The 115,343-nt window shown below is 62.8% G+C and carries 91 protein-coding genes and 7 pseudogenes (3 of these 98 cut by a window edge); 38 read left to right on the top strand and 60 right to left on the bottom strand.

The features are described 5' to 3' along the window. Nucleotides 1-4 carry the beginning of a DUF6308 family protein gene (locus WKC72_RS41410; RefSeq protein WP_370185118.1) on the bottom strand. The gene continues 212 nt to the left of window position 1, outside the view, so the window shows 4 of its 216 coding nt (coding positions 1-4); its start codon is at nucleotides 2-4; its stop codon lies beyond the left edge, outside the window. Then, nucleotides 1-224 carry the 5' portion of a DUF6308 family protein gene (locus tag WKC72_RS41405; protein ID WP_370185116.1) on the bottom strand. Its footprint begins 22 nt before the window's first position, so 224 of the gene's 246 nt are visible here — the first part of the coding sequence; the start codon lies at nucleotides 222-224; its stop codon lies beyond the left edge, outside the window. Before WKC72_RS41405 ends, WKC72_RS41410 begins: the two co-directional genes overlap by 26 nt. Before the next feature lie 627 nt (nucleotides 225-851). On the opposite strand from WKC72_RS41405, the gene WKC72_RS41400 reads away from it, so the two are divergent. The 8 genes from WKC72_RS41400 to WKC72_RS41365 all read left to right on the top strand — a co-directional run bounded on the left by WKC72_RS41400 (nucleotide 852) and on the right by WKC72_RS41365 (nucleotide 14,981). After that, nucleotides 852-7,124 (top strand): hypothetical protein, encoded by a 6,273-nt coding sequence (locus tag WKC72_RS41400; RefSeq protein ID WP_370185114.1) that lies wholly within the window; start codon nucleotides 852-854, stop codon nucleotides 7,122-7,124. Further along, complete coding sequence (locus WKC72_RS41395; protein WP_370185112.1) at nucleotides 7,045-7,779, top strand: hypothetical protein; 735 nt, start codon at nucleotides 7,045-7,047, stop codon at nucleotides 7,777-7,779. Before WKC72_RS41400 ends, WKC72_RS41395 begins: the two co-directional genes overlap by 80 nt. A 274-nt stretch (nucleotides 7,780-8,053) precedes the next feature. Further along, complete coding sequence (locus tag WKC72_RS41390; protein WP_370185110.1) at nucleotides 8,054-8,908, top strand: hypothetical protein; 855 nt, start codon at nucleotides 8,054-8,056, stop codon at nucleotides 8,906-8,908. 229 nt (nucleotides 8,909-9,137) lie between these two features. Further along, nucleotides 9,138-10,394, top strand: a complete 1,257-nt coding sequence (locus WKC72_RS41385) for an IS256 family transposase (protein WP_370180023.1) — start codon at nucleotides 9,138-9,140, stop codon at nucleotides 10,392-10,394. Between the two features lie 470 nt (nucleotides 10,395-10,864). Next, on the top strand, nucleotides 10,865-12,178 hold the full coding sequence (locus WKC72_RS41380) for a pentapeptide repeat-containing protein (RefSeq protein WP_370185109.1): 1,314 nt from the start codon (nucleotides 10,865-10,867) through the stop codon (nucleotides 12,176-12,178). A 313-nt stretch (nucleotides 12,179-12,491) separates the two neighbouring features. Next, a complete protein-coding gene (locus tag WKC72_RS41375) occupies nucleotides 12,492-13,112 on the top strand; it encodes a hypothetical protein (protein ID WP_370185107.1) in 621 nt (206 codons plus the stop codon). A 404-nt stretch (nucleotides 13,113-13,516) separates the two neighbouring features. Further along, nucleotides 13,517-14,491: a hypothetical protein gene (locus tag WKC72_RS41370; RefSeq protein WP_370185106.1), complete on the top strand. Its 975-nt coding sequence runs from the start codon at nucleotides 13,517-13,519 to the stop codon at nucleotides 14,489-14,491. Then, the gene (locus WKC72_RS41365; RefSeq protein WP_370185104.1) at nucleotides 14,475-14,981 is read left to right on the top strand and encodes a hypothetical protein; all 507 of its coding nucleotides are present in this window, start codon (nucleotides 14,475-14,477) and stop codon (nucleotides 14,979-14,981) included. The genes WKC72_RS41370 and WKC72_RS41365 overlap by 17 nt, the downstream gene beginning before the upstream one ends. A gap of 216 nt (nucleotides 14,982-15,197) precedes the next feature. Here WKC72_RS41365 and WKC72_RS41360 read toward each other — a convergent pair whose 3' ends face one another. The 3 genes and pseudogenes from WKC72_RS41360 to WKC72_RS41350 form a co-directional block, all read right to left on the bottom strand. Further along, nucleotides 15,198-16,142, bottom strand: a complete 945-nt coding sequence (locus WKC72_RS41360; protein WP_370185102.1) for a nucleotidyl transferase AbiEii/AbiGii toxin family protein — start codon at nucleotides 16,140-16,142, stop codon at nucleotides 15,198-15,200. Further along, nucleotides 16,139-17,113 (bottom strand): type IV toxin-antitoxin system AbiEi family antitoxin domain-containing protein, encoded by a 975-nt coding sequence (locus WKC72_RS41355; protein ID WP_370185100.1) that lies wholly within the window; start codon nucleotides 17,111-17,113, stop codon nucleotides 16,139-16,141. Before WKC72_RS41355 ends, WKC72_RS41360 begins: the two co-directional genes overlap by 4 nt. Nucleotides 17,114-17,601: 488 nt before the next feature. Further along, nucleotides 17,602-18,300: pseudogene (locus tag WKC72_RS41350) on the bottom strand (IS6 family transposase). A 257-nt stretch (nucleotides 18,301-18,557) separates the two neighbouring features. Between WKC72_RS41350 and WKC72_RS41345 the strand changes: the two are divergent. Next, nucleotides 18,558-19,691: pseudogene (locus WKC72_RS41345) on the top strand (serine/threonine-protein kinase); the annotation flags it as partial. Nucleotides 19,692-19,765: 74 nt separating this feature from the next. On the opposite strand, the gene WKC72_RS41340 reads toward WKC72_RS41345, so the two are convergent. Next, a complete protein-coding gene (locus WKC72_RS41340) occupies nucleotides 19,766-21,022 on the bottom strand; it encodes an IS256 family transposase (protein ID WP_370180023.1) in 1,257 nt (418 codons plus the stop codon). Nucleotides 21,023-21,240: 218 nt separating this feature from the next. Between WKC72_RS41340 and WKC72_RS41335 the strand changes: the two genes are divergently transcribed. After that, nucleotides 21,241-23,301 carry a LuxR C-terminal-related transcriptional regulator gene (locus tag WKC72_RS41335; protein WP_370185557.1) on the top strand — a complete coding sequence of 687 codons (2,061 nt, stop codon included), beginning with the start codon at nucleotides 21,241-21,243 and terminating at the stop codon, nucleotides 23,299-23,301. Nucleotides 23,302-23,466: 165 nt separating this feature from the next. Here the strand turns inward: WKC72_RS41335 and WKC72_RS41330 are convergent, their stop codons facing one another. From WKC72_RS41330 to WKC72_RS41305, 6 genes are all read right to left on the bottom strand, one after another. Then, nucleotides 23,467-23,706 (bottom strand): DUF3263 domain-containing protein, encoded by a 240-nt coding sequence (locus tag WKC72_RS41330; protein ID WP_370185098.1) that lies wholly within the window; start codon nucleotides 23,704-23,706, stop codon nucleotides 23,467-23,469. 166 nt (nucleotides 23,707-23,872) lie between these two features. After that, nucleotides 23,873-25,480, bottom strand: coding sequence for an AMP-binding protein (locus WKC72_RS41325; protein WP_370185096.1), 1,608 nt, complete (start codon nucleotides 25,478-25,480; stop codon nucleotides 23,873-23,875). 150 nt (nucleotides 25,481-25,630) lie between these two features. Next, a complete protein-coding gene (locus WKC72_RS41320) occupies nucleotides 25,631-26,995 on the bottom strand; it encodes a flavin monoamine oxidase family protein (RefSeq protein ID WP_370185095.1) in 1,365 nt (454 codons plus the stop codon). A gap of 833 nt (nucleotides 26,996-27,828) precedes the next feature. Next, nucleotides 27,829-29,289, bottom strand: a complete 1,461-nt coding sequence (locus WKC72_RS41315; protein WP_370185093.1) for a peptide MFS transporter — start codon at nucleotides 29,287-29,289, stop codon at nucleotides 27,829-27,831. 6 nt (nucleotides 29,290-29,295) lie between these two features. Then, nucleotides 29,296-30,711 (bottom strand): flavin monoamine oxidase family protein, encoded by a 1,416-nt coding sequence (locus tag WKC72_RS41310; protein ID WP_370185092.1) that lies wholly within the window; start codon nucleotides 30,709-30,711, stop codon nucleotides 29,296-29,298. Next, nucleotides 30,708-31,103, bottom strand: coding sequence for a Rid family hydrolase (locus WKC72_RS41305; protein WP_370185090.1), 396 nt, complete (start codon nucleotides 31,101-31,103; stop codon nucleotides 30,708-30,710). The genes WKC72_RS41310 and WKC72_RS41305 overlap by 4 nt, the downstream gene beginning before the upstream one ends. 294 nt (nucleotides 31,104-31,397) lie before the next feature. Between WKC72_RS41305 and WKC72_RS41300 the strand changes: the two genes are divergently transcribed. Next, a complete protein-coding gene (locus WKC72_RS41300) occupies nucleotides 31,398-32,510 on the top strand; it encodes a PucR family transcriptional regulator (RefSeq protein ID WP_370185088.1) in 1,113 nt (370 codons plus the stop codon). A gap of 379 nt (nucleotides 32,511-32,889) precedes the next feature. Here WKC72_RS41300 and fabG read toward each other — a convergent pair whose 3' ends face one another. The 12 genes from fabG to WKC72_RS41240 all read right to left on the bottom strand — a co-directional run bounded on the left by fabG (nucleotide 32,890) and on the right by WKC72_RS41240 (nucleotide 44,872). Then, on the bottom strand, nucleotides 32,890-33,642 hold the full coding sequence (gene fabG, locus WKC72_RS41295) for a 3-oxoacyl-ACP reductase FabG (RefSeq protein ID WP_370185087.1): 753 nt from the start codon (nucleotides 33,640-33,642) through the stop codon (nucleotides 32,890-32,892). Between the two features lie 220 nt (nucleotides 33,643-33,862). Continuing rightward, nucleotides 33,863-34,267: an acyl-CoA thioesterase gene (locus tag WKC72_RS41290; protein ID WP_370185085.1), complete on the bottom strand. Its 405-nt coding sequence runs from the start codon at nucleotides 34,265-34,267 to the stop codon at nucleotides 33,863-33,865. A 99-nt stretch (nucleotides 34,268-34,366) separates the two neighbouring features. Next, nucleotides 34,367-35,182 (bottom strand): N-acyl homoserine lactonase family protein, encoded by an 816-nt coding sequence (locus WKC72_RS41285; protein ID WP_370185084.1) that lies wholly within the window; start codon nucleotides 35,180-35,182, stop codon nucleotides 34,367-34,369. 394 nt (nucleotides 35,183-35,576) lie between these two features. Next, nucleotides 35,577-36,716, bottom strand: coding sequence for a saccharopine dehydrogenase family protein (locus WKC72_RS41280; RefSeq protein WP_370185082.1), 1,140 nt, complete (start codon nucleotides 36,714-36,716; stop codon nucleotides 35,577-35,579). Nucleotides 36,717-36,795: 79 nt separating this feature from the next. Continuing rightward, complete coding sequence (locus WKC72_RS41275; RefSeq protein ID WP_370185080.1) at nucleotides 36,796-37,998, bottom strand: acetyl-CoA C-acyltransferase; 1,203 nt, start codon at nucleotides 37,996-37,998, stop codon at nucleotides 36,796-36,798. Between the two features lie 58 nt (nucleotides 37,999-38,056). Further along, nucleotides 38,057-38,503, bottom strand: a complete 447-nt coding sequence (locus tag WKC72_RS41270; RefSeq protein ID WP_370185078.1) for a MaoC family dehydratase — start codon at nucleotides 38,501-38,503, stop codon at nucleotides 38,057-38,059. Between the two features lie 45 nt (nucleotides 38,504-38,548). Continuing rightward, nucleotides 38,549-39,322 (bottom strand): crotonase/enoyl-CoA hydratase family protein, encoded by a 774-nt coding sequence (locus WKC72_RS41265; protein WP_370185076.1) that lies wholly within the window; start codon nucleotides 39,320-39,322, stop codon nucleotides 38,549-38,551. After that, complete coding sequence (locus WKC72_RS41260; protein ID WP_370185075.1) at nucleotides 39,315-40,109, bottom strand: VOC family protein; 795 nt, start codon at nucleotides 40,107-40,109, stop codon at nucleotides 39,315-39,317. Before WKC72_RS41260 ends, WKC72_RS41265 begins: the two co-directional genes overlap by 8 nt. Further along, complete coding sequence (locus WKC72_RS41255) at nucleotides 40,106-41,479, bottom strand: acetyl/propionyl/methylcrotonyl-CoA carboxylase subunit alpha (protein ID WP_370185073.1); 1,374 nt, start codon at nucleotides 41,477-41,479, stop codon at nucleotides 40,106-40,108. The genes WKC72_RS41260 and WKC72_RS41255 overlap by 4 nt, the downstream gene beginning before the upstream one ends. A gap of 1 nt (nucleotide 41,480) precedes the next feature. Continuing rightward, nucleotides 41,481-41,705, bottom strand: a complete 225-nt coding sequence (locus tag WKC72_RS41250) for an acetyl-CoA carboxylase biotin carboxyl carrier protein subunit (protein WP_370185071.1) — start codon at nucleotides 41,703-41,705, stop codon at nucleotides 41,481-41,483. A gap of 11 nt (nucleotides 41,706-41,716) precedes the next feature. After that, on the bottom strand, nucleotides 41,717-43,285 hold the full coding sequence (locus WKC72_RS41245; RefSeq protein ID WP_370185070.1) for an acyl-CoA carboxylase subunit beta: 1,569 nt from the start codon (nucleotides 43,283-43,285) through the stop codon (nucleotides 41,717-41,719). A gap of 12 nt (nucleotides 43,286-43,297) precedes the next feature. Next, nucleotides 43,298-44,872 carry an AMP-binding protein gene (locus tag WKC72_RS41240; RefSeq protein ID WP_370185068.1) on the bottom strand — a complete coding sequence of 525 codons (1,575 nt, stop codon included), beginning with the start codon at nucleotides 44,870-44,872 and terminating at the stop codon, nucleotides 43,298-43,300. 732 nt (nucleotides 44,873-45,604) lie between these two features. Between WKC72_RS41240 and WKC72_RS41235 the strand changes: the two genes are divergently transcribed. The 9 genes and pseudogenes from WKC72_RS41235 to WKC72_RS41195 all read left to right on the top strand — a co-directional run. Beyond that, nucleotides 45,605-46,243: a TetR/AcrR family transcriptional regulator gene (locus tag WKC72_RS41235; RefSeq protein ID WP_370185066.1), complete on the top strand. Its 639-nt coding sequence runs from the start codon at nucleotides 45,605-45,607 to the stop codon at nucleotides 46,241-46,243. Nucleotides 46,244-46,617: 374 nt separating this feature from the next. Beyond that, nucleotides 46,618-48,276 (top strand): class I adenylate-forming enzyme family protein, encoded by a 1,659-nt coding sequence (locus tag WKC72_RS41230; protein WP_370185065.1) that lies wholly within the window; start codon nucleotides 46,618-46,620, stop codon nucleotides 48,274-48,276. Further along, the gene (locus tag WKC72_RS41225) at nucleotides 48,273-49,826 is read left to right on the top strand and encodes an acyl-CoA carboxylase subunit beta (protein ID WP_370185063.1); all 1,554 of its coding nucleotides are present in this window, start codon (nucleotides 48,273-48,275) and stop codon (nucleotides 49,824-49,826) included. Before WKC72_RS41230 ends, WKC72_RS41225 begins: the two co-directional genes overlap by 4 nt. 940 nt (nucleotides 49,827-50,766) lie before the next feature. Next, complete coding sequence (locus WKC72_RS41220; protein WP_370185061.1) at nucleotides 50,767-50,934, top strand: hypothetical protein; 168 nt, start codon at nucleotides 50,767-50,769, stop codon at nucleotides 50,932-50,934. Between the two features lie 222 nt (nucleotides 50,935-51,156). Continuing rightward, a pseudogene (locus WKC72_RS41215) lies at nucleotides 51,157-52,091 on the top strand (IS3 family transposase); the annotation flags it as partial. Nucleotides 52,092-52,603: 512 nt separating this feature from the next. Further along, complete coding sequence (locus WKC72_RS41210; protein WP_370185059.1) at nucleotides 52,604-52,846, top strand: integrase core domain-containing protein; 243 nt, start codon at nucleotides 52,604-52,606, stop codon at nucleotides 52,844-52,846. A gap of 509 nt (nucleotides 52,847-53,355) precedes the next feature. Continuing rightward, a complete protein-coding gene (locus WKC72_RS41205; protein ID WP_370185057.1) occupies nucleotides 53,356-53,823 on the top strand; it encodes a hypothetical protein in 468 nt (155 codons plus the stop codon). 367 nt (nucleotides 53,824-54,190) lie between these two features. After that, nucleotides 54,191-54,805 (top strand): hypothetical protein, encoded by a 615-nt coding sequence (locus WKC72_RS41200; RefSeq protein ID WP_370185055.1) that lies wholly within the window; start codon nucleotides 54,191-54,193, stop codon nucleotides 54,803-54,805. 190 nt (nucleotides 54,806-54,995) lie between these two features. Further along, nucleotides 54,996-55,460: pseudogene (locus WKC72_RS41195) on the top strand (IS21 family transposase); the annotation flags it as partial. 35 nt (nucleotides 55,461-55,495) lie between these two features. On the opposite strand, the gene WKC72_RS41190 reads toward WKC72_RS41195, so the two are convergent. Next, nucleotides 55,496-55,672, bottom strand: a complete 177-nt coding sequence (locus WKC72_RS41190) for a hypothetical protein (RefSeq protein ID WP_370185053.1) — start codon at nucleotides 55,670-55,672, stop codon at nucleotides 55,496-55,498. 314 nt (nucleotides 55,673-55,986) lie between these two features. Between WKC72_RS41190 and WKC72_RS41185 the strand changes: the two genes are divergently transcribed. The 3 genes and pseudogenes from WKC72_RS41185 (at nucleotide 55,987) to WKC72_RS41175 (ending at nucleotide 59,085) form a co-directional block, all read left to right on the top strand. Then, complete coding sequence (locus tag WKC72_RS41185) at nucleotides 55,987-56,724, top strand: helix-turn-helix domain-containing protein (protein ID WP_370185051.1); 738 nt, start codon at nucleotides 55,987-55,989, stop codon at nucleotides 56,722-56,724. After that, on the top strand, nucleotides 56,718-57,425 hold the full coding sequence (locus WKC72_RS41180) for an RES family NAD+ phosphorylase (protein ID WP_370185050.1): 708 nt from the start codon (nucleotides 56,718-56,720) through the stop codon (nucleotides 57,423-57,425). Before WKC72_RS41185 ends, WKC72_RS41180 begins: the two co-directional genes overlap by 7 nt. A gap of 261 nt (nucleotides 57,426-57,686) precedes the next feature. Then, nucleotides 57,687-59,085 (top strand): annotated as a pseudogene (locus WKC72_RS41175) (IS1380 family transposase). Between the two features lie 287 nt (nucleotides 59,086-59,372). Here WKC72_RS41175 and ltrA read toward each other — a convergent pair. Beyond that, the gene (gene ltrA / locus WKC72_RS41170) at nucleotides 59,373-60,746 is read right to left on the bottom strand and encodes a group II intron reverse transcriptase/maturase (protein ID WP_370185554.1); all 1,374 of its coding nucleotides are present in this window, start codon (nucleotides 60,744-60,746) and stop codon (nucleotides 59,373-59,375) included. Between the two features lie 725 nt (nucleotides 60,747-61,471). On the opposite strand from ltrA, the pseudogene WKC72_RS41165 reads away from it, so the two are divergent. From WKC72_RS41165 to WKC72_RS41150, 4 genes and pseudogenes are all read left to right on the top strand, one after another. Beyond that, nucleotides 61,472-61,696: pseudogene (locus WKC72_RS41165) on the top strand (hypothetical protein); the annotation flags it as partial. Nucleotides 61,697-62,036: 340 nt separating this feature from the next. After that, a complete protein-coding gene (locus WKC72_RS41160; RefSeq protein ID WP_370185048.1) occupies nucleotides 62,037-62,807 on the top strand; it encodes a GntR family transcriptional regulator in 771 nt (256 codons plus the stop codon). A 205-nt stretch (nucleotides 62,808-63,012) separates the two neighbouring features. Next, nucleotides 63,013-63,624, top strand: coding sequence for an isochorismatase family protein (locus WKC72_RS41155; protein WP_370185047.1), 612 nt, complete (start codon nucleotides 63,013-63,015; stop codon nucleotides 63,622-63,624). Between the two features lie 12 nt (nucleotides 63,625-63,636). Continuing rightward, a complete protein-coding gene (locus tag WKC72_RS41150) occupies nucleotides 63,637-64,044 on the top strand; it encodes a Rid family detoxifying hydrolase (protein WP_370185046.1) in 408 nt (135 codons plus the stop codon). Nucleotides 64,045-64,109: 65 nt separating this feature from the next. Here the strand turns inward: WKC72_RS41150 and WKC72_RS41145 are convergent, their stop codons facing one another. From WKC72_RS41145 to WKC72_RS41135, 3 genes are all read right to left on the bottom strand, one after another. After that, nucleotides 64,110-64,394 (bottom strand): hypothetical protein, encoded by a 285-nt coding sequence (locus tag WKC72_RS41145; protein WP_370185551.1) that lies wholly within the window; start codon nucleotides 64,392-64,394, stop codon nucleotides 64,110-64,112. A 157-nt stretch (nucleotides 64,395-64,551) separates the two neighbouring features. Then, a complete protein-coding gene (locus WKC72_RS41140; protein ID WP_370185550.1) occupies nucleotides 64,552-65,031 on the bottom strand; it encodes an FCD domain-containing protein in 480 nt (159 codons plus the stop codon). 220 nt (nucleotides 65,032-65,251) lie between these two features. Next, complete coding sequence (locus WKC72_RS41135) at nucleotides 65,252-65,383, bottom strand: hypothetical protein (protein ID WP_370185044.1); 132 nt, start codon at nucleotides 65,381-65,383, stop codon at nucleotides 65,252-65,254. A 508-nt stretch (nucleotides 65,384-65,891) separates the two neighbouring features. On the opposite strand from WKC72_RS41135, the gene WKC72_RS41130 reads away from it, so the two are divergent. Further along, entirely contained in the window at nucleotides 65,892-66,893 is a 1,002-nt protein-coding gene (locus WKC72_RS41130; protein WP_370185042.1) for a hypothetical protein, read from the top strand. Then, complete coding sequence (locus WKC72_RS41125) at nucleotides 66,883-67,893, top strand: Ldh family oxidoreductase (RefSeq protein ID WP_370185040.1); 1,011 nt, start codon at nucleotides 66,883-66,885, stop codon at nucleotides 67,891-67,893. Before WKC72_RS41130 ends, WKC72_RS41125 begins: the two co-directional genes overlap by 11 nt. Nucleotides 67,894-68,008: 115 nt before the next feature. Here WKC72_RS41125 and WKC72_RS41120 read toward each other — a convergent pair whose 3' ends face one another. The 5 genes from WKC72_RS41120 to WKC72_RS41100 all read right to left on the bottom strand — a co-directional run bounded on the left by WKC72_RS41120 (nucleotide 68,009) and on the right by WKC72_RS41100 (nucleotide 73,533). After that, complete coding sequence (locus WKC72_RS41120; protein ID WP_370185038.1) at nucleotides 68,009-68,872, bottom strand: alpha/beta fold hydrolase; 864 nt, start codon at nucleotides 68,870-68,872, stop codon at nucleotides 68,009-68,011. 13 nt (nucleotides 68,873-68,885) lie between these two features. Next, on the bottom strand, nucleotides 68,886-69,848 hold the full coding sequence (locus WKC72_RS41115) for a 3-carboxyethylcatechol 2,3-dioxygenase (RefSeq protein ID WP_370185036.1): 963 nt from the start codon (nucleotides 69,846-69,848) through the stop codon (nucleotides 68,886-68,888). Between the two features lie 50 nt (nucleotides 69,849-69,898). After that, nucleotides 69,899-70,432 carry a flavin reductase family protein gene (locus WKC72_RS41110; RefSeq protein WP_370185034.1) on the bottom strand — a complete coding sequence of 178 codons (534 nt, stop codon included), beginning with the start codon at nucleotides 70,430-70,432 and terminating at the stop codon, nucleotides 69,899-69,901. After that, nucleotides 70,429-71,913: a 4-hydroxyphenylacetate 3-monooxygenase, oxygenase component gene (gene hpaB / locus WKC72_RS41105; protein WP_370185032.1), complete on the bottom strand. Its 1,485-nt coding sequence runs from the start codon at nucleotides 71,911-71,913 to the stop codon at nucleotides 70,429-70,431. Before hpaB ends, WKC72_RS41110 begins: the two co-directional genes overlap by 4 nt. A 168-nt stretch (nucleotides 71,914-72,081) precedes the next feature. After that, nucleotides 72,082-73,533 (bottom strand): MFS transporter, encoded by a 1,452-nt coding sequence (locus WKC72_RS41100; protein WP_370185030.1) that lies wholly within the window; start codon nucleotides 73,531-73,533, stop codon nucleotides 72,082-72,084. A gap of 402 nt (nucleotides 73,534-73,935) precedes the next feature. On the opposite strand from WKC72_RS41100, the gene WKC72_RS41095 reads away from it, so the two are divergent. Both WKC72_RS41095 and WKC72_RS41090 read left to right on the top strand, forming a co-directional pair. Beyond that, entirely contained in the window at nucleotides 73,936-74,364 is a 429-nt protein-coding gene (locus tag WKC72_RS41095; protein ID WP_370185547.1) for a nuclear transport factor 2 family protein, read from the top strand. Nucleotides 74,365-75,329: 965 nt separating this feature from the next. Further along, nucleotides 75,330-76,400 (top strand): MBL fold metallo-hydrolase, encoded by a 1,071-nt coding sequence (locus tag WKC72_RS41090; RefSeq protein WP_370185028.1) that lies wholly within the window; start codon nucleotides 75,330-75,332, stop codon nucleotides 76,398-76,400. Nucleotides 76,401-77,967: 1,567 nt separating this feature from the next. Here WKC72_RS41090 and WKC72_RS41085 read toward each other — a convergent pair. The 16 genes and pseudogenes from WKC72_RS41085 to WKC72_RS41010 form a co-directional block, all read right to left on the bottom strand. Beyond that, complete coding sequence (locus WKC72_RS41085) at nucleotides 77,968-78,975, bottom strand: NADP-dependent oxidoreductase (protein ID WP_370185026.1); 1,008 nt, start codon at nucleotides 78,973-78,975, stop codon at nucleotides 77,968-77,970. Between the two features lie 602 nt (nucleotides 78,976-79,577). Next, nucleotides 79,578-80,315: a glucose 1-dehydrogenase gene (locus tag WKC72_RS41080; protein ID WP_370185024.1), complete on the bottom strand. Its 738-nt coding sequence runs from the start codon at nucleotides 80,313-80,315 to the stop codon at nucleotides 79,578-79,580. A 159-nt stretch (nucleotides 80,316-80,474) separates the two neighbouring features. Then, nucleotides 80,475-81,139: pseudogene (locus WKC72_RS41075) on the bottom strand (IS701 family transposase); the annotation flags it as partial. Between the two features lie 991 nt (nucleotides 81,140-82,130). Continuing rightward, the gene (locus WKC72_RS41070) at nucleotides 82,131-82,982 is read right to left on the bottom strand and encodes an alpha/beta fold hydrolase (protein WP_370185022.1); all 852 of its coding nucleotides are present in this window, start codon (nucleotides 82,980-82,982) and stop codon (nucleotides 82,131-82,133) included. 59 nt (nucleotides 82,983-83,041) lie between these two features. Next, nucleotides 83,042-84,184 carry an LLM class flavin-dependent oxidoreductase gene (locus WKC72_RS41065; RefSeq protein WP_370185021.1) on the bottom strand — a complete coding sequence of 381 codons (1,143 nt, stop codon included), beginning with the start codon at nucleotides 84,182-84,184 and terminating at the stop codon, nucleotides 83,042-83,044. A gap of 129 nt (nucleotides 84,185-84,313) precedes the next feature. Continuing rightward, a complete protein-coding gene (locus tag WKC72_RS41060; RefSeq protein WP_370185020.1) occupies nucleotides 84,314-84,862 on the bottom strand; it encodes a flavin reductase family protein in 549 nt (182 codons plus the stop codon). Between the two features lie 358 nt (nucleotides 84,863-85,220). After that, complete coding sequence (locus WKC72_RS41055) at nucleotides 85,221-86,234, bottom strand: LysR family transcriptional regulator (protein WP_051033713.1); 1,014 nt, start codon at nucleotides 86,232-86,234, stop codon at nucleotides 85,221-85,223. Between the two features lie 103 nt (nucleotides 86,235-86,337). Beyond that, complete coding sequence (locus tag WKC72_RS41050; protein ID WP_370185018.1) at nucleotides 86,338-87,843, bottom strand: 3,4-dihydroxy-2-butanone-4-phosphate synthase; 1,506 nt, start codon at nucleotides 87,841-87,843, stop codon at nucleotides 86,338-86,340. Between the two features lie 123 nt (nucleotides 87,844-87,966). Beyond that, nucleotides 87,967-88,605 (bottom strand): 3-oxoacid CoA-transferase subunit B, encoded by a 639-nt coding sequence (locus WKC72_RS41045; RefSeq protein WP_370185016.1) that lies wholly within the window; start codon nucleotides 88,603-88,605, stop codon nucleotides 87,967-87,969. Beyond that, nucleotides 88,580-89,350, bottom strand: coding sequence for a 3-oxoacid CoA-transferase subunit A (locus tag WKC72_RS41040; RefSeq protein ID WP_009476135.1), 771 nt, complete (start codon nucleotides 89,348-89,350; stop codon nucleotides 88,580-88,582). The genes WKC72_RS41045 and WKC72_RS41040 overlap by 26 nt, the downstream gene beginning before the upstream one ends. A 38-nt stretch (nucleotides 89,351-89,388) precedes the next feature. Continuing rightward, a complete protein-coding gene (locus WKC72_RS41035) occupies nucleotides 89,389-90,381 on the bottom strand; it encodes a VOC family protein (protein ID WP_009476136.1) in 993 nt (330 codons plus the stop codon). 148 nt (nucleotides 90,382-90,529) lie between these two features. Beyond that, entirely contained in the window at nucleotides 90,530-91,654 is a 1,125-nt protein-coding gene (locus WKC72_RS41030; RefSeq protein ID WP_370185014.1) for an LLM class flavin-dependent oxidoreductase, read from the bottom strand. A gap of 83 nt (nucleotides 91,655-91,737) precedes the next feature. Further along, nucleotides 91,738-93,495: an FAD-dependent monooxygenase gene (locus WKC72_RS41025; protein ID WP_370185012.1), complete on the bottom strand. Its 1,758-nt coding sequence runs from the start codon at nucleotides 93,493-93,495 to the stop codon at nucleotides 91,738-91,740. Between the two features lie 1,472 nt (nucleotides 93,496-94,967). Next, entirely contained in the window at nucleotides 94,968-95,996 is a 1,029-nt protein-coding gene (gene dmpG / locus WKC72_RS41020) for a 4-hydroxy-2-oxovalerate aldolase (RefSeq protein WP_370185010.1), read from the bottom strand. Beyond that, nucleotides 95,993-96,976 (bottom strand): acetaldehyde dehydrogenase (acetylating), encoded by a 984-nt coding sequence (locus WKC72_RS41015; RefSeq protein WP_370185008.1) that lies wholly within the window; start codon nucleotides 96,974-96,976, stop codon nucleotides 95,993-95,995. Before WKC72_RS41015 ends, dmpG begins: the two co-directional genes overlap by 4 nt. A 5-nt stretch (nucleotides 96,977-96,981) precedes the next feature. Next, a complete protein-coding gene (locus WKC72_RS41010) occupies nucleotides 96,982-97,812 on the bottom strand; it encodes a 2-keto-4-pentenoate hydratase (RefSeq protein ID WP_370185006.1) in 831 nt (276 codons plus the stop codon). A 154-nt stretch (nucleotides 97,813-97,966) separates the two neighbouring features. Between WKC72_RS41010 and WKC72_RS41005 the strand changes: the two genes are divergently transcribed. Further along, nucleotides 97,967-98,737 carry an IclR family transcriptional regulator gene (locus WKC72_RS41005; RefSeq protein ID WP_370185004.1) on the top strand — a complete coding sequence of 257 codons (771 nt, stop codon included), beginning with the start codon at nucleotides 97,967-97,969 and terminating at the stop codon, nucleotides 98,735-98,737. 57 nt (nucleotides 98,738-98,794) lie between these two features. Here the strand turns inward: WKC72_RS41005 and WKC72_RS41000 are convergent, their stop codons facing one another. Next, entirely contained in the window at nucleotides 98,795-99,733 is a 939-nt protein-coding gene (locus tag WKC72_RS41000; protein WP_370185002.1) for an AraC family transcriptional regulator, read from the bottom strand. A gap of 233 nt (nucleotides 99,734-99,966) precedes the next feature. On the opposite strand from WKC72_RS41000, the gene WKC72_RS40995 reads away from it, so the two are divergent. From WKC72_RS40995 to cas5, 6 genes are all read left to right on the top strand, one after another. Beyond that, nucleotides 99,967-100,533 carry a flavin reductase family protein gene (locus WKC72_RS40995; RefSeq protein ID WP_370185001.1) on the top strand — a complete coding sequence of 189 codons (567 nt, stop codon included), beginning with the start codon at nucleotides 99,967-99,969 and terminating at the stop codon, nucleotides 100,531-100,533. A gap of 44 nt (nucleotides 100,534-100,577) precedes the next feature. Beyond that, on the top strand, nucleotides 100,578-102,197 hold the full coding sequence (locus WKC72_RS40990; RefSeq protein WP_370184999.1) for a 4-hydroxyphenylacetate 3-hydroxylase family protein: 1,620 nt from the start codon (nucleotides 100,578-100,580) through the stop codon (nucleotides 102,195-102,197). A gap of 56 nt (nucleotides 102,198-102,253) precedes the next feature. Beyond that, a complete protein-coding gene (locus WKC72_RS40985) occupies nucleotides 102,254-102,670 on the top strand; it encodes a 2Fe-2S iron-sulfur cluster-binding protein (RefSeq protein WP_370184997.1) in 417 nt (138 codons plus the stop codon). 12 nt (nucleotides 102,671-102,682) lie between these two features. Next, a complete protein-coding gene (locus WKC72_RS40980; RefSeq protein WP_370184995.1) occupies nucleotides 102,683-103,597 on the top strand; it encodes a catechol 2,3-dioxygenase in 915 nt (304 codons plus the stop codon). A gap of 80 nt (nucleotides 103,598-103,677) precedes the next feature. Continuing rightward, entirely contained in the window at nucleotides 103,678-104,517 is an 840-nt protein-coding gene (locus WKC72_RS40975) for an alpha/beta fold hydrolase (RefSeq protein WP_370184994.1), read from the top strand. 538 nt (nucleotides 104,518-105,055) lie between these two features. Beyond that, nucleotides 105,056-105,184 carry a CRISPR-associated protein Cas5 gene (cas5, locus tag WKC72_RS40970; protein ID WP_370184992.1) on the top strand — a complete coding sequence of 43 codons (129 nt, stop codon included), beginning with the start codon at nucleotides 105,056-105,058 and terminating at the stop codon, nucleotides 105,182-105,184. 71 nt (nucleotides 105,185-105,255) lie between these two features. Here cas5 and pucL read toward each other — a convergent pair whose 3' ends face one another. The 9 genes from pucL to WKC72_RS40925 form a co-directional block, all read right to left on the bottom strand. After that, the gene (gene pucL, locus WKC72_RS40965; RefSeq protein WP_370184991.1) at nucleotides 105,256-106,149 is read right to left on the bottom strand and encodes a factor-independent urate hydroxylase; all 894 of its coding nucleotides are present in this window, start codon (nucleotides 106,147-106,149) and stop codon (nucleotides 105,256-105,258) included. Nucleotides 106,150-106,151: 2 nt separating this feature from the next. Continuing rightward, nucleotides 106,152-106,496 carry a hydroxyisourate hydrolase gene (gene uraH / locus WKC72_RS40960; protein WP_370184989.1) on the bottom strand — a complete coding sequence of 115 codons (345 nt, stop codon included), beginning with the start codon at nucleotides 106,494-106,496 and terminating at the stop codon, nucleotides 106,152-106,154. Further along, nucleotides 106,493-107,002 carry a 2-oxo-4-hydroxy-4-carboxy-5-ureidoimidazoline decarboxylase gene (gene uraD, locus WKC72_RS40955; RefSeq protein ID WP_370184987.1) on the bottom strand — a complete coding sequence of 170 codons (510 nt, stop codon included), beginning with the start codon at nucleotides 107,000-107,002 and terminating at the stop codon, nucleotides 106,493-106,495. Before uraD ends, uraH begins: the two co-directional genes overlap by 4 nt. Nucleotides 107,003-107,010: 8 nt before the next feature. Further along, entirely contained in the window at nucleotides 107,011-107,718 is a 708-nt protein-coding gene (locus WKC72_RS40950) for an ABC transporter ATP-binding protein (protein ID WP_370184985.1), read from the bottom strand. Then, the gene (locus WKC72_RS40945) at nucleotides 107,718-110,399 is read right to left on the bottom strand and encodes an ATP-binding cassette domain-containing protein (RefSeq protein ID WP_370184983.1); all 2,682 of its coding nucleotides are present in this window, start codon (nucleotides 110,397-110,399) and stop codon (nucleotides 107,718-107,720) included. The genes WKC72_RS40950 and WKC72_RS40945 overlap by 1 nt, the downstream gene beginning before the upstream one ends. Nucleotides 110,400-110,432: 33 nt before the next feature. Beyond that, complete coding sequence (locus tag WKC72_RS40940) at nucleotides 110,433-111,752, bottom strand: ABC transporter substrate-binding protein (RefSeq protein WP_370184982.1); 1,320 nt, start codon at nucleotides 111,750-111,752, stop codon at nucleotides 110,433-110,435. Beyond that, on the bottom strand, nucleotides 111,730-112,830 hold the full coding sequence (locus WKC72_RS40935) for a zinc-binding dehydrogenase (RefSeq protein WP_370184980.1): 1,101 nt from the start codon (nucleotides 112,828-112,830) through the stop codon (nucleotides 111,730-111,732). Before WKC72_RS40935 ends, WKC72_RS40940 begins: the two co-directional genes overlap by 23 nt. A gap of 186 nt (nucleotides 112,831-113,016) precedes the next feature. After that, nucleotides 113,017-114,252, bottom strand: coding sequence for a UTRA domain-containing protein (locus WKC72_RS40930; protein WP_370184978.1), 1,236 nt, complete (start codon nucleotides 114,250-114,252; stop codon nucleotides 113,017-113,019). Nucleotides 114,253-114,874: 622 nt separating this feature from the next. Then, a protein-coding gene (locus WKC72_RS40925; protein ID WP_370184977.1) for a maleylpyruvate isomerase family mycothiol-dependent enzyme crosses the window boundary here: on the bottom strand, nucleotides 114,875-115,343 show its 3' portion. Its footprint extends 266 nt past the window's final position; only the last 469 of its 735 coding nucleotides appear in the window; its start codon lies beyond the right edge, outside the window — the gene reads right to left on this strand; its stop codon occupies nucleotides 114,875-114,877.

Here is a 115,343-nt window from a genome sequence, read left to right as displayed (position 1 = left end):
CCACCGCATCCGAAGATCGGGAACAGCCGGGGACGTTTGCGGGCGATCAGCTTCGTCGCCTTCATCCCGGCCGATCCCCGGCAACGCCCACAGGGCCGTTTCCAGGTCCCAGACGGGCCACCCGGGCCCAGCGGGTCCGGTCCGTCCAAACCCCAGTCCCGACCCGGCCCGATCGCCGCAAGAAGGGCACTCAGCGCCGCCGCGCCGTCACCCGGTGGCGGCACCGATGTCGGGTGATGTGGCTGACGAACCCCACCAGCACCATCGGGGCGGCGCTCACCGTCTACGCCCGCCGGGGCGGCGCAGTGACCTTCCACAACCACATCCGATGGCCCGCCCCCACACCCCAACAGCCACCGCTCGCGCGCCGGCTACGGCTCGAACTGCTGAACATCGCCACCGAGGCCGACCACGTCGTCATCACGTTCACCACAGATCAACGCATCGCCACCACATACAACAGGGACGGGTGGCCGGCCACCCCCCAACACCGAACGCCACCAGTACACAATCCCGACAACAAATCGACACGGCGAACTCACGCGCTGGGATCTGCTGTTCGATCCCCGCGACGAACAATGCGCCGCCGCCCTCACCGCTGCACGAACCGAACTCACCACCTGAACCCGTCGGCGGCCTACTGCACCGACACCAACAGCGGCAGCGCCACTTCCAGACATCTCCCTGAAGCAGGGAAAGAGAATTTCATTCAGATGAAGTATTGACAAACTTGAGCTCTTCGTTCTAACGGTCTCCTGCGAAAACCGAAGCCACGCAATGCAGGCAAGCGAGAGGCGCCGAATACCGAGTCGCTGTCATCGTCGTGTCCCACATACGCTTTACTAACTCTGATGACTGAAACTGACCTGCTACGGGCTTCGCGCGATGGCGACCAGTTCCACTACTACTGGGCTGCGCGCCAGTGCCTGGAAATGCTTCGTCCGGGGACGGATCTCGTCGCTGTATCCATCGAGGGGGTGTCGCAAGCAGAGGCTTCCGATGGCACTGACCTCAGTGGGGGGCTGGAAGTCATTGACATCGCGGAATACCGGGGCTCTGAAGTGTTGTCGGACGCCATGTCGATTGTTTATCGGCAGCTCAAGCACTCCACCGTGCGTGTCGACCAAAAAATCACGATGTCCGAACTCGAGAAGACTCTTACGGGTTTCGCGAAGCGATTTCACCAGCTCAGGGCCAATTACGCCGACGATGTATCGAAGGTTCGATTCGAGCTTGTCACCAACCGTGTGCCGACCGCAAAAGTTCTCGAGGCGATTGACGATGTGGCCGAGGCAAGTGAGGCTCCGCGCGATCCCACCCAAGTTTCTCTGCTGAAGAAGTACCTCAATCTCGATGACGAGGAGTGCACGCTCTTCTGCAGAGCGTTCCAGTTCGACAACCGGGCACCCAACCTTCTGCCACTTATCCAGAGCTTCCAGTCCGATATCGCGAGCGTACTTCCCGACTCTCCAGTCGATGGACCGTTGCGCCTGAAAGAGATCGTGTCGATGCGGGCTACTTCGCGGCTCGAGTCATCGCCAGAAATACGCATCGACGACGTTCTCGCCGCACTCGGAACTGACATGCGCTCGTTGCTCCCTGCACCCCCGCAGTTCGAGGCGCCGCCGACACGGATTGAGCGGGCGGAGTTCGCCACGATCGCCGAGCAGATCGTTGCTAGCTGTGAGAATGTCATCGTGCACGCGTCGGGCGGAGTCGGGAAGACCGTGTTCGCCACGTCGCTCGCCTCGTATCTTCCACCCGGTTCACAGTGCGTCACGTATGACTGCTTCGGCGCCGGCGGGTACCGACGATCTAGCCAGCCCCGTCATGAGCACCGGCAGGGCATGATTCAGATCTGCAATGAGTTGGCCAGCCGCGGACTGTGCAACATCGTGTTACCCAGCCCAAGTGCTTCCGCCTCCGACTACTCGCGCTTGTTTCTGACGCGGCTAGGTGAGGCCGCACGAGCGGTGGAGGCTGCAGCACCGGGTGGTCTCCTTGTGATCGCCGTCGACGCTGCGGACAACGCTGTGATGGCGGCACAAGAGTTCGGTGACGCCGAATCGTTCGTTGTCGGAATCCTGCGTGAACGTGTTCCTGAGAATGTGCGACTGGTGCTGCTGTGCCGCACGGAACGCATCGACTGCCTCAAGCCGCCCCCGGATATCGCACGTCTCGAATTACATGGATTCACTGTCACCGAATCCGAGGCCCACCTCGCGAGCAAATACGTCGGCGTGAGTACCTCAGACGCCAGCGAATTTCACGACCGCACGGCGGCGAATCCTCGGGTTCAAGCCTTGGTCATGAGTGAATCGGACTCCCTCGACGACTGCTTGTCCCTCCTCGGGGAGAGGCCACTGCCTGCGGCGCAGGCGCTGGACAAACTGATCAAACTCTCGATCGCCAGGATCCGGGACAAACATCCCACCACATCGGTGACGGACATCGATGCCATCTGTGAGGCCCTCGCATCACTTCGGCCCCGTCTCCCGGTACGGGTAATCGCCCACCTGTACGACATCGAGCCGGCGACCATCCGCAGTTTCGTGTCCGATCTGGGTCGACCACTGCTGCTACATTCCGACGTCCTGCAGTTTCGGGACGAACCGACGGAGACGTGGTTCAGGAATCAGTACAAACCGACCGACTCAGCACTTGACTCCTTCGTCGGTCGCCTACGCCCCCTGGCGGATACAGATCCCTATGTGGCGGCATCACTTCCTCAAATACTCTGGGATGCTGGCCGCTTCGATGAACTAGTCGCCCTTGCCCTCTCTAGCGACGCCCTTCCCGACTCCAATGCGATCGAACGCGCAGAGATCGAGTTTCAACGACTTCGTTTCGCCCTCAATGCCGCACTGAGAACCAACAGCAAGTTCGACGCTGTCCGTCTGGCGCTGAAGGCCGGGACACTGTCGGCCGGGCAGTCACGTCGCCTGAAGCTGATCACTGCAAACACCGACCTGGCCGGCGTGTATCTCGACGGCCAGTCGATCGAGGACATCGTCGCCAACCGTGCGCTGCGACCAGAGTGGCCGGGGGCGAACCTCGCCTACGAAGGCGCCCTGCTGTCTGCGCAAACCGCCACCCAGTCGGCCGCCCGCAACCGGCTTCGCAGCGCACTCAGTTGGATGCAAGCCTGGACAAGGCTCCCCGCCGAACTGCACGACGACCATGACATCGAGCCTGATGACATTGCCGAAAGCGCGCTCGGCGTCCTGAACACCGAAGATCCTCAGCAATGCGCGGACTATTTCGCCCGCTGGGAGCCGGCAGACGCCGTATTCCACCCCGGTCGCATCGTCGCCCGGCGGTTGATCGACGGCGGCCGAATCGATGAACTGAACCGTCTGCTCGAAGCATCTGCCGACCTCGCGTATCTCCAACTTGCCATCACCGCGGAAGCCGCACACGCCGGTGTTCTCCTCGACCGTCCGGGAACATCGGTGGCCATCACCACGCTACGAAACCAGGTCGGGCCGCTAGACCTTCCTTCACTCCGTTACGGGGAACCGAACCACGGAATCGCGGCTGCCGTAGGTGCTCTCGTCTCTGCGAAACGGCACCAGTTGATCGACGATACGGATGCCCTCAGGATCCTTGACCTCTACCTGCCCGCCGAAGCTCCGCGTGGAATCGAGTCACGGCTCGGCAGCGACCGCCTGATGACTCTGAAGGGCTGGGGGCTGCGAGCGCTGCTGCGGGGTAGCGAGCTCGACGCTGTCGAACTAGCGCACGAGGATCTCGCCAAGGTGCTACGCGGCGAGAAGCCCAGCCGATCGGGCAAGCAGACCGAATTCACGGACAACATTGTCCCATTAGTGCCATGGATATCGGCGTGGGCGACTTCCTCATGCGGCCACGACACCGAACTGGGCACCCTGTTCGAGCAGCTGGCCGATACGCGACCTTGGTCGCGAGACAGCACACCATATGTCTATCTCCGCGAAGTTAGTCGGTTAGGCGCGGAACTTCTCAGCGAGCACCCCCACCAGGAGGCCCTCGCTGCATACACAAGATGGCTGGACCAGATCCGCGGTTCCCTGCCGATTGACACGCTCGTGGACATAGTGCGCTTCTGTGGGCGAGCCGAGCAGCTGGAGTCTGTGTTCTACCCTGCCGCGAGCCTGGCCGCCGAGAAGATAGGCGCTGCGCAGCTGAGTGCCGACGAAAGCACCGAGCACTTCGTGAGGCTCGCCCGAGCGCTCCGTGCGGCCGACGAGGCAGAGGCTGAACAATACTGGGCGAAGGCACTCGATACCGCCGACCTGATCGGCGACGACGCCCACGTCAGGTGGAGGACGATTTCGTCTCTCAGCGCCTTCGCGTCACCTGCGGCACAGTCGGGCGACTCCGACGAGCGCGCCTACAGAATGACCCAGTTGATCGAGGCTCTGTATCCGTATACCGGCGACGCTCTTGACTTCAGCGATGGCATTCGCATCATTTCCCGCCTCAGTAGGCGGTCAGCGATCGCGACCGCGGCGAGATGGCGAGACCGCGATGTCGGATACCAGTCGAGAATCATGGACGGCCTCCTCAATCACCCGGACAGCCCTCTCCACGATGTCCCCGTTGCGGCACTGGCCTTGACACCGCTCGCACCGGACACGGCTCTCATGCCGATACTCAGTCGCGCGCTGCGGTCGGCAGCGTCTCCGCAGCAGGTGCTGGATGCGATCAGCGACCACGACCGCCCTTCACAGCATCCGCCGGCTTTCTTCGAGGAACTTGACGCACTAGCGGAAGAACTGCGCCTCGACCTCGGGCACACCGTGTATGCCGCGGAGGTCCGCAACCCCTACTCACCGCCGCCCACCGCTCCCACTGGGTTCTCGCCACTGTTCGGTGCCGGCAATGACTCCGTCGACCAACGCCACGACACCGCCCTCACCGAAATCCGCACCCTCGACCTCACGGAACCAGCAGGGATGGACCGTGCCCGCGAGTTGTGTGAACAATCACGCCGCGCATATACCGCAGGCGACCTCGCTTCGGAGGTACTGTCCCGGCCTCGCCGTTCCTGGGCTGGCGGGATTGCCACGTTTGCCGCGAACACTCATTTCAGCTGGTACGACCACCGGAATTTTGTCGACGAACTGCTGAAGGTCACCGATCTGACGGCCGCGGCTCGCGCCGCGGGCCAGAACCTCGTGGACACCGGGGTGCGCCGTTTCTCGCGAGAGATCGCCACCCAGTCCTGGGGTCCGTCCGCGCTACAACCGCTATCCGTGCTCTCGGGTCGGACAGTCGACGACCTCCTCGATCTGGCGTACGCCGACCTCGGCAGTCGCGATGACTATCTCTCCAGCGAGGAATGCTTCGCGCTGGCCGGCAACCTCGCCGAACAGTTGACTCCGGAACAGGCACTACAGGCTTTCGACGTAGCTGTTGGAGACCTGTCCTACCTCATCACAGACACCACCGCCGACGGGAACTGGTCCGAAACACTTCGACCACCAACAGCTCTCGGAACATGCGTTGCCGGCTACCTCTGGTCGGCGCTCGGCAGCCCGGACGAGAAGATCGGCTGGCTCGCAGCCCATGCAGTGAAACTGATGGGGACGATCGGGCTCGACGACGAACTCGCCGCACTGTGCACCTTCGCGACGTCATCGCAATTGCAGGTAACAGCGTTCGCCGATCGACGGTTCACCTTCTACGACATGCACGCCCGGCACCGGCTTCTCCTGGCGATCGAGCGTGTCGCGAGCACTCACCCCGCCCACATTCATCCCTTCGAACACCTGCTACGTACAACCGCACTCGGCGATGAACGCCATGTCTTGTTCCGCGAGTCCGCACGCCGCGCGTTGCTGAGCATGCACACCCACGACGTCATCGAACTGACCCGAGAGGATCGAACCGTCCTCGAAAGGATCAACAAGCCGTCGCGAGAGCCGATCCACCTTCCCCAGTACGAACGACCGCATGCCAAGAAAACCTACGTGAACCGTCCCGATGTCGAATTCCACTTCAGAATGGATTTCAGCGAGTACTGGATCGAGCCCTTGGCGAGGTGTTTCGGCGCCAACCCACACGAGCTCGAACGGCGGTGCAGCGAAATCATCACCGAGCGATGGACGCATCACCACAACGGCCGTGCCAACCAGGATCCGCGACACGCGCTCAACATCTTCGCCGACAGCAAAACATCCTTCTACAAGTACGAGCGCCCCCCAGTGCACGACCTCAACTTCTACCTGGCCATGCACGCCCTGATGACCGCCGCCGGCGAACTCATCGACACCGCCGATGTGTACCAAGATTCCTACCAGGAAGTGGACGAGTTCACCGACTGGTTGACCGACCAGCTGCCCACGCGCCGCGATGGTCGGTGGCTGGCCGATCGCCGTGACGCCACCCCACCCGATCAGCACTCCGTCACAGAACTCGCAACAGCGGAGGACGATTGGGAGTGGCGAGTTCACTCCGGATCGTTCGTCGAACTGCTCACCCCCGGCCCAAGCGAACTCATCACGGTGTGGCAAGACGCCACCCAAACGGTGACAAATGCAGGTGAGACCACGAGCATCCGAAGTGCGCTCGTCAACCGTGAGCGAAGCATGTCCCTCCTGGCGGCCATGCAGACCGCCAACAGTTCGTACGACCACGGACTCCCCTCCACCGGCAATTCCTACGTAGACGAACTGTCCACTGATGGATACCAACTCCAGGGATGGATCAGGGACAACACCCGAGATCTCAAACTCGACGCACCCGATCCGCTCAACGGCAGAATCGCCTTTCCCGTCCCACGTCCAGCCGACCACATCCGGGATTTGCTCGAGCTGAGCAGCGACGCCGACGAGAGAATCTGGAACACCCCCACGTCAGCCACTCCGGCGTTCGTCAGCACTGTCTGGAACGACGAGATCGACCACGGGCACGGTCGGGTGACCGGATCTGGCGGCAGCCGACTTGCCTGTGACAGGCAAGTTCTGTCGACGGTGTTGAATGAGACCGGGATGAACCTCATTGTCAAAGTGACCATCGACCGCTCCCGCCACGATTCCTCCGGAAAAAGGGTCCATACCGATGACGAAGACGACACCCCATTCGATCGTTCCTTCAAAGTATTCATCCTCGACAACCACGGAGACTGGTTCGAGCACTGAGCGCACCATCTCGCTCGGGCAAGAACTCGCCGCTGAGCTCGACTCACACGATCGCCTCGGCAGATGGATGGCCCACTACATCGCCGAGCTCATCACCCAGGTCGAAACAGCCGAACCCGCTGACCGCCCCCAACTCCAACAGAAATGCGCCCAAGAGATCGAACGACTGTGGGCACACCGCACCCACTTCCCGTCACGCCGGCCGCCGATGGCCTCGTTCGAGCCGCTGTACCGAACACTCGAACGCCTCTCCCCCGATAATCCCGAGTGGAGCTTCTACAGCCACTTCCGCGACGACAACCAACCCGGTCACGACGATCTATTGTCCAACAACCTACTTCGGTCCGCCTGCGAACTCGAGACGACGGCACGCGATGTTGTCCGAACCTTCATCGTCGAAGCAGCCGCCATCGCAGAACAGCGAGAAAGAAGATGGATCGACGCAGCCGCACACCTGAATGACGAAGAACCCGGCTATCTTTCGATTTTGCGCCGGATGCAACGGAGGAACTCACCGGCCGAACTCACCGAAGAAGCCCTCGAAGAAGCTCTCGAAGAGGAAGACTCACCAACCGACGCTACGATCCAAGCGCTCGACGAAATGATCAAAGTCTGCACCCAAGCGAAAGCTGCTCTTCAAGAAAGCAAGACATAATCCCATCCCGGAATTGAAGAAGATCGATCGAAGGCCGTCCCGAACGATTACGTGGTCGGCGGCCGTGTCGGAGCTCGGAGCGACAAGGAGAGTGCAGGGTCATGTCGCATGCACTGTCTCGATGGCATCAACATCGGTAGCGAGCGCTCAGCCAATCGAACACGAACCATCACTCCGCTAACTGAAGAAGGGGCACAACATGAATCATCACTTGCGCGCTGCCGGACCTGACAGGCGACCATACTCCACACGGTGGCACAACATTGCTCTCGGGGTGATCGCCCTCGTCGTTCTCAGCGTTGCGATCGCCGATCCGCAGAGAGCATCCGCCGACCCGGCACCAACACAAACGACCCTTCACCGCGCCGACGGCGCCACCACCTTGGGTGTCGCCGTCAACTCGACACACGTCTATGCGGCTGACTACTACGGCAACCAAGTTCTCAAGATCGCGAAGAACGGAATCATTTCCTCACCCCTCCCCATTCCAGGCCTGCTCAAACCGGACGGCGTCGCAGTCGCCACCAACGGAGACGTCATCGTTGCCGACAGCGTCAATCGACAGGTCCTTCGACTGGTTATCGCCGACAACAGTGTCCACCGTTTGCCATTCGACAATCTGGTTCGCCCAGGAGGCGTCGCAGTGGACGACGCCGGGACCATCTATGTCACGGACATCTTCGGGAACAAAGTCGAGAAGCTCGGAGCCAATGATACGGCCGCAACCACCCTTCCCATCGATGGACTACGGGATCCCCGCGGCGTCGCCGTGGCACCCAACGGCGACATCCTGATCGCCGATAACACACACAACAGAGTCGTTCGAGTCGCTCCGGATGGGTCCGAAACCACACTGCCCTTCACCGACCTGCACTACCCGGCCGGTGTCGCTGTCGACTCCCAAAACAACGTCTACGTCGCCGACAGTGTCAACAATCGGATCCTCAAACTCGGTGCCACCGACAACTCCATCACGACACTGCCATTCACCGGCCTAAATTCACCGACCGCCGTTGCCGTCGACGACGCCGGAAGCGTATACGTCACCAGCCAGAACGACGGCAAAGTGATCAAGCTGTCCTACACAACAGCACCGAACACAGGCTCAGCGATACTCGGATCATCGTAACGCCCGGCCACCCACACGGACCATCACATCAATGCCCTCATCTGAGCAGGTTCTGCGCTCTCGCGGATCGTTAGCGCGGCGCTCCGGCTGGGTAAGTCCCGCGGAGTGGTGGGAATTCGGTGAGGCAGCGTAGCCGCAGCTCGGGCGTGTCGTGGCCGAGTTATGGGTGGGCCATCGCGTAGTGATGAACGAGTTACCTACCACAGTGACTCGACCAAAGGACCACGCGATGACCCACGACCATTCTGCCCTGATCACCCAGCTCGATGCACTCAAGGGTGCCGATCCCGCGAGCGTGTTCGCCGAACTGATCCGCACCGGCCTGCAGGCGCTGATCGACGCCGAAGCCACCCAGGTACTCGGCGCCGGCCGCTACGAACGCACCGCCGAGCGCACCAACTACCGCAACGGCACCCGGCCCAAGACCGTCGCGACCACCAGCGGGGACGTCGAAGTCCAGATCCCCAAGCTGCGATCAGGGTCATTCTTCCCCAGCCTGCTCGAACGCCGGCGGCGCATCGATCAGGCCCTGTACGCGGTGATCATGGAGGCCTACGTCCACGGTGTCTCCACCCGCAACGTCGACGACCTCGTCGCTGCACTCGGCGTCGAGTCGGGGCTCTCGAAATCGCAGGTGTCACGAATCTGTGCCGGGTTGGACACCGAAATCGCCCGGTTCCGGGAGCGCACGCTGACCCACACGAGCTTTCCGTACATCTTCCTCGACGCGACGTACTGCAAGGTCCGGATCGGCGCGCACGTGGTCTCTCATGCCCTCGTGGTGGCCACCGGGGTCTCGATCGACGGCACCCGGGAAGTGCTCGGCACCGCGGTCGGAGACAGCGAATCGTTCGACTTCTGGCGCGAGTTCCTTGTCGGCCTGCGGGCACGGGGATTGTCGGGGGTGCATTTGGTGATCTCCGATGCGCATGCAGGTTTGAAAGCTGCTGTAGCCCAGCAGTTCACCGGCGCTTCCTGGCAGCGGTGCCGGGTTCATTTCATGCGCAACGTGGGATCGGTGGTCTCGTCGAAGCATGTGCCGCCGGTGATGGCGGCGATCAAGACGATCTTCGCGCACACCGAACCCGATGCTGTTGCCAAGCAATGGGACCAGGTTGCGGACACGTTGGCTGAGTCGTTTCCGAAGGTGGCGTCGATGATGCGCGAAGCGAAGGAGGATGTACTGGCGTTTCGAGGGTTTCCGAGGGCGCATTGGCAGAAGGTCTGGTCGAACAACCCGATCGAACGGCTCAACAAGGAAATCAAACGACGAGCCGATGTCGTCGAAATTTTCCCGAACCCGGCCGCATTCTTACGTCTGGCGACGGCGGTGGTGATCGAAGCGCACGACGAGTGGCAAGTCACCCGCCGGTACGTCTCCGACGTCAGCATGGACGAACTCAAAGTGGTCATCGCTGCCAAACAACGCGCCGCAACCGCCGAGACACCGGCACAATCGTTGACACCAGAACTCGAACCCGCATAACCTACAACACGACTCGTTGATCACGAACCAGATGGTTCACCGATCCGAACTACACCATTCCGTGGGACGCTATCCTCCGGCTTCGTGAACGGAATGGGTACGCCAAGGGAGTCGAGTGGGTGAGGTTGCGCGTGACGTAGCGTCGTTCACCCCGTTTCAGGTCAAGCAATCGAGTCAGGAACGTCGGAGATCGCCGGATCCTCGAAGATGCCCTTGCACATCTCGGCGGAGGAAACCGTGCAACCCCAGTTCGATCAATTCCACACCGAACGCGGAAGTAACCCGCCCCATGCAGCCCTCCAGTGCTGCAACGTTCGCGTCGTGGCGCCAATCGTCGAAGTCGATCAGGCCGCTGCTCGATGTGTTTGCGGTACCACTGGCAACGATTCGGCAACTTGAGGTAGGGAAGGCGCAGCGACTGATTCGCCCTGTAGATTTCTCTCTACCACATAGGAAAAATGAGGAGACAGGTGAAGAAGTCGAAACCGGTAAACGACAACAGTGGTCCAAGCACCACGTCGAGGAATCAGCCAGCAAAGGTTCAAGAAACCGGTCCAGGGCTGGTCTCCAGCCTCATCGTGGGCGCGATTGCCTCGATTGCGCTCTGGTTCGGGGCCTCGTATGCCCAGGCCGAGATGATGACTCCAGACGGAGTACCCGTCGCGTCGGCGCTGGAGAACGGCGAAGCCCTTCCGATTGCACGGTCTTCTGCAATCGCTGTCGCCTCTGTCGGCGCGGTAACCGTGATAATCCTGGGCTATCGGCGACAAAGATCCACCGAGGAGGCTCACTGGTTTCAGGTTCAGACGACCGAAGAAAACTTTGAACTTGAACGCGCCAAGCAGGACGCCGATCGCATCGCCGCGCTGCACGATCGGTACACGAAAGCTGTCGAACAGCTAGCAGATCAGAACCGACCAACAATCAGGCTCGGCGGTGTTCACGCAATTGCAGCCCTTGGGGATGATTGGCACTCGCGGGGTGATCACACGCAACGACAGGTTTGCATCGACCTCTTGTGCTCGTACTTGCGAAGCGTCCCCCGCATCAACGTTGAGACTGACTCTGCAACAGGCGAAGTCGTCGACTGGGAGGCTGACGCCAGTTTCCTTGAGACGGATCGTGACGTTCGGAAGGCTGCACTGGAATGGTTGAGTCGAGTCGCTTCGGCCGAAGCTCCCCTCGCACTTCCGGACGACGATGGACAGGCCGCGAAGGAAAAGGTCGCTATCGATCTCCGGGGCATCTCGCTCCGCAAGATGGACCTCAGTTTCGCAAAACTCGCGCATCTGCCGATGGACAGCGCGGATTTGGTTAGTACGCGTCTACCCAACGCAGATCTGACCGGGACCCATCTTGCGAATGCAGATCTCAGCTTTGCGAATCTTCTTGGAGCGACCCTATCCGACGCTCGGCTTGATGCCGCGAACCTTCGTTCAACGAGAATGTCTGGATCGAACCTCAAGCGGGCACAGTTCTATACCGCTGATATGCGGGGTGCGTCGCTCACGGGGGCAAAGATTCAGGGTGCAGAGTTCGGCGGCGCGGACCTCACCAATGCGAGTCTGCGAGGCGCAAAAGTCGATGGAACAACACTCTTCACCGGCGCCACCCTTGACGACGCGGACTTCACCTTGGTGGATATCGATGCGCTCGACCTAGAGGGAGTAGACACCACCAAAGCAAAGGGGATCCGAACCCCGCGACGAACGCAGGCCGCCGACGACGGCAAACAGCATCCGCCTGCCGACGAACTGTCCGCGTCGACTCCCAGCACAGATTGAGTAGTGGTGCCCCGGACTGTGCCCGGGGCACCAGTACTCAGCTCGGCGATCAGTCCTGGTTATTGGGCTCGCCTTCCGGCCCAGCAACCGCTTTGCGGGCAGGTGGCTTGATCGAGGTCGGCGTTGAACCGGACATCGATGGCTGCCCGTATTGCTGCGGAAGTGCTCCGCATCGTCGTCCAACGGAGCGCGTCGTTCTGACGAGTCCCGTACCTCGTCAAAGGTAGACCGACAGATCAGGGAATTGGTGTTACATGCGGTTTCAGCTGATCGGCCTATACCGAACGTCGAATTTTCCTGCTCTAATCCGCGCATGAACATCAGAGCAGTCGCGGCAGGGGTGGTGGGTATCGCCGCCGTACTCCTCGCCAGCGGTTTCGGTGTCGGCTATGCGGTGGGAAGCCAGAAGAGCACCAACTCTGTTGACGTAGCATCTGCGAATACTCCGGCGCCAACACCGCACACCGCGACGAGCAGTGTCGCACCTCCGCAGAATGTTCGTGGAGCGATCGACAAGCAGTTCGGGCAGCGGTCTGGACTGGGTTGTAAGCCGAGCGACAATCCGTGCGATGTCGAGTTCGTGGTGAGTGCTCCGATCGAAGCAACTGGATGCTCGGGGCAGTATCCGATCGAGAACGGCCGCCTCATCGCGCTTCCCGTCGCTGTGGAGACGCGAACGGACGCGCAGATGGACCCCTATTCGGGCATGTGGAATCCGAACTCCTTCTCTGCCGTGACGGCGGCAGGTGTCACGGTGTCGCGCATTGCGACGACACCGACCTACGGTTGCGATCAGTCTGACGGCACGTTCCCTGACCGACTGGCGCCGGCGTCGAAGTACGAGGGATTCATCGTGCTCGACATTCCACGGGACACAACATCGGTCATGTTCGTTCCTCACATGTCCGATGGAGGCTGGGAGTGGAAGCTGTAATGGGTAGGCCCGCAAGTCGTTCGCCCTGGTCTGGTTTGATACTCGTATGACATCACCACCTCCCCGGCCGGCTCGTGACCCGGAAATGTCAGCGGGTTCGTAGTCGGTGGGACGGCTAGCAATGAGCCTCGGCGAATCGCACTATCGATAACCGCCACTCCCCGGACGCGCGACCCCCTGGCCCGCGAAGCGAAATCTGATGGCCACCACGGCCATAGTCGGCGCGATCTTGCTGGGGCAACCGGCATGTCCTGCGCCGTCAAGGTGTAACACGGCCGGGGTACGTGGGAGCAATGCCCGTAAGCCGGAAGATTCGAACTCACAGATGTGAGCGCTCAACGCCGCCAACACGCAGGTGCCAGTATCGGAACGAGAAGTAAGGACAGCCCATGCCAAGGCGAACCATGACAGTCACCCGCCTGTGGGTCCATCCACGAGGCAACCGGAAGGAATTGAAGGATCTGACGACCCTTCCCGATGGCTCGGATCTACTGCACCTGTTTCATGGCTTCGCCGCCGATGTCTCCCCGGACAAGTTGCTCAAAGCAACAACCGAGAGCTTCGCAAATGTGCATGCTGTCAGCCCGAAAGGGCGGACCATCACCATGGCGGTCGACGTGGGGCGCTACGGGGAAACCGGGGCGATCACAAACGTGCACACGATGGTCGAATCAGGTCGATTCAGCAAGGACGACGCGACGTCCGTGGTCACGCACGGAGTGTTTCTGCTGCCGAGTCCCGGCACAAGCGCGCTCCTGTTCACCGAGCGCTCCGCGAACCAGTCGGGCGTGCTGCGCATCCTCGAGCTGTTCGCAGCCAAGTTCAAGACTGCGTACCCCGACCTGATCCTCGAAACTGAGTCACTCGTCGAGAGCGAAGCGTGGCTCAAGTACGCAAAGTTGGTCAGGGTGAGCGCCTACACTCATCGGCGATCGAAGGATTTGTCGGACCGTAGCGATGTCACGCTGCAGACTCAACCGCTCGGCGAGCTCGCGCACACCCTTCTGCCTCCCCGCGGCGCAAAGTCGCTTCCGCGCTGGGTGTACGACCAACTGGTCAACGGCGACCTCCACGCCGGTCAGTTACTGCAGTTCTCCCATGACGAGGAACCCGACGAGACGGAGGTCACCCTCGAGGGAAACAACCAGAGAAAGACCTTCGTACTGGGCAGAGAGAAGCGTCCCTCGATCAGCTACCCGCTGAGCGACCACGGAGAGGACGTCTGGACCGATCATCGGATCCGCACCTTCGCCCTCGAGCAAGCCGAAGACTTGTTCGACCGGCTCGGCATAGACTGGTCCCCAGCAGATGCAATCGGAACGTGGACTCAGGCGCAACTCGACACGAGGTTGGTGAATGCCAGTGGGCAGCAAACTTAGTGTTGCGCCAACAATACGGGATCACTTCGACACCTTCCGGGACGACAGCAGTGGGGGCATGCACCTGCCCGACTACCTGATCTTCATCGGTGGACCCGCGTTCGCGGCCGCACTGATCGCGTGGTTCGACGTTCGATTGAAAGATGTGTCAGGAGTGCTCGGCGGACTCTCCGTCTTCACCGCCCTCCTCTTTGGACTAGTGATCTTCGTCTTCCAGCTCCGGCTTCAGCTCAAGTCCGACGGCGTTAACCGAACCGGCTTCCTGATGCGATTGGTCGACCAACTCTTCGCCAACGTCAACTATGCAGTCGTCGTGGGCGTCGTCACGACAACCGTCGGTGTTGTTGCCATCAACGTCGGTGACAAAGACGCAGGTGCGCCGGTATGGCTGTCGGCCATTCTCACGGGACTCGGACTGCACCTAGTGCTGACAATTTTCATGTGCGTCAAGCGAGTACATTCCGCCTACAAACAACTCGCCCGCCCGTGACTCTGGTGGTGTAGTCACCGGTTCCCGGATGTTCTCGTACCGGTGGGTCATACGGCAGCCCCTATCAGCGACGGAGCAACCCAATCCGACACAATCATCGAGTCGGATTTGCCCTCGTCAATCAGTGCAACGTCGTCCCTCTACGCATTCACCGTTCGCATGAATGGCCCTTGCCTAGGTGAACTCTCGGCATTCACGGTTATCCGGGCTCTGGCTTCATACAGAACCTGCGACTCTGACGACCTCGTGCTCTGGTGTCTCCCAGGCGCTGCGTTCATGACTCCACACCGCCGGCTCCCGGGCAGTGGGAAGCGCACCCAGGATGCGGTCGTAGCAGCGGCCCGCCGCGGCCAGCGCCACGTCCAGGTCGTACAGGTCTGCGGTCAACGGAGAGTTGCGGGCGGTCTTGGCCCACTGCGTCGCCCACGCCGGGCCCGGGCTCACCAACGTGACCGGCAGCGAGGGCAGGCCGCGCACCCGCCGCTCCCGCTCGACCGCGTCGACGGTGGAGGTGAGATCGATGGGCAGGAACATGCTGATCAGCAGCAGATCCACCAGATCACGGAACCGTCCCGACGCCGCCCCGGCCGCACCGTGCACCTCGTAGAGTGCGCAGATCTTGTCCGCGATCTGATCCGCCAGCGGATACAGCGGGACGCTGGTCTCGGGTGGGAAGTCGTCGGTGTCGACCAGCCGCGGGATCGGGCGGCGTTCGATCTCTCCGACGAGGGTGCGGCGGCTGCCGACCACATCGAGGGAGAAGCTGTCGTACTTTTTGCCGCCGAGGGAGGCGGTGACGGTGACCGTGACCCCCTTGTCGTGGCTGAGCTCGGTGGCCGGGCCGACCTCGAAGCGGAAGTGGTCGAGGTGGTGGTCGCGGACCGCTCGGCGCAGCTCGTCGACCGAGTCCGCGAGGTCGGTGGCGGCGAGGAGGTCGATGTCCTTGCTGTAGCGGGCCTGCGGCAGGCGCACCATCATTCCGATGCCGCCCTTGAGGATCCACCCGTCCGGGTCGGCATCGAAGACGCGGGTGAGGAAGCGGGCGATGACGAATCGGCGGCGCACCAGGGCGATGTTCTGGCCGTGATCGTGGGCGTACCGGTTGAGGCGGTCGGTGATGCTCGCCCGCACTGCCTGCGGGGACCGCGGCAGCGGGCTCACCGGTCGGCCGTCTTCGCCGGCCGAGCCGAGCGGCCCGGCCGTGCCGTCCGATCGGATCCGGTCGTGCTGGTGTCCTCCGCGACCCGGCGGGCGGGAGCGGCCGCCCCGGCGCCGGAGCTGATATGGCCGGCGGCGGATTGCCCGATCGCAACGGAGAGCGACCGCAGCAGCGCGTCCCGCGCCTGCGGTGACTCGGTCATCGCCTTCATCAGGGCGGCGACGTCCAGCTGCCCGGCCTCCGACGCGGCCACCGAAGCGAGGGTGGAAGCGGCGGCGGCAGTGTTCGTGCGGACCAGGTCCGCGACCGCCAGCATGGTGGCCGGCACCCCCGCCTGCGCGATCAGCACCTCCAGGAAACCCTGCCCATCCAGCGCCCGGTGACCGTAGTCGAAGGCATGCGGGGCCAGCACCGCCACCACCTCCGCCACCGTGACCATGCCTCGGGTGAGGGCGTCGCGGACCACCGACGCCAGATGCCCGGCATCGGTACCGGCGGCGGCCAGATCACCGATGGCGCGGACCGGGGTCGTCACCGGCAGCCCGTCGACGAGCTGCCAATCCTCCCGCGACAGCACACCCCGGTGCACGATCACCCCGGGCAGCGACAGCCGGATCCGCCGGGTCGCGGTCAGCTCCACCACATCGGCGTCCAGATCCCCCAGCCCCAGCAGGGCGGCGGCGGTGCGATGCGAGAGCACCCCGGTCGGGACCGGCTGATCCAGCCGCTCCCACACCACCACATCCGGGTCCAGCGCCAGCCACGCCACCCGCTCCTCCAGATGCACATCCTCCGGCATCCGTCCCAGCCGGTACAGCCCATGATGCAGCCGCTCGAGCACCCCTGAATCGACCATCCGCTTGAGCTGCTGCACCGACACCGACGTCACCGCACGCGCCTGCCGGCTGGTCACCACACCCCCCTGCTCAGCAGCCAGCGCCACCACCTGAGCAGCACGACTATCCGATCGCATGACACAATAATACACACTTCACCGAATATTCAGGGCACCTTATGTAACTATCGTGCCAATCTATGTTGACGACGATGCCGTCCAGCGCGGCGACCAGGCCGCGGGCCTGCCAGTACCCGAGGATGCTCAGCGGACGGTCCGCATCGGGACCGTGCCAGCCCCTCTTCTCCCCCGCGTGCACGTGACGAACCAGGACGAACATGCCCACCCCCTCCGCCACCCCGCCGTTCGGTGCGGTTGCCCGGCGTCAGGTGTGATCATCATCGACACTCCGGGGACGGCCGTTCGTCACAGAATTCGTCGCCAGGCCAGTTGTCACCGCACCAGCGGAGCGAGCGCCGTCTGTGAACGCGGGCGGTGCGCGCGGGCGCCGGCGAACAACGAAACCCGCCGCCCACGGAAGGGCACTGTCACGTTAGTTGAAAGGAATAGCGCCGCCATTGGTTTGGAGCGCGTGGCGATATAACACCGTTGGGGTTGTTCACGTTTCAGGAGGAAACCCCGGTCGCGGTGACTTCCCGCCAGACCGCGAATCGGTCGGCCATCTCGGTGCGCCACTCGGGCGCGGTCAGTCGGTGCCGGCGGGGCCGGAAATGCGGTGAAATGCCCGAGAAAGCCGAGAGGAAGCGTTGCGCGTGCCCGGTTGAGGTGAACTGTTTCATCGCCCGCTCCCGCTGTCGGGTCGGCTGATGGGAATTCTCGGCCCGGTTTTTCAAGTACTTGGATCGGCGATGCTCAACCGAGGCCAGCGACTCGCGGAGGGCCACGCTGTAGCTGGTCAGCTTGACCGTAACGATCACCCGCGGCACATATTGCAAGCCCACGAGAAGCTTACGGAAGAATCGTTTGGCGGCGTTGCCGTTTCGGTGCGACTGGAGCAGCACATCGAGCACGTTGCCGTGCTGGTCGACCGCGCGCCACAGGTAGTGCTGGGTGCCGTTTATGCGGATGAAGACCTCGTCGAGGTGCTACTTGTCACCGGGCCGCGTCCGCCGTCGGCGCAGCTGGTTGGCGTAGGCCTGCCCGAACTTGGCACACCACCGCCGGAGCGTCTCGTAGCTGACCAGAACACCGCGTTCGAGCATCATCTCCTCGACTTCACGGAAGCTCAGCGGGAACCGGAAGTACAACCACACGCAGTGGTTGATGATCTCCACCGGGTAGCGGTGGCCCTTGTACGACGGCATTGCTGTGGTCACGCCACTGATCCTCCCAGTTCGCCAAACTCGCCAACGTGACAGTGCCGCCCGCGGCACGCTGCATAACCAGGGGCGGAGGGTGCTTCACCTTGCATCGGGGCAACGGGAAGACGAACACACCGTGCACCGAAAGACAGCGCACTGCCAGTACCGCCTGAAAAACGACAGCGATATCCTGGGAACACGTCGCCGAGAGGTAAATATGCTGACTTCGTCGAATTCCTCGCAGACCGAATGGCCTGACGATGGCCGATGCCGATCCGTTTGAGACCCATCGTGAGGTCAGCCCGTCCGTCACCTCGGAGCTGAGAGCTGCCGGGTTCGACGAGGCCCGGGAGATCGGGCGCGGCGGCTTCGGTGTCGTGTACCGGTGCACGCAAACCTCTCTCGACAGGACTGTCGCAGTGAAGGTGCTCACCAGTGATACTGCGCAGGAGAAGCGGGAGCGATTCGTCCGCGAACAGCGTGCGATGGGCCGCCTTACCGGACACCCGAACATCGTCAACGTGCTCCAGGTCGGCGTCACCGACAGCGGCGCATCCTACATCGTGATGCCGTACTATCCGCAGGGCTCCATGGACGAAGCTATTCGAAGGCATGGTCCTCTCGGCATAAGCGAAGCGCTTCGGCTCGGGGTGAAGCTGGCTGGCGCATTGGAGGCCGCCCACCACCTGGGCATTGTCCACCGCGATGTCAAGCCCGCGAACGTCCTCTTGAGCGACTACGGTGAGCCGGCGCTCACAGATTTCGGGATCGCGCGTATCAGGGGCGGATTCGAGACCGCGACGGGCATCGTCACGGGTTCACCTGCGTTCACGGCGCCCGAGGTTCTCGGCGGCGCTACGCCAAGCCCTGCCTCTGACATCTACGGACTCGCAGCCACCCTGTTCTGCGCAGTTACCGGCCACGCGGCGTTTGAACGTCGTAGTGGCGAACAGTTGGTCGCCCAATTCATCCGTATCACCAACGAGCCAGCACCGGATCTTCGAGATCACGGTATCGCAGACGATCTGGCTGAAGTGATCGAGCAGGCAATGTCAGGTCGCCCTGAGGAAAGGCCACCCACTGCCTTCGCATTCGGTGAGGTTCTCCGCGGCATACTACGTCGGCGGGGTGTCGTCGTCGACGACATGGCGGCCCATCCATCGCACAACACACCCACGAGTGACTCACAGACACTGTCGAATATGGAGGTACCCGCGAGCCCACCCCGTCGAGTGAAGGGGAACCTACCCCAGGAACTGTCCAGCTTCGTTGGTCGCAGACACGAAATCACCGAAGCGAAGAAACTACTCGCATCTTCACATCTGCTGACCCTCGTCGGAATCGGAGGAGTCGGGAAAACACGTCTTGCACTGCGGATTGCGGCGAGTATCCAAGATAGCGTCCCACGGAATGGTGTAGTTCGGATCGGTGAACCATCTGGTTCGTGATCAACGAGTCGTGTTGTAGGTTATGCGGGTTCGAGTTCTGGTGTCAACGATTGTGCCGGTGTCTCGGCGGTTGCGGCGCGTTGTTTGGCAGCGATGACCACTTTGAGTTCGTCCATGCTGACGTCGGAGACGTACCGGCGGGTGACTTGCCACTCGTCGTGCGCTTCGATCACCACCGCCGTCGCCAGACGTAAGAATGCGGCCGGGTTCGGGAAAATTTCGACGACATCGGCTCGTCGTTTGATTTCCTTGTTGAGCCGTTCGATCGGGTTGTTCGACCAGACCTTCTGCCAATGCGCCCTCGGAAACCCTCGAAACGCCAGTACATCCTCCTTCGCTTCGCGCATCATCGACGCCACCTTCGGAAACGACTCAGCCAACGTGTCCGCAACCTGGTCCCATTGCTTGGCAACAGCATCGGGTTCGGTGTGCGCGAAGATCGTCTTGATCGCCGCCATCACCGGCGGCACATGCTTCGACGAGACCACCGATCCCACGTTGCGCATGAAATGAACCCGGCACCGCTGCCAGGAAGCGCCGGTGAACTGCTGGGCTACAGCAGCTTTCAAACCTGCATGCGCATCGGAGATCACCAAATGCACCCCCGACAATCCCCGTGCCCGCAGGCCGACAAGGAACTCGCGCCAGAAGTCGAACGATTCGCTGTCTCCGACCGCGGTGCCGAGCACTTCCCGGGTGCCGTCGATCGAGACCCCGGTGGCCACCACGAGGGCATGAGAGACCACGTGCGCGCCGATCCGGACCTTGCAGTACGTCGCGTCGAGGAAGATGTACGGAAAGCTCGTGTGGGTCAGCGTGCGCTCCCGGAACCGGGCGATTTCGGTGTCCAACCCGGCACAGATTCGTGACACCTGCGATTTCGAGAGCCCCGACTCGACGCCGAGTGCAGCGACGAGGTCGTCGACGTTGCGGGTGGAGACACCGTGGACGTAGGCCTCCATGATCACCGCGTACAGGGCCTGATCGATGCGCCGCCGGCGTTCGAGCAGGCTGGGGAAGAATGACCCTGATCGCAGCTTGGGGATCTGGACTTCGACGTCCCCGCTGGTGGTCGCGACGGTCTTGGGCCGGGTGCCGTTGCGGTAGTTGGTGCGCTCGGCGGTGCGTTCGTAGCGGCCGGCGCCGAGTACCTGGGTGGCTTCGGCGTCGATCAGCGCCTGCAGGCCGGTGCGGATCAGTTCGGCGAACACGCTCGCGGGATCGGCACCCTTGAGTGCATCGAGCTGGGTGATCAGGGCAGAATGGTCGTGGGTCATCGCGTGGTCCTTTGGTCGAGTCACTGTGGTAGGTAACTCGTTCATCACTACGCGATGGCCCACCCATAACTCGGCCACGACACGCCCGAGCTGCGGCTACGCTGCCTCACCGAATTCCCACCACTCCGCGGGACTTACCCAGTATCCAACGAGACTTCGCCGACGGCGTATGGCTCATCGAGCTCGATGAGGTTGTTACCTCGTCTCGATTGATCGACGTGGTTGTGTCCACACTCGGTTTGCGAGACCAAACTGACCGGTCGCTACGCGAGATTCTGGTGGACTTCCTGTCTTCGCGACAACTGTTGCTGATACTGGACAATTGCGAGCAAGTGGTTGACGCCGTGGCGGACCTTGCCACAGCGCTGTTGCGCCTGGTCCCGGGTCTGCGCATCCTCGCGACAAGCCGCGAGTCACTTGCTGTAAGTGGCGAGGTGACGTTGCGTGTTCCCCCACTCACCGTCCCCGATCCCGACCGGGAACCATCGCTGGACGGCTTGCCCCGTTACGATGCCGTGTCGCTGTTCTCTCAGCGGGCTACCGCCGCGGTATCGACGTTCGAGTTGACCGATGCCAACAAATCTGCGGTGGCTCGGATCTGTCACCGGCTTGACGGGTTGCCATTGCCAATTGAATTGGCGGCGGCGCGGCTGCCCGCGATGTCGCCGGAACAGATCTTGCAGCGCCTCTCCGACCGCTATGCGCTGTTGACCCGTGGGACCCGAGGTGCGCCTTCTCGCCAGCAGACGCTCCGATTGTGCATCGACTGGAGCTACGGCCTCTGCACCCCTCGTGAGCAACGGGTATGGGAATGGCTGTCGGTGTTCACCGGAAGCTTTGAACTGGATGCCGCAGAACACGTGTGCGGGCAGAATGCACAGCCGAACGAACTGCTGGATTCAGTGGCCTCCCTCGTCGACAAATCGATTCTGATTCGCGAAGAGCACGGGTTTACAGTACGTTTCAGACTTCTAGAGACTCTGCGCGCGTACGGACGAGAAAAGGCGCGGGAGAAGGGCGACTACCAGGAGTTGCGGCGGAGGCACCGAGATTGGTACCGCCAACTGACCCGCACCGCCGAGGACGAGTTCATCAGCCCTCGTCAGCTCGAGTGGATTGCGCGACTGAGCAGTGACCAACCAAACCTCAGGGACGCTATGGACTTCTGCCTCTCTGAGAACGATGCCGAATCCGGTTTGCAGATCGCGACCCCGTTGTTACAGCTCTGGGGGTCCCACGGTCAGCTCGGTGAGGCCAGACGCTGGCTTGACGAGTTCCTGTCCCGGCGCGGTGAGCACCCGACAACCGCCACTATCAGAGCGCTTTACGCCGACTGCATCATGACCGCGCAACAGGGGGATCACGCGAGAGCTACCGTTCTTTTCGAGCAAGCACGCATCCTCGCCGAGCAGATCACTGATCCGTTGGCGCATGCGATCGTTGACCATACCGACGGCGTCGTCGGGTTGTTCAACGGCGATCTCACACGAGCGGTTTCAGGTCTGGAACGGGCACGGCCGGTGTTCGGACAAGCAGAGAACTACCTCGCTCTGCGGATCGGGTCCTTGGCGTTTCTGGGGTTGGCGTATCAGCTGCTCGACGCAGAACCCACCCGGGCGATGGAGTGTTACGAGGAAGTTCTCGCGATAACAAAAGATCATGGTGAATCCGTCTATCGGTCCTACACACTGTGGGCTATGGCCGTTACACAGTGGCAGCTGGGCGCTCAGAGCTACGCGTTCGTCCTACTCCAAGATGGATTGAGGCTTGCTCGGCTCGTCGACGACCCGGTCGGTTGCGCGAATTGCATCGAAGTCTTCGCATGGATGGCCGCGATCCATGATCCACGGCGGGCCAGTACACTGATGGGAGCCGCGGATGCGCTCGGCCGCGCGGTCGGCAGTCCGTCGGTGTTCGTTCCGAGCCTTCCTGAGTACCACGAAAAATGCGAACGGTCCGCCCGCCAGATGCTCACTGCCCAAGCTTTCGAAGAAGGTTGGCGGCACGGTCGGAGTCTGGACCTCGATGCCGCTGTCTCCTATGCACTCGGCGATCAATCTCCGAAGCGGACGTCTTCAGGTTCCGCCTCGTTGACGAAACGAGAACGGCAGGTTGCGGAACTGATCGCGGATGGCCTCACCAACAAGGCGATTGCCGCCCGGCTGGTTATCGCCCAACGCACCGCGCAAGGACATGTCGAACATATCCTCACCAAACTTGGATTTACCTCGCGGGCACAGGTCGCTGCCTGGGTTGTAGAAGAGCGACAATCGTCGTAGTCACGCTTTGGCCAGTTCGGCAAGCGTGGGCGAGAACGAAACCCAGAACCGCCGTGATGAAACGGATCGAGATTTTCAACGATGGATGCACCGTCGTTTGTCGAGACAACCAGGGCGCGACGAGACACGAGGCTCGACACCGCATGCTCTTCCGTAGGCACGCACTCACAAACGTCTGTTCGGATGGTGATCGATGATGTTTCGGCTGGCGATCTCCTCAAGAAGGCTCCGCTCGTCCGCCGGCACCTGCCATCGGACGTGCACCGTCTGGAGGAGTCGTCTAATGATGTGGTAGAACTTCGCTGGGCTCATGCCGAACCCGACGAAAATGTCGCCCGGATGGGCCCCGCCGTAGGGTGCCCAGATCCGGGCGAATTCAAGCATGGCTCGATGGTCATTGGTCACGGCATCTCCTGAAGGAGACTCCGACCTGCCGAGCGCGCTGGTGGCCAGCCACGTACCCGAATGGCGTGCACGGATCCAACTGTCTGACAGTCTCCTGGGTTCGACGTACGGGGGCGGCGGATACGGAATCTGACGACATTGACCATGTGTACGGCCAGCCAGTGATTCAGCGGACCGCTGATGCGGGAGCCGACCGGAGTTGGTTTCGCAGGATTTTGCCGGCCGCTGATTTGGGTACCGCGTCGATGAATTCGACTCGACGCACTCGCTTGTGGGGGGAGACTCGTGCGTCGACGAAGTTGAGCACGTCTGCTTCAGTCAGTTCGGTGTTGGGGTGCCTGACGACGAACGCCTTCGGTATTTCTTCACCGTTCTCGTCGAGGACCCCGATGACGGCGGCATCGGCGATCATTGAGTGCCGCAACAGGAGCGCTTCGAGCTCGGCAGGCGGGACCTGGTAGCCCTTGTACTTGATGAGTTCTTTGAGGCGGTCGACGATCGTGATGACGCCGTCGGCGTCGACGGTCGCGAGGTCACCGGTGTGGAGAAATCCCTCGGCGTCGACCGTCTCGGCGGTGGCATCGGGATTCGCAAGATATCCGACCATGACATTGGGACCCCTGACCCATAGTTCGCCGGGAGCGCTGATTCCGATGTCCGGTTGATCGATCTCGGCACCGGTGTTCGGATCGACAAGCTTATTCTCTGTGTTCGGCAGGGGAAGACCCACCGAACTGAGGGCGATGTCGTCGGCGTAGGGGTGGGTGGGGATAGCGTGGCTGACTGGGCTCAACTCGCTCATCCCGTAGCCCTGGCGCACCCGACATTTCAGGCGGTCGGCAACTTTGTGTGCGAGGTCCTCGCTTAGTGATGCGGCGCCGGAGAATACGGTGTGCACGCTCGACAGGTCGTACTCATCCACGACCGGCTCTTTGGCGAGCGCGAGTGCGATGGGCGGCGCAACGAACAGGTAAGTGCATTTGTGGGTCGCTACCGTCCCGAGCGCTTTCGAGAGGTCGAATCTCGGCATCGTGACGATGGTGGCGCGCGCATGCAATGCAGCGTTGAGTAGGACGGTAAGACCGTAGATGTGGAAGAACGGCAGCACGGCGAGGAGTGAGTCGTCGCGTTCGATGCGCGCGAGGGGTTGTAGTTGGCTGATGTTCGCGACGAGGTTGCGGTGGGTGAGCATGACCCCTTTGGGGCTACCGGTTGTCCCTGAGGAGTAGGGCAGGACCGCAAGGTGGGTGGCGGGATCGATACTGATTTCCGGCGCCGACCGCTGTTCGGTAAGGAAGGTCCGCACCGAGAGGACCGACCCGTCGGCGGTATCGTCGAGCAGGACGAGGTTCGTTTCGGCGATACCCGCCGATACGGCTGCCTGACGGGCTTGGGGGAGCAACGCGGTGGTGGTGAACAGGAATTTCGTGTTTGAGTCATGCAACTGCGTGGCGATGTCCTCGGCCGTGTAGAGCGCGTTGATCGTCGTCGCCGTTCCGCCCGCGCGCAGAATGCCGTGAAGCGCCGACGCAAATGCGGGAGTGTTCGGTGACAGCACGCCAACTACGTCGCCGGATCTGAGGCCGCGAAAAGCCAGGGCACCGGCGATTGCGTTAACCTGGTCGATGAGTTCTCGGTAGGTCGTTACCGAGTTCGTCTCACCATCCACGAGGGCCGGCTTAGCCGCATCGTCGGTGTCGACTCGTCCGAAGAGATAGTCATACACCGACACATCGGGAATTTCGACGTCAGGGAAGGGACTCTGGATAACCACAGTGGCAACTTTCGAGTTGTGCGGCGGCAAGGAGAAGTGCAGAAGGCTTTGGTGTCGTTGAAACACCGGGGCTCGGTTAGCGGGCCGAAGATCAGCGGGTGTCCGGCGTAGGCGGTGTCGAGCGTCCCGAACCACCCACAATGACAAGTATTAGGAGTGCAGAGCAACCGTCGACAGGTCCGGTTCTGCGGCGAGTGCATCGGTGACCTCGCTGGTGGCGCGGTACGCAGCGCGGATAGCACCCTCCATGTAGCCATTGAATACGTCGGATGTTTCGGTGCCAGCGAAATGCAGCCGGCCTTCGCTCCTACGGATGCAATGCCAGGAATCGAGAATCGTCCCGGGGCGGTTCGGCGACATGCATCCCGATACCCACGGTTCGTTGCGCCAAAGGTGTTCGGTGTAGTCGATGGCGTTGGGCGCGGATACGCCGAATGCGTGATGGATGTGTGCTTCGACTACGCGAGCGCGCTGCTCGGGTGTCGCCGGAAGGAACTTCTCGAGTCGCCGCGGACTAGCGAAGCCGACGAGTATTCCCGGTCCTGAGCTGTCGACGGGGGCGTTATCGAGGACTGCTCCGACTGGGCTGCAATAGTCAGAGATGATTTGCCCATTGAAGCCGAGGTCACGCCAGAAGGGGTCCTCGAAGGCGATGGCGAACTTCATCCCAGCACCCATGCACCACCGACTGTTGAGTGCACTTCGCGCGGGCGGAAGCGCAGGTTCAATGTGCATGCGCGCAATCTCTCGTGGCGAGCAGGCGAGAATCGCCTGGCGGGCAACGATTTTTGTGCCTCCGGCCGTGACTAGGCGAACATACTGTTCGTTCTGTTCGATGCGAACGACCGGAGTGTTCAGGCGCAGTCGGTCCTCGAGCATGTCCCCGACACACAGTGGAATTTGTTGTGTACCCCCGGAGACACGAGATTCGAGGGTACCGCCGGTCTGTTCGTGCCATCCTCCGGCAGCCTCGATGAAGTAGGCATACCACAGTGCTGATACGTCTTCGCCTGGGCCGGTGATGGCGCTCTCGACGCGACCACTGATGTAGTCGAGCGTCTTTCGGTCGGTGATGCCGATCCTTCGGGCCCATTCGATGACAGTCATCGAGTCGAGCTGCTTTGCGTCTGGATGCGTCCACGGCGCAGTGAGATCCAAGGACGATCCGACCTTGGTGAGGGCATCGGCGAACAGTTCGAGTGCGTTGTCATGCTCTGTTGAGATGGGTGAGACGATACGTCCCTCTTGGTTGATCGGGACGAGGGGGAGGTCGAACGCGGTGAGAAGCCCGCGCAGTGCGGTCTGTGTTGGTCCGACGAATTGAGCTCCGGCATCTACGGTTACGCCGGCCAGGCTCATATTTCGGACTCGGCCACCGGGCTGGTCGGAGGCCTCGAGGACGACGATGTCTTCGACGCCACACTGCAGCAAATCGTAGGCCGCGGCGGATCCCGATATTCCTGCGCCGACGATGGCAACCTCTGCTGCGATATCTGCGGATGCGAGTGAGTTCACCTTATTGCTCCTATACGCCATTTTGTCGATTCCGTGTATCCCGATCAATGTCCGAACGGGATGGAAGGCGGCACTGCAAGCGGCTTGTTCGTCTTCGTAATCATTTTGGGGTGGCCACATCTGTGCTGGTCAATGCATAAGCGCCTACGGGGAAGAATTCTCCGTGCGAGATCGCGGTAGGAGGCGCTCCGAGACCGGACGTGGTCGCTTCATATTGTCATGATGCAACGCAATGCCCGAACAAGTCTTTCCGATGGCGGCAGATTCAATCGACAAGGTGGCCCATACCGGAAAGGCATCCGTCGGCAGGGCGAGGCAGACCTGGTCAAACTCCGGCACGGGCGGAGCGGCGATCGCGCCGCCACACGGGCCTCCCCGGTCCCACAGATGACGCTTCTGGTCCGCCGCCGGCGCTTCTGGCCGCGTCGGATACCGCCGACGCTCGGTACATCAACCCGATTCAGCACGATGGCGCCCCGCCGAGTTGTTGGCTCGGGCAAGCGATGAGGTGGCTGACGTTGTTGTTGACCATCACTATTTTCGCTTCCTTGTCAGTTGGTGGAAGCGATCGAGGTTCCCGCAATCCGTGGTAGATACCATGGGTGCTCCGATGTGGCTGAACAGCTGACCCAGCGGCGGACCGTGCCGGGCGCGCACCACGGCGATTCCGAACGGCCCTTGATGGTGCGATCGCCGGCAGGGACAGTGCCCTATGAAACGTGCCGAGGCCTCTGGTCTGCCGCGGCAATGCCGCCGAACTGGTAGTAGTGGCACAGGACTTCCGGTTCGGTGGCGATGCCCGGGACTACTTGGCCGGCATCGATAGCCAGTGATCAGATCTCGATCAGCCGCTCGATGCGGCGCGAGAATCCTGCGAGTACGGCCGCAGCGACCACGCCCAGCACACCCACCAAGCAGAAGAAGTATCCGGTCGGAATTTTGGTGAACAGTTCACCGAGCGCACCGTAAATCGTCGCTCCGGCACCGAGAGTGAGGATCTGCAACGCCACCATCTGCGATGCGAATCGCTGCGGTGCGATTCGTGTCGCTAGTGACAATCCAATCGGGCCGACGAGAACCTCCGAGACACCGGCGACGATCAGACATGCCGCCACGAAGAATGGCGATACCGTTCGTCCAGGCCACAGTTCCGTGAGAATCAGCATGAAGAACGCAATGGACGTCACGGAGATACCGATGACGTACTTCGTTGTCGTTCGTGCGAGTCCGAGACGACTCGACTTGAACACGGACGCCATCAGTGGCGCTGCGACGATCAGTGCAACCGCTCCGACCACCGACAACCATGCCTCGGGCACGTGCCATCCGCCGACATCGAGATTGACTCGTTCGGTGATCAGCAGCGGAACGGTAGTGAAGATCTGACCGCTCAGTCCGAAGAACACCGACGCCGCGATCCACATCGGAACGTACCCGCGCACCCTCCGCTTCTCTGCGGGTGTCGCGTCTGCGGAACGGAGGATTCGAGTGATGCTAGCGATAAACACCACGACGATCACGGCACCGATCACAAAGTTGATATTGCTACCGCGGACCAAGCCGGATACGGCAGCGATCACGACGATGACGCACGTGAGCGCAACGCCGACAATCAAATAGCCGAGATGCGCACGTCCAATCGGATTCTTCACAATGCCAGATTCCGCGGGAAGCGAACGCATGGTCGTCACATATTGCGCAAGCGCGGCCGCCATCCCGAGAATGGCGAGGCCAAATGCGACGTGGAACCCCCACCGACTCTGGGTGAATCCGACACACACCATTCCAGCAACCGAACCGATGGCGAGCGCCATGTAGAAGTACGAGAAGCCTGCGTCGCGGTCCTCTTGGGTCCTGTTGTTGTACAGAATGCCCACCGTGGCAGTGATCGAGGTCTTGAGCCCCCCAGTGCCGAGAGAGACCATCGTCAGCCCCGCGATGAGACCAGCGATGCCAGGAACGAACGCGAGCGCGATATGCCCGAGCATGATCACCGTCCCGCCGATCACGACCATGGTCCGCGGAGAAAAGACACGATCAGCGAGCCAGGCGCCGGGCAGTTGGGCGAGATAGACGCACCCTCCGTAGGCGCCGACAATACCCACCGCCGTGGCCGGCTCCAACGCCAGACCTCCGTCAGCGACCGAATAGAGCAGGTAAAATGTCAAGATTGACTGCAGACCGTAGAAGCTGAAACGCTCCCACACCTCAGTGAGTGAAAGACTCCAGAGGCCGGTCGGGCGGCCGGTTATGAGGTTGTCGGCCTCAGCGCGGTGGTTCAGTTCGGCGGTCATTCTGTCCTACCTTGGAAGGTGTGAGTGATGGAGCCCAGGGGCTGGTGAAACGGTGCACGGTTGGAGAAGGCTTACGACTTCCTCTGCGGCGCGTTGTCCTGCATGAACGGCTCCATCCATGAATCCGATCCACTGCGTGGAGGTTTCAGTGCCGGCCCAGTGAATGTCGCCGACCGGTGCACGCAGTGCATCGCCGACGAGGGTGAGCAGGTGCGGCGGGAAGGGGGACTCGCATCCACCGACCCATGTCTCGCTGAGCCAGTCCTGTTGGAGCACTGTGATCGGGTGTTCGGCCTTGCGGCCGAAAAGATCGACCAGATTGTGAACGAAACGTCGTGCGCGCAGGTCGGGGTCATCGAGAACGTCCGGTGTGGGTCCGAAGTGGGTAGCAGGGTGATGCACGATCAGTGTGGTGAGGACACCGGGCGTACCGGCGGCAGGAGTGTGGTCGTATACGACCCGGGTATCGGGCCGGTCGCTGGCCACCGCACCATTGAGTCCGTCCTCGCGCCAGAACGGGGTGTCGTATACGGCATGCATTTTGATGCAACCGCCCATCGGCAGGCGGTCGTGCAGCAACTGTCGGCGCGGGGGAAGGTTGGGAGTGAACATAATTCGTCCGGCATCCTTCGGGCTGCATGCGACGATCACCTTGCGTGCTTCGATCGTGCAGCTCGTGGCATCCACCGACACACCGGAGGTAGACATCCGCAACGTTCGAACCGGAGATTCGAACAGAACGCTCCCCCCCATGCGGTCGGCGAGCCGGAGGGCCAGCTCCTGAGAGCCCCCCTCAAACCGCTGGCTTGCGCCGGCGCGGGAACTTTCGAACCCTCCGCAGGTGGCGAGAAAATACAACACGTAGAGCATCGACACCAGGGTGGGCGGCATGGCGAGCATTGCGGTGAATCGCTGTCCTAGATACTGCACGATCCGCGGATCGGTGACGTTCCGTTCGAGCCAGTCCGCCAGGGTCATCGCGTCGAGCTGTGCAGCGTTTGCGGCGTTCCACGGGCATTCCGGCGCAATAGCTCGCGACAACGAATCGAGCTCGGAGACCGCCCGCCGATAGCAGGCCTTGCCGGCCTCGCCGAGCGGCGGTTCCAGACCATCAAAGCGTTCGACCCGGCCGTCGGCATCCCAAAGCACATCCCCGGCGCGGTGGGCCTGGGACGAGTAACGACGCACGCCAAGTTCGTCGGCGAGGGCATGCACGGCGTCCTGGCTTGGCCCGGTCCATGCCCCGCCCATTTCGAGCGGAACCCCGGAGACAGGGTTCGAATTCTTCAGCCGCCCGCCGCAGCGATGAGCCGCCTCGGCGACTACCACCGTGCATCCGGCCTGCTGTAGTCGCCACGCCGCAGTCAACCCGGACAATCCCGCACCGACTACCGCAACATCCACCTTGCGTACGCTGTTCATTCGAGCACCACTGCGTCACATTCGATCTCGACTCGAGCGTCGCCATAGAGACCGGCGACGTGAAGGAACGCCCCGCACGACGGCAGGTGCTCGCCGAAGACACGTTTATGCTCGTGCGCGACGTCGGCGACGTCGTCCATCGATACGAGATACACGCGAGTGCGGACCACATCGTGGGCGGCGGCGCCGAGCTTGTCCAAAGCGGCGAGAATGTTACTCAGCGCCTGCCTGGCTTGGGGTCCAGCTCCGCCCTCCACCAGCGTCCCGTCGGGTCCGCGACCGACGACTCCGGAGATATAGACAAACGGTCCGCTGCGCAGTCCGGGGGTGGTTCCACACATCTTGTCCGCGGGGCGGACCTGCGGAAGAGTTGTTCGTTCGTACTTGGTCAACTCAGAACTCCTGTATGGGTGATCTAACGGAATGAGCCGACATCATCAATGTGACACAGCTCATAACCTCTATAGTCCAACCACATGGCCGAAAAAGTTCGTCCGATAACGGACGAACTTCCCAGCACTCTGGCCGAAAATGGGAAACTGCGGTAAGACAGATCGATGGACCGAGTCACCCTAGCCCTCACCGCACTTGCCGATAGTCTGGAAAGTGACCTTCCCGCCGCGAAACGGTTCATACATTTGCGAGTCAGCGAGGATGTGCCGCAATACTTCACCGCGGATCCCACAGTGACAGCCGCCGGATACGACAGCCTGGAGCCGATAGCGAAAGAGATTGCGGCCGCCATCCGGCCCAACCCCGACCCGCCCGCGCAGACACTCCACGGCCGTGTACGCGAGGAAATCGTGTTCGCTGCCCGGACCGATATCGCATGGGATCCGCTCGAGGATGCGCTGCGGGCGGGCATGACCGGGCTCTGGGAGTGGATGATGGCCACCATCCCGACCCTGGGTGTGGATCGCTCAACACAGTTGGCGGTGATCGACAGCGCAACACGCACGTTGTTCCGCTGGCTCGATCAGACCATTCGGTACGCGCGCTCGGAGTTCTTCGCAGAGAAGGCGCGAGTCGGGCACACGGCGGCGCGTCGGCGAGCAGAGGTGGTCCGAGATCTCGTCGCCGGCAGGCCGGTTAGGGAGGAGCAACTGGGATACCCGCTGATGAGATGGCACCGCGCGACGATCATCTGGCGCCCAGGGGGCACCATCGAACCACGTGCGATTCGACACTCGACGGAGCGCTACAGCGTTATGTCGGCCGAGGGCGACAACGGCGCCGTGTGGGCATTTGTGGCAACGACCGATGCACACCACGCAGATTCCGACGCGATCATGGCTCTCGGCCTCGACACGGACGTGCGTGTGGCGGCGGGTTCGGTCTACCACGGCTCCGCCGGCCTCGTCCGAAGCTTTCAGGAAGCCTCGGACACATATGCCCTCGCGCTTCGCAAACTGGACGGTCGTCCGCGCAAAGTCGTCAACTACAGGGAGGTCAATCTCGAGACACTCTTGATGCGTGACCAACCGGCCGCATCGCGGATGGCCAACGCCGAGTTGGGGGAGCTCGCTGAGCAGACAACCCGGGCGGAGAAGATCCGTGAGACGCTGAAGGTGTACCTGGAGCAGGCATGCAGCACGACCGGCGCAGCCCGGGAACTCGGAATCAGCGAGCGCACGATCAGACACCGTCTGGTCACCGCGGAGCACATGCTCGGCCGGCCGATTCGGGATCGGATCATTCAGCTGGGAGCGGCGGTGCGTGTGCACGACGCAGTAGCGTGGCGTGACTTTCGAAGCGACGAGTCGGTTCTTCCACTCGCAGACAGATCCGCCGTTTTGTAATCTCGACGACCGGACTGGTGCCCGCCAGGAGGAGTGGGTGCCCGTCCGACGGCCGAGGCCGGGATGTCTCGTTGGCCGTCTGGTTGTCCGGTGGCGTCAAACGGGCTTGATACCAGCTCCGACCGATGCGGCGGAGTTGGTATCAACCATGGTGTGGATTTGGGACCATCGACTGATGGCTGTGCCGAAAAGACTCAATTGCGAGAGCACCGGTGTCCGGTTCGCAAGCGGAGTGTCCGCAGATACCTAGCGGCGTTTGTCGATCTAAGTGAATCCGGGTGAGGTTCGCCGCCGAATGGGCACAACGACCGCCCACCGGGGTTCGTTCATCGACCCTGTTCTGTCGAGATCGGCACGGTCTGCCCCAGCGTGGCACATCTCACGCCGGACCGCCTGCGACGTAGAGGACTTGGCCTGAGACGAAGCCCGCGTCCGGGCTCACCAGGAACGAGACGGCGTGCGCCACATCGTCGGGCGTTCCAATCCGCTTCACCGCGATCTCTTCGAGGGATGCCTCTTTCAGCTCTTCGAATCCGACGCCGATCCGCTCCGCGGTTGCTGCGGTCATGTCAGTTTCGATGAACCCTGGAGCGATCGCATTCGCCGTGACACCGAACTTGCCCAACTCCATCGCCAGTGTCTTGGTGAATCCCTGGATCCCCGCCTTCGCCGCAGAGTAGTTTGCTTGACCCCGATTGCCCAAGGCGCACGTGCTCGACAGATTGACGATGCGACCCCACGCGGCGACGGTCATGTGCCGTTGCACTGCACGGGTCATGAGGAACGCACCTCGAAGGTGCACGTTGATGACGGCATCCCACTCGTCGGCCGTCATCTTGAACAGCAGGTTGTCCCGAAGGATGCCCGCGTTGTTGACGAGCACGGTGGGGGCTCCGACCTCCTCCACGACCCGCTGAACGGCGAATGCGACCGCCGCCTCGTCGGCGACGTCCGCCCCCACCCCGATGGCGCGACCACCGGCTTTGTCGATCTCCTGCACCACGGGCTTGCACGAATCCTCGTCCAGGTCCAGCACGGCAACGGTCAGGCCGTCCTGGGCAAGGCGTTTGGCCGTGGCTGCACCTATACCGCGTGCGGCGCCGGTCACAATGGCAACATGGGGACTTCGCATTGGGGAATCTCCTGTCATCGTCTAGCTCGTGAATAAGTGATGTTTGCTGGTAGCCGCCCGGCGCGGTCACTACCGGTTGGTGTCAATCCGAGCAAGGCCAGGCGAACAGATTGACGTCAAATGCGTCCGGTTTCCTCGATCGTCCGCAGCCCGCTCCCCTTCGCGATCGGCATGGTCACGCTGACCGCGCCAGAGAATCTCGAGGTCGGGTCGACGATGTTCACCCGAGCCGCTGCGCACCTGCCCCCACGGCGAGCAGTGCCTTGCGGTCGCCTGCGTTGATGGGCTTGGACGAACGCGTGCGGGTATCCCATTGCACCATCGTGCATGTCGCTTCTGCGCAGACTCCGCTCGTGGCCGTTCGCACGGTTTCTCGTGTTGTCACGCTGCTGCTTCCTATTCGCTCAGCTTCGATCTCGACCTCCAACGAACCGTCTGCGTAGAGGATCTCGTTCTTGTAGGAGACATCAACTCGAGCGATGACGAAGTTTTCGGAGTCACTGAGATCCAATTGACCCAACCATCGGGATCGGGCCTCGTCGAGCAATGCGACCAACGTCGCGTGATACAGATGGCCAAACTGATCCATGTCACACCAACGGAGCGGTACTGAAATCACGGTCATACACCTTCCTGTTTGTACGATCGAACGTCCTGCACGCGCGAGAGCGGCACGACTTACCCATAGGGCGAGAGATGGGACCTCGGCGGGGCGACGGGGCCTCTAGCTGGTCGCGGATGCGATCGCCTCGAGAACGTCCATGCCGTGCCGCCGGAAGTGCAGCCAGTCGTCCGGGTCGTGACCAATCCAGACCGTCGTATTCGGTTGCAGACTCAGGAGATTGAGCTTGAGCAGCGAACTTCGCGTCGTGGCGGTATCGACGTCCACCGGAGTGCCCGCCAGGCATTCGACATTGGACCGCAAGTGCGCCGCGTCTCCGGTCAGGATGAGCGTGTGACCGTCGAGTCGGAGTTGCAGACCTATCGAACCCGGTGTGTGGCCGGGCAGACTCAGCATCGTCACCGTCCCATCGCCGAACATGTCGTGTTCATAGTGGCGTGGAAGCTCGTTCCATCGGATCTGTGCAGCGGTCTCGAGGTCCTTGTCCCGGAAGAACGGAGAACTGAGAGGGTCCGGGCTCCTCGCGTAGCGAAGCTCGCCCGGGCCGATGTACCCTTCCGCACCGGGGAAATGCTGCAAGCCGCCGGTGTGATCGAAGTGCAGGTGCGATAACACAATCCGTCGAACATCCGATGTTGCGAAGCCCAATCCAGCCAGCTGCCGGTCGAGGCGGAACTCCTCCGGGAAGTGCATCGGAAACGCGTCAACCATGTCGCCGTATGCCTGCCTCGGATCGCCCGCGCCGTCTGCCGCCAGCCCGGTGTCGAAGAGTACGAGGCCCTGATCATGCTCGATCAGGAAGGTTGGTACAGGTATCGTTATGTCCTTGCCGCCGGCACCTACCTGCAGCCAGCTGATGTCACCTGAGAGTGTCGGTGCGTCGAGCGCCCAGATGTGCCTAATACCCTTATCGGTCACGATCTCTCCCTCTGTGCTCCCACGGCGGAATGTCGGTGGTCTGATGACGCTTCTCTGGTGAGGCAGTGGCTGTCGTTGATCGCTCCGGTGCGCTCTGCCTGGCGCTCTCGGATACCGTCATTCGGTCGACTCGCTGCGCACCTGGCGCAGGGTGGCCAGACTCGGGTCGGCGCAATCCGAACCTCACCTGACTGATTGAGGTCACGGAAATGAAGTGGCGGCGCTGAACCAAACTTCTATTTCATTCGTTCGAAATAGATTACTGCGTCTCGGCGGGTATGTACACCCTTCGGTCGCAATAGCAGCGTCGTTCGTGCCGGTCCGTCACATATCGGCGGCACGCGCGCTGAGCCGCGCTGGGGCGGAGTCCGGCTCGAGCGGCGCCGGGCCGCACCTAGTGGGAGTGCCCGCCTTGCGCCACCACGGTGAACAAGGGAACGCTCCCGGCGACTGGGAACTGGTAGTAGGGGTCGAGACGCTCCATGAGCAGGTCGAATGGCACGACATCTTCCGGGGTGACTACGCCCGGCCCACTGACCTCGCGCCTGAGGAGCATCTGCAGCACCACCGCAGCGGGAATTCCTGTGGCACCGGCCATCTCCCCCGGCGGCCAACGATTGAGTCCGACGGCAGCGGTGCGCTGCTGCCCTTCTCGCAAGCCGCGAGCCCACGCCCAGAGACCAGGTGCGTGTAGCGTTCGGGGCGAGTCCACTGGTTTTGCGAACCCTCTCTCGATCGTGCACGCAGCATCGTGCATGGACAGCGCACCGGTGTCGACCTGATCCATGAGTGTCGCCAGTCGGTCGAACCACCAGCCGGGCCCAGCCATCACATTCACGCAGCGGCGAAGACCCGGGAAACGTCGAGGCAGAGTGATCGCCTCGGGGTGACCAACCGTTCGTACGTCGATGGGGCCGAGGTTTGGATAGTCGAGGCGAAGCAACTGCAGGGGGCGGACCTGGGCGCTTCGCCCGTTCTCGACAGCCTGTATGGTCCCGGTGCACTGGTGGACGAGGTGCATCGCCGCCGCGCTCGGCGTTGCGCCGCTCGGCGGTGATGTGGTGCCCGCGAGCGCCCAACCGGTCACGAGATCGTGAACTTCGTCGAGTTCCGTGACTGCACGTGTGGCGAGCACGTTGGACACTCCTGGGCTTGCGCCCATTCCGATCACCGCGGTCACACCGGCCTTGCGGGCCGCTTCGTCCAGCTTCAGTACGTCAACTGTCGGTTCCCAATCATCGTTGATGTCGAGATAGGTGCAGCCCGCTTCGAGAACCGCTTCGAGCACCGGTCTGCCGAAGATCGTGAAGGGGCCCAGGGTGCTGACCACTGCGTCGACTCCGCCCAGATGTGCGGTGAGGTCGTCGTCGGTCGCATCAAATCTCACACAGTGCGCCTTCGAACCAAGGCTATTCACGAGCGCCTGCGCTCGATCTTCGTCTCGGTCGAGGATCACCAGTTCCGTTACCTCGTCGAAGCCGGCCGCTGTGGAGGCTACGGTCTGGCCCATCGCCCCGGCCCCACCGACAATCATTACGCGCATTCCCTGTCTCCCATGCTCTCTCGTATGTCGTGAGCGGCACGTTCTACGTATACCGACGTTTCCCGGCTGGTCAGCGCGCTACCTCGAAGAGCCCGGCTGCTCCCATGCCGCCACCCACACACATCGCGATCACGGCGAACTGTTCGCCGCGGCGTCGCGCTTCGATGAGCGCGTGACCCACCAACCGGGCACCCGACATCCCATAGGGGTGCCCAAGCGCGATCGCCCCGCCGTTGACGTTCATCTGTTCGGGATCGATCCCCAACAGATCCCGGCAATACACGGCCTGACTGGCAAACGCCTCGTTGAGTTCCCAGATACCGATGTCGGCTACTTTGAGCCCTGCCTGTTCCAGTAGTTTCGGAATCGCGGTGACCGGGCCAATGCCCATCTCGTCCGGGGCGCAACCTGTGACGGCGATCCCCCGGTAGAATCCGAGTGGCTCGAGTCCGAGACCGGAGGCGTATGCCTTCTCCATGAGAACACATGCGGACGCTCCATCGGACAGCTGAGATGAGTTCCCGGCCGTCACCGAGGGCTCCCACGTGAGGTCACCAGGTTCGAGCACAGTTCGGAGCGCCGCGAGCCCCTCGGGGGTCGTGCCGGCCCGAATCCCCTCATCCTGACTAATCTTCACCTCGACCATTCTCTGTTCGCCGCTCTCCCGGTCGGCTTCAGCCTTGGTGACCACCATCGGGACAATCTCGTCGTCAAAGGCGCCGACCGATTGCGCGCGTGCGGCACGCAGTTGCGATTCCAGGGCCATCTCGTCCTGCCTTCGCCGACTGACGTCGTAGCGGCTTGCGACAATTTCCGCTGTCTGCAGCATGGGCATGTACAGCCCCGGCACCGTGTCCCGTAGCCAGGGATCCTCTGCACGATAGGAATTCGCATGCCCGTTCTGGACGAGGGAGATGGATTCGACGCCGCCGCCCACCGTCACGTTCATTCCGTCGACGATGATCTGCTTCGCTGCCGTTCCGATCGCCATCAGGCCCGAGGAGCACTGGCGATCGACCGTTTGGCCCGGGACAGTGGCGGGAAGTCCCGCGCGGAGCGCTGCTTGGCGGGCCACGTTGGAACCGGTGGACCCCTCCGGCATGGCGCACCCCAGCACGACGTCTTGGACCACTTCGGGATCGAGTCCGACCCGCTGCACGGCGGCGCCGATGGCGTGGGCCGCCAACTCCTGCCCCTGGGTATTGTTGAACGCCCCGCGATATGCCCTCGCGATGGGCGTACGGGCTGTCGAGACGATGACGGCTTCTCGCATGTCGGTCCTTGCTGTTGTGAAGTGAGATTCCGTGTTGAGGTGTGGGGAGTTCCGGTGGTTATCGGATCAGGAACAGGACCTCCGCAACGCATGCCGGCTTGTCCTGCTCCTCGGCGATGACCGCGATGTCGACGAGGACTTCGAGGCCGCTGTTCTTTGGCGATACCCGGCGAATCGCGCCGTGCGCGCGCACGCGGGAGCCGACCAGCACCGGGGCGGGGAAGCGCACCCGGTTCAGGCCGTAGTTGACTGCTGCCGACTGCCCTGTCACCGAAAAGAGGTCGTCGATGAGGGCCGAGATCAGCGAAAGCGTCAGGTATCCGTGAGCAATGGTCTGCCCAAAGGGTCCTTCCGCGGCTCTGGCCGGGTCCGTATGGATCCACTGGTGGTCTTCGCTGACCTCGGCAAACGCGTCGATTCGGGTTTGGTCGATCTCGATCCAGCGGGAATAGCCGAGGTCGGCCGGCGCGACAGTAGCCAGGTCGTTGATGTCGATGGTAAGCATGTGTTCTCCAAGTTGAATCGAGTGAGTGCCAGCGGTCCGCCGACCTCAGATGTCCGGGTCCGAATCCGGCCCGGCCTTGTTGAGAAAGTTCTGAGCGCCCTCGCGTGCCTCGGGTTTCTGCCAGATCGGTGTGGTGATGCTGACATGCATCTGCCATGCCTCGGCGCCGGTCCAGCCGCTGGCGCCCATGATCACTTTCTTCGTCGCGTCCACTGCTTCGGGTGACGCTCGGTTGATGAGTTCGGCTATCTCCAAGGCTGTTTCGAGCGTGCTGCCGGGCTCCACCACAGTCGTGATAAGACCTAGTTGATGGAGTCGGTGGGCGGAAACGTGGCGGCCGGTCAGGGCCATCTCCAGCGTGACCTTCTCCCCGATGATCCGTGGGAGCCGCAAGAGCGCGCCGCCGTCTGCAACCAGTCCCTTCTGCGCCTCCGGGAGCCCCAGGGTCGCGTCGCTCGCACACACGATCAGATCGCATGTTGCGGCGATCTCGAATCCGCCGGCTAAGGCGTAGCGTTCAACGGCGGCGATCAGCGGTTTGGTCGGCGGCGTGCGGAGAAAGCCGGCGAAGCCGCGATCTTCGTACTCGGCGGTCTCCCCGTGAAGGTATGCCTTGAGGTCCATACCTGCACTGAAGCCTTCAGTACCGGTGAGAATTGCTGTGCGCAGCGACGGGTCGGTGTCGAGGGTGTCCATGGCGGCGGCGAGGAGCCCGGCAACCTCGTCGTTCACGGCGTTTCTGACCTCGGGACGGTTGAGCGTGATGATCAAACAGGCATTGTGCCGTCTGGTCAGTACGACGGGCCGACTCTCACGCACGCGGTTCCTCCACACAGCGCAGATCCAGAGAGCCGATCGACATCGCGGTCCGTTGCCGGCCGACGAGTTCGATCCGGAGGACTCCACGATCGGTGGGGTGTGTCTCGATCCGGAGCGTCGACTGTCCCCAGTGAAAGTCTTGCCAGCATTCGTCGCCAGATCCTTTACGTCCGCCGAGAAGTTCGCCGAAGACGTACTCGGCCCGGGACCGGTTGCGTACGCCGAGCACGGTGCGCACCATCGTGGTGGGAGAGCTTCCCGGGAGTTCCCTGATGTCCTTCCACCAGCGCCGATCGCGGCCGTTGGCCGCGTGCGGAATCATGGTGGCGTCGGGCAGTTCTCCTGTGATCGCGCTGTCGATGAGGCATGGATCAAGCGTCGTGTCTGCCAGTTGGATCACGATGTTGAAGGCGTCGGCCGGGGCCACGAAGGCCTCTCGCCACGGCGGATACTGCAAGTCTTGCTTGACCACACGCATGCCCCCTGAGTGGAAGGCGTTGATTGCCAGCTCGAGATCGGGAACTACGAAGGTGATGTGGTGGGCACCTTCCCCGTGGTCGCGGATGAAGCGGTGGAGAAAGCCGTCCTGCAATCCGTGTGGTTCGACGACCTCGAGCTTCATGCCTGAGTGCTGATCACCGAGATGGGTCACGGCATATCGGAAGTGGTCCATCGTCTCGCCGGCGAGGACTGTCGCACCGAGTCGGGTGCGCAGTTGCCTCAGACAGGCTCGCGCGTCGGATACCGCGACCGCGGTATGGTCGAATTTCGGAAGCGGATTGTTCATCCGTCGCCCCCCGTCGTCTTGAGCCAGGAGCGGTCCGTGACGAGGTCCGCGCAGGTCTCGCCCTTGCTCCACTGTGATGAGGACAGCAAGGCCCGGTGAAAGGGAATCAATGTTCGGACACCGGCCACCGTGAACCCGTCTAGGGCCGTGAGCATGCGCTCGGTGGCTTCTTCGCGGGTCTCGCCCCAGGCCACGAGCTTCGCGATCATCGGGTCGTAGTGAGGGTGGACCATCGCCCCGGTGGTGACGCCGGAGTCGATTCGGATGCCAGGGCCTTGGGGTTCGGTATAGGCAGTGATCCGGCCCGGTGAGGGAAGGAAGTTTCGTGTGGCGTCCTCCGCGTTGATGCGGCATTCGATTGCGTGTCCGTGGATGGTGAGATCCGCCTGTGTGAACGGAAGCGGCTCGCCGGCTGCGATCCTGAGCTGCTGCTCGACGAGATCAAGGTCGGTGACCATCTCGGTAACCGTGTGCTCGACCTGAATGCGGGTGTTCATCTCGAGGAAGAAGAACTGTCCGTCGTGCAGGAGACCCTCGACCGTGCCGGCGGAGGTGTACCCCACGGATTGTGCTGCGGTGACGGCAATCGCGCCGATGTGCTCGCGCAGCTCGTCTGGGATGCTCGGTGCGGGAGCCTCTTCGATCAGCTTCTGGTGGCGCCGCTGCACCGAGCAATCGCGCTCGAACAGGTGGACCGTGTTGCCGTGCTGATCGGCCAACACTTGGACTTCGACATGCCGGGGATTGTGCAAGTAGCGCTCGAGGTACACGCTCGGGTCACCGAAGAATCTCTGTCCTTCCGCGCTGGCGCCCTCGAGGGCGGACGCGAGGTCTTGGGGATGGTGTGCGACCCGAAAGCCTTTGCCACCCCCGCCTCCTGCCGCCTTGACGGCCACCGGGTAGCCGATCTCGTCTGCTGTCTGCCGCGCTCGGTCCAGGTCGGAGGCGTTGTCCAGCGACCCCGGGACCACTGGTACCCCGGCCGCCGACATGATGCGCCGCGCCTGCACTTTCGATCCCATGGCGGAGATTGCCTCGGCAGGAGGACCGATGAAGACCAGCCCGGCATCAGCGCATGCGGTGGCGAAGTCGGCGTTCTCGGCGAGCAAGCCGTATCCCGGGTGGATCGCCTGCGCGCCGGTTCTCACGGCCGCATCGATGACCTTGTCGATTCGGAGGTAGCTGTCGCTCACCGGTGCCGGACCGATGAGAACCGCCTCGTCGGCGAGTTCGACGTGGAGGCTGTCGGCATCGGCTTCCGAGCAAACGACGACGCTACCGATTCCCAACCGTCGCAGCGTACCGATGATGCGGACGGCGATCTCTCCGCGGTTGGCGACGAGGACCTTGTCGAAGAGTGCCGATCCCATCTCAGAGCTCCACTTCGGCAACGATCTGATCCGCCTCGACCACATCGCCTTCTGCGACGTGGAGGGCCGCTATGATCCCCGCCCCCTCAGCCTCGACGGGTATCTCCATTTTCATTGCCTCCAGTACGACAACGGTGTCCCCCTCCGCGACCCGCTCTCCGACGCTGACATTGACTTTCCAGACTGACCCCGATGTCACCGCGGCGACGGGGATTCGTGCACTCATATCTGATCTCCTTAAAGACGCATAGTCCATTGACGGGCTTGGGGCCCAAGCTTTGTTCTCATTCCGGTCAGAGCGGCCCTGACGAAGACAGCGACCATCTCCCTCGTCTCACGAGGGTCGATCATCTGCTCGATACCGAAGGCTTCGACCGTCTTCCAGATGTCGGCCATGGCGAGCATGCGGGCCTCGACCGATGCACGGAACTGCGCCGGATCGTCCGCTGCCTCGATCTCGCGGTGGAACCCGGCCTCCACACCGCCCTCGATGGGGAGGTCTCCCCACTCGGCCGACGGCCAGGCGAGTCGAAGCTGCATGCTGTCCGGGTTGGAGGTTGCCGATACCGCCATTCCGTAGGCCTTCCGCACGTGGATGGTGACGACAGGCACTTCAGCCTCGATGATCGATTGGATGGCGCGCATCCCCCACCGGATGACGCTGCCGCGCTCGGCCTCCGGGCCGATCATGAAGCCAGGGACGTCGACGAAATAGAGGATGGGCAGGTGGAAGGTGCTGCACATGTCGACGAACCTGATCTGCTTCTCGGCGGCGGCGGCATCGAGGGCACCACCGAGATGCATCGGGTCGTTGGCGACCACCCCCACCGCTATGCCGCCGATGCGTGCCAACCCCGTCGTGACGCTTCGCCCCCACTTGCCGCCGATCTCGAAGAAGCTGTCGCGGTCGACGACGGCGGCGATGAGGGCACGAACCTTGTACGGCTGTCGGCGGTTTTCGGGGATGATGGAGAGCAGTTCGTCGGCCCGCCGGTCAATGGGATCGTCCGTCGCGATCACCGGAGGCAACTCCCATACGTTTTGAGGCATGTAGCTCAAAAATCGCAGTGCCTGGGCGATTGCATCGTCCTCATCGGTAGCCATATTGTCGATCGCGCCAGACACGCCGGTGACGATCGGCGCACCGCCCAACTCTTCTTTCGAGATATCGCGACCGAGGGCACGTTTGACCAAAGGCGGACCGCCCGCGAACAGCGACGAATCCTTGGTCATGACGCTGAAATGGCTCAGGACCGCCCGACCGGCCGTTCCGCCGGCAGCTACCCCACTGACGATCGACACCACGGGTACCTCCGACATCAGCCCGAAGCAGCGCTTCCAGCTCAGAGAGCTCACCAGGTACGAATGCCCCTTTTCGGCCTGCGCGGCGACGTCGCCGCCGACGCCCTCCGAGAACATCAACAGCGGGATGCGGTAGTGGTGCGCAAGATCCTCAACAAACCCGCCGAATCCACCCTTGAAGCGGTCGAGGTACGACTGTGGAGCGCCCGCCCGGACGGTGAAGTCCTCGCCGCCGAGAGCGATGGGACGCCCATTGACGTCTGCGAGTCCGCACACATAGCTCGAGGGAAGCTGACCGACCTGTCTGCCGCCGGCGTCAATGTCGTCGAAGGTCGCAAATTCCCCGATCTCGTAGAACCGTGTGGCGACCCGGTCGATTCGTTCACGAATCGTGAAGCGGCCCTGCTCGTGTGTACGGTCAATTCGCCGCTGCCCGCCGAGTTGACGGGACAGCGCGCGACGGCGGGTGATCTCCGCGACCGCCTGATCCCAGGAAAAGCCCACTTGTTTTCTCCTTCAGATGGTCGATCGTTGGGCGTCGCCAGGCCTGCGGGCGATGACATCTGGTCCGGTGGTAGCGCGACTGAGGTTGTGCTTGTGAATCGCTCCGGATCCAGGGGCGCGGGTAAACGGTTGTTTTTGGATCTCGATGAAGGCCGGCTGCGCGAAGCGAGGTAGGAACTCGTCGCAATAGTCGAAGAAGCTGTCGATATCGAAGTGCTCAGGCGCGGTGACTTCAAGCACGAGTTTGATCTCGTCCTCGCCACCCACTTCATCGAGGACGGATACGGCCGCGCAGTCGACCACGTGGGGTGCACCGCGGACGGCGGACTCCAATTCGTAGGCGGAGATGTTTTCTCCACGTCTGCGAAGGCTGTCGGTGATCCGTCCCTGGTAGTGCAGGTATCCGTCGTCGTCCATTCGGCCAAGGTCGCCGGTATGGAACCACAGCCCCCGCCACGCCTCGACGGTCGCCTCCGGACGTTCCCAATAACCTAGAGCAATCAGGTTCGGATAGGCCGGTCGATAGACGACCTCCCCAGTCTCACCCGAAGCGAGGGTTTCCCCATCAGTATTCTGAATCGCCACGTCGAAGCCCGTTACGGGACGCCCGGCGGTACCCTGGCGTCCAGTTCCGCGAGCCTCGAACGTCACGCACCCGGCCTCCGTCTGGCCGTACAGGGACCGAATCTCGATGCCCATCGCATCGAAGAACTCCCGCGCGCCCGGCGGTACCGGAGCGCACATGATGCGGCTGAGCCTCGTCTCGTCCGCCGACGGAACGGCCTGTGCCATCAGCAGAGCGACCATTGATCCGACCCCCGCAAACCACGTGGCACCGAACGAGGCAGTCTCCGCCCAGAAACGGCTCAGGCTGAAGCGATCATTGAAGGAGAATGTCGAGCGGGACTGCAGGCACGCCGAGATCAGGATGTGCGCATCCACGTGAAAGAAGGGCACAGGGAAGTAACCCACATCGCCGGGCCGAAGTTCCATCGCGGCAACCATCGCCGCACCTTGGTTGGAGAAGTAGGCTTGGGGAAGCATCACCCCCTTGGAGGGCCCCGTGGTGCCGGACGTGTACAAGATGGTCGCCAGCTGGTGCGACGCAGTGGCGGCGTACAACTGATCCAATTGGGCCTTCGACCGCTCCGCCGCCCCGCCCACCACCGATCGCATATCGAGCATGGGGACCACCGCCGCCACTGCGTGCGGAACCAAGGCTGCCAGTTCCTGCTCGATGACGATCAAATCCGGTCGGCTGTCGCTGAGTACATACTCGAGCATGGGCCCGCGGAGCTCCGAGTTCACCGACACCTCGACAGCCCCGATCCAATGGATTCCGAACTGCCACGCCATCCGCCACACCGAGTTCCCGCTGATAATGGCGACCCGCTGCCCCGCCGTGATTCCGCGGTCGAGGAGGTGGGCCGCGCATCGGCGAGCGCCGTCGGCCAGATCGGCCACCGTCCATTCAATGGTTGCGCTGCGCAAGATCACCAGGTCGGGAGAATCTGAAGCCGCTTCGAGCAAGTCCTGGACCGGTCCGCGGCCGTTATAGGTCAAGCCGTCGAGGAGCTCGAGCTTCATGAGTGGATCAGCCTCCATGTCGTCATCAGTCGCGGAGTCACGACCGGTCATACCGACGCACCCGCAGGCGGTATTCGCGAGCAACCAGGTTTCGACACGGGAAGCAGCTGCAGACGTCGGTTCTATTTCAGATGTTCGATATCATTTCACTGCCGTCCCCGCTTTGCAAGGGTTCACACCCAGCCATTGACCTGAACGCCCCAGCCGGGGGCCGCACCGGGCCGGAAGCCGAGAACGAGCCTTCCCCGAGGACCAGCCTCCGCAAGACCTCCGATCCGGACCAGTGGCCAGGAAAGTACGCAGGGCCGAGCCCGCGGGTCTGCTATTGGGGCCCGCTCGGCGGATCACTCGACCCGCACAGCCGCATCGAATTGCCATGCAGCTTCGCCTTACAACCCGACTTGGCGACCAGAGGAGCTTTTCATCGGATCGGCGGCGCCTGAGCGACTGCCCATCGCAGCGACCAAGCACTTGCGTGATCCACCATCCACCGACCGACTCCCGCCCATCGCGACAACCTCACCGCGCGAGGTCGGCACTTGGAGCGTCAGACTCACCGAAACGCCAGAGCGCCGCGGCCGCCGGAGGGCAGATGGCAGGCGACTTCTGATATCAGCCGTATGAGATAGTATGGAACTCCGAACCGAGCTTCGGCCACGACGGATACAAGATCCCGAATTAACGCCCCACCAAGGAGATGCTCAGAGCATCCGGTGCCCGATGAGGATTTAGATGCCGAAGTATGTCGACCACGACCGCCGCCGCGACGAGATCACGGATGCCACGCTGGCAATCATTGCCAGGGATGGCATTCGAGCCATCAAGACGAGGACAGTAGCGGAAGAATCCGGATGGTCCACCGGGTCCCTCGCACACTATTTCGGATCCTCGAGGGAACTCCTGCTCGGATCGATGCGGCGCGCTACCGAAGTTCAAGGACGCATCCTGCGCACCTACCGCGATAAGAGCGGGTTGACTCCGCTGGAGGCGCTCTACGGCATTGTCGAGAGCCTACTCCCCTTCGACGACCGCCGCTTGGCCCTAAATCGAATCTTCCTGGCCTTCTGCGGCGAGGCCACGGCCGATGACAAGCTCAACGAAGAGATCAGTGAGTACTTCGACAACATCCGGCGGTTCGTTCGCCGTGCGATCGTCGCGGCACAGGATCAGGGATATGTCCGCGGCGACATCGACGCCGACAACGCGACGCTGCACCTGTGCGCGCTCATCGACGGCTTCACCCTCCATGCACTGTTCGACCCACAGATCATGAAGGATCTGCAGGCCAGAGCGGGCCTTGCACAGGAGATGGTCACCACGGCCCTGCTACCTCCGACAGCTGCACCCACTGACATGCACGCGAAGCCGTGAGCTGACGGCTCCGCTCGACAAGGTCACATCCTGTTCCGGGCGCAGGGCAGAGCGACGACCATCTCATGAAAACCCGACCCTGCTTGAGTCGTTGGGCGCAGTGGATTCAGATTCCGCCCGTGCGCCGTTCACATTGCCGTAATCACCCGTCGCCGAGAGCCACTCACGCGATATTTCGAGCGACCTCTCCATGATTCAACCCCAGGGATAGTGCAGCGCCGACGTCGCCGGCCAGGCAACGCGACGCGACGCCCGAACGGCGCGTACGAGCGAACAATCCTCGAAGACCCTTGCGTTATCGCCGCCCAAGGGGAAGTATATCGGACAGTTGAACGAAATAGAGGTGCGTTGACGGCTACCGTCGCGGGAATCGCGTGCCACTCTTCGCTGCCCGCTGGAGCACATCCGGAAACGTCGCAGCATCGTCTTTCGACCGACAACCAAAGGAGATCAGGAAAGTGACCCCACCACAGTCCTCGAGTAGCCCGAATGTGGCCTGGATCCTCGGACAGCCCGGGTTCCCCGCAGCGGCGAGGGACAGTCATGTGGCGCTGCTCTGGGAGGGACATGAGCTCAGCTATGGAGATCTCCGCTCACGCGCCCAACAACTCGCCACCGGGTTACGTGAACTCGGACTGTCCGAGGGCGACAGGGTTGCTTCGATGCTCTACAACCGGGGCGAGGTCTTCGAACTGTACTTTGCTTGCGCCTACGCCGGCCTGACATTCGTTCCCATCAACTTTCGGATGGCGCCGAGCGAACTCGCTGCAATCCTCACGGATTGCCAGGCCAAAGTGCTGTTCACGTCCAAAGAGATAGAAGGAACCTGTGCGGCTGCAATGCATTCGATGCCGGCATCGCCCCGAACGGTGGTACTCGAGGACGAGGACCCAGGCCGCGAGTACGGGAACCTCCTCGGCACGCCGATCGAGCAGAGTCGGCACACTGCGGTGCAGTTGATCCTCTACACATCGGGGACCACTGGCTCCCCGAAGGGTGTTCCCTTCACTCATTCTGGCGTGCTGTGGAACGCGTTCGAAGAGTCTGCGCTCTGCCGCATAGACGACCGCACACGGATGCTGATCACCGCACCTCTCTACAACACGGCGGGAATCAATGAATTCAGCATTCCCACATTGTTTTCGGGAGGAACCGTCGCAATCATGCCCAGCCGCGGGTGGTCCGCCGATCGAATGAGCGATCACATTCACAAATGGCAGATCGATCACTGCCTGATCTTTCCATCGATGATGGCACCGATGCTCGAGGCTGACGATCGCGCAAAATTGCCGATCGGCCGCCTGCGTCACGTCCTCACCGGAGGGGAAAACTGCCCACCCCGACTGCTAGCCGACTTTCAAAAACGTTGGCCTGCAGTCAACGTCATTGTTGGTTACGGATCGACAGAATGCGGGCTCGTGTCGGCCATCGAGGGCGAGGAGATCGGTCGACGGCCGGGATCTGTTGGTCGCGTCGTGCCCGGGCACAGGGTCGAGATTCGCGGCGCTGACGGCAAACCCGTGACAATGGGCGAGATTGGTGAAGTATGGGTTGCCTCGCCCGCAGCGATCAACGGCTATTGGGAAGCACCGGAACTCAGCGCAGACGTGATTCGCGACGGCTGGGTGCGGAGCGGCGACCTGGCCCGGGTCGATCTCGAGGGGTTTCTGTACATCGAGGGCAGAACAAAGGACCTGGTGATCTCCAAGGGGCAGAACATCTACCCCGCCGAGGTGGAGAACGCGTTGATGCGGATTGACGACATTATCGATGCTGCGGTCATCGGGCTGCCCGACGAGGAGTACGGCGAAGCGGTGTGCGCGGTCGTCGTGCTCGACCGGACCTCACGACTGACCGAACAAGACATCCTCGATCAACTGCGCGGGGAGATCGCCTCCTACAAGAGACCACGGCGGGTGCTGTTCCGCGACCAGCTGCCACGGAACGCGACCCAGAAGGTGCTCAAAACCGAGCTGCGCCGAGATTGTATTGCCCAACTACCGCTTGCGAAAGAAGGGCTCGAGAGCCGATGACCACTGGACGCGACACACAGTCGGAGTGGCAACCGCTACTCGACGAGCTGGAGCAACGACGGGCCGCAGCGTATGACGCCGGCGGCGAGGCTCGGACGCGCCGCGAGCACGACCTGGGCCGCTTCACGGCGAGGGAACGCATCGACATGCTCTGCGATCCTGGAAGCTTTCTCGAGTTCGGGACGTTCACGACAACTCCAACTCCGGATCGAATTCTACCGTCGAGCATGATCTGCGGTCTCGCGGAGATCGATGGTCGGCCGGTTGCGGTCGGCGCGGAAGACTACACGGTCGAAGCGGGCGCGGTCGGAATCCACCTCCGCAAGATAAAGGGCTCATTCGGAGGCTTCATCGAGGAGCTCGCCTACGGTTACCGCATTCCCCTCGTCCTCCTATTGCAAGGCGTCGGCGGCAACGTGTACCTGCAGGAGTTGAAGGGCTACGCGGAACTGGTGTCATCATTAGGAACGGCACCAATGTTCGACCTCCTCGACAGAGTCCCCGTCGTGACAGCGGTTCTGGGTCCAGCAGCGGGAAGCTCAGCAGCACGGGCCGGGATCTCGCACTTCTCGATCATGTCCGAACCGCACGGTTGCTGTTTCGCGGCGGGACCACCCCTGGTGAAGACCGCTCTGGGTCTCGAGGTGGATAAGTTCCAGTTGGGCGGCGTCGACGTCCACACGAGAAGATCGGGACTCATCAACAACCCCGCCATCGACGAGCCCGACGCGTTCGCCCAGATTCGACGGTTCCTTTCCTTCCTCCCGTCCGAGGCGACGAGCCTGCCGCCTACGGTCGAATCGTGGACGACAGCGGACCCGAATGACCTCTTCTCGGTTGTCTCCCCTAATGGACGGCGAGCCTACGACGTCCACGCCCTGATATCCGGCGTGTTCGATACCGATTCGTTCTTTGAGATGACCCCGAACTTCGGGCCGTCACTCCGCACCGGGTTGGCTCGCCTCGAGGGGATGCCTGTCGGCGTGCTGGCGACGGACAACCGTCATCTCGCAGGGTCGATGAACGCTCCCGCGGCCCGGAAGCAGGCCGACTTCGTGCGTATGTGTGACCGTTTCGGGTTACCGCTGGTCTATCTGGTGGACGCTCCGGGATTTCTGGTCGGCCCGGAGGCTGAAGCAGAGGGCGTGCTCACTTTCGGCGCTGACGCTCTCCGGGCGATTCATGAAGTCACGGTGCCGGTCTATACGGTCCAGGTGCGGCGGTCGTTCGGCTTGGGGGGTCAGGCGACGGGAAACCCAGGCCCCACAAGTCTTCGCTTGTCGTGGCCTAGCGGTATCTGGGGTGACATGCCTGTGCAGGGCGGGATCGAGGCCGCATTCAAAGCAGAACTCGAGAACTCGGCCGACAAGGCAGCGTTGCGAGCCGAACTGGAAGAACGGTTCCGGAAACAAACGTCGACCTGGACCACGGTCGAGCGTTTCGGTGTCGACGAAATGATCGATCCCCGTGACACCAGAAAGTACCTCGGACGGCTACTGAGATTGGCACGCCATAGCAGGGCCGCAGAACTCAGGGATACGCGACACTAGCGGCGCCGAGTCTCACCACCCCGCACCGGCCACCGGGTGAGTCGATCAGATGCCCTATGGCTGCTCCGACAGGCAGGACGATCCCGAACACAACGACTGCAGTCGGCGCTGCGACGAACCGATCGGCGTAGGCGTTCCGCAGCGCGACCTCGCTGCTGCACCAGTCCGGGGTGGTGTCGTCGTCAGTCGCGCTGGTGGGCGAGTGCGCGCTCGTGCAACCGGAACCGGCGGCACAGCCCGACCGCCATCGCGATGGCGGCGCAGGTCCAGATGAAGGTGGCGTCGATCATCGCAACTCCTCGAGGATTCTTTCTCGAATGGGCGCAGCGGGATTGCCGTAGGATGCGGTGCTTCACACCGCGCCGAGAGCATGCCGAAGGGTTCTCCACCCCCGACTCGAAAAGCGCGAAACGTCTCGTCACCTGCGAGAACTGCCGCTATCGGCTGGCGCCACGGATCGAGACGGTTCCAGTCGCCGAAGATCTGCGGCCGCCGGCCCGCCGCGGCCCGAATCAGCACCGAGTAGGCCCGGCTGGTCGCGAAGCATCGATTCGGAGAAGCCGAGCGCGCGGCGGCGGCGCATCACCTGTTTTGGGCAGGATCGAGTCCTGGTACTTGCCGGTGCTGGCGAGGTAGATCGCGAATCCCCACACTGGCGGATCCGCTGTACGCAGTCGCATCGGAATCACCGTCCCGTCGGTCAGCACGCCGTCGACGTAGGCGAAGTTGCTGCGGAATCGGGTGTTGATCGTGGCCAGTTGCGGCCACCTGGTCCGGGCCCGATCCAGCTTCCAGCGCAGCGAGCTCTTTCGTCGATTCCGGTGGCGTCGGCATGTGTGTGTGATGATGCCCGATCGTCATGACCTTCGTGGCGGCCGGCGTATCGTTGCCTCGAGGATTGCTGTGGCCGGTGTGGTGTATGTGCGGTGAGTGATCCAAGTTGTTCTCCGGTGAGCTGCCTCTGTCGCGGTGGAGCACCCCGGAGTTGTCCCGGCAGTTGTGGATCAACGGCATCAGCGCCTCGGTCACGACGGTCCGACGCTGGCTCGCACAGGACGTCCTCAAACCCTGGCGGTACCAGTCGTGGATCTTTGTCCGGGATCCGTAGTTCGAGACCAAGACAGCCGTCGTCCTCGATCTCTATGCCGGCAAGTACGACGGAGTTGGGGGTCCCTCCCGCTTGCGGGGGCGAAACCCTCCATCCAAGCCCGCCGGCGCTGTCATCCCCCGCAGCCGGCCGGCACGGGCCGACCGATGCGCGGGCGTTCCCCCCTGAGTGAGGACATCGTGAACACTGGATCGTGAAGGTCCAGAGGAAGAGATGTCACTGATGGTCATGAAGGCGTACTCGGCGGAGTTCAAGGCCGATGCCGTCGCGTTGTACCTGTCCGATCCGAGCCACACGTTCGAGGGCATCGGCAACGACCTGGGAGTCAGCCGCGAAACCCTGCGCAACTGGGTGCGGGCCGAACGCAAACGCACCGGTACCTCCACGGCCGAGCTCCGGTCCGGCGGGGCGGAGCGGGCGGCATCGCCGGGCGCGGTATCGTCCGAGTCCGTGTTGGAGGAAGAGAACAGGCAGCTCAAGGCCCAAATCCGGAAGCTCGAAACCGAGCGGGAGATCCTGCGGAGGGCAGCAAAGTATTTCGCGGGCGAGACGTCTTGGTGAGCAGCCACTTCCAATTCGTTGACGACCACTGCGACACCTTCCCGGTGAAGTGGCTGTGCCAAATCCTCGAGGTCTCCCGCTCGGGTTTCTACCGGTGGCGGGCCTCCGCGCCAGCGAGGGCCGCCCGCGCCCACTCCGATCAGGAGCTGGCCGAGCGGATCCGCGCCATCCATGCCGATTCCGACGGCACCTACGGTGCCCCGCGGGTGACCGCTGAACTGCGCGATGCCGGGATCGAGGTCAATCACAAGCGGGTCGAGCGGGTGATGCGTGAGAACGGGATCGTCGGGGTGCATCTGCGCAAACCGGTGCGCACCACGGTCCCCGCCCCGGATGCGGCCGCGGTGCCGGACCTGATTCGGCGGGATTTCACCGCGAGTGCCCCGAACACCAAGTACGTCGGCGATATCACCTATTTGCCGGTCGGTGACGGTGAGTTCTTGTATCTGGCGACGGTGTTGGACCTGGGCTCGCGACGGTTGGCGGGGTGGTCGATCGCCGATCACATGCGTACCGAGTTGGTCACCGATGCGTTGCGGGCGGCGGCGGCCTGTCGCGGCGCCGCCGGTCTCGAGGGGTCAATTTTCCACTCCGATTATGCCGAGGTTCTCGTTAAGTCGAGAAATTCCGGGTTGGGCCAGGTCAGCAGCCTGTATCTGTCGGATTCCTCGGCTTAACGTTCAGGTTCATTACAGGCTGCAGAGGGTTTGCAGGGTGCCCTCGGCGAGGTGGTGTTTGGCGGGGCACTGGGTGTTGAGGTGCGGCGTTGACGGCAGCGCGAATCACGTCGATGGTGGCGAATATTAGACGGTGTTGGTGATCACCACTTTTCGCGCCGAGAAGACGCAACTCGACAACACGAACGCACCGATCCTGGTCATCGCCGCCTCCTACCCGTAGGGGCATGGACACGACACAAACGTAAGCCAGACAACCAATCGTTAAGCCGAAGAATACTTAGAACACCTAAGCAGCACAAACGAACTCACAGTTCCTCGGCTTAACGAACACCTCGGCATAATCGGAGTTAAACCGAATTCCGCTTAACTCGGACAACGGCGCTCAGTATGCGTCGGCCGAGTTCGCCGACCTGTGTCGTGAGTTGGGGGTGACGACATCGCGGGGTGCGGTCGGGACGTCGGCAGACAACGCCGCCGCCGAGTCGCTGAATGCGACGCTGAAGCGGGAGACGCTGCAGGGGCGGAAGCGCTGGAACAGTGCGGGTGAGGCGCGCGCCGCAGTCTTCCGCTGGATCACTCGCTACAACACGCGAAGGAGGCATTCGAGCCTGGGCCAAATCTGCCCGGTCGAGTTCGAACGGCGATCGGCTATGCTGGCCACCGCCGCATAAGAATTTGGTGTCCACATCTCGGGGGGAACGCCCCTCTCGAGTTCGCCACAATCCTCAAAGGACGTGTCACAGCATCCCAGCTATTGTCCGGGTACACCTTCGACCTCACCACCGCTTCAATTGCTCCCGACGGTGAAAGGACACTGAGCGGCATCAAGCTTGAGCTCAATCCAAATCACATCTCCGACTCGGCTATCGAGCGCTTGGATGCATTTAACGAGGAAACTCACGCACCGTACAAGGTGAAGTTGCCCGAACACGAACGGTACCAGCGCGTGGTAGGAGGAGACGGGCATCTGTTCCCTTTCCCCGCCCGGTTCGCAGTCACGCCTCGCGAACGCGTAGCGCAGAACGGCGGGTAAGAGACGGCTTGGCGTGCAGGCGTTCGTCGACGACTCCCAAATAGGGCGAGTGCGCGCCCTCCGCGCCGTGACCGTCGCCCCCGGCGACCTCATTCCTCCACGCAACCGATCCACTTGCGTTCGATGTTGTTCGGATCAGAGGTTCAGATGACCGGCGAGACGACTGATCGGATGCGGTTCGATAGTCAGATTCGCCGGCGCAGCCGGGCCGGTGACACACACGCCGGCGCTTGCCCGTACATGAGCGGCCCCGTCCAACCGGACAGTGGCGGTATCCGTCGCGGCGATGATGCTCTCACCGAATGCCTGGACGTGACACTGGCAGTGCGCGAAGACAATAGCGCTGTCCTCGGCGCGGATCCTGGAATGGTCGGTCCCCACGGTCTGACTTTTTCCGCGGGCATCGACGGTACTGGTATCGAAGGCCTCGACGTGGGCGTACTCGTAGGCGGTCACTCGCGCCTCGTTCGACACCTGAAGAAAGCAGCGACCGGCGACCGCGACGGCGCCGCCGCTGATGCCGCCGCACGATTGCCCGATCAGCTTGACCGCGACTCCGCGCGGGATGCATCCGAGGTCGAACCAGAGGTCAGGATGGGCATCGATCACGATTAACTTCGCCCCCGACGCCAGGCGCCGGCCCTGGGGAGTCCGAACGACAAGCACGGTTCGTCTTTTCCTCGTCCGGCGGGGACGCGTGTGTGCTGAGCCTGCGTGAGTTTCTTCGCTGGGGCACTCATGCACCAATTTTTGCCCTTGCTGCCGGCACCGGCGTGGAGCGAGCTCCGGCGCGTCCATCACAATCTGCCATCACTACCGGTCCCACATTGCGCCGCGCACGACACCAGGTCCGTCCCTCGCCCGCGGCATCAGAGATTTTCAGGCGGCAATCCAAAGTCCACAGCGCGGACGACACCGCCGTGAGGTACGGCGCACAATCGAAGACGGGAGGAGAAGCGAAGTCCTGATGGGGGGGTGAGCAATGCGTCCGAGCCAGTCGGCACCGGTGCCCACAACGATCCGGTGGTGGCGTCTGCGGCCGTGGAGCCGCAACCACCTCATGCACCGCAGCGACCGCGTTGAGGCCACTCTGGTGCTACTCACCGCGATGCTGATACTGCTGCTGATCCCCTTCGCTGCCGCATTCGGCACCTCGACCCACACCCGGCTGCAACACCAAACCCAGGCACTGCGCACCAGCGTGCACCAGGTATCGGCCGTACTGCTCGAGGACACCTATCCCGCACCCGATACCACCGAGTACTCGTACTCGCCGCGCACCGTCGGCACCGAGAACACCGCCCGAGCCCGCTGGTCGACACCCCACGGGGACCGCACCGCCGCAGTGCCCACCGATAACCCTGCGAAGGCCGGTCAGACGGTCACCATCAGCGTCGACGCGGACGGCAACCTCACCGGCCCCATCCCCAGCACCCGGGACAACACCATGGTCGCGGTGACCGCCGCATTCGGGATTTGGGCACTCGCCGCCGGTGCCGTCCTGCTCCCCACCGCACTCGCCCACACACTGTTCAACCGAAACCGACTGCGGCGCTGGGCACACGACTGGAAACAACTCGACAAGCCACCGAGATAGTCTCGAGTACGTGGTCTGCACCCCCTGTCGCCTGCCATGAGCATGGGACCGGTCTGACTTGATTTCTGCCACCCTCATGGGACCACTCGGATTGCCAGTCATGGGACCACCCGGCGCGTCGCGCCGAAGTCCCGCCGGATCGCTCGTTTGATCGTCGTGTCGGTTTCCCCGGTCACGAAGGCGGACGGGCATGGCTTTTCGGGAGGTCAACGTGAACGAAGTCAAGGAAGTGCTCCGGGTCTGGCTCGGGGTGCCCGGGTCGCGGCCACCGGGGCTGCGCACGATCGCGGCGCACTGCGGGGTGGACCGCAAGACCGCCCGGCGGTATGTCGAGGCCGCCCAGGCCGCGGGGCTGCAGCGCACCGACGGGGTCGAGGCGCTCGACGACGGGCTGATCGGTGCGGTGATCGAGGCGGTGCGCCCGGCCCGACCGAGCGGGCACGGGTCCGCCTGGGATCGGCTGTTGGGGTTCGAGGACCAGATCACCGCGTGGGTGGCCGGCGACGGGAACCATCCGCCGCTGACGATCACCAAGATCGACACGCTGCTGGCCCGTCAGGGCTGTGTGGTGCCGTATCGGACGTTGCACCGATTCGCCACCGAGCGGTGCGGTTTCGGCCGCAGGGACACCACCGTCCGGGTCGTGGGACAGCCTAGATGGCACCATCGTCGACGAAAACCAAAGTGCCGTCATCCGTCGCGACGTCCCACCGGCGCCCACTCATGACCGGCACTCACGCCCGCCTCGGCGGCGTAGTCGTCCACCACCACACCGGACACCCACGCCGAACGCGCGCCGCCCGACCGGACCCGGACCCGCGCCCCCGGCACGATCGGGCCACGGTTCTCCTTCGGCGTTTCGGGCATGGAAACGATTGTGGCATCCCACCCCCTGGAGCGTCGGCCGAGCAAACCCCGCCGGATGGTGAGTGGTGGCGACGAAGCCCAAGCCCCGCGAAGACGGCAGTGTGTACCGCACTCCACTCCCTGTTGTCACCGCGCCACCGTGCCCGGCGCACCACGGAATCCACCCTCCTCCGCCCACGAACCCAGATGACCGCAGCCGTCACCTCCGGTAGTGCGGGCTTTCAGGCAGCACGCGCGGCACTCTTCCGCACACTCCTGGCCGCACTTCCCGCGCATCCCGCATTACCCGTACAATGAGGTCAAGGAGGTTCGCCATGCCCGGGACACGTCGACACACACCGCACACCACCCCATATGTGCGGGCACCACGCCACCTCGCCGGTCGCCGCCACCGCGCCGGTGGCTGGAAGGTGACCGTCGCCGAGGACGGCGGCGCCCTCGCGTGGTCGCGGGTCACCGAACTCACCATCACCACCCCGACACCGCGGTCACCAGCCCGGATCGTCCAGACCAAGGTCGAGGCACTCGAGATCGCCGCGCAGATCCTGCGGGAAGAGCAGTCCGCCCCGAACACCCCCACCGATTCCTTGCCGGTGCCCGGCCGTCACCTCGCGAGCGTTCCCGACGACGAATGGGGACCGGCACCGACCCCGGCGCGGACCGCGACGCTGGGGGAGGAGAACCTGCAGTTGCAGGTCGATCAGCGGCGCGAGCAACTCGCCGCCTCGTTCACCCGCACCCAGATCGCGGACATCCTCGGCGTCTCCAGGCAGACGGTGTCCGACATGGCCGCCGACGGGCGGCTCATCGGACTCAAGGACGGGCGGGAGTGGCGGTTCCCGACCTGGCAGTTCACCCCCGACCGGGCCGACCCGGTCCTGCCCGACCTCGACCGCCTCACCCGCGCATTCCCCGGCGGTGAAGTCAGCCTCTCGCGGTGGATGACCCGCCCCAACACCACATTCGCCAGCCGCACCCCCGCCCAGGAAATGGCCCGCGACAGCGACCACGTCATCACCGTCGCGACCGGCCTGACCGCCGCCGGATGGTAAAGCCCCTCCCCGCCCCGGTCCGGCCCCTGCCCTCGGCGGATCACCGCTGGACCTGGACACCCACCGACCCCACCACTACGCCCTGGTTCCGGATCTACCACCACGACAAGTTCACCCCGAACGGGATCACCTTCCGTCGTTTCGGGCCGCTGGGCCGCTTCGACCACCACACCCCCACCCCACCAGCAATGGACCCCGACGGTCGGGCGGTGCTGTACCTGGCCGTCGACCTCGCCACCAGCGCCTGCGAGGTATTCGGTGAGGCCGGAGTCGCCGCCCTGTGCCCGCACTGGCGGGTCACCCAGGTCCGCCCGGTCCGCGACATCGTCACCTACGACCTCACCACACCCGGCACGGCCATGGCGATCGGGGCGCTCCCCGCCCTCGCCGCCGGCCACGAACATCGCGCCCTCACCCAACAATGGGCGAGGGCGATCTACGAAGACCAACCGGCCGCAACGAAAGTCGACGGCATCCGCTACCGCACCGCCTACAACGACGACCACGCCCTCGCGCTGTGGGACTGCGAGAACGCGGTCACCGTCGCCCACGACCGTGCCGGGCAACCGTTGGACCTCGCCCTGACGCACCCCCGCATCCACCCGCGGCTCCTCGCCGCCCTGATCCCCCGCCACATCGCCGTCACCCACATCGACGAATCCCACTGTCCCAACTGCCAACGCGCAGCCGCGCCCCAATAACGGGCGACGACGCCACCAGGAGCACCGCCACGATGGCGAACGCAGGTCTACGGGTTCGGCGAGTTCCGTGACCGCCGCGATTGCGGCGCGAGATCGAGGTCGTCGCAGATTGCCCGCCGCGGCGGGAGGTCGTGCCCCTAGCCTCGGGATTTCGTGTTCCGCGGGGTGAGGGCGGCGTGTAACGCACGGAAGTGCCTGCCCGGTAGTGGATTCTTGGCTTGTCGAAGGTCAAGGTCCGCCACTCAGAGAGGCACTCCGCAGGTGAAGACTAACCTCTATCCGAGTCTGATCCTCGACCGCGGCCGCGAGTCGCTGATCTCGTCGTCGGGAGCGCTGCTGCTGCGCGAGTCCGTCCGGGTCGCGGGGTTGGACCGAGCCTGTCCGCAGCGTTGGAACCGTGGCGGCCACCGCGATCGATCCACGATCCGGGCAAGTACTGATCGATCTGGCGACCGCAGTTGCACTCGGTGGTGACTGCGCCGCTGACCTGGCGCTGGTGCGGGCCCAGCCCGAACTGTTCGGGCCCGTCGCCTCCGACGCGACAGTGTCACGGCTGGTCACCGCCCTCGCCGGCGACGTCGACACCGTTCGGCCCACGATCCGGACTTCCAGGCCCCGGCACGGGAAGCGGTGTGGGCACGCCGCCGGCCACTGGCCGGCATCGCCGGCAGTCGGGACGGTGGCCAGGTGATCGTCGACCTGGACTCGACATTGGCGACCGCGCACTCGGACAAGGAACTGGCGCAACCCACTCACAAGCGGACGCTCGGGTTCTCGCCGATGTGCGTGTTCGTCGACCACGGTGAACGCGGCACCGGGGAACCGCTGATCCTTCACCTGCGGCCCGGCAAAGTCTCACCGTGGAGCACCGACGATCACATCGCCGCACTCGACCGTGCACTGCACCAACTGCCCGCGGCAGAGCGGGCTCCGGTGCTTGTGCGCACCGACTCCGGTGGATGTTCGAAGGCGTTCCTGCATCACATCACCGACGCCGGGCTCGAGCACTCGATCGGGTTCCCCGCCCACAAAACCGTGAAAGGCGGCGATCGAGGCGATTCCCGTGCAGGCGTGGCGCTCGGCGGTGGACAGGGACGGCGAAGCCCGCGACGGCGCCCAGGTCGCCGAGCCGACCGTATGGATGCCGACCCCGACCAAGGGCCACCCGTCCCGGCCCGAAGGACTGGCCCGCCGGGATGCGGCTCATCGTCCGTCGTGAACGGCCACATCCCGGTGCGCAACTACGGTTGACCGATTCCGACGGCTGGCGGAACACGTGCTTCGCCACCAACACCCGCGGACCCGGGTGGACCCTGGCGACACTCGAGATCCGACACCGGCAACGCGCCCGGGCCGAAGACCGCATCCGTGGGCTCAAGGACACCGGCATGAGGAACCTGCCCTTCCACGGATTTGCGCAGAACCAGATCTGGCTCGAAATCGTCTCCCTTGCAGCCGAACTACTCGCATGGACCCAAACCCTGTTCTGGGACGAACACGAACCTGTCCGCCGTTGGGAACCCAAACGCCTGCGCCTGCGGATCCTCGCCGTCGCAGGACAAACCACCCATACGGCCGGAAGCGACTACTCCGACTCCCCCGAGGCTGGCACTACAACCGCCTCATCGATACCGCGTGGACCACGCTCCGCATCGCCTGACCACACCTCACCGACCCAACGACCATCCACGGAGAACCGGCGACCGCAGCGCCGGCGACCTCGCACGCCCATGCCCGAAGAACCTCACTTCCGGCCATCTATCCGCAGGCCAGTCCGCGAGACGTAGGGTCGGGGGCTGGCGCGGTGGCAACATCCAGATTTAGATCACGAAGCCACAGTAGCCGAAGGGTTTCCCACCCGGCTGTTCTTCTTCGTCACCATATCCAGGGTGCTCCGTTTCCAGTCCCCGCCCGTCGAACCGTGCGTGCGGTTCTCCCGCACACGGCTCACCGAGGTCGTTCACCGCCAACATTCGGTTTCCTCCGCCAAGCACGAAAAGGCCTGGGGGCATAAACAGTTCCCTCAAGGCTGATCAGGCCGAGCTGGTCGTCGGATTGGAAGTGCACCACCGACCGACCATACGCACGACTTCGCTTGTGCCGCTTTGCAATCACACCAGACAGCCGCATCAACGCGTAGTCCCTGATCTTCGCGAACCTCACAGACGAGTTCCCATAACGGAAATACCCCGTCCGCCCACGCAGGAACCGATTCACCGTTCCCACGATCGTGCTCACGCTCAGCAATAGCCGAGACCGAACCGTCAACTCACGGATCACATCCCGAGCATGTGCCATCGCCTTGTCCGATGGCCACCGAGCGAGGAACCCGATCCCCTTTGCGCCACTACGGCCCTGACTGCGCACCCAGCGATGGTGAAACCCCAGAAAATCAAGGCCCTCACCGCCTTCGGTGAGATGCACAATCCTGGTCTTGCTCGCCTTCGGCGTCAAACCCAACTCCGCTAACAGGATCCGAAGATGCTCAAGCGCATCCTCGGCCTGCCGCCGAGTCCGGCACATCACCACCACGTCGTCGGCGTAGCGAACCAATACCCCGTGCTCGCGGACATCCCACACCCGATCAACCTGGTGCAGATAGACATTCGCCAACATCGGAGACAGGACCCCACCTTGTGGCGTTCCGGTCACCGCCTTGCGGACCACTCCGTCGCTCATCACTCCCGCACGCAACATTGCGCGCAGCAGCCTCAGCACGGACTGATCGCAGACTCGTTCCTCGATCGCCTTCATCAACCGATCATGCGGAATCGCCTCGAAACAATTGGCGATATCCGTCTCCACCACCCACCGTCGCCCCCGCCACGCTTCATCGACGAGGACCTGCAATCCGTCGTGCGCCGACCTCTTGGGACGGAACCCGAACGAGCAGTCGTGCATGTCCGCCTCGAAGATCGGCTCGAGCACGATCTTGGTCGCGGCCTGCACAATACGGTCACGAACTGCAGGAATAGATAGAGGGCGCTGTTCTCCGGTTCCGGGCTTCGGGATCAACACCCGACGCGCCGGCAACGGACGATATCGGCCCTCGCGCAGTTCGGCGGCCAGCTCATCGAGTAGTCGGGTCACCCCGTACTCCTTGACCTGATCCACAGTGATGCGGTCGATACCAGCTGCACCCTGATTGCGGTGCACCTGAAACCATGCACGCATGAGGACATCGCTGCGCACGATTTTGTCCCCCAGCGTGTGAAACCGTCTACCGGAATCTGCCTTGGCTGTCCGGTAGAGCGTGTGCTGAAAGGCACGCACCGAATCCAGCGGAACTGATCCGCTCGCGGCGGGACTAGCCACTTTCATGACACTCACCGGGCACCTCCTTCACATCAGCACGCATCGACACACGTAGCGGCCCTTCCCTCACCTCAGGTTGTGTTGTCCTGCAGGCTCAATCGGTACTATGGCCGCCTCCGACTCCCTTCCAGCAGACAACTCATTTCCCAGGATCACTGGTTATAGAGCGTCATCGCTTCCGATCACCATGTCCACGATGTCACCACCATGAACATCTCGCAGATGATCGGGCTGGGGAGGGCCTCTCCAGTTCCCGTCGTCACTGTCGATACGTTCCACGTCCCATACGCCGGAGAGTTCTTCAGCACCTGCACATCCAGGTCTTCGGTGCCTTCCATAGGCCTTCACCGTGATTTCGGCGGCTCGGCTCTCTCTTCACCTCGACCCTCACGGGCAGAGACCTCTAACGACGCCGCAGACTTCGCTTTATGCTGCGGACCGCATCTTCGCTCCCCCTTGCAGGGCTTCTGACGCTGGGCTTCGACCACATCCGTTTCCAGATGAAGCCGCCAGCCTGCTACCGGGCCACCTGGCAGCTACCCGGACCGGACTTTCACCGGCAAGCGACGACGAGCTTACGAACAAACCGATCTATAAAGACCTCCTGTTCAACTGGACGCACGAAAGATCGCGGCTAGGTGCAGATCTCGATGACATCGAGGGGTTCGACGGGGTTGCTCTATGTGTTGGGCCGCATCGAATACGAGACCCCGAGAAATTCCTTGGCGGCGATGTCGAGAATCCGGCACCGGCTCCGTCCCTGCACCGAACGCGACCACAATGGGCCGCCGCCGCCACCGAGGACAGACACCATGGCCAAGTACCTGCTGCTCAAGCACTACCGCGGCGCCCCGGCACCGATCAACGACGTGCCGATGGACCAGTGGAGCCCGGAGGAGATCTCCACCCACGTCCAGTACATGCAGGACTTCGCCGACCGACTCGAACGCACCGGCGCGGCGTCGTGCTGGCCGGTCGGCTTCGGATTGAGTGTTGCGCGTCGTCGGCGGTGTTCGGATTCCCGACGCGCGTGTGGCGTCGGTTTCCACAGCCCGTGGCCGACTCATCGTGTCGGACACGAGCACGGCTGGGCACTCATATCGAGTGCCCAGCCGGTACTGCAACAGATCGAATTGTGGCCTACAGTCGCCGAGGTCGCCACCGGCTGGCGAGTCGGGTTGGCATGTCGCTGTATAGCTCAACCCCGGCTCACCTGCTGCAGCAGCGTGCCAACTGTGCGGGTTTACTGCACATCTATGAGAGCTGCGATAAACCGCCAACAAGCCGGGAATTGACATGCTAGCAGTCCGCGTTCCGGGTTCTCCCTGTACGATCGATTCGGCCGACACGCTAGACTACTGCGTTATGCAGGCAGGAAGTATAAGTCCCGTCGCAGCGGGGGCTCAACGTCTCGGCGCGCAGGTCTACGAGTTGTTGAAGCAGCGACTTCTCGACGGCCAATGGGCCGCGGGCGAGTCCATACCGGTGGAAGCACTCAAACGCGAGTTCGGCGTCTCCAAACAGCCGATCATGGAAGCGTTGCGCCGGCTGGCCAGTGACGATCTAGTCGAGATCATTCCTCAAGTGGGTAGCCGGGTCCCGGTGTTCACGCCCCGTGAGATCTCCGACTTCTTCCTGCTGTTCGCCAGCTTGGAAGCCGAGGCGGCCGCGATCGCCACCACCCGCGGCACCGCGGCGCAGATTCAGGCGCTCGAGGAGATCAATGCCAGGATCGGCGCCGCCCTCGTACTCGACGCCGACGCGCGCGCATTGGCGTACCGGGAGTACAACCGCGAATTCCATCAGGCGATTCTGGAGATGTCCAGCTCGGCGGTGGTGCAGCGCACGAGTCGCCGCATGTGGGATATGTCCGACCTGCTGATCACCACCACCTTCGACGGTGTCCGCGCGCTCGCCGACGAGGTGTGCGACCGACACGCCGATCACAACGACCTCATCGAGGGATTCCGGCGGCGCGACGATGCGGCCGTGCGCACTATCATGCGCCACCATCTGCTGCGCAACGTTCCAATGCTCGCCGGACTACCCGGAGACGAGGGTCGCTAAATACCCCGGGGGCATCACCCCGCGACCGCACGCCGTTCCGGCGTGCAATCCCAGCCAGAAAAACTGGCATGCTAGCACTCTTGACGGTAAGCGCCTCGTGTCGTACGGTCGAGTCCTATCGAACCGCTCCGAATCGAGAATTCATCTCACTGGACGCGGTGAACCGGAAGGAACGAACGTGGAACATGCTTACGGGAACGCCGAATTGACCGAGCGATACCGGCGGGCGGGCTTCGGCGGCAGGGTGGGTTGGGGCAAACGACCCGCGCTACTCGTGATCGATATGGCCAACGCGTGGACTCGGCCGGACAAAACCTTCGGCAGCGACCTCTCGGGCGTCACCGATTCCATCGTCGAGCTACTCGCGGTTTTCCGACGAAAGGAACTGCCCCGGTATTTCACAACCATGGCCTATGACCCCGACATGCGCGAACTCGGAGAGGTATTCGCGAAGAAGATCCCCGGCACGCGAACCATGGTCCGCGGCACTGCGGATGTCGAACTCATCCCGGAACTCGGCCGGCAGCCCGATGAGACACTCATCGAGAAGCCGCGCGCCTCTGCCTTCGTGGGCACGAACCTGACGTCCCAGCTAATCTCCGATGGCGTAGACACCGTTGTCGTCACCGGCTGCTCGACCAGCGGGTGCATCCGGGCGACTTGCGAGAGCGCGATCGACCTCAACTTCCGGGTCATCGTGCCACTGGAGGCGGTGGGCGATCGGAGCAGCTACGCGCACGCGGCCAATCTGCTCGATATCGACAACCGCAGCGGAGATGTCACTCCGCTGAGCGACGTCCTGAAGCATCTCGGATAGGCGGATCCGGTCATGCCTACGAAATTTGATGAGGGACTTTCGGTTATGGGTGGGCAATCGTCGGATTCGGGGCCGCCGCTGGCGCCGTATACGCAAGTGGGCGAGATGATCTTCGTTTCGGGTCAGGTGCCGATCGATCCCGCAACCGGCGAGACCCGAGCCGGGAACATCGCCGTACAGACCGAGCAAGTCCTGGCGAATCTGCGTGGAGTTGTCGAATCGGCCGGCGCGACGGTCGACGATATTGTCAAAACAACTGTGTTCATGACCGATATCTCCCAGCTCGCCGAGATGAACGCCGCCTATCGGCTGTTCTTCTCCAATACCGCGCTCCCCAGCCGCTCTGCCGTACAGGTGGCGGCGTTGGCGCGAGGCGACTGGCAGATCGAGATCGAAGCCGTCGCCATCGGGGCGAAGTGAACGCCCTGGCGCGGCGGCCCGCGACGCTGGACAGTCGCGACCAGCGTCCTGCGCCGTCGAGCGGTCTACCGGGCTCCTTCCGCCAGCAGTTTCCGGCGATAGTCGCCACACTTGGGGTCTGCGAGCCGGTGGACGTCCATGTCGTGCCGCCCGAACCATTCCAGATCGTGGATACCGCTGACAGCACTTACTACAACGCAGACGATGCCGAAGTGCCGGATCAGTCCGGAACACATCCAGCAAGGCTTCGCGGTGGGGACCATGGTGGTCCCGGAGTGGTCGGTCCTGATAGGCGCGACCCGGAAAGCCGCCGTTTCCGCGTGAGCGGAGAACTCAACGGTTTGCCCGATCGATTCCAGTCACTACCGAGAATATTTGCGCCGGGGTCTACGAAAACCGCTCTGACAGGATGGGCGCCTGCGTCCGCACCGACCAGAGCCTCGGCCGCACCCCGGGCCAACCGGGCGGCCACGTCGCGGCTCAACGCGGTACGACTCGAATCGACAGTCATCGCGGTTCCTGTCCGTCGTGTTCGTGTGCGAGGTCGCTCGGATCGAGCATCATTTCGACATGTTCGCGATGCCGGCGCATGGCCTCGGCCGCCGAGTCACCATCGCCGCGTACGACACAGCCGAGGATCGCGGTGTACCCGTCGTGTGCCCGGCCTATTTCCGCTGGGCTGCGCAGCGCGAGCATCCGTCCGCGCGACACGGCGAGGATCGTCGCCATCATGAGCACGAGCGCCGAATTCCCGCCGATCAGCGGCCGAGATCGACGACAGACCTCCGCGGCCTGGGTCGACGGCGAGTTCAGCGAACCGGTTGCGGCGCCGGATAGCAGTGCCGCCCCGATGGAGTCGATACGCAGACGGGATTCCTTGAAGAAGAGGATTCCTTGGCATGGCGGAATCAGGCTCCGTTCGCCACCGCGATCCGCGGCACGGTCGCCCTCGTCGCACCGACACGGGACGGCAAGGGGCGCTCCCATGGTGTTCACGCGCTTCGCATTCGTTCCCGGAAACATCAACCAGCAGAACCCCTTCGGCCGCCCTTTGGGCCGAGAAGGTTCCTCTACCGGTGACAGGCACTCCGGGTATCGAAATCGTGGACGAGTTGGCGCCCCGACGGACGAGATCGTCAGCGACAAACCCGGCCGAGCGCGTTCTACGTCCCTCGTCTTGAGCCGTTTCTGTCGCCTGGGTATCCGGTCACTGGTCATCTGCGGTGTCACGACGAAGATCTGTGTCGAGTCGGGGGCACGCGGTGCCGGCCAGCGTGCCTACGACACCTAAGACGTCGAAGACGTCGTCGGAGAAGTCGGGCTCAGTAGCCACCGGCATGCCTTGCACCTTCGAACTGGCCTTCGGCTCGGTGGGCACCGTCGCCGATGTCCAGAACACCCTGGGCTGTCCGGTCGCCGGCATGCCGACCGGTTACCCGCTGAGGCGCGTTCAACCCGAATCCGACTCTCGGTTCACAACCGATTGTCCGGCAATCCTCGTATCCGGTTGAAGGCGGCCGGCCGGGGCCGCCCGGTAGAACGTTTTCCGCATGCACAGATGCTCCTCCTGGACGAACGGCGCGCAGTCGCGCCGAAATCCCGTTCCCGCCTCGGTCACTCGCTTGTCTGCGCCGCCGCTCTCCGACCGCCCCCCATAGAAAGGACCCTCACGATGATTACCGGAGATATCGCGCTGGTGAACGGTCGCGCAGTGACCGCTGAGTCCCAGTTCGACGCCACCATCGTCCTCACCGGCGGTCGCATATCCCATATCGTGCCGCCGGGTGGGGATTCACTCGAAGTCGGCCACATCGTGGACGCGACCGGCAAGCTGATTATGCCGGGCGGTGTCGACCCGCACTGCCACATCAAATGCGCATTTCGGCAATCACCGCACGAGCGACGTTCACGAGAGCGCCTCGACTGCCGCGCTCTTCGGTGGCACCACCACCGTGGTTGACTTCGCGATACCGGCACCTGGGCAAACCCCGACGGAAGCCGTCGATGAACGGATCGCCCTCGCCGCCGATTCCCGATGCAATGTCGCTCTGCACGGATGTGTGGTGGATTGGGACGCGGGCACGGCCGAGGAGTTGCGGGCCCTGTCCGCACGCGGGATCAATACCGTCAAACTCTTCACCACCTACCGCGGCAAGTTCATGGCTGGCCCGTCGACGGTGAAGAATGTGCTGGAAGTTCTCCGCTCGACCGGCGGGTTGGCCTATATCCATGCCGAATGCAACGACACCATCGAAAGGGTGATGAGCGAAGACGAGGAACGAGCGAATATCGAGCGTGCTGTCGCCTCGTTCGAGCAGACGTCCGGGCGGCGGCCGGACGGGTGGTACTGCCGCTATACGGCCAGTACCAATACTCGGCGACTGCTCGTCGAGAACGGCGGATACACCTACGACTCCGACGCCTACAACGACGACCTACCCTATTTCGTGGATGTTGCGGCAACCGAGCACCTGATTGCGCCGTACACCCTGACCTACAACGACGCGAAGATGATCGCACCCTTCGGGTCGGAGAACCCGAAGGTTTTCGCCGAGCACGTCATCTCGGCGGTGGAGGAACTGCGTCACGAAGGCCTCGCCGGCCACCCCAAGATGCTGTCGGTCGGACTCCACCCACGGCTCGCCGGACAAGCCGGCCGGGCCAGGGCGCTGCGGATGATTATTGAACATTGTCTGGAGGCGCCGGACGTCTGGATCGCCCGCCGCATCGATATCGCTCGTGCCTGGATCGATCGCTTCGGCGCGAGCACCGTGCCGGCGTCAACTCCCGAATCTGATACCGACCAAGCCACAGGCCGAAAACTACGAGGTGAAATTCATGAAGATTGAGATCACGCGGCTGCGATCCCTGATGCTGTCGGTCCTGGTCACGGCGCAGATTCCGCAGCACGAGGCCGAGGTCGGCGCCGAGATGATCCTCGACGCCGAACTGCGGGGCCATCGGTCACACGGTGTCCGGCTGATACGCAACGTCCTAGCCGAGTACGCGGCCGGCGCGGACCGCCGCAGCGAGATCACCCGGCTGACGGAGACGTCAGTATCGGCGCGGGTGGACGGTGGTTTCCATCTCTCCCTGTTCGTCCACCGCACCGCGATCGACCTGGCCATCGAGAAGGCCCGGCAGTCCGGCGTGGGTCTGGTGGGAGTGACCAATGCCGGAGTGAGCGGACAGGTTGGGTACCTCGTCGAACGAGCCGCGCGAGCGGGTTTCGTGGCGTTCTCCCTCAACACCTCACCGCTGACCGTGGTGGCGCCTGGGTCGCCGGTACCGTCGCTCGGCACAAACCCCCTCGCAATCGCCGTTCCCCTGCCGAATGCCGAACCGATCGTTCTCGATATGGCGACGTCCGCGATTCCGTTCAACCAGGTACGACGGCTGCGCGACGAACAGAAGCCGTTACCGGAAGGCGTTGCCGTGGACGGTACCGGCTCCCCTACTACAGATCCCGCCGCGGCACTCGACGCGGACTCGGGCCGCGGCCGTATCCTGCCGTTCGGGGGGCATCGGGGGTACGGGCTCGCGCTCATGCTCGAACTGCTGGTGGCAGGCGGGGTCATCGGCCGGACTGGAGAAGCAAAGCGGGGGCCCGAACTGCTCGAACCTGCCGACTTCGCCTCACTGTACTTCCTCTACCGGCCCGCTCTGGTCGGCGAGGCGGATGCCGGGGCCGCGGTTGAGGCGCTGCTCATGGAGTTACGTGACCAGGGTGCTCGCATTCCCGGTGAGGTCAGCGCGCAGCGTCGCAGTTTCGCAGTGGCAGAGGGCAACGTCGAGATCGATGGATCGGCCTGGGCGATGCTAAAAGACCTCGCCGGCGACCCGACCTGACCCGTGCCCTCCGCGGGCGTGAACGCTCCGGGCCCCGCACACCGAGGATCTCTCGGGTGCGGGGCTCATATCGGCATCACTGTTCCCCGGGACGGGTTCACCCGGGTAACAGCTTTCAGCTCTCGTGGATTGAGGTGAGATGGGTGAGTACGAGTTCGTTGAACTTCTGCGCCTGCTCCCATTGCGGCCAGTGCCCCGCATCGGCGATGAATTCGAAACGACCGCCGACGATCTTGTCCGCCATGACCATGCCCGCGGAGGCAGGACCGGAAGGGTCATCGGAGGTCCAGACGACCGTGGCGCCGTGCGGCACTGCCGCAAGTTCCTCGTCGGTGATCAGATTCCGGCGCCGCACCTCGGGGTCCTGCAGGCACAGGATGTTGCGCATCGAGTCGGCGAACCCAGGACGGGAGTAGATCGTCCGGCGCACCTCGATCAGTTCCTCGGTGACCGTGGCCGGATCGGCCATCAGCCATTCGAGGCGTGCGCGGATGCGTTCGTGGCTCGGATCGTCCGCCGCCGCCTGCGACAGCTCCCGGATTCGCTCCATCACTTCGGGCCTCGCCATCGTGCCCCCCGGTGTGTTTAGTACCAGCCGGCCCACCCGGTCGGGGTGCGCGGCGGCGAACTTCGCAGCGACCCAGCCACCGAGCGATTCACCGTTGAGATGCGCCGATCCGATTCCCAATTCGTCCATCAGGCGGACAAGCTGGTCGATATAGGCCGGTATCTCCAAGGCCTCGGTGGCGTGATTGGTGTAACCGTGCCCCGCGAAATCCAGTGCGACCACGCTGAACTGTTCGGCGAGCGGACCGATATTGTGCGCGTAGGCCTCGAGGTGCCCGCCGGTTCCGTGCAGAAGCAACAGGGCCGGGCCCGATCCGGCACGCAGTACCCGGGTACGCCACGGGCCTGCGTCCACGAATTCTAGCCGGTGCGGTACGGCAGCCAAGGCCACGGATATCGGGGTGGGGTTCATTGCGTACCCTCTTTCAGGAGTGTCGAAACGATGCCGTCGGCAGCGCGGTAGTGATCCCGAAGCCAGCGATCCATTCGGGAATCGGTTCGTAGAAGCGGGAAGTCTCGAGGTATTCCCCGGACGCAGCCAGCGCCGCATAGGCGGCGATCCAGGTTCGGGTCTCGTGCGCCGAGTGGCCGCCTTCCACGGTGAACCATTCGGTGGTCCAGGTGTCGATCGCCCGCAGGTCGCCAGCGCTCAGCGTGTTGAGGACCAGCCGATCCCATTCCGGGTTGAGTGGCTGCAGGTTGTTCTCGCCGAGCGCGAACTTTTCGCCAGCCAACAGGACCCGGCGTTCGCGCTCGGCCTTCTCCTCCGGCGTGAGCCGGCGCCCACCGCCCAATAGGCGGTGCATCACCTCCGGCGGTGCCGATTCGATACGCGGTGCGGGCGGATCATGCGATAAGCCACCCGAGGCGAGATAGAGAACCCGCCGATCCGAGTCGAGCAGGGCATTGCCAATGGCCGCCCCGAGCAGTTTCGCCCGCCGCGGCGGGCCCAGCGGTTCCGCCACCGAATTGATGAAGACCGGAACCACCGCGGTGGTGTCGATTCCGCCGAAGAACAGTTCCAGCGGCTGGGTGAAGCCGTGATCGACGTATAGTCGCATCGACAGTGCGATGTCGAGGTTGGCGGCAAGCACTGCCTCGGTGAGATGCCGCGCCATGGCCGTATCCACCGACAACGGCCCTGCCGCAGTGCCCCAGTCGCCGACCGAGATCGCCTCACTCCCAATGCAGTACGGCGGCATCATGTCGTAGAAGATGCCGTTGTAGTGATCGGGCGCGAACAGAACAACCAGGTCGGGGGCGAAATCCGTAATGAAATCCCGGACCAGGGCGAACTCTGCCTCGACTCGCGCCCGGATTCCGGGCCCTGGTTCGCGCACACTCATCAGCGGGGAGTGAGAAGTGCACACCAATGCCGTCGCTGCCATTTATCAGTCCTTTCAAACGAGTAGGTGCGTTGACCACGCGCGGGGATCAATCACTCTGGCGCGGTGGCCATCGCCCGGTCCGAGGTTCGCCGCACGGAGTCGAGAAAGCGACCCTCGCCGTAGACCAGCGGCTCCCCTGGTACCTCCCGTGCCACCGCGACCCGCCCGAGGACGATCGTGTGATCGCCCCCGGCGTAAGTACCTGCCAGATCGCATTCCAACTGGGCGACGGCACCATGCAGCAGCGGAACGCCGTGCCGGCCGGGGCGATACCCGACCCCGGCGAACTTGTCGGCTGACGGTCTCGCGAATCCGAGCGCCAACGCCTCCTGTCCGGCCGCCAGGATATTGACCGCGAAACCGTTGCTTCGTAACAGATTCGTGTGCATAGGCCGACGCGAGTCGATACACACGAGCACCAGCGGAGGGTCCAGTGAAAGTGAGGCGAATGCACTGACAGTGCAGCCGGCGGGCCCCCCGTTCGTGTCGAGTGCCGTCACCACGGTGACACCCGTGGTGAAACGCCCGACGACCTTACGGAGTGTGTCGGGCGACACCTGCCGGTCTCGGTCGTGCGAGCTCATTGCAGGTCCTGCACGGCGGCAAGCGCCTCAACCGGGTCACCAGCGAGCTCAAGAGCCCGCTGAACCAGTTCGAATGACTCCGATTTGTCGTACGCCTGGTAGTTCATCGCGAGCAGCCGCACCGGGTCACCGGCGTAGTACCGCTCGTACTGCAGCGTCCGCTGTCCGAACCCGTCGCCACACAGATCCCATGCCAGCTTGTACAGGCGAACCCGGTCGACCGCCGGCAATCCGGCGGCGCCCTGGAAGTAGGTGTTCACATCGGCGGCGATCGGCGAGGCAAAATCGGCGGCCGAGGGCATCATCAACAGGCCACCGGCGCCCAGCGTCTGCAAGGTCTCCGACACCTGCGGATAGGCCGCGGACAGGTGCATGCGCAAGGTCTGCAGCGCGTTGAACGCGGGGCGGACAGCTCCCGACGAGGACGTCTCGCAATCGGTTTCCGAAGCGATGATGAGAGCGCGGCAAATCTCGGTCGCGGCCACCGCCTCGCCCAGCGCCTGCTGGACGTGCAGAAAGCTGTCGATCTTCACCGACTGTGCAAGTTTCATCGCGACGCCGGTGGCGAACTGCATCTTCACCAGTCCACGCACGCCGGTCTGATGACCTGTGTGCTGCCGGACGCTCGTCTCGATGTACATCGCGTTGGCCAGTTCCACATCGCCGTGCAGGAAGACGCGATCCCACGGAACCAGGACGTCATCGAAGACGACCAGCGAATCGGCTTCCTCGAAATGCGCGGACAACGGGTGATCGAACGTATTACGTGAGCCGTCGTCGTAGGGCTCGCGGCTGATGAGCCGGAGCCCGGGAGTATCAATGGGGATCGCGAACACCGCGGCATGGCGCTCGTCTCCGGCGCGGAGTCCGGGGTGGTTGTAAACCAGTAGTTCGTCGGCCATCGGCGCCAGCGTTGCCAGCATGCGCGCGCCACGGACGACGAGCCCTTCGGCGGACTCGGAGACCACACCCATGTGCAGGAACTGCTCGGACTGATCGGCGGCCGTGCGTGAGCGATCGGTCTGCGGGGCGATCAGCGCGTGGGTGAGAAAGAGGTCGTTATCGCGGACGTACTCGTAGTAGCGCTGCACGTTGCCCGCGAAGCGGTCACCCAACCGGCGGAACACCGCCGGTTCGTCGGCGAAGGCCATGAGTGTCGTATTCAGGAAGTCGGGCGATCGCCCCATCAGTCCGAGAGTGGCCCGCGACCAGAGCTCGAATGCCTGACGGCGGGCGATCAGATCGTCGCGCGTGCGGGGCACAGCGAACGCCGTGCCGATCGGCCCGTTCGGGCCTGGGCGGGTCAGGACCTGGGCGTACTCCGGGTCGTGCTGCATATCGTAGAGGCGGGCAATCTGCTCGATGGGACGTTTCCAAGCCGGATGGGTGGTGACGTCTTCGACGAGCTCGCCTTTGATCCAGGCGGCTCGCGGCCTCTTTCTGAGCCCTTCGATGTAATCAGCACCGGTGCGTACAGACACGTTCAACTCCTAACGATCGACTACTGCCATGCTAGCATGTCAGTAGTCGCATGGGAATACTTCTCACTCTCGGACTGACCGGGAGATGCCCTTACCCAAGACGACAGAACCGGTGCCCTGCCATCACGACTGCGACAACAGGACACCGGCCTCCGGCCTACGAATGCATTAGACCGGATTCAACTCCTCAAGACTCCGATTGTTCGTCCGCGGCCCCATGAATCGGATCGCCGTCGCGGCCACCAGGATCGCGGCCGTGATCACCACGAACATCGCAGTTGCCCCGACTCCGTCCAGGACCGGAATGAGAATGAACGGTAGCGCCGCGCTCGTGAGCCTCGACAGCGAGTACGTCGTACCGACCGCCGTCCCGCGGATCTGCGTGGGAAAGATCTCGGCCTGGTAGACGTGGTAGATATTCGAGTAGACATTCCCGAGCATGGTGACCAGGAAGCCGAACACCACGATACCTACTGCCGAAGTTGCAGTAGCGAACAGCAATCCGGAAACCGCCAGCGCCAACAGCGACACCACCAGCATCGTTCTCCGCTCGAACTTGGACACCAGGGGCACCGAGATCGCCGATCCGACCGGGTAGCCGATGTAACTGAGGGCCACGAACAACAGCGATGAAGTGACATCGAAACCGCGACTAACCAGAACCATCGCCGCCATGGTCCCGAATCCGTAGTATCCGAACGTCTGCATGAGGTGGAAAACCGACATCATCGTGAATCGACCGGAATAGGGGCGTTTCCGCAGCAGTTGCCACGCCTGCGCCGCCGTCCCCTTCTCCTCGACTGTAACGGCCCCGATACGATCCACGGGCGCAACCTCAACCCCCGAACCCGCCGCGAAGATCCGCAACGTACGCTCGGCCTCCTCATGCCGACCGGTGGCTGCGAGCCAGCGCGGCGACTCCGGAAGGTTGCGGCGCAACACCAGAACGATGATTGCGCCCACCGCGCCGAGGCCGAGCAGCCAGCGCCACCCGTCGATACCGAACGGCATCCGCTCGATCAGGAACATCGACAGGAAACCCAAGAGCGGAATCGCAATACACGCGCAGGTGTACGCAATTGTCGCGAGTTTTCCGCGCTTATCCTTCGGCAGCACATCGGAGAGGTAGGCGTCGGCCACCGGATACTCCGCCCCGATGCCCACACCAGCGAAGAATCGGGCAATGATGAGAAACCACGCATTCGGCGAGAACGCCGCGAGTAGTGACCACACCGAGAACCAGACGAGGTTGAATACGAAGGCATTCTTCCGGCCGAACCGGTCCGCCAGACTGCCCATGAAGGCGGCACCGAAGAACATGCCGACGAACGTCGAGGCGAGGAACAGCTTCAGCTGCGTACCTTCGACACCCCATTCATTCTGTAGCGCAACACTGATGGTGCCGGACAGAAATATCTCATACAGCTCGAAGAAGAGCCCCAGACCTATCGCGACGACGACCATCCGATGGGTGCGCCCGATGGGCATACGATCCAATTGGGCCGCAACCGTATTCGTTCCGACTTTTGTTTCGATATTTTTCATGGTGCCCTTCCAGTGCGCACTAAGGAGCCGCCGAATCCTGAGCGGCACTACGTTGGAATCCGGATGAACACCCATCGGTTCACCTGGGTCACGCACCCCGGAACCGCCTAAAAGGAATCCTTGCTGGCGATAACCGGGGACGGTTGGTCTACCGCGCGACTTGCGCGCCAATTCACATCCAGGCCCTCAACATTGTAAAGCCTGCTAGCATGCAAGCAGACGTTACAATATGTTGCCTCAACCCGCAACAGGTAGGCGTTCGCTCAAGTGAAGTAGAACAAGCGATCTCCCTGAGCGGCTACACGAATAGGGCTCTAGTTGTACTGACCTGAGAGGTTGGGTATGCGGGTGGCGGGTGGTTGGCCGCCGAGTGCGGTGTGGCCGCGGTGGTGATTGTAGGCCCCGCACTTCCCTGGATGGGACCCAGGCACGGTCCCTCCCAGGACCGTCAGCGGGCTGGACGCGCCCTAGCACAGGATTCCTCACCCCGACGATGTCGGCTCGGACGAGGACCAGGTCCTCTACGCGTTCACCCGGTATACGTGGGCAGTGGATCAGTGGGATCTGAGCCTATTGAGGGACATCTTCACCGAGGACCTGACGACGAACATCTTCCCATTCGGGGAACTGCACGGACGCCGGGAATTCTTGAGCACCCTGCAGCTCTTCCGAACCGGACGGCCCTACCTCCACCACGTGATGGGTGACTACCGGATCGAGGTCATAGGAGACAAGGCAGTCCTGCAGGTCTATCGCCTTCTGCCCTACGGCGTGTCCCGGCAGACCCTCGACCGAAACATCTACGGCGCGACCTACGACTGCCGACTCCGCAAGGAGAACGGCATCTGGCAATTCGCCCGCATCACCTATACCGAGGGAACACTGTCCGAGCTGGCCTCGTACTGATGCAACGGCAGTCTGTGATAGACGCGACGGCACCACTCGGAGGCGTGGCTAAATCTCTCGGTGTGGCACCTATTCTCGCGGTTCCGAACTCGTAGATGGTCGTTCGGACTGGACGGCTGAATGTCCTGTCGACCATGAACATGCCGGCGAGCTCAGTAGAGGCGACTGCAGGGAGACCTGCCTCCTTGAGGGATACAAATCACCGAAGGTTGTCGGGGTCGTCGACGGGATTCCGATGACGCCCTTCGAAAGACCGACGAGAAGGCGCTGCGTGCGCTGTAGTGGGCGATCAGAGCATGGCACCTACCACTCACCAACGTACGACCGTCGACTGCGCCGGCCATACCATGCTCCTAGCGGACTCCGTGTCCTTCCTGCCCGAGCCGAGAGGAACGGAGCAGTCGTCTCCGCCTCCCACGGTGGAGTGAGCGCCGCCGAACATGTGCTCCGATTCGAACCGCCTTCATCGCCTTCAACGGTGCCGGCGGCGGAAAGAACGAAGCAGGGTTCAAAACACTGAAGAATCTGCAGGACCAGGGCAACGCCGTGCGTCTCCCATGATTCGGCCCGAATCGGGGACGCCGCCGAACACTGGGCGAACGGAACGTCTCGCGCGTGAACGAACTCGCCGCACGTCACGGAGCGCGGGGCCGGCATCGCTGTGGTGGAAGCCTTCCAACGACTTCTGAACGATCAGCGCCAACCCACAGAAGACAATTGGATTGCACAATGACGTGAAATTGCACGATCAGAGAGCGCCGGCCCATCTCTCGATTTGGCGTCGAACACCGACCGCTGAACGCCATCGCCGTCATCCCCGGGAGTGTGACCCGGACCTAGGATTGACTTTTCTGTGGTTACCCCAACATCATAGTGTACGCATAGTGGTTTCACTGTACGCATTGCGTAAGGGTCGGTATGCGGATCCATGTTCAGCTCTATGGTCATGCTTCGAAAGGCGAACAATGAAGCCGGTTCCACGTACCTCTGCCGGCACCCGCGGCGCGATAGTTGCTCTCGCAGGTGCTCTGTGCGTTCTGAGCGCGGGTTGTGCATCTTCCCAACCCGCCGACGAGGGCACCCCGGAGGCGTCCGCGTCCGGGGTCGCGGCGACCGCCGACGAAGGACACAGCCAGCACCCAGCATCGACGCCGCCGAGCGCCAACGAGATGCGGGTGACCTTGCTGGGAACCGGTAGCCCAGTGCCCAGCATCACCCGGTTCGGCATGTCCACCCTCGTCCAGGCCAACGGACTGAATCTCGTCTTCGACGCAGGACGCGGCGCGACCACCCGGTTGACTCAGGCCGGCGTCCCGCTCGGACAGATCGACGGAGTCTTCCTGACGCACTTCCATTCCGACCACGTCAATGGCCTCGCTGACATGTGGCTGAGCGGATACATCCCCGCACTCGGCGGACGCGAGGGCGCCTTCGATATATACGGACCGGCCGGTGTGAAGAACATTGGCGACGGACTCGTGCAGACGTTCCGCAACGACATCGACGTCCGCGTCGCGGACGCGGACGTCGACCCTGCCACGACACCGATCGTCTCCCACGAATTCGAAGGTGACCGAGTGATTTTCGATCGCGACGGTGTCGCGGTGACCATGTTCACGGTGCAACACGATCCGAAGAACGCCATCAAACCAGCCGTTGGCTACCGCGTCGACTACGCCGGCAAATCGGTACTCATCAGCGGTGACACCGTGCCAGTGGACAACGTGATCCGTTACGGCACCGGCGTCGACGTCCTGATCCACGAAGTCGCCGACTTCCAAGACCCGTCGGCGCTGCCGAACGTCTACGCCCACCACACCAATCCGCGGCAGGCGGGCGAGATCTTCGCCAAGACCCGCCCGGAGATGGCGGTATACAGCCACATCGTCAACGGAATCCCCGGACGCGTGCCCGGCATCCCTGACGAGACCCTCATCGAACGGACCCGGGAAAGCTACGACGGACCGCTGACCGTCGGCCAAGATCTAATGAGCTTCCAGATCACCGACAACGAAGTGCAGGTCAGCCAGACCTGACACCGCAAAGGGCGCAATTCGCTCCCCAGATCGCGAACCCGCCGCGTTAGGTCACTGCGGACTTCGTGCTCTCTGCTCTATCGAGTAGGTGCGGGTGAGCGGTCCGTGGGTAAAACAGTGCTGCCCGCAAAACCGACCGGGCACCGCAAAGGAGCGCGGTGGAAAAGCGGTGTGGCCTGGTTCGTTGGTGTCACCAATCCGAGTGCATCCGCAAAACTCTGAGCGCCGCGTCTGACGCCACGGGGCGAGGTGGTTCCAGTCGTCGAAGACCTGCCGCCACTGATCGGCGGCGACCCGGCTCAGGACGGGGTAGGCCGGGCTGTCGTCGTGAACACCGAGGTTCCCTCAGCATGAACCTTGACCTCGTCGCCGACATTCAGACCCGCGCGGGTTCCTGGGTTCTCGGTCATAAGACATGACTAACCCGTACGGATTCGGTGTGCAAGCCGCCGATACTTTCCGGGTTCGATCGATTGTGCTCCGACTGCCGCATCGGGGCGCCACAGCACTGTGCCGCTAGCCGATCGCTGAGCGGGCAACGGCAGACTATTCCAGTGCCTCAAGCACCCTGATTGCACCGGCCTCAACCACTTCACGGCCACCGTGCAGGTGGATTGCTCGCTCGATCAGTTTATCGATGGGGCGGCCATGTCCAGCTCGAGCGTGGATGTCATCGACGATCCACAGATGCGGGTGAGCACCCAGACCATTTGCCAATCGCTCTACCAACCGTCCGCGGCGGACTCGAACACACCCTCACCCCGATCGCTGCGGACTGGACGACGGCTGCGCCGACCCAGTCGGAAGGTCGGCCAGCGCAAGAACTGGACCCCGACATTGGCAATATCGCCGACCGCCCCAAAGACGTGAACGCCCGTTCTGCTCATGGACCTTGGGAGACAAATCGCATTGTCGGCAAGCGGAATCTGGGCGCGATCTGCACACTCGTCGAACGTTCGACGGGCACCGGCACGCTCGTTCATCTGCCCGGCGGCGAATACAAGCCCGAGCACACCGCGCCGGGTTGTCCGAACACCTCGAGACGCTGCCCGCCAACCTGCGCCGGACCCTGACGTGGGACCAGGGTTCGGAGATGCGGGACTGGAAGAGCGTCAGCGCGGCCACCGGCATCGACATCTACTTCTGTGATCCACGCTCACCATGGCAGCGCGGAACAACGAGAATACGACGGCATTCTCCGTCAGCACTTCCCCCCAGGCACGGACCTGACTGTGCACTCGAAGCGGACCTGGAACGTGTCACGGCAACTCAATCAGCGCCACCGGAAACGGCTAGGCCTTCGCACACCCATCGAAGAAATGGACCGACTGCTGTAGCGATGACCGCCACAATCCGCCGCTACGCCGGTTGCTATCCCCGCCACTCACCTCCAGCATTTTCCGGTCAGGAACCCACCGGAAAATGCCGGTAGGTTCCCTCATCATCACGCAACTGTCCGCGTTCCTGAGAATTGTATTGAGCGTCGCCATCGAATCCATGGCAACCGATTTCCGTGCGTCGGGCGCACTCACATGCGCAATTTTACGCGGTCCATCATAACCTTGTTTCAATCGACTTGGATAATCGTCTTCCCGAGGTTGCCACCTTTCAAGAGCAGTTCAAGAGCTTCAGGCGCACGCTCAATGCCTACCAAAACATGTTCTCTGTATTTTAGCGCACCGCTATCCACAAGAGTAGTAAGATGGTCAACTACGCTATCGAATTCGTGACTGTGATCTTGCAACAGGAATCCTTCCATCCGCGCACGCTTTGTCAGCAGCTGCCGATGAATCCTAGGACCAGTAGGTAAGGGATCCCAGGATTCAATCGCCGCTGTACCGCATACGATTATCCTAGCATTTTTGTTTAGATAGCCCATGACAGCGTCGCTAATTCGACCCGATGTGTTATCGAAATATATATCAACTCCATCAGCGCATGCGTCTTCAAGATGATCGAGAAACGTATCCGATTTGTAGTTAATTGCTACGTCGTACCCGAACTCGTTCAGGCAAATGTCTGCTTTTTCATCGCTACCCACGATGCCGATCGTGCGGCATCCGGCCAGGCGTGCAAGTTGGCCAACGAGAGACCCGACTGCTCCAGCAGCGGTGGACACAACGACCATATCACCGCGTTTTGGTTGCCCGATATTCATAAACCCTAGCCAGGCAGTGACTCCATTGGCACCCAACGCGCCGAGTGCGAGAGAAGGAGGGTAAGACCCGCTGACAACTCTTACTTCGGTCATGTCGTCCACAATGGCATACTCCTGCCATCCAAACCTTCCGACGACAATCTCTCCGAGTTTCAGACGAGTCGATCGGCTTGAAACTATTCGGCCCACGGCAGATGCGCGCATCACAGCACCAATGGCAACTGGATCGGCATAGTTCGACTCATCGCTAACCCAGCCACGCATCGCTGGATCAACAGATAAGTATTGGTTCTCGACTAGAGCTTGCCCCGGCCCAAGCTCGCCAACTATGTCATCAATGATTCTGAAATTCCCTCGATTCGGTAATCCGAGTGGGCGGGATGCGAGTACGGCTTTTCGATTCTTACGCAGTGTCATTCTGTCCTCACAAGCTATTCCTCAAAGGAAATAAATCTCGGAATTCGGTAGTTGACATCGGACTGTCCGAATTATTCGGAATCAATTAACTCTAATTCTAGAGACTATTCGTGCTCGAAGTCTCATAAAGATGCCTTAGCTGGTGGACACCGCGAAACATCGCTCGCGTAACGATGGACTCTGCGCTGCCGATGGCGCCGTGTACGTATGCGCAGACTCGCACGTTACATCGGGCCAACTCAGATTACCGGTCTTCCAACGTGGGCGCGCCAAGCTATCGCCTCGCTCAGCAATACACCCCGAAGAATGATTGAACTTTCTCGATCTGTTCAGCGATGAATCTGTATGTAATTGACTGCTTCTCAAGAGTATTGGCACCTTCGGCAGTGAGGATGCGAGCAGGATTGGCTTTGAATCCGGCCTTCCCTAAAAAATGCCGGTCCGTACCCGACGCTGCGAAATATTTCTCACTGATACCTGCATGTTCACTGTTTGGCGACAACCAACATCCGAGTCGGCCCCGAAATGGCGTCGGCGGATTGTCCGGGGTGCACACCGAGGAATGCAGCTAGCTCTTATTGTCAGTTTCTGCCGTCGGTACCTCAGATAGCGGTGACGCCCGCATCTACGATGAACTCCGAACCTGTCGAGTAACTTGACTCGTCTGAGGCAAGGAAGAGCACGAGGTTCGAGACCTCTTCAGGCTGAGCAACTCGACCGAGTGGGATGCCTTCCACCACACGTGCAAGCAGATCGTTGGGAGTGCCCTCGAGCATCGTGGTGGCGATCATGCCGGGGTGGACGGAGTTCACCCGGATTCCGTCGCGTCCAAGTTCGGCGGCGGCGGCTTTCGTCAGCCCCCGCACGCCGAACTTAGACGATGTATACGCCGCATAGTTCATGTTTCCGATAATCCCGGCTGCGGACGAGATGTTGATGATTGATCCCCCGCCTGCTGCGCGCATCGAGGCGAGGGCGGACTTGATTCCCAGCCACGTACCGATGAGGTTGATGTCCAAGGTTCGGCGAAACTGCTCCTCGGTGGTTTCTTCGAACGATCCGGCCGGCGCGATGCCCGCGTTGTTGACCAGGACGTTCACGTGACCGAAGCGCTCCTCGGTGGTGCGGATCACCACTCCCCAGTCATCGGCCTTGGTCACATCCTGCGGTACGAATGCGACATTCTTACCCAGCTCGTCTGCCAGTGCCTTGCCCTCAGCCTCAAGGAGGTCGCTGAACACCACCATGGCTCCTTCTCTCACCATGAAACGCACATGCGATGCGCCCATGCCGCGTGAGCCACCTGTGACTACCGCGACCTTGCCACTCAACCGACCCATGAAATGCACCTCTCATCGTGACGAACCAAACGAACAGATCCTATGTTTTGTGTCGCCGCCCTGGCGCTTGGTTGCGATCCTTAGAAGATTGCACCGCGCTACAGTTTCGCAACCTAGTCATTGTCTTCTCACCATGTTGAGATTCCCCGCTTCCCCGGAAACCGGGGCGACGATCTCGCCGGCGCAGCCGGTGCGCCCGTCCGGGGTGTACACGTCGTCGCTGCGGCGGGTGGCCAGCACGTGGGAAGTATCGCGTTCCTCGAGACAGACCCGGAGGTACTTGACCTGACCGTCGGCCTCGTCCGCGGTGAGCCAGGAGAACGGGACCTTCGCGTCGAGCGCGCGTTGCATCATGTGCTGTGCCAGCACGGGTTTGGTCGCGAACTCGACATTGTCTCCGCTGCCAGCGACGCGGCAGCGTTCTCGGTCGGCGGTCCACTATTCGGGGCGGTAGAGATTCCGGTCGATCAACGCGTGGCCGGCCGCGCTTGCATAGGCGAGTAACACCCGGTCTGACAATTTTCCACCCGCCCGGCGGTGCCCGAATACTGGCGCTGCACGCCGGCCATATCGCCGAGCCGTTCGACTGCATAATCACGGACATCGTCACGGACCCCGTCGACGTCCCAGTCCGACTGCCGCAGCAAACGTTACATCCCGTTCGGGCTCACCTCGCCGGCACGCTCGGCGAGGGTCCACCCGTTCTTGCGTTCCAGACCCGCAACATACTCCCGCACCCGGGTCCGCGGCTCCGACGGAACGAACCGACCGGAGATCCGCTCTTGCAACGCTTCCAATTCGGCAGCAACCAGATCGACAACCACCCAACCAGTGCCGTTGCAGTACTAACCCCCGTCCGCAAGTTTTTGGAACCCGCCGGACCGTCATCCGCCTGGGCCGTTGGTTCGGCGGTTGTGCGGGTATGCGCTCGCTAAACTGCGTATTTGTTCTTGGACACAGTTTGATTCGGGGATGACCTGCCACAATCGCTCGATAAACCGGTGCGTTGTCATTCCGAAGTTCACAAGGATTTCCTGCGCGGGAGCGCCCCCAAATGGTGCCCACCTGCTCGCGAACTCGATGAGGTGTTCGGTCTCGGTGTCGGTATGGTTGTGCTTGTGGTTGGCTTCGATCGAAGCGGCACCACACCTCTGGCGCCATTTGCGATACTCACGCGAGCTCATGGGAATTCTCACATCTCATCGGGATTATGTAAGCCTTGAAAGTTGATTCTTGGGGTGGCCCTTGCCGTACCGAGGGAAATTTGCGGAGTGCCAGTCGCTCTCGCCGTGACCGTCAGGGTTGCCTATGCCCCGCGAGACTAGAGAGCAAGCGTTGCACGTGCGATGACTACTTGATCGATGCCCCACCGCCGATAGGAAGTGCCACCCCTGTAACGTAATGCGACTGGTCCGAGGCAAGGAAGAGCGCTGCATTGCTGACGTCGACTGATTCCACTCATGGAATAGGCAACGTCTCTCCAGTCGAACGAGCGAAATCATCCTTGGTTGGACTCTCAATGTCAGATGAGAACAGTTCGGATATCTGTGAATTCTGGACCATCTCCGCATCGACCTGAGTAGAAGTAACAGCGATCGGCCGAATACTATGTGCTGCAGACACAGTCGCGACATCTTCATCTACCCGAATGCCGGGCGGCGACATAGTGCGCAACCCTCGCGCATGGGCGGAGTCCAGCCACCGACGACGTGAGAACAATAGAGCCAAACTCTCCACTTGTCCTTACTGACCCGACGAGGAGTCCACCCATCTGACGTCGATCTCTCCCGATCATGACCGAGTGCTCGGACGCGCTTATGTCCCCTCGATAAAGGACGTCACGATCCGATTGAACTCATCTGAGTGTTCGAGCTGCACCCAGTGCCCGCACCGGTTGATGATGACCAGTCGTGCATCTTTGATAGTCGATACCAGTCGCAGCGAATTCTCGACGCTTAACACTCGATCATCTCTGCCGTGAAGCAAAAGGACTGGCACCTTGATTCCTGCGATCTCGCTTAGAGTCGCAGGCTTTAGAATGATGGGGAGGTGCTCGTCCAGATCGGCGACGAAGTTCTCGCGATGCTCGGGATACATCAGAGTGTTGGTCGAGCGCTCGACTGCCACTTCCTCCGAGTTGCCACTCGAGTCGAAGGTCATCACATCAACCAGCCGCATCATATTCCGCGGAGAGGGATCGCGGTATGCCTGGAACAGCACCTTCAGTCCCTCGGTCGGACCGTCTGCCGGTCCGAATATCATCTGCTGCCCAACCATCGCCGCCCCCATCGTCACCACGTGCGTCACGCGCTCGGGATGCCGCGCTGCGAATGCAAGCGCAGTGACCGCCCCCATCGAGTTGCCCACGACAGCAACACGCCCTATCTCGAGCGCGTCGAGAACCTCAAGAAGCGTGGCCGCATGGTCCCGTTCTCGCACTCTCACCGCGTGGGATCCACCCCAACCCGGCATGTCAATTCCCAAAACTCGGAACCGCTTCGACAGGACTTCGATGTTTGATCCGAAGTTGCTCCACGCTGTCGCACCGGGACCACTTCCGTGAAGGAGAACCAGGACCGGCCCGTTACCGATGTCGTGGTAGCGGATATCACCGGTCGATACGGTGACATATTGCTCTGACCGCTTCTCGAGCATTGACGCTGTCATTCGAACACCTCATGGTCGTCGTGCTTTGGGAGTTTGGAGGAGAGGGAGTCGCGCTGGGTTCAAATAGTCGCCCCGACGGGTGATCCCTTTTTGGCGAGCGCGGCGTTCACTGCCGGCACCACGTCCTCGGACATCAATTGCATCGAACGGATCCAGAGATCTTTCTGGTCCTCGTAGTCAACGCATTCCAACAGCAGCGTGCCGAATCCGCCTGTCTCTTCCTGCATCTGGATGAGCTGCTCGGTCACTGTAGCGACTGAGCCGACAAGGAACTGATGCTTCAGCAGGTACTCCATATCGATATCCTCGGATTTCACTGCCTCATCGTGCTTCCAACTCTCACTGAATCCGAGAAACTTGAAAATGGGAAGCAAGAACCCATTCTGGAACTCAGCAAAATAGCCCTCTCGCGCAAGGCTGAGTGCTTCATCGTCAGTGTCCGCAACGATGACTTCCCGCGAGATCCTCCAGTCGTTACGGTCAGCCACGCGGCCCCGGCTCTCAGCTGCGGCCCGATATGTCTCCCACTGGCCTGCCATGAATCGAGTGTTCATACCCTTCGAGATCGGCAGGAGACCTTCTTCGCCGGCCCACTTAAGTGTGGCGGAGTTAGCGCTGAGCCCAGCAACAGCGATCGGCGGATGGGGACGCTGGTACGGCAGCAGGTGGTGACCGAGCGTTCCTGGGACCGAGGGAAAAGCCTCCGAGGCCACCTTTTCACAGGTCCAGAACTCACCCTCGAAACGCCATGGGCCTTCGTCCGTCCAATACTTCTTCATGATCTCCAGACCCTCGGCTGCCCTCCGCCGATGCTCGCCGGTTGACATGTCGATGTCGAACATCTGCGCATCTGTCGGCGTTCCACCCGAGCCGATCCCGATCATGTAGCGGCCCTCAAGCAGCTGATCTTGGTAGGCGATGCGAGCCGCCAGCTCCGCTGGATGGTGGAAGCCGGGAACGTGTGCGCCCGCAGCGAGAACGATGTTCTCAGTCTCCGTGATCGCCGCCTGGATCAGTAGATCGGGCGAGGGGAGAGGTTCCCAGAGATTCGTGAAATGCTCTCCTACCCATGCCTCCGAGTATCCGAGCCGGTCGCCCGTCTTGATCATCTCGAGGTCCCATTCGAAACCCTTTTTGTACCCGCCGGGGGACATCGATTGCGACGGCCGGTGGTTCGTCATCAGAAACATTCCAAGCTTCATACTGTTCTCCTTGTGCATTCAGAAGTGAAAGGCTTTGATCGTGTGGGCGATTACCGACTGAGACGTACGCTCGTCGCTTTGCCCGGCATCTCCGCTCCGGGTAGCGGGAGGCGGGGACGAGGGCCTGAATTACTCGCTTGTGGCGGCGGCTACGAGGTCCCGAAATTGCGCCCTGTGCCAGACAAGTGGATCCTCACCGGAGAAACCCATCTTCTTTGTCTCCAGAAGAATCATCCAGTGGTCACCGGCTTCGACTTCGTCGTGCACGACACACTCGAGCCACAGGGCGGCATCTTCTATGAAGACCGCTCCCGAGTCAGCGACCTCTACCGCGACTTCGTCGAATCGAGCGGCCCGGTTCTTGCCCGCGAACTGTCGGGTAAGAGGTCCCTGCCCTCGGCTGAAAACAGACACGCCAAGCGTTTTGCCGCTCCTCACCAACGGCCACGTCTTGGAGGATCGTTGCACGGCGACCGCCACCAAACACGGATCTAGTGAAACTCCCACCATGAACGACGACGCCACCAGAGCGTGCTTTTGCAGATTATGTTCGGTCGCCACCACTACCACACCGGAGGGGAACCGGCCGAACGTCTCGCGAATAAGCGCCGGGTCATCACTGCAAGTGGTCACCTTCGAAGTCGAAGTTGTAGTCTTCGCTAATGCTGTGATTGTCATTGCTTGATTCCTTGCTTCCGCACGTACCTGCAGTTGATATGCGCCGTGCTTGGATGTTGATCTTCGCGACAGGGAGAAGAATTGTCAGTGCGTCACCCTGAGCCGTACAGATCAAATTCTTCTGACCGACGACTGGCAATATCCCGTACCGACATGATCAGGATCACATGGGCCGACCGAAAGGGCTAGACATAACTGTGGTATCGCTCTGCAACCGATGCGGTATCACGATGACGTGAACCGCTAGCACGGTGAACGCTAGGACACACTGTCTAGGGTGCGTCTATGCGCACCGGCCGACCTGTTGCCTACGATGCCCCCGGCCACATCGTCTGCAGAGCGAGCGGTGCCCGGCTACCTAGATCAGGAGTTCTCCTCCAGGGAGCAGATTGATGTGCTTGTCGGCGGAAGCTGCGATTACGTCGATCGCGTCCCGGACCAACCGTCGCGTATCGGATTTGCGCTGCGCAACGGCGAACACCGACGGCAACAGTCCTTCGACAATCAGTCCCCGAACAACGCCGGATGGTGCGAGTCGCATCGTCGACTGCGACATCGTGATCGCGGCGTCAGTCGTCGTCAGCGCCAGTTGAGCGCCCAACACCGTGCGCACGTGCCCCATCGACTTGTCGAGAAGCGAGCTTCCCCGAAGATCGTCGAGTTGCCACTCCCTCGCCCACTCGGGTGGAGCGTCCAGACCGAGCATTCGCAGCTTCAATACTTCTTCAGCGCTGACCTGGCCAGCCTCGGCCAACGGGTGCTGCTGCCCCACGACAAGGCACCGTGGCTCCTGTGCTATCGGCACCAACGCCAGGTCCGAGGCGCCGACCGGAGGGCGAACGAAGGCGATATCAACTTCACCGCTACGCAACGACTCGACCTGATCGGCGAATGTGGTCTCGTGCAGGACCACCTCCGTATTCTCCAAGCCGGCCTGCAGGTCCATGAGAATCGGGGCCGTCAGTTCACCCGCTACGAATTCACCATTCAGGACTGCGATCTTGAGGACTGTTCTGGGCACACCAGCGCCGAACTTCATCGCATCGCGGGCCGCGTCGACCTGCGCGAGAATCTCCCGCGCGCGTCGCACTAGCTCCCAACCTGCGTCCGTCGGGACAACGCCCCTTGTGCTCCGCTCGAAGAGCGTCACTCGAAGTTCAGCCTCCAGCTGCCGGATCGCCGCGGACAACGGGGGTTGAGCGGTGTACAACCGCCTCGCCGCCGGCCGAAACCCACCCTCCTCGGCCACCGCAACCACGTATTCGAGCTTTCTGAGATCCATGTCGGAGTCCTCTTCCGTGCGTGCGATCGAGTGCCTCAGCTCGCTGAGGGCTCGGACGCTGGTGGAGAGAGTAACATGGAGCTGTCGCACTTCCAACGTATCCGCAGAAAATGCAAACTTCCTGGAACATAGTGGAATTCGATTCCACGGCGTGATCACGCCGTGCGGTCGACAGCGCTTCTGGCAGCCTTTACTAAGCCGCTCCTTCCGGGCTCTGCAGCGATGGCCCCCGAGCGGATGTGGCGTGTGCCCACTGCAAGGTCGCCCCGATGTCGGTGCGCAGTGTGGCGTCCTCGGCAGTTGTCGACGTCGATTGGATGCTGCGGTGTCCGTGCAACTTGGCGCCCAACCAGACGGTCACGAGCTCATTCGGGAGCTCGTCCCCTGAATCGACTAGGTGAGCCGAGAGGAATGTGGCGTCACGACCCGGACCATGGGAGCCGCCGATCGAGACGACGGCGAGGTGTCGTCTCCCGTCCTGTCGGTCGAGCCATCCTGCCCAGACGCCCGCGGTGTCAGCGCTGGGGACATCGTCGCTGCTGAGTCGCACGGCCGGCGCGGAGGAGTCTGGATCTCGGCGCGGCGGGTCGGTGATACCTTGCACCACAAAAAGCAGCGGAGGCAGCTCCGTACCGGCTACCTCACCCCCTCCCGTCGTCGGTGAGCTGGCGCGCTGCGGCCGCGACGACGGGCGGGTGGTGACATCGAGCGGCATCATTCCCAGGCGGTGAACCATCCGGCTGGTGGCCGGGTCCGGAACGAAGGTACGCCCCGGGGTTACAGCGTGGGGGTCGGTACCGCGAAGGTAGAGGAGTGCGCCGGATCCGTCCGCGGCCAAGCGCGCCATGGCAGCGTCAAGGTCAGTCGCACAACCACAATCGGTCGAACCGAAAGTGTCGCCGGTGTCGCAGCCGTGGTGGATTCTAATCGGTAGCGGTTTTCCCGGGGTGACGGTGCCGGCGATCAGTGCGCTGTGTGTGACCCCGGTGCGGGTGTCATGGAAATCGATGATGCCGAAGTTCCCGTGCGTGGTGTTGATGCGGCGCAGCGGTGTGGTCACCAGGTCTTTGTTGCGGAGGTGCAGGTGTGCGGCAAGGTCGTCGATGGTGACCCACTGCATGCTGTGGCGTTCGGCGAACTGCACGAGTTCTCGACGGTCGGCCATCTGGACGGGGTTTTCGGGGGAGACGAGTTCGGCATAGACAGCGCCGGAGTGTTGGCCACCCATCCTGGACAGCTCGAGCGCTGCACACGGCAGAGAGGGTCGCCGCTCGCGGTGACCGGTCGGTACCCGAACAGGAACGACATGACCTGGTCTGGTGAAATCCTCAGGGACACTGATCGGGTCTGCCAGAGCTCGCACTGTGGCTGCGCGATCGGCCGCGGAAATTCCGGTTGTGATCCCGGCTCGAGCGTCGACGGTAACCACCATGGACGTGGTCTCCGCAGATACCGCTCCTGCCATATGCACGAGCTCAAGTCTGAGACAATCGGATTCAGGCAAAGCGACGCACAGGAATCCCGAAGAGTGTCGGATGGCGAAGGCGGTGTTCTCGACCGTTGCCATGGCTGCAGAGTAGATGATGGCGCCTTCGTCGATGCGGTCGTCGACGAGCACGATGCTGTGGCCGGCCGCCAGCGCACTCGTTGCTGCATCGACACGGTCGAGCGCGCCGCTACGGCGCCCGATTTGGATCATGACCTCTAAGGTCCTTTCTGAGCGAACGAGGTTCGTCTCTGCACTTTGTTCCGGTGCCGAGCTGCGTCTCGGGGCGCAGAAGGACCATCGAGCGGACGGCCGCGCGCAGCACCTGTCGCCACATCAGTCGTGCAGCGTCAACCCCGTTCTATCCTCAAGGTCGGATACGGTGACGCCGCCGAACGTCTCTCGAATCCGAAATCCGACGGCCGTCACGTCGAATACCGCGTGATCGGTGTAAACCCTTTCGACGCAGCGTGCGGCGGTCAATGGATATGTGCACGACGCGACAAGTTTCGGCTCACCGGATTTCGTGAAGAGATCAGTCATGACGTAGACCTTCTTCGCACCACGTGCAAGGTCCATCGCACCGCCGACCGCAGGCACTGAGCCAGACTCCCCTGTCGACCAATTGGCCAGATCGCCGTGTTCCGAAACCTGAAACGCGCCGAGCACACACAGGTCGAGGTGACCGCCACGCATCATCGCGAACGAATCCGCATGGTGAAAATAGGCTGCACCCGGACGTTCGGTCACGGGCTGTTTCCCCGCGTTGATGAGATCGGGATCGATGAGATCGGATAAGGGTTCCGGGCCCATCCCTAGCATACCGTTCTCGGTGTGCAGCACTACCTCTCGATCAGAGGGGATGAAACCGGCGATGAGCGTCGGTGCACCGATACCCAGATTGACGACGGCTCCTTCGGGAACATCCCGGGCGATTTTGGCTGCCACTTCAGCACGGCTGAGTAGTCTTGTCATCCAAATCCCTCCTCACGACCGGCGTCGGCGTTCCGGCCGCGTCGGTGCCACCGATGAATTTCCCGTTTGCCAGCCACAAGCGCTCCCCGACCGGCACCACACAGTCGACAAATATTCCGGGAGTGATGATGGCCTCGGGATTGAGCTCACCGAGGTCGACGCACATATCGACTTGAGCGATCGTCGTAGTGGCGGCCGTAGCCATGATGGGACCGAAGTTCCGGCCAGTCTTGCGGTAGATCAAATTGCCGAATCGGTCACCCCGTAGCGCACTGATGAGCGCCACATCCGCGAACAGTGGGTGTTCCAGTATGTATTCGCGCCCGTTAAGTGTGCGGTGTTCCTTACCCGACGCAAGGGCCGTACCGACGCCCGTGGGCGTGAAGAAGGCGCCGATACCGGCGCCGGCCGCACGAATTCGTTCCGCGAGGTTTCCTTGCGGAACGAGTTCGAGCTCGACCTCACCCGCTCGATACAGGCGATCGAACACCCACGAATCGCTCTGCCGCGGGAAGGAGCAGATCACTTTTCGGACACGGCCCGCCGCGAGGAGAGCCGCGATCCCAGTGTCGCCGCTACCGGCGTTGTTACTCACTATCGTGAGATCATCGGCTCCGTGTTCGATAAGTGCGTTGATCAGTTCAACCGGCTGGCCTCCGCGACCGAATCCACCGATCATGACAGTCGAGCCATCAGAGACGGCCGCGACCGCTTCGCGGATATCCGATCTAATCTTCGATATCACAACACACCTCAGGGGCCGACGTGTTCCATCGCATGGACTTACCTCTGTCCGGAGCCACTGAAAATGGTGAACTCTCGTGCCATCGGCGACCCATACCAGATGAGCGACTTGTCCAGGTTCTCCTCGGTCCAGGTGAGCGGCTTCCAGGCCGGATCGAAGATCAGGTAGCCGGTGTCGCCGAACAGCTCGATACGGTTTCCACCAGGCTCAAAGACGTACAGGAACTGGGCCTGCGTCGCACCATGCTTGCCGGGTCCGATGTCGATGGTGAGGCCGTGATCAGTGAACATGTCCGCGGCATCGAGCAAATGCTGGGGGAAGCCGTACCAGAATGCGAGATGGTGCAGGCTCCCCTTTCCGTCCGCCGACTTACCCGTACGATCGGCGAGATTGGCGATCTCGTGGACAAGCGGACTCACGCTCATCCAAGCCGCGGCCTCCCGTCCGCCGACCACGATGTTCTCGCGCAGTCGGAATCCCAGTGTGTCCCGCAAGAATTCACGGTTCTCGGTGACATTGTCGACCAAGTGGTTGACGTGATCGAGTCGCCGGACGGGGACACCCTTCAAAGGGCGCTTCTGGGGGCGGCTGAGCAGCCTCGACGCTTGATCACTGGGTGCTTCGTAATACTCGACGTCCCACAGAATCGAATGCGCATGACCGGACGGCGACCTGAAGTCGACGGTCGGCCCCTGTCCGAGGTCACCGTCCCTCCATCGGAGGGGCACACCGCTCGCCTCGAGGGCATCAACGCGCCGGCCGAGTGCCTGTGGGGAACTGCTCCGCCAGGTGGTTCTCCCGATCCCGGGCTCCCGGCGATAGGTGACCTTCAACGAATGGTGATACCAGTCCTCATATGCACGAAGGTAGACGGAGTCGCCGTCGCGGTCCGACACCGACATTCCGAGTAGCTCTGTGAAGAACCAGATGGTTTCGTCAACCTTGGGCGAGAACATCTCCACGCTTGCCAGCTGCGCGACATCGAAATTGGGTTCGGGGTAGGTGTTGTCGATTTGATTGCTGAATGTCATTGTCTTTCTCAGTTCTCATAGTGGATGCCGCACAGCGGGCAGCCGAAATCCTGGGGTTAGGCGGGGAACACCGCCGGCGGGGATTCGCTTCGTGGACGAAAGTCGCCGGGCGTCTGCGCCGAGCAGGCTAGTGGGTTACCAGATGCCGCTATACTGCAGCAGAAGCCGCGTCCTTCACCCGTGGCGCAACCTCTTTGGCTAGTAGCTCAAGAGAGCGGAACCACGCGTCCTTGTCGTCCTCATAGTCCATGGCTTCCACTAGAAGCGTCCCGAAACCACCAGAGTCTCGTTGCATGTCCAGGATCTTCTGGGTGACCGTTTCAACCGATCCGACGACGAACATATGCTCGATTAGATAGTCGAGTGTGAGCTCGTCGTAGGTCACCGAGTCGTCGTGCTTCCAGTTGTCCGCGATGCCGCCGAGATTCTTGAACACCGGCAGCAACTGGTCGCGGTAGAAACGGCCATAGAAGCCGCTGCGCACGTGATCGATGGCCTCTTCGTCGGTATCTGCGACGAATACCTCGCGTGCGATTCTCCAATCATCCCGGTTCGCAGTGCGACCAGACTTCCGCGCACCCCGTTCAACGGTTTCCCAGTGCCCGGCCATGAATCGATTGTTCATGTTGAGTGAAATCGGGAGGTATCCCATCTCTCCGGCCAGTTCCAGTGACGGTGAGTTCGGGCTCAAGCCGGAGATCGCAATGGGAGGGTGCGGGTCCTGGAATGGACGAAGATGATGGCCGAGCGTGCCTGGAACCGGACCGAAGGCGTCCGGTGCGATCTTCTCACACGTCCAGTATTTGCCTTCGTACCGCCATGGGCCCTCTTCGGTCCAGTACTTGACGATGATTTCCACTGCCTCGCGATTCATATCGCGGTGCTCGCCGGCGGCCATGTCGATGTTGAACATTTTCAGGTCGGTCGGCACGGATCCGGCGCCGAACCCCACCATATAGCGGCCCTCGAACAATTGATCCTGATAGGAGATGCGTGATGCGAGCTCGGCGGGGTGGTGAAGTGGCGGCAGGAACGTGCCGGCGCCGAGCTTGATGTTCGTGGTCTCCCGTGCGGCGGTCTGGAGAATGAGGTCCGGCGAAGGGACAGGCTCCCAGAGGTGAGTGAAGTGCTCGCCGTACCAGATTTCCTCGTATCCGAGGGTGTCGGCGTGCTTGATGACCGAGATGTCCCAATCGAACATTCGCTTGTAGCCGCCGAGTTCCTGTGTACGCTCTGGGGGGTGGGCCGGCGCGAAGAACAGTCCGAGTTTCACATTTGTCTCCCTTGTTCGTTGATGTGGTTGGTGCGTTTGGTCGTTGCGGCTAGAGAATCACCCTGCGGGTGACGATGGCGGAGTCATCCCACATTTTCACGAAAGAGGATTCGGCCGACGACGTCCGTGAGAGTTTCTGCTGCGTCGGCCGGATAGCTGTCAGACCGCCAGGCGACGTGACGATCGGGACGTACAAGCACGCATCCGCTCTCGCCGACTTCCCGCCGACTGGCCCACTCGCCGTACAGATCTCGGAATCCATCATGCTGGCCGATCACATGTACGTCGATCTCGATTCCTGACGCAGCACTTGCTGCCGCAGCAGCCTCGAACCAGTCTTCACCGCCGAAACCCGTGAGCAGGCAGAGACGGGTGCCCTCCACGAGATCGAGCGTCGAGCATTCCCTGGTGCCACGGCCCAGGCGAGCGTGCGGAAGGCGTGCTCCCGGTTGGGTCGTCGGACGAAAATAGAGGTCGGGGTCAGAAGAGGGGTGATCTTCCGGCAGCGCATCATCAACGATCGCACCACACTTGTAGCGATATCCCAGTTCTACGCCGTGAGCATTGAACTGGTAGTTCGTTTGCTCGATGGCCTTGCGGAGCGATTCTCGACGCTGATCACCGACCGGGCCCGGTTCGGTGAGTTCATCGAGACGACTCTGGCCTTCCTCGACACTCTGACCAGGCTCGTATCCGAGCGCATCCGACACCGCCGCGAATTCTCTTCGACTCTGCAGTGCACGCGCCACCCCAGCTGCGCCGACGGGCTGACGTTCCGAGGAGTACGTATTCAGCAGCTCGGGACCGGCTTGCCCCTTCAGCACCAGGGCCATCTTCCACGCCAAATTGAAGGCATCCGCGACCGACATGTTGAGACCCAGGCCGTTGGCGGGCGGATGCCGGTGCACCGAGTCTCCCATGCTGAAAGCGCGGCCCGCCGAATACGTGGGAGCCACCTGACCGCTGACAATCCACGGTGCGCTTCCCAAGATCTCCACATCGACACCATCCTCGCCGATGAGTGCGCGCACCCGTGAGATCAGCGCTTCATCATCGAACGCAGTCGAATCCTCGGCTTCCGGGTCATAGTTGATGACCAAGACGAATTCCGTGAACGGACGATGGCAGATCAAGGTGCCCAATCGTCCCGTCGGAAGGGGCCCCGGAGCGAGATTCCACGCGAGTACCCCTGGCCGATGCGCGAGGTACTGGGTCAGATCTGCGCGAAACCAGATGTTCAAGGCATGTGCGATTCCAGCTTCTCCCGCAACCGCGAGCCCGGCCTGAGAGAGCACCGTGGCTCTTGCGCCGTCCGCTCCGATCAGGAACTGCGATCGAATACGAAGGGTCTCGCCGGTTTCAAGGTCCTTTACGATACTGACGACACCGTGCTCGTCTTCTTCGTACGATTCGAACTCGTGACGCATGCGTACATCGCAGTCCGCGTCGCGCACACTCTCCAACAGGAGTGGTTCCAATATGGTCTGGGGGCAGTTGAGCATCGGGCTCGGGCTCGCAGCAGCGTACTCCCCGGCGCGTTCGTTGCCGGTGCCCCAAGCTTCGAGACGCCCGACCTCGGGGGCTGCGAGCGTCGTGATCCACAGATTGTTGCGCATCAACGCGGGCGGAGTCGAGATCTCGATGAGGCGGTCATCGACTCCCAGGTGACGCATGATCTCTACCGTCCGCTGATTGACGATGTGAGCCCGCGGGGTGTGAGCGGTGCCAGCGTACTTCTCGACGAGCAAGCATTCGATCCCGTACTGGCGAAGCGCCAACGCAGTGGTCAGGCCAGATGGTCCCGCCCCGACGATCAAAACAGGCACATTGACTTCTTGCATCGGATCAGCTCCCAGATTTCCTGAATGACATGCGGTTCGAATTCCGGCGCGTGAACGGCCCCGTCGAATCGTCGTTGCCAGTTGCGCCCCGCTTTGCGACTGTTAGCAGACTCACATGTCACGGCGGTTGTGACTAGGTCGTGATTTCATATCGCGGGTGCAATCGCCTGAGACTCACCAGAGCACGATTGATAACTGCATGAACCACGTAGTGATGACGTTCAAGACGATTGCGGCGCGGTAGTCGCACTGGACTTCGGGAACGCAATAGCCGAACGCCAGCAAACCCAAGGGTGGGGAGTCAGGTCATCGACGCCGCCGACCTGCGATCGGCGTTTCCCCAGATGCTGCGCGGCCTGTCCCGCAGCAACCTGAAATGCGCGCCGCCATGACCGCGGTCCGCAACTGGGCAACAACCCGTTGGCCAACTGCCGTGGGGACACATCACCGTGCTGTTGGACAACCTCGACGACCAGGACCAGCGCATCTGGTACGCGCCGAGATATGCGTCGACACAGAACCCCCGGACGGGCGGGGCTGAGTTCGCCTCACGGTGGTGGCAAGTTGCCCACGTCGCCGCAACCGGCAGATCGCGGTCGGACTTACGCATGGCGGGGCCGAGATATAGGTCGCGGCATCCGACTCGTCAGCGAGCACCAGGACCGACGCCGGGTCCACCCAGTGCATTCCAGCAACGCCCACTGCAGGTCGAGATTGGTGCAGCGCCACGCGTTCGGGCAACGATTCGACCCGAAACAACAGGTTACTACGTTCGCGGGTAGTTTGAGGCGAAGTACGGACGGCGTAATCAACGTCGTCCACGGCAACCGCGACGTCGGGACGGTCCTCATTGCCGGTGCGAAAGCAAGGCAGGGCTTCACCGTACGCACCGCCATCGCTCGACGTAATGACCTGCGCCGCAGACACCAAGGCTCACGCTCGAACTCGGTGACAACGATCCGGCGATCGTCCTCGACGAAGTGAACAACAGCGCCGCGCGGGACCGGACACCCGAGCCGGGAAGAGCTTCTCGCGGTTGTAGCGAGTCGACCAGTACGCCGGCCGGCCACCGCCTGGCCGAGGACGCGAGCCTCGGACTCCGAGTGTGATCCGGTACATCGAAGAGACGCTGTCGACAGTCCGATCCGTGATCTCCTCGCCGTCTACGACGACAGGTCGTGTTGGGCTAACGAATCCGAGTACGGCTGGGACCCGTCCACGGCGGACGTCCGATATGGATCGCGGACTTGCAATCGTGTCAGATCGAAAACCGGCAGTACCTTCTTCAGTTCGCACGCATTCGAATCACTCGGCCTGCGTGCGCCTTTCGAAAGGGTGAAGCAGAGCGGTATCGGCCGCCAAGTTTCGACCGAAGCCGGCATGAGGGAGTATGCCGAGGACCACACGATCCCCGTCGTGAGGTAATCAGCCCCTTGCTGCGGCGGGCCGAGTCTCCGCCGCCGCAGCCGGACTCAGCTCGCTGCGGGCTCAGGGTTCGTGGCGAGCAGGTCGAGGGCGATGTCGACGATGAGGTCTTCCTGTCCGCCGACGAGGCCGCGGCGGCCGACCTCGAGGAGGATGGTGCGCACGTCGATCCCGTACCGCTGTGATGCGGTTTCGGCGTGCCGGAGGAAGGACGAGTAGACACCCGCGTAGCCGAGGGTGAGGGTTTCGCGGTCGACGCGCACGGGCCGGTCCTGCAGGGGCCGGACGAGGTCGTCGGCGGCATCCTGCAGGGCGAACAGGTCGCTGTTGTGCTTCCAGCCCTGCAAATCGGCGACGGCGATGAACGGTTCGATCGGGCAGTTGCCCGCACCGGCGCCGTGTCCGGCCAGGGAGGCGTCGACCCGGGTGACGCCTTCCTCCACCGCGACAACGGAATTCGCGACCGACAGCGACAGGTTCTCGTGGGCGTGAATGCCGATCTCGGTGGCCTCGTCGAGCACGCCGCGGTAGGCGCGGACCCGTTCGCGGACACCGTCCATGGTCAGCCTGCCACCGGAGTCGGTGACGTACACGCAGTGCGCGCCATAGGATTCCATCAGCTTGGCCTGCGCGGCGAGTTCGGCCGCGCCGGTCATGTGGCTCATCATCAGGAAGCCGGACACGTCCATGCCGAGCTCGCGGGCCTTCCCGATGTGCTGGGCGGAGACGTCGGCCTCGGTGCAGTGGGTGGCCACGCGGACGGACCGCACACCCAGACGGTAGGCCTGTTCGAGTTCTGCGATGGTGCCGATGCCGGGCAGCAACAGCGTGGTCAGCCGGGCGTGGGTGAGGTTGGCGGCGGCGGCCTCGATCCATTCCCAGTCGGTGTTGCTGCCGGGACCGTAGTTGAGGGAACCGCCGGCGAGTCCGTCGCCGTGCGCGACCTCGATGCCGTCGACACCGGCGGCGTCGAGGGCGGCGACGATCTTTCCGACGTCGTCGGGGGTGATGCGGTGGCGGACCGCGTGCATGCCGTCGCGGAGGGTGACGTCTTGGATGAACAGTTGGGTGGTCATCGGGTGGCTCCCTGTGCTGCCGTCGGGGCGGCGATCGTGTCGGCGATGCTTTCGGCGTAGCGCACGGCGGCCGACGTCATGATGTCGAGGTTGCCGGCGTAGGCCGGCAGATAGTGCGCCGCTCCCTCGACCTCGAGGAACACCGACACCTGGTGGGTGGGGGCGGCGGGGTCACCCGACGCGAGCAGGGTGTGGACGGGTTGGCCGTCCGGGACGGGCGTGATCTGGACCTTCTGCTTGAGCCGGTAGCCGGGCACGTAGGACGCGACGTGCTCGACCATCGCCCCGATCGCGTCGCGGATCGCGTCGTGGGTGCTCGGGTCGGGGTCCGAGATCAGGCACAGGACGGTGTCGCGCATGATCAGCGGCGGGTCGGCGGGGTTGAGGATGATGATGGCCTTGCCGCGGTGGGCGCGGCCGACGGATTCGATGGCATGCGAGGTGGTTTCGGTGAATTCGTCGATGTTCGCGCGGGTGCCCGGGCCCGCCGACTTCGACGCGATGGACGCGACGATCTCCGCGTACGCGACGGGTGTGACCCGGGAGACGGCGGCGACGATCGGGATGGTGGCCTGACCACCGCAGGTGACCATGTTGACGTTGGGGGCCGAGCGGTGTTCGTCGAGGTTGACCGCCGGCACCACGAACGGGCCGATCGCGGCCGGGGTGAGGTCGATCAGCCGCTTGCCGCGCGGTTCGAGCAGGGCGGCGTTGGCGGTGTGCGCCTTGGCGGAGGTGGCGTCGAAGACCACGTCGATGTCGTCGAAGTTCGGCAACTCCAGCAGACCCTGGACGCCGTCCGCGGTGGTGGGGACGCCGAACCGGCGGGCGCGGGCGAGACCGTCGGAGTCGGGGTCGATGCCGACCATCGCGCCCATCTGCAGGACGTCGGAATGGCGGATCACCTTGATCATCAGGTCGGTTCCGATGTTGCCGGATCCGATCACCGCGACGGTGACCTTGCGGGGGCTCTCGCTCATGGTTGTCACTCCTGGGTGAAGGTTGCGGCGACCGATCCGAGACCGGTGATGTCGGCCCGGACGGTGCCTGCGGCGGCGATCGCGGCCATCGGTCCGAGCGCCCCGGACAAGATCACCTGGCCGGCGCGCAGTGGCTGGCCGAACTCGCGTGCGGTGCGCGCGAGCCAGGCCAGCGCGTGGAGGGGGTCGCCGAGGCAGGCGGCCCCGGTGCCGGTGGACACCTCGGTGCCGTCGATCGACATCTGCATCTGTGTGGCGACCGGGTCGAAGGAGTCGAGGGTGCGACGTTCGGCGCCGAGGACGAACAGTCCGCTCGACCCGTTGTCGGCGACGGTGTCGGCGAAGGTGATGTCCCATCCGGCGATTCGGCTGTCGACGATCTCGAGGGCGGCAACCGCGTAGTCGACGGCGGCGCGGACCTGGGCGTCGTCGAGCGGTCCGTCCACCAGGTCGTCGGCGAGGACGAACGCGATCTCCGCCTCGGCCTTCGGCTGCAGCAGCCGCGACAGCGGGATAGGGGCGGACTCGTCGCAGCGCATGTCGTCGAGCAGCACACCGAAGTCCGGTTGGTCGACGCCGAGCTGCTGCTGGACGGCCGGGGAGGTGAGGCCGATCTTGCGTCCGACGACGCTCGCACCGGCCGCGATCCGGGCGGCGATGTTCCGCTCCTGCACGGCGTACGCGGCCGCGACGTCGTCGGGCCCGATCAGGTCGCGGATCGGGGCGCACGGTGTGCCGGTTCCGGCGGCGGCGCTCAACCGCTCGGCGGCGGCGGCGATCGCGTCGGCCGAGGCCTGCGCCGTGGGAGGCACGCTGGTGCCCTGAGGTGTGCTCATCTGACTTCCCGATGTGATCGTGGGGGAACGGACTGTGGTTCCACTGTCGCTGCCGGGCGGTCGCCGGCCAAGCATTGCGTTCCACTGAGTCGAACGCTGCCCCGTATCGTGGACGGCATCGCCGGGAACAGCGGCAACGGAGGTGGCATGCACAGTGTCTGATCAGGAGTTCGACCGGACGACCGTCCTGGGCAAGGTGATGTCGGTGCTGCACGCGTTCACCGTCGACGACTCCGCCGTGTCGCTCGCCGAACTGTGCCGTCGGACGTCCATCCCCAAGGGCACCCTGCACCGCGTCCTCGCCGACATGGTCGCCGTGCGGATGCTGGACCGGACCGACGCCGGCTACCGGCTGGGCGGTTCCCTGTTCGAGCTGGGAATGCGGGCGTCGGTCGAACGCAGCCTGCTCGAGGTGGCCATCCCGTTCATGGAGGATCTGTACGTGCGCACCCACGAGACGGTGCACCTGGGGGTCCTCGACGGGACGGAGGTCGTGTACCTGTCGAAGATCGGCGGGCATCGGCAGGCGAGCGCGCCGTCGAGGATCGGAGGTCGAATGCCGGTGCACTGCACCGCGATCGGCAAGGTGCTGGTCGCGCACGCCGACAGCGCACTGCAGGAGCAGGTGCTCGCCGCGCCGCTGCCTCGCTATACCCCGCGCACCGTCATCCTCCCCGGATCGCTGCGCACTCAGCTCGACCGCATCGCCGCCGAGGGCGTGGCCTACGAATACGAGGAATCCGCCACCGGCATCGTGTGCGTGGCCGCCCCGGTCCGCGACGGCGAGAACGTCGTCGCCGCGATCAGCATGACCGGCCCGTCCCACCGATTCCGCCCCGAGGCCCACACGAGTTCGGTGCGCGCCGCCGCCGAAGGGATCGGTGTCACCCTCGCCCGACGGTCTCGACTACTCGCCGACTCCTGATGCCGATTGTGAAGTTCGAGTCTCGTGACACTCGCGGTAAGCCCCACTCCAAGTGACTCAGCTCGCGAGAGTCTGCGAGGGCGAGACGCCATACTTACGTCTGTATTCTGCCGCAAATCTCCCAGAATGGGTGATACCCCAACGGTAGATGATGTCGAGGACCGTCGTGGGCGGTGCGGAAACGATCAGGTCTGTGTGTGCGCATTCGAGCCTGACGTCATGCAGGTAGGCGAAGGGCGTCATCCCGACGTATTCGCGGAATGCCTGTTGCAGTCTGCGCACGCTGACTCCCGCTATCTCGGCCATGTCTCCGGGTGTCCATGCTCGGGCGGGATCATCGTGAATTGCTGTGAGAACACGCTTTACCACGCGGGGGCGGTCGGTGAACCGTCCAGGTTCCTCGTCGGGTATCGCTGCGAGGACGAAACCTGTCGTGATGGCCCCGGACAATTGGTCGAGCATCAAGTTGTTACGCAACAGGTTGTCGTTGGACTCGATCTGGTCGTAGGTCGAACGCAGAAATTTCAACCAACTCTGTGCGGTGTCGCTGCGGAGATCGAGTTGCAAGGGCAGTTGTCGTCCAGGCCGGTCCAGAATGCGGTCCATTTCGCGTCGCAAATAGTCTTCGTCGATCTTGAATCCGATCAGGCGGCACTCCGCGTTCCAGTGCGGGATCACGGTGCGGACGTTCGGCGGGCATGCGGTGGCCTGTCCTACAGCGGAGACGACTTCGGTCTGCTCGATCACCGACTTCATTTCTCCGCTGACCGGGATGTTGATGCCGTAGGCGCCGGGATGTTCCGACACCACGGTGACCTCACCTCCGAGCGCCATGTGCGTAATGCGACATGATCCGAGATCGACACTTCCCAGTGACGCATGGGGTTTGGCTCCGGCAGCCAGTGGTCTCATCACATGCGGGAAGTACGCATCGGCGACCGCTTCGTGGACGTGGTGCCAGTCCTCGAAGGGTGGGGTATCGCCTGTGTTCTCCACGAGAGTCGTACCAACCTCTCCAGCGCGGCCCTCGATGATGCTGCGCCTGACAACGTCGCTTCTAGTGAGTTATATCACCAGGAAAGCCTGATCGGGTCCGCGATTTCCTCGTTGCGTTGAGTGGATAGCCCCTTCGCTGAGTGGATCGCCAGTCCTGTGACCCCAGTCATACCTTGGGTTCGTACCCCGAAGTCGAGCGACTCGACAAAGCGAACGAAAGCAGGTGGCCACGCATGGACGCACGCGCACTACGTGACATTTTCGGGCGGTTCGCCAGCGGTGTCACCGTCATTACCTGCAGAAATGCCGACGGTGAACCCCACGGCGCGACGGTGACCGCATTTACCTCGGTATCGCTCGAACCCGCGCTGTGCCAGGTGACGCTCACCCGCAAGTCGAAGGCGTGCGGGTTCCTCAGTGACGCCCCGTTCGCGGTGAACATCCTCGGCACCGACCAGGTCGACACCGCCATGCACTTCGCCGGCCGCCCGCAAGTACCGGGTCCGGTATGGGCAGACGGACCGACCGCCCCGCTGCTCTGCGGGGCAGCCGCAACACTGTCCTGCACACCATGGGCGCAATACGACGGCGGTGACCACATCATCTTCATCGGCGAGATCGTCGACGTCACCACCAGCAATGATGACCCACTATTGTTCTACCGCAGCAAATTCCACAATCTCGGCAGCCCCTCGGCCGGCTCCGCATGGAACGGGTCGATGGACGACCCGCACAGCGGCTGGTTCGACGCGACCACCTCCTTCACACCACTTCACCTCCTGGCGGGGCAACCGGCGTAGTCCGCACCTCTGCCTCACAGCTCGGACATATCGAAGGGAACACCATGACCACCACTGCCCCTGTCATCGACGTGGCCTCCACCGACCCGACCCAAATCAATCCGGCGGCGGACGCATCCGTCAACCAACCCCAGACCTATGCGACGCGGCCGATGACCGGCGATGAGTACATCGAGTCGATCACGGACGACCGCGAGATCTGGCTGCACGGCGAGCGGGTCAAGGACCACACCAACCACCCCGCGTTCCGAAACTCGGTCCGCATGATCGCGCGGTTGTACGACAACCTGCACACCGGTGAGCACGTCGACACCCTCACGTGTCCGACGGACACCGGCAACGGCGGCGTGACGATGCCCTTCTTCCGTACCGCGAAGACCACCGAAGACGTGCTCGCCGACCGTGACGCGATCGCCACCTGGGCGCGGATGACGTACGGCTGGATGGGCCGGAGCCCCGACTACAAGGCCTCGTTCCTCGGGACGCTGCACGCCAACAAGGAGTTGTACTCGCCGTTCCAGGCCAACGCCGAACGCTGGTACCGCGAATCCCAGGAGAAGGTCCTGTACTGGAACCACGCCATCGTCAATCCCCCGGTCGACCGGCAACTCCCACCGGATGAGGTCGGCGATGTGTTCATGAAGGTGGAGAAGGAAACCGATTCGGGCCTGATCGTGTCGGGCGCGAAGGTCGTCGCCACCGGGTCGGCGATCACCAATTACAACTTCATCGCCCACTACGGGTTGCCGATCAAGAAGAAGGAATTCTCGCTGATCTGCACGGTGCCCATGGGGGAACCGGGGGTGAAGTTGATCTCGCGAGCCTCCTACGCGCAGAACGCAGCAATCACCGGAACGCCGTTCGACTACCCGCTGTCGAGCCGGTTCGACGAGAACGACGCCATCCTCGTCTTCGACAAGGTGCTGGTGCCCTGGGAGAACGTCTTCATGTACGGGGCCGTCGACAAGATCAACACCTTCTTCCCACAGTCCGGCTTCCTCCCGCGCGCCATGCTCCAGGGCTGCACCCGGCTCGCGGTCAAGCTCGACTTCATCGCCGGCCTGCTGATGAAGGCCCTCGACTGCACCGGCGCCGGCGGCTTCCGCGGCGTGCAGACCCGTGTCGGCGAAGTCATCGGCTGGCGGAACCTGTTCTGGTCACTGACCGAATCGATGGCGCGCGACCCGGAACAGTGGATCGGCGATACCGTCATCCCCAAGCTCGAATACGGCCTGACCTACCGGATGTTCATGATGCAAGGATACCCCCGGATCAAGGAGATCATCGAACAGGACGTCGCCTCCGGGCTGATCTACCTCCCGTCCTCGGCGGCCGACTTCAAGTCGACGGAAATCCGACCGTACCTCGACAAGTATGTGCGCGGCTCGGACGGAATCCCGGCGGTGGACCGTGTGAAGGTCATGAAGGCACTGTGGGATTCGATCGGCAGCGAGTTCGGTGGGCGCCACGAGCTGTACGAACGCAACTACTCCGGTAACCACGAAAACGTCAAGGCCGAACTGCTGTTCGGTGCTCAGGCCACCGGTGTGGTGTCCGGCATGAAAGGCCTGGCAGAGCAGTTCATGAGCGAGTACGACCTCGACGGCTGGACCGTCCCGGACCTCATCGGCAACGACGACGTGTCCTACTTCGGTCACCGGTAACCGCCCCGGATTTCCTGAACCGTCCCGCCTACGCGGGCACTTGCAAGGAGAGGGACATGGAGAATTCCGGCGGTCGCGTGATCAGTGCTGACAGCGCGGACGGGGAGCATGTCGTCACCGTCCTACCGAGCCGGATCCGCATCACTGTTCAGGCGAACGAGACGATCGTCGACGCATTGCGCCGAAACGGGTATCGGACTCGATACAAGTGCAGACGAGGCGGATGCGGCGCCTGTCGAGCGACATTGATCGACGGTGACATCGTCTATGTCACCCAGGTCAGCCCCCCGGTGATCGACGCCGGCAACAGCACGGTCCGTAGCCAGAAGTGTCTGCCGTGCAGAGCGACGCCGACATCGGATGCAACCATCGAGCTCGGCCCACGGGACCGCATCGTGGACGTCGTGCCCGGACTCAGGCGGACAGCATGCGACCCCGCCGACGCACCTGCTAACAATCCACCCAATTCATAGGAGACGTCCATCATGTCCGTTCTACGTCTGGGCTACGTCCACATCAACGTGACCGACCTGGAGGAATCCAAGAATCACTACATCGACACCCTGGGCATGGACTGCGTCCACGAAGAGGACGGCACGGTGTACCTCAAATCCTGGGACGAAGCAGACCACCACTCGGTCGTTCTCACCGAGGGTGGCGTCGGACTGGTCAAGCTCGGCTACAAGGTCGCCGATGACGCGTCTCTGGCCGAGATCGAGAACCGGGTCCGAACGTTCGGCGCCTCGGTCGAACGTATGAGCAAGGGCGACAATCAATCTGTCGGAGACGGTTTACGAATCACGCTGCCGTCCGAGCACACGTTGGAACTGTACAGCGACATCGAGTACGTCGGCACCGCCACAGGGCTCTGGAATCCGGATCCATGGCCGCGCAACGGCATCCGCGGGATCGGCGTCCCCCGTCTCGATCACACACTGATCACCACCGAAGACCCGACCCTGCTCGAACGATTCTTCTCCGAGGTTCTCGACTTCCGGCCGGCGGAACGACTGGTCGGCGGCGAGGACAATACCGAACTCGTCGCATCCTGGATGTTCTGCGGCGAACAACCTCATGACATCGCGTTCGTGCAGGGCGAGAACGGCAAACTGCACCACTTCGCGTATCACATCGCGGATTGGTCGGCCCTCCTGCACGCGGGCGACGTCTTCTCGATGCACGACGTCCCGATCGACTTCGGTCCCGCCCGGCACGGCATCACCCGTGGCGAAACCATCTATTTCTTCGACCCAGCAGGAAACCGCAACGAAGTCTTCTCCGGCGGATACCGCACCGGGAAGGATTTCCGCACCATCACCTGGACCATGGACCAGGCAGCCCGGGGCATCAACTTCACCCACCGTGAACTCGATCAGGACTTCCTCACGGTCGTCACGTAATCCCTCACTAGGATCGTCAGTCTTTTCGTCACGGTCCCTTCCCGCTCAGATGACCACCGTCCCAATGGAAGCAGAAGCACATGACTACATCGATTCAACACAGCCCGGAGATCGCAAAGTCCATTGACGTGAACGGGATCGCCACGAACTATCACGACGAGGGTGAGGGTGCCCCCGTCATACTCATCCATGGATCGGGACCAGGGGTCACTGCATGGGCGAATTGGCGAACGACGATCCCCGTCCTTGCAGAGAAGTTCCGGGTCATTGCTCCAGATATTCTCGGGTTCGGATACACCGAACGTCCCAACGGGGTCGAGTACAACTCCGCCACGTGGACGGACCACCTCGTCGGATTTCTCGACGCCCTCGGACTCGACAAGGTTTCGATCGTCGGTAACAGCTTCGGTGGCTCACTCGCGCTGCGCATCGCGACCGAGCACCCGGATCGGGTGGACAAGCTGGTGCTGATGGGAAGTGTCGGAGTGCCTTTCGAGATCACGGTCGGTCTCGACGCGGTGTGGGGTTTCGAACCGTCGCTGCCCGCCATGCGGAAGTTGCTCGACGTCTTCGCGTACGACCGATCGTTGGTCAACGACGAACTCGCCGAGCTCCGGCTCGCCGCCGCTACGCGCCCCGGCGTACAGGAAGCGTTCAGCGCCATGTTCCCCGCTCCCCGGCAACAGGGTGTCGACGCGATGGCCGTCGCCGACGATCGGATCGCCGCCCTCGAGCACGAAACCTTGATCGTGCACGGACGCGACGACCAGGTCATCCCCCTGTCGAACTCCCTCCGACTGCTTGAGCTGATCGAGCGCTCGCAACTGCACGTCTTCGGTCGCTGCGGACACTGGGTCCAGATCGAACACGCGGCAAGGTTCAACAGCTTGGTGGCCGGATTCCTGTCAGTAAGAATTTAGTGTGTTGTGGGTCAATTGATTTGACGGCCACTTCGAGGAACGCGTCGCTTCCCCACGTACCCCGTGCGGCGCGGACCCACAACATAGAAGGTTCCCCCAACCCCGACTAGATGTCTGAAATCCCATTAACCGTAGCGAGTCTCGCCATTGGCGCCAGTGGCGTCGCGCTGCCTGGGTCCAAGCCAACCGCACTCGCAAACACCCTGACACCGAGGCGGAGAACCTCATCGATTTCGCCTGCATGTGGGCGCAGTACGGCGGCCCGACCGAGGAGGAAACCCTGGTCCACACTTCGGAATGACAACACACCGGTCATCGAGCGATTGTGGCAGGTCATCCCTGAATCAAACTGCGCCGAACAAGAGATACTCGATCTAGCGACCGTCTACCCGCACGCCGGGGAACGGCCGGCTCCGTCGTCGGCGCTCCGGTGATGACGATGCTCACCCGTTCCGTAGGACGTCACCGTTGCCCCGCCGCATCCAGCAGAAGTGCGGCCAGCCGTGTCCGAGGGCGCATCTACTAGCAGGTTGCCATCATGGGCGCCCCGTCAACGAATTGCGACGCATGTCAATACCCCGTCGCGCGGCGGAGACCATCGCAACCCTGCATGCCTCGGCAAGCTCTTGTCGGCATCCTTCACAAATGCCTACGTCACCCGCACTGACTACGAGGGCGACTTCCTGGGTCACCGGATCGAGCCCGGGGCCACGGCGTGGGCTCCGGGCATCGAATTACCTAGCAGAATCCGGGAACGGAATCCCAGGCGCGGCCGGCGTCGGGAGCGTCCTCGCGCTCGACGGTCGCCTCGATCAACCCGTAGGGGCGGTCGGCCGCGAAGAACACCTCGCCGGGGTTGTCGAGTCCGAACGGTTCCAGGTCGACGAGGAAGTGGTGTTTGTTCGGCATCGAGAACTTCACCTCGGCGATCTCGGGGTGCGCCTCGAGTACCGCCGAACCCATCTGGAACAGGGACTGCTGCAGCGCGAGCGAATGCGTCGTGGCGAAGGCCTCCAGCATGATTGCCCGCACGTTCTCGAAGGTCTTGTCGAAGTCGACGTCGGTGGTGAGGTACCGCCATCGGGCGCTCACCGACGTCGCGAGGATCCGGTCGGACGTCTCCTGCAGCGTGGTGTACTTGCCCTTCGGGTATCCGCGGAACTCCGAGCCCGTCGACTTCAACACGACCATGTTGCTGAGACCGGACACGATCCACGTCCGATCGCCGTCGATGGTGACCACGGTGTTCCGCCGTTCGTCACTGGATCGGACGAAGGAATGGTCGTGGCCCTCGCCGTCGACCGGGATCCGCGCCCACGAGTACTGCTCGACCTCCCAGCGGCCGCCCGTGATCCACTCGAACTCGCCGGTGAAGTGGTTCCCGAGACGCATCGCGAACGTCTCGATCGCGCCGACGCCGTCGCGAGCGAACGCGTACACCGTGTTCTTCTGGGTGTCCGTGGCCACGACGTGCGCGTTGTCGCCTTCGGTGTGTACCGCGTCGAGGTCTCCGCGCAGTTGCGAAGTCACGCTGACGTCTTCGATCTCGTGTCGCTTGGTGTCCCGGGTGATCTTGACCAACCGGACTTCCGCCTTGCCGTACTGGTTCTGGCCGAGCACGATCTTGCTCATGATTAGCTCCCTCGGTAGGTCGAGTATGCGAATGGGCTGAGAAGGACAGGTACGTGGTAGTGCTGTTCGCTGTCGGTCAGCGCGAACGTGATGGTGACGTCGGGGTAGAACGTCGGACGTCCCTTTGCGGCGAAGTAGCGTCCGGTGTCGAACACGATCCGGTAGGTGCCCGGCTCGAGTCGGGCGGGGCCCAGGGTTGTGACGCGTCCGTCGTCGTCGGTGACAGCGTCGGCAACGGTGATCCAGGCGGAGTCGCGCTGGACCGTCAGCGACACCGGCACCTCCCGCGCGGGCATGCCTTCGGCCGCATCCAGCACGTGAGTGGTGACCTGGCTGATCTCGCTCATGCGTCCAGCATCCCGGCGAGCCGACGTGCGGCGATGTCGCGCAGTTCCTCTGCGACAACGGCTAATTCGCTGTCCTCGTCGTTGAGTAGCCGACGGTCGAGTGCGGTGAGGATATCGGACGTGCTGCGGCCGGCGGCGCGGACGAGGAAGACCCGGCCGAACTTGTCCTCGTAGGCGCGGTTGCCGTCGGTGAGCCGCTTCTGCGCCGCCGCATCGGACGAATCGACGTTCGACTGCTCCGAGCGTGCCAGGTGCGCCTGGGTGTCGTCGCCTCCCGGGGGCTCACCGATTCGGGGATGGTGCGCGAGGGCTTGCTCGATCTCGTCCGCCGTCAGCGGGTCGGCGGCGGTGCGTGCCGCGGTGAGTAATGCCCCACGATCGGGGTAGGGGCGGGAGTCGACGACGACGTCCACCCATCGAGGGATATTCATGCAGGTCCGTACCCACTCGGTCGCGTCCTGCGACGAAGCGGTGTTGAAGCGGTGAAGCCCTGAATCGACGATCATCGCGGCTGTCAGTCGGTGCTTCCGCCTAGGTACGCCTCTTCGATTTCGTCGATACGCGGCAGCAGGTCGGATGTGGATCCGTCGAGAACGACCCGGCCTTGGTCGAGAACGTAAGCTCGATCGGCTACGCGGAGGGCTGTTCGAGAGTGCTGTTCGACCAGCATCACTCCGACGCCGCGGTCGCGGGCGTCGTTGATCGCTTGGAATATTCGTTCGACGACCATCGGTGCAAGACCGAGCGACAGCTCGTCTACCAAGAGAACCTTCGGCTGTGCGGCCAGTGCCCTGCCCACGGCGAGCATCTGCTGCTGTCCGCCAGACAGCAGCCCTGCCGACCGCGTCAGGTGCGGCTCGAGCTCGGGAAAGATTGCTATTGCGTCTTCGACAGTGCCCGATCCGAGGCGGAGGTTCTGGAGCACGGTCAGGCCGCTGAAGACGCCGCGTTCCTCGATGACATATGCGAGGCCTTGTTTCGCGCGGCGGTAGGCCGGTGTCGTGCATTCTCGTCCGCCCAGTTCGACATGACCCGCGGACGGGCGCAGTATTCCGCCGAGCGTGAGCAGGAGAGTGCTCTTTCCTGCTCCGTTCCGCCCGAGCAGGGCCACGATTTCTCCTTCTGCGACCGCGACGCTGACGTTGTGGAGCACCGGGATCTCGCCGTATCCAACCGACAGGTTGCGCGCGGCCAAAACCGAACTGTCGATGAGTTGCTGCATCACACTGTCTCCGTTTCTCCGAGGAAGGCCCGCCGGACCTCGTGATCGGCCCGAATCTCGGCCGGGGTTCCCCGTGCGACGACTTTTCCGAATTCGAGGACGGTGATGTGGTCGCAGACTTTCATCACGAGGTCGACATCGTGTTCGACGAGGAGAATTCCCATTCCGTGCTCGTCTACGAGATCCCGGATCAGTATCACGAGTTCTTCTCGCTCGTGCGCGGAGAGCCCGGCCGCCGGCTCGTCGAGCAGGAGTACCGATGGTTGAGCCGCGACCGCTCGTGCAATTGCGACTAGGCGCCGTTGGCCATACGGAAGTTCGTGGGGGCGACGGTCGAGGACGTGCGCGAGCCCGAAACGATGGACCGCTGCCACCGCCCCCGGTGAAAGCTCCATTTTTTTCGGCCACACGAGGTCGCGGAGATACGCCCATTTGCTTCGTTGGCCGGAGCCGACCTCGAGGTTCTCGAGGACCGTCAGCTCGTCGAACAGTTCGAGGCCTTGGAGTGTCCGCCCCAGGCCTGCGCGAGCCCGTGCGGCGGCCGATTCATGCCCGAATGGCTTGCCGTCGCAGAGTACGGCGCCGCCGTAGCGGCGGGTCACCCCGGTCACGGCGTCGATCAACGTGGTCTTCCCTGCTCCGTTTGGTCCGATCAAGCCCTCGACGGCACCCGCGGGAACCGAGAGACTGACGTGGTCGAGGGCGGTGACGCCGCCGAAGCTGACGTGCAGGTCGCGGATCTCCAGTGTTGCTCCACGACGAGGAATCGTGTGGGACGGCGTCGGGGGCGCCGGCACGGCGGGCGGAGCATCGGCGGCCGCTCGGCCGGGCCACAGATGGCGGGCAAGAGCCCTCACCATCGCGGCGTTCTGGGGTACGAGTCCGTCAGGGACGAGTACAAGGTTGATGAGCAAGAGAACGCCGAGGGCGAGTGGCAGATACTGCTGCCAACCGGTGAGCGTCAGAAGGTAGTAGACCAGTCCCCCGGTCACGGCAAATCCGGCCATCGGGCCTGCTGCGATGTAGCCGGTTCCCGCGAGCACGACAGCGACGAGAAGTGCCATTGCTGCGTCGATGGTAAACCCGGTGAAGACCAGTTGCGGTTGGCTGAACGCCTCGACACCACCTGCGAGGCCCGCCAGTGCGCCCGCGACTGTCAGCGCGTATACCTTGGCGCCGGTGGCGCTGACGCCAAGGGTGGTTGCGGCCCGTTCGCCGCTGCGCGTGGCCAGAAGCCGCCGGCCCGCCTCCCCGCGACGAAGGTTTGCTACTGCGAGACAACACAGGACGAGAATTGCCGCGCACAGGACGGCGAAACGGGTCGGGTGCACGACGCTGTCGAAGCTCATACCGAGCAGAGTCGGCGGCGGAACGGGAAGTCCACTGATTCCTCCAGTGAATACAGGATTCGCGAGAACGAGAGCTTGGAAGGCGAGTGCGACTCCCAGAGTCACGATCGCTACCGTGTCACCCCGCACCCGCAGGGAAACCGCTGCGATCAATGCACCTGCCAGGGCACCGGCGATCGCGCCGGCGAGAAGTGACAGGATGAACGGTAGTCCGACCTCTGCGGCCAGGCGGGCGGCGACGAGGGCGCCGAGTCCGGCCACCGCATACTGTGCGAGGGACAATTGCCCTGCGTATCCGGTGGATACGACAACGGACAGGCCGATGATCGCGGCAATCAGTGATGTGGAGAGTGCGTCCAGCATGTTTCCGGACAGCAGGAGTGTGCCGAGGCCCACAACTGCCGCCACGACCGCCATGGACGAGGCTTTGATCTGGCCTGCCCCGACGGCGGGGAGTTGTTGCTTGGCGTCACCGCGTGTGGAAAGGGTGTTCTTGCGCAGCAATACTGCGCCGATGATCACGAGGAACGGGATGGCGGTCGACCAACCCGCGTCGCCGCTGATCCGGACGGTCTCGGCCTGTGCGACTCCGAGGAGCAGGCCGCCGGCCATTGCCCAACCGAACGACCGGAATCCGCCGATCAGTGCTGCTGCAAGTGCCCCGTATACGACGTTGCTCATGGCCACGACGTTCAGTCCGTTGATCGGTGCGATCAGGATGCCGGCGCCTCCCGCCAGCAGGGCTCCGAGGGCCCAGTTTGCGAGTGAGATCGTCTGGGATGACCACCCGAGTACTTCTGCGGCCCTAGGGTTCTCGGCGACCGCGATCGTTGCCGTTCCGAACCGGGTATGGCGGTACACGCCGATCAGGGCGAGGGTGACGATTATCCCGATGGCGAGTAACAGGGCTCGGTCGGAGGTGATGATGAGCCTGTCCGTGATGTGCCATGTCGTGCGCGGAAGTACACCCTTGACGAACTGGGTGGAGTCGCCGTATCGCAGTAGGGCTGCGGACTGGATGACGGTGAGCAGACCGATCGTCGCGACCAAGCGTGTCACGGAGGATGCGTCGCGAAGTGGGCGCATGATGACGACTTCGATCACGGCACCCAGGGCGGCGCTGCCGAGCAGCGCGAGAAGAACCGATGGCCACATCGGTACACCTGCATCGGAAAGTTCGAAGTAGGTATAGGCCGCCAGGAGGGCGATCGCGCCCTGCGAGAAGTTCAAGACCTTGTTCCCCAGGAAGATCAGCACCAGGCCTTGTGCAGACAGCCCGTAGATGGCGCCTACCCCGATCCCGAGCAGAGCGAACCTCAGAAAGTCGTTCATAGCGTGTTTCCTGTCTTGTCCCGGCGAAAGTGGCTAGCCGGAGCTCGTGGTGATCAGGTCCCCGACGGGGACGAAGGGCGACTGCTCAGGATGTTGGAGCACCGTCTGCCCGTTCTCGATCTTCTGGAAGACAACGGTCGGATTGAACAGTCTCGGGTAACGCGGGTCCTGTGCCATCGTGGAATACGGCGGGGTTATGCCGCCCATGTCGAGGTTTCGAAGGTTGCTCATTGCATCCTTCACGGTGGCTGGGCTGAGTAAGTCGAGCTGTGCCGCCACCCGGGCGAAGGTCGACATCGCCAACCATTCGTGAAGACCCGTCGCAGTGACCGTAATCGACGGGTCGTAGGCCTCCATGTCCTCCCTGAACTGTCGGGTTCCCGGAGTGTCCGCGGTGGGCGGAACGAAGCCTTCCACCGACATCACTCCCTCGGCATCCTCACCGACGCTCTCGAGCACCTTGGAGGTGAGGTTGAACGGGAATGTCGTGACGAAGGAATCAGGAGCGAGCATGCGCATCGACCGGACGAACTCCGCTTCGTCATTGGCGAAGCCGGCCACGCTGGCACCGTCACCGGTCGCGGCCGCCACCACCGCGCTGAGGTCCGGTGACTTGGCGGGTACCTGGACCAGATCCCCAAAGGGCACATCTGCTTTCGCGGCGCCGACCTCGACTGAATCGCGGATCGCGGTGGAAATGCCCCCCATACCGCCTGGGACGACAACGCTTACCTTCTCGGCACCGGCGGCCCCCAGTTGCAGTCCCATTCCCACCGTCTGCCCGATGAACCCGGAGACGTCGGGGAAGGACGCGGGACTGCTGAGACCTACTTCGGTGAAGGGGTAGACGCCGACCGCGGGAATTCCTGCCGACTCGAGGATCGGCAGAATGGTTGTCTCGTTCACCGTCTGCAATCCGACCACGGCGACGACTTTTTGCTCGACCGCATCGCGGGCGCATTGCCGGGCAACGTCCGGAGTGAGCTCGTCGCTGCAGACGATGACCTGAATCGGGCGACCGTTGATTCCGCCGGCCGCGTTGACCGCGGCGGCGGCAGCCTCGGCGCCGGCTGGGAACTCCGGATTGGACGTGCCCAACAGTGGTTGCGTCCAGTTCCCGATTGTCATCACCGAGATGGGAGGCTCGGTCAGCCCCGCGTAGGGGTTGTCCTTTCTCGTTGGCACAGAATCAGAGGGGCTTGTGGGGTTCGCACTGCACCCGACGAGAAGGGTGGCCAGCATAGCGCAACTCACTGCCCCGGCGGTCCGCGTGTCCAGTCGCTTCTTCATGGGTTGTCCTTTGCCGGAAAGAAATGGATTCTTAGGCGCATTACTGCGCAGCTGACGACGCATTCGCGCAGCCGGAAAGGGTGACGACGATTTTGCCGAACGCATCGGGATCCGCGCGCCGCAGGTGCGCGCTCGCCATGTCGTCGAATGCAAATACGGAGTCGATGGGCATGCGGTAACGACCAGACTCGAAGCCGCTGAACCAGTCCTGCACCATCTCCGGCGTGCGAGGTGACCCGTGCACGCCTCCAACCGTCAGCCGGACGGTCGGAGGAATGAATTCGAGGGGATGCGGGAAATTGTTCGTGGAACGATCCTCCCGGACACCCGTCCGAATGGAGTTCTGTTGATCTTGCAGGAGCCCGGTGAGGCAGACGACACCGTATTCGTGCACAGACTTCAAAGTGGCTGGCAAAGTTGCCAACCCGAGTAGGTCAACGGCGAGATCAGCACCCCCTGGGATGAGGGCGTGGACCTGCTGTGCGAGATCTGGGCCATCCATCACGACCGCATCGACTCCGTGGTCCAACAGTTTGTCACGTTTGTTAGGAGCTCGAGTGCTCGAGATGACCCGTGCTCCGGCATCGGCCGCGAGTGTGGCGATCGCCAGACCCACCCCGGCTGTTCCTCCGCGTACCAGCAAGCTCTTACCCCGAACGTCTCCCAGCGCGACAATGCTTCCCGCGGCTGCCGTAAAGGAGGCCGGGATCGCGGCGAGGGTCACCGAATCGAGATTGGATGTGAAAGGTATCGCGTCGTGGGCCTCGACGCAGATGTACTCAGCCCAGGCGCCGTCGCGGGTGTAGCCGTAACCGCCGTAACCGCCCGCAACCCTTGCTCCAAGCGGTATTTCGCCGCCGGGTGCCGACACCACGCGCCCAATGAACTCGTTGCCCAACGTCAGCGGAAGCACCGCGGTGGAGACGCCTTCCCTGCTCGCAATTTCCGAGGAGATCACAGTGGTGGCTTCGACTTTCACCAACACCTGGCCGGCCGTGGGCACCGGGACGGAAATCACCTCGTGCGCTAGCGCCTCTGGACCACCTCCCGCGACGCCAACCCGCACAGCCCGCATTCTGCGGGGAAGGCCCTGGTGCTGGTCGTCGCTTGCGGATGTGGTCGCCAATTCGCTGTAGATCACGCTTCTACCCTTCTTCGAACCGATTGAATCTCATATGGAAATGTGCATACCCGGTCCTTGCATCGACCGATTCCGCGATCTCGAGCCATGGCGCGTCGAGAACTCGTGAAGTTGCTCCGCCCCAAATGATGTGGGCCCGGAGAGTAGGCGCGGCATCGAGGCGAGACCGCGAAAGAAGGGGTTAGGTCAGCCCGTCGAGTCGGGGCTCAGAACGGGCATCCCGTGCGCCTCGAGCAAAGTCGGCCGGGTCAGATGCTGCATCAGGGTGAGCCGGTCGCCCCGCACTCGCGTAAAGGCATACTCGAGCGGGATACCCTCGACATCCCGCAGGAGCCGCTCGAACAGGAGAAGCGGATGCCCGACCCTGACATCGAGAAGTTGCGCCACCAGATCGTCGGCAACGACCGCCTCGATCGAGTGGTCCGTAGTACCCAACTCGATACCTGCAGTCTCGTAGAGCGAGAACCACTCCATCTCCGCGTCCATCTGCGATACGACCGGCAAGAATGTGGCCGGAACATAGGTGGTGCAGGCGTAGAACGGTTCATCGTCCAGCGTCGTCAGGAGGTCGATGACCCCACAGCCGACACCGGTGTCGATGCCGAGGCGCTGGGCAACCTGCGGGGCTGCCGGCTCCTCATTGACGGCCAGAACACGATGCCTGATGGTTGAGTCGGCGCCGTCCGGGCCGTGGAGAAAGCCGAAGTTGTGGCGGACCTTGGAAGCGGTCGACAGGGTACCGGCACCCTGCGCCCTCCGCACGAGTCCTTCGTCTCGAAGAAGCTCGAGAGCGTCCCGGATCACTTGTCGGCTCGTCGAGAACGCCAGCATGAGTTCGGGCTCGCCTGGCAACGTGCCTGCAGGAAACTCGTCATGCACGATGGCCGCGCGGAGCAGGTCCCGCACACGCCGTGCGGCGGCGTGTCGCCGCCCCGTTCGCGGGTGTTCGTCTGCTCCGTGCCGAATCATGCGATCAATGTAGAGAGAAACGGCCGGTACCGCATTAGCTCTCTGTAACCAACAAGTTAAGCGGTCTGATGATCGTGGTTCGTGCGCCTGAACTGGGACAATGCCGCCGAAGCGACGCGATACGCCGGGAAGGGAGCTTGGTCGAGCTTGATCGATGCCGGAATCCAGGCCGACACAGGCGTCGGGGACGAACGACTTGTAGGGCGACGGCCCCGGGAGCTTGTCACGGCGACCACAGCTGTCGAGATGCGTGTCGCTGCCGACTCTCGCCGGGCGCCTCGTCGCGGTCTCAGGTATCCGCCACAGGACGGGCAGCACAATCAGCGCGACGGCGGTGACTATGACGACGGGGGCGATCGCCGACCCGCTGGCATGGACCAGCGCTTGGGAAAGGTAGGGAGTGAGACCACCGAAGATGGTCGTCGCGACCGTGCCGACGGCCAGGGCGGACAATCGGCCGGGCCGGTAGACGAAGCAACGCAGGCCAAGACCGATGGATCGAGCTTGTCAGGCAAAATGGGCTGCTCAACCAGCTGACCGCGAAAGCACTCGAAACCATGCTCGATCTTGTCACAACAATCTGCTCGGGTGCTGGGTGCGCCCCGATCCGGACGTACGAAGTGACTGCGCCTGAATACCATGATCGCGCTCGTCGCAATGGGATCGGCGTGTCTGTCGCCTCGGGCGAGTAGTCCGCACAACCCCCGCCTGGAGTATCTGTGACGCCGCTCCGCTGACCGCACTCCGGCCACCGCCCTTGCCCTGGTGTATCGCGCGGATGACACTCGCCCCAAGATCACTGAACTGGCATCTGCGGCAATCGCTATTGAGAATCAGCAGTGCCCGTATGGAGTCGACCAGAAGAGCCGGGCATGGGCGGTAGTGCACCTCCCACGCGCTCGGCGTGTCGGATGGATTCGATAATGGCGCACTGTGCCTGGGCCCCGCGGGGCTCGGTACCACCGAACCAGGTTTGCGGCCGAGGCTCCAATCATCAACAAAGAGCGCGACGGAAGGATCATTTGACCCGCCGCCCACGTACCGGCACACACGTTGTTGAGTTGTCAGTGCGGCGTCATAACCAGTGCGGAGGCTCCGGAATCTCCCCGCCCGCACTCACCCCGGCCGCACTCACCCCGACCGCGCCGCGCCCGGCGGCCCACCGCACGACGGCGGCGAGGGGCCCGGACACCTTCTCGGTGGGTGGTGACTCCGGCTGCACCGCAACCGGTTCACCTCCGTCGACCGCGAGCACGAGGCCCGCGCCGAGGTCCTTACGACGCCACATGCCGACGATGTCGGCGAGCAGCGAATCGAGCACGACGTCGGGGAAGTCGCCGAACCGGCCCCCGTTCCCCAGGTCCACGGCGTGGATCCACACCTCCCGGGTCCGCATCCACGCCGTCTCCGACACCGGCACCAGACGGCCCTGCGCGGTGCGCACCTGCGCCTCCCACGCCGCGGCCGGCAGATGCCGCCACTTCTCGTCGAGCCGGGCGACGGTGTGATCGAACAGGTTCCGCAACGCCGCCGCCGACAGGGTG

It is taken from the genome of Rhodococcus wratislaviensis (assembly GCF_041228765.1).
Lineage (GTDB): Bacteria > Actinomycetota > Actinomycetes > Mycobacteriales > Mycobacteriaceae > Rhodococcus_F > Rhodococcus_F wratislaviensis.
Note: the sequence above shows the minus strand (reverse complement) of the source record. Positions and strands in the feature narration are given on the sequence as shown.

Excerpts from the sequence above, each read along its gene's own strand:
- WKC72_RS41400 (WP_370185114.1), top strand. The coding sequence starts at position 852 with ATGACTGAAACTGACCTGCTACGGGCTTCGCGCGATGGCGACCAGTTC.
- WKC72_RS41395 (WP_370185112.1), top strand. The coding sequence starts at position 7,045 with ATGACGAAGACGACACCCCATTCGATCGTTCCTTCAAAGTATTCATCC.
- WKC72_RS41385 (WP_370180023.1), top strand. The coding sequence starts at position 9,138 with ATGACCCACGACCATTCTGCCCTGATCACCCAGCTCGATGCACTCAAG.
- WKC72_RS41375 (WP_370185107.1), top strand. The coding sequence starts at position 12,492 with ATGAACATCAGAGCAGTCGCGGCAGGGGTGGTGGGTATCGCCGCCGTA.
- WKC72_RS41370 (WP_370185106.1), top strand. The coding sequence starts at position 13,517 with ATGACAGTCACCCGCCTGTGGGTCCATCCACGAGGCAACCGGAAGGAA.
- WKC72_RS41355 (WP_370185100.1), bottom strand. The coding sequence starts at position 17,113 with ATGCGATCGGATAGTCGTGCTGCTCAGGTGGTGGCGCTGGCTGCTGAG.
- WKC72_RS41340 (WP_370180023.1), bottom strand. The coding sequence starts at position 21,022 with ATGACCCACGACCATTCTGCCCTGATCACCCAGCTCGATGCACTCAAG.
- WKC72_RS41315 (WP_370185093.1), bottom strand. The coding sequence starts at position 29,289 with ATGACCGCCGAACTGAACCACCGCGCTGAGGCCGACAACCTCATAACC.
- WKC72_RS41310 (WP_370185092.1), bottom strand. The coding sequence starts at position 30,711 with ATGAACAGCGTACGCAAGGTGGATGTTGCGGTAGTCGGTGCGGGATTG.
- fabG (WP_370185087.1), bottom strand. The coding sequence starts at position 33,642 with ATGCGAAGTCCCCATGTTGCCATTGTGACCGGCGCCGCACGCGGTATA.
- WKC72_RS41290 (WP_370185085.1), bottom strand. The coding sequence starts at position 34,267 with ATGACCGTGATTTCAGTACCGCTCCGTTGGTGTGACATGGATCAGTTT.
- WKC72_RS41280 (WP_370185082.1), bottom strand. The coding sequence starts at position 36,716 with ATGATTGTCGGTGGGGCCGGGGCGATGGGCCAGACCGTAGCCTCCACA.
- WKC72_RS41275 (WP_370185080.1), bottom strand. The coding sequence starts at position 37,998 with ATGCGAGAAGCCGTCATCGTCTCGACAGCCCGTACGCCCATCGCGAGG.
- WKC72_RS41270 (WP_370185078.1), bottom strand. The coding sequence starts at position 38,503 with ATGCTTACCATCGACATCAACGACCTGGCTACTGTCGCGCCGGCCGAC.
- WKC72_RS41260 (WP_370185075.1), bottom strand. The coding sequence starts at position 40,109 with ATGAACAATCCGCTTCCGAAATTCGACCATACCGCGGTCGCGGTATCC.
- WKC72_RS41255 (WP_370185073.1), bottom strand. The coding sequence starts at position 41,479 with ATGGGATCGGCACTCTTCGACAAGGTCCTCGTCGCCAACCGCGGAGAG.
- WKC72_RS41250 (WP_370185071.1), bottom strand. The coding sequence starts at position 41,705 with ATGAGTGCACGAATCCCCGTCGCCGCGGTGACATCGGGGTCAGTCTGG.
- WKC72_RS41240 (WP_370185068.1), bottom strand. The coding sequence starts at position 44,872 with ATGAAGCTCGAGCTCCTCGACGGCTTGACCTATAACGGCCGCGGACCG.
- WKC72_RS41235 (WP_370185066.1), top strand. The coding sequence starts at position 45,605 with ATGCCGAAGTATGTCGACCACGACCGCCGCCGCGACGAGATCACGGAT.
- WKC72_RS41225 (WP_370185063.1), top strand. The coding sequence starts at position 48,273 with ATGACCACTGGACGCGACACACAGTCGGAGTGGCAACCGCTACTCGAC.
- WKC72_RS41205 (WP_370185057.1), top strand. The coding sequence starts at position 53,356 with ATGACCGGCGAGACGACTGATCGGATGCGGTTCGATAGTCAGATTCGC.
- WKC72_RS41200 (WP_370185055.1), top strand. The coding sequence starts at position 54,191 with ATGCGTCCGAGCCAGTCGGCACCGGTGCCCACAACGATCCGGTGGTGG.
- WKC72_RS41190 (WP_370185053.1), bottom strand. The coding sequence starts at position 55,672 with ATGCCCGAAACGCCGAAGGAGAACCGTGGCCCGATCGTGCCGGGGGCG.
- WKC72_RS41185 (WP_370185051.1), top strand. The coding sequence starts at position 55,987 with ATGCCCGGGACACGTCGACACACACCGCACACCACCCCATATGTGCGG.
- WKC72_RS41180 (WP_370185050.1), top strand. The coding sequence starts at position 56,718 with ATGGTAAAGCCCCTCCCCGCCCCGGTCCGGCCCCTGCCCTCGGCGGAT.
- ltrA (WP_370185554.1), bottom strand. The coding sequence starts at position 60,746 with ATGAAAGTGGCTAGTCCCGCCGCGAGCGGATCAGTTCCGCTGGATTCG.
- WKC72_RS41160 (WP_370185048.1), top strand. The coding sequence starts at position 62,037 with ATGCTAGCAGTCCGCGTTCCGGGTTCTCCCTGTACGATCGATTCGGCC.
- WKC72_RS41150 (WP_370185046.1), top strand. The coding sequence starts at position 63,637 with ATGCCTACGAAATTTGATGAGGGACTTTCGGTTATGGGTGGGCAATCG.
- WKC72_RS41140 (WP_370185550.1), bottom strand. The coding sequence starts at position 65,031 with ATGGGAGCGCCCCTTGCCGTCCCGTGTCGGTGCGACGAGGGCGACCGT.
- WKC72_RS41135 (WP_370185044.1), bottom strand. The coding sequence starts at position 65,383 with ATGCCGGTGGCTACTGAGCCCGACTTCTCCGACGACGTCTTCGACGTC.
- WKC72_RS41125 (WP_370185040.1), top strand. The coding sequence starts at position 66,883 with ATGAAGATTGAGATCACGCGGCTGCGATCCCTGATGCTGTCGGTCCTG.
- WKC72_RS41120 (WP_370185038.1), bottom strand. The coding sequence starts at position 68,872 with ATGAACCCCACCCCGATATCCGTGGCCTTGGCTGCCGTACCGCACCGG.
- WKC72_RS41115 (WP_370185036.1), bottom strand. The coding sequence starts at position 69,848 with ATGGCAGCGACGGCATTGGTGTGCACTTCTCACTCCCCGCTGATGAGT.
- WKC72_RS41110 (WP_370185034.1), bottom strand. The coding sequence starts at position 70,432 with ATGAGCTCGCACGACCGAGACCGGCAGGTGTCGCCCGACACACTCCGT.
- WKC72_RS41100 (WP_370185030.1), bottom strand. The coding sequence starts at position 73,533 with ATGGGTGTTCATCCGGATTCCAACGTAGTGCCGCTCAGGATTCGGCGG.
- WKC72_RS41090 (WP_370185028.1), top strand. The coding sequence starts at position 75,330 with ATGAAGCCGGTTCCACGTACCTCTGCCGGCACCCGCGGCGCGATAGTT.
- WKC72_RS41085 (WP_370185026.1), bottom strand. The coding sequence starts at position 78,975 with ATGACACTGCGTAAGAATCGAAAAGCCGTACTCGCATCCCGCCCACTC.
- WKC72_RS41080 (WP_370185024.1), bottom strand. The coding sequence starts at position 80,315 with ATGGGTCGGTTGAGTGGCAAGGTCGCGGTAGTCACAGGTGGCTCACGC.
- WKC72_RS41070 (WP_370185022.1), bottom strand. The coding sequence starts at position 82,982 with ATGACAGCGTCAATGCTCGAGAAGCGGTCAGAGCAATATGTCACCGTA.
- WKC72_RS41065 (WP_370185021.1), bottom strand. The coding sequence starts at position 84,184 with ATGAAGCTTGGAATGTTTCTGATGACGAACCACCGGCCGTCGCAATCG.
- WKC72_RS41060 (WP_370185020.1), bottom strand. The coding sequence starts at position 84,862 with ATGACAATCACAGCATTAGCGAAGACTACAACTTCGACTTCGAAGGTG.
- WKC72_RS41050 (WP_370185018.1), bottom strand. The coding sequence starts at position 87,843 with ATGATCCAAATCGGGCGCCGTAGCGGCGCGCTCGACCGTGTCGATGCA.
- WKC72_RS41045 (WP_370185016.1), bottom strand. The coding sequence starts at position 88,605 with ATGACAAGACTACTCAGCCGTGCTGAAGTGGCAGCCAAAATCGCCCGG.
- WKC72_RS41035 (WP_009476136.1), bottom strand. The coding sequence starts at position 90,381 with ATGACATTCAGCAATCAAATCGACAACACCTACCCCGAACCCAATTTC.
- WKC72_RS41025 (WP_370185012.1), bottom strand. The coding sequence starts at position 93,495 with ATGCAAGAAGTCAATGTGCCTGTTTTGATCGTCGGGGCGGGACCATCT.
- dmpG (WP_370185010.1), bottom strand. The coding sequence starts at position 95,996 with ATGACCACCCAACTGTTCATCCAAGACGTCACCCTCCGCGACGGCATG.
- WKC72_RS41015 (WP_370185008.1), bottom strand. The coding sequence starts at position 96,976 with ATGAGCGAGAGCCCCCGCAAGGTCACCGTCGCGGTGATCGGATCCGGC.
- WKC72_RS41010 (WP_370185006.1), bottom strand. The coding sequence starts at position 97,812 with ATGAGCACACCTCAGGGCACCAGCGTGCCTCCCACGGCGCAGGCCTCG.
- WKC72_RS40995 (WP_370185001.1), top strand. The coding sequence starts at position 99,967 with ATGGACGCACGCGCACTACGTGACATTTTCGGGCGGTTCGCCAGCGGT.
- WKC72_RS40990 (WP_370184999.1), top strand. The coding sequence starts at position 100,578 with ATGACCACCACTGCCCCTGTCATCGACGTGGCCTCCACCGACCCGACC.
- WKC72_RS40985 (WP_370184997.1), top strand. The coding sequence starts at position 102,254 with ATGGAGAATTCCGGCGGTCGCGTGATCAGTGCTGACAGCGCGGACGGG.
- WKC72_RS40980 (WP_370184995.1), top strand. The coding sequence starts at position 102,683 with ATGTCCGTTCTACGTCTGGGCTACGTCCACATCAACGTGACCGACCTG.
- WKC72_RS40975 (WP_370184994.1), top strand. The coding sequence starts at position 103,678 with ATGACTACATCGATTCAACACAGCCCGGAGATCGCAAAGTCCATTGAC.
- cas5 (WP_370184992.1), top strand. The coding sequence starts at position 105,056 with ATGGGCGCCCCGTCAACGAATTGCGACGCATGTCAATACCCCGTCGCG.
- pucL (WP_370184991.1), bottom strand. The coding sequence starts at position 106,149 with ATGAGCAAGATCGTGCTCGGCCAGAACCAGTACGGCAAGGCGGAAGTC.
- uraH (WP_370184989.1), bottom strand. The coding sequence starts at position 106,496 with ATGAGCGAGATCAGCCAGGTCACCACTCACGTGCTGGATGCGGCCGAA.
- uraD (WP_370184987.1), bottom strand. The coding sequence starts at position 107,002 with ATGATCGTCGATTCAGGGCTTCACCGCTTCAACACCGCTTCGTCGCAG.
- WKC72_RS40950 (WP_370184985.1), bottom strand. The coding sequence starts at position 107,718 with ATGCAGCAACTCATCGACAGTTCGGTTTTGGCCGCGCGCAACCTGTCG.
- WKC72_RS40945 (WP_370184983.1), bottom strand. The coding sequence starts at position 110,399 with ATGAACGACTTTCTGAGGTTCGCTCTGCTCGGGATCGGGGTAGGCGCC.
- WKC72_RS40940 (WP_370184982.1), bottom strand. The coding sequence starts at position 111,752 with ATGCGTCGTCAGCTGCGCAGTAATGCGCCTAAGAATCCATTTCTTTCC.